At 71.5% G+C, this 115,343-nt stretch carries 83 protein-coding genes, 10 tRNA genes, 1 other RNA gene, 3 pseudogenes and 1 riboswitch; of the genes and pseudogenes, 53 read left to right on the top strand and 44 right to left on the bottom strand.

From position 1 onward, the window contains the following. Window positions 1–386: 386 nt before the first annotated feature. Complete coding sequence (upp, locus tag ACGF2V_RS00485; RefSeq protein WP_362619813.1) at window positions 387–1,022, top strand: uracil phosphoribosyltransferase; 636 nt, start codon at window positions 387–389, stop codon at window positions 1,020–1,022. A gap of 248 nt (window positions 1,023–1,270) precedes the next feature. Here upp and ACGF2V_RS00480 read toward each other — a convergent pair whose 3' ends face one another. The 3 genes from ACGF2V_RS00480 to ACGF2V_RS00470 form a co-directional block, all read right to left on the bottom strand. Beyond that, window positions 1,271–1,861 (bottom strand): LytR C-terminal domain-containing protein, encoded by a 591-nt coding sequence (locus ACGF2V_RS00480; RefSeq protein WP_362705900.1) that lies wholly within the window; start codon window positions 1,859–1,861, stop codon window positions 1,271–1,273. Between the two features lie 352 nt (window positions 1,862–2,213). Further along, window positions 2,214–2,510: a type II toxin-antitoxin system VapB family antitoxin gene (locus ACGF2V_RS00475; protein WP_072488263.1), complete on the bottom strand. Its 297-nt coding sequence runs from the start codon at window positions 2,508–2,510 to the stop codon at window positions 2,214–2,216. A gap of 506 nt (window positions 2,511–3,016) precedes the next feature. Continuing rightward, a complete protein-coding gene (locus ACGF2V_RS00470; protein WP_389046798.1) occupies window positions 3,017–3,655 on the bottom strand; it encodes an HhH-GPD-type base excision DNA repair protein in 639 nt (212 codons plus the stop codon). Window positions 3,656–3,905: 250 nt separating this feature from the next. On the opposite strand from ACGF2V_RS00470, the gene ACGF2V_RS00465 reads away from it, so the two are divergent. Next, window positions 3,906–4,856, top strand: coding sequence for a DUF4157 domain-containing protein (locus ACGF2V_RS00465; protein WP_362705810.1), 951 nt, complete (start codon window positions 3,906–3,908; stop codon window positions 4,854–4,856). Window positions 4,857–5,030: 174 nt separating this feature from the next. Here ACGF2V_RS00465 and ACGF2V_RS00460 read toward each other — a convergent pair whose 3' ends face one another. Next, entirely contained in the window at window positions 5,031–6,386 is a 1,356-nt protein-coding gene (locus ACGF2V_RS00460) for a hypothetical protein (RefSeq protein WP_362705812.1), read from the bottom strand. Between the two features lie 361 nt (window positions 6,387–6,747). Here ACGF2V_RS00460 and ACGF2V_RS00455 point away from each other — a divergent pair, with 361 nt between their 5' ends. The 4 genes and pseudogenes from ACGF2V_RS00455 to ACGF2V_RS00440 all read left to right on the top strand — a co-directional run bounded on the left by ACGF2V_RS00455 (window position 6,748) and on the right by ACGF2V_RS00440 (window position 13,136). Then, entirely contained in the window at window positions 6,748–7,374 is a 627-nt protein-coding gene (locus tag ACGF2V_RS00455) for a response regulator transcription factor (protein ID WP_362619820.1), read from the top strand. A gap of 518 nt (window positions 7,375–7,892) precedes the next feature. Next, complete coding sequence (locus ACGF2V_RS00450) at window positions 7,893–9,956, top strand: HYR domain-containing protein (RefSeq protein ID WP_362705815.1); 2,064 nt, start codon at window positions 7,893–7,895, stop codon at window positions 9,954–9,956. A gap of 151 nt (window positions 9,957–10,107) precedes the next feature. Then, window positions 10,108–10,791: pseudogene (locus tag ACGF2V_RS00445) on the top strand (DUF4255 domain-containing protein); the annotation flags it as partial. Between the two features lie 299 nt (window positions 10,792–11,090). Further along, a complete protein-coding gene (locus ACGF2V_RS00440; RefSeq protein WP_362705817.1) occupies window positions 11,091–13,136 on the top strand; it encodes an ATP-binding protein in 2,046 nt (681 codons plus the stop codon). A 122-nt stretch (window positions 13,137–13,258) separates the two neighbouring features. Here ACGF2V_RS00440 and ACGF2V_RS00435 read toward each other — a convergent pair whose 3' ends face one another. Next, window positions 13,259–13,939: a hypothetical protein gene (locus ACGF2V_RS00435; RefSeq protein ID WP_362705820.1), complete on the bottom strand. Its 681-nt coding sequence runs from the start codon at window positions 13,937–13,939 to the stop codon at window positions 13,259–13,261. 44 nt (window positions 13,940–13,983) lie between these two features. Next, window positions 13,984–17,238, bottom strand: a complete 3,255-nt coding sequence (locus ACGF2V_RS00430; protein WP_362705823.1) for a hypothetical protein — start codon at window positions 17,236–17,238, stop codon at window positions 13,984–13,986. 378 nt (window positions 17,239–17,616) lie between these two features. Here ACGF2V_RS00430 and ACGF2V_RS00425 point away from each other — a divergent pair, with 378 nt between their 5' ends. The 13 genes from ACGF2V_RS00425 to ACGF2V_RS00365 all read left to right on the top strand — a co-directional run bounded on the left by ACGF2V_RS00425 (window position 17,617) and on the right by ACGF2V_RS00365 (window position 30,516). Then, window positions 17,617–19,170, top strand: coding sequence for a phage tail sheath subtilisin-like domain-containing protein (locus ACGF2V_RS00425; protein WP_362705826.1), 1,554 nt, complete (start codon window positions 17,617–17,619; stop codon window positions 19,168–19,170). A gap of 93 nt (window positions 19,171–19,263) precedes the next feature. After that, window positions 19,264–19,707: a phage tail protein gene (locus ACGF2V_RS00420; RefSeq protein WP_351517909.1), complete on the top strand. Its 444-nt coding sequence runs from the start codon at window positions 19,264–19,266 to the stop codon at window positions 19,705–19,707. Next, window positions 19,707–20,210: a hypothetical protein gene (locus ACGF2V_RS00415; protein ID WP_362619832.1), complete on the top strand. Its 504-nt coding sequence runs from the start codon at window positions 19,707–19,709 to the stop codon at window positions 20,208–20,210. Before ACGF2V_RS00420 ends, ACGF2V_RS00415 begins: the two co-directional genes overlap by 1 nt. Next, the gene (locus tag ACGF2V_RS00410) at window positions 20,207–20,350 is read left to right on the top strand and encodes a DUF6760 family protein (protein ID WP_353789668.1); all 144 of its coding nucleotides are present in this window, start codon (window positions 20,207–20,209) and stop codon (window positions 20,348–20,350) included. The genes ACGF2V_RS00415 and ACGF2V_RS00410 overlap by 4 nt, the downstream gene beginning before the upstream one ends. 29 nt (window positions 20,351–20,379) lie before the next feature. Continuing rightward, the gene (locus tag ACGF2V_RS00405; RefSeq protein WP_362705828.1) at window positions 20,380–22,380 is read left to right on the top strand and encodes a hypothetical protein; all 2,001 of its coding nucleotides are present in this window, start codon (window positions 20,380–20,382) and stop codon (window positions 22,378–22,380) included. Window positions 22,381–22,492: 112 nt separating this feature from the next. Further along, window positions 22,493–22,930 (top strand): phage tail protein, encoded by a 438-nt coding sequence (locus tag ACGF2V_RS00400; protein WP_362619834.1) that lies wholly within the window; start codon window positions 22,493–22,495, stop codon window positions 22,928–22,930. A gap of 5 nt (window positions 22,931–22,935) precedes the next feature. After that, window positions 22,936–23,751: a peptidase M23 gene (locus ACGF2V_RS00395; protein WP_389046776.1), complete on the top strand. Its 816-nt coding sequence runs from the start codon at window positions 22,936–22,938 to the stop codon at window positions 23,749–23,751. After that, window positions 23,751–25,814: a VgrG-related protein gene (locus ACGF2V_RS00390; protein WP_362705831.1), complete on the top strand. Its 2,064-nt coding sequence runs from the start codon at window positions 23,751–23,753 to the stop codon at window positions 25,812–25,814. Before ACGF2V_RS00395 ends, ACGF2V_RS00390 begins: the two co-directional genes overlap by 1 nt. A gap of 152 nt (window positions 25,815–25,966) precedes the next feature. Continuing rightward, on the top strand, window positions 25,967–26,260 hold the full coding sequence (locus tag ACGF2V_RS00385; protein WP_362619837.1) for a PAAR domain-containing protein: 294 nt from the start codon (window positions 25,967–25,969) through the stop codon (window positions 26,258–26,260). Between the two features lie 6 nt (window positions 26,261–26,266). Continuing rightward, on the top strand, window positions 26,267–26,680 hold the full coding sequence (locus tag ACGF2V_RS00380; RefSeq protein ID WP_362619839.1) for a GPW/gp25 family protein: 414 nt from the start codon (window positions 26,267–26,269) through the stop codon (window positions 26,678–26,680). A 37-nt stretch (window positions 26,681–26,717) separates the two neighbouring features. Next, window positions 26,718–28,676: a putative baseplate assembly protein gene (locus tag ACGF2V_RS00375; RefSeq protein ID WP_362705834.1), complete on the top strand. Its 1,959-nt coding sequence runs from the start codon at window positions 26,718–26,720 to the stop codon at window positions 28,674–28,676. Between the two features lie 5 nt (window positions 28,677–28,681). Further along, the gene (locus tag ACGF2V_RS00370; protein ID WP_362619843.1) at window positions 28,682–29,215 is read left to right on the top strand and encodes a phage tail protein; all 534 of its coding nucleotides are present in this window, start codon (window positions 28,682–28,684) and stop codon (window positions 29,213–29,215) included. A gap of 770 nt (window positions 29,216–29,985) precedes the next feature. Further along, a complete protein-coding gene (locus ACGF2V_RS00365) occupies window positions 29,986–30,516 on the top strand; it encodes a discoidin domain-containing protein (protein WP_362705902.1) in 531 nt (176 codons plus the stop codon). 199 nt (window positions 30,517–30,715) lie between these two features. Here ACGF2V_RS00365 and ACGF2V_RS00360 read toward each other — a convergent pair whose 3' ends face one another. From ACGF2V_RS00360 to ACGF2V_RS00325, 8 genes are all read right to left on the bottom strand, one after another. Continuing rightward, window positions 30,716–32,098 (bottom strand): amino acid permease, encoded by a 1,383-nt coding sequence (locus ACGF2V_RS00360; RefSeq protein ID WP_362619846.1) that lies wholly within the window; start codon window positions 32,096–32,098, stop codon window positions 30,716–30,718. 580 nt (window positions 32,099–32,678) lie between these two features. Next, the gene (locus ACGF2V_RS00355; RefSeq protein WP_362705839.1) at window positions 32,679–33,512 is read right to left on the bottom strand and encodes a M55 family metallopeptidase; all 834 of its coding nucleotides are present in this window, start codon (window positions 33,510–33,512) and stop codon (window positions 32,679–32,681) included. After that, on the bottom strand, window positions 33,509–34,885 hold the full coding sequence (locus ACGF2V_RS00350) for a diaminopimelate decarboxylase (protein ID WP_362619850.1): 1,377 nt from the start codon (window positions 34,883–34,885) through the stop codon (window positions 33,509–33,511). The genes ACGF2V_RS00355 and ACGF2V_RS00350 overlap by 4 nt, the downstream gene beginning before the upstream one ends. A 344-nt stretch (window positions 34,886–35,229) precedes the next feature. After that, window positions 35,230–37,014 carry a helix-turn-helix domain-containing protein gene (locus ACGF2V_RS00345; protein WP_362619851.1) on the bottom strand — a complete coding sequence of 595 codons (1,785 nt, stop codon included), beginning with the start codon at window positions 37,012–37,014 and terminating at the stop codon, window positions 35,230–35,232. Between the two features lie 194 nt (window positions 37,015–37,208). Beyond that, window positions 37,209–38,453 (bottom strand): cytochrome P450, encoded by a 1,245-nt coding sequence (locus tag ACGF2V_RS00340; RefSeq protein WP_362705841.1) that lies wholly within the window; start codon window positions 38,451–38,453, stop codon window positions 37,209–37,211. 205 nt (window positions 38,454–38,658) lie between these two features. Next, window positions 38,659–40,053 carry an FAD/NAD(P)-binding oxidoreductase gene (locus ACGF2V_RS00335; RefSeq protein ID WP_362619855.1) on the bottom strand — a complete coding sequence of 465 codons (1,395 nt, stop codon included), beginning with the start codon at window positions 40,051–40,053 and terminating at the stop codon, window positions 38,659–38,661. Continuing rightward, window positions 40,043–40,291 carry a ferredoxin gene (locus ACGF2V_RS00330; protein WP_362619857.1) on the bottom strand — a complete coding sequence of 83 codons (249 nt, stop codon included), beginning with the start codon at window positions 40,289–40,291 and terminating at the stop codon, window positions 40,043–40,045. The genes ACGF2V_RS00335 and ACGF2V_RS00330 overlap by 11 nt, the downstream gene beginning before the upstream one ends. Window positions 40,292–40,956: 665 nt before the next feature. Continuing rightward, on the bottom strand, window positions 40,957–41,181 hold the full coding sequence (locus ACGF2V_RS00325; RefSeq protein WP_362619859.1) for a hypothetical protein: 225 nt from the start codon (window positions 41,179–41,181) through the stop codon (window positions 40,957–40,959). Window positions 41,182–41,719: 538 nt separating this feature from the next. On the opposite strand from ACGF2V_RS00325, the gene ACGF2V_RS00320 reads away from it, so the two are divergent. After that, window positions 41,720–42,046: a hypothetical protein gene (locus ACGF2V_RS00320; RefSeq protein WP_362619861.1), complete on the top strand. Its 327-nt coding sequence runs from the start codon at window positions 41,720–41,722 to the stop codon at window positions 42,044–42,046. Window positions 42,047–42,142: 96 nt separating this feature from the next. On the opposite strand, the gene ACGF2V_RS00315 is transcribed toward ACGF2V_RS00320, so the two are convergent. From ACGF2V_RS00315 to ACGF2V_RS00275, 9 genes are read right to left on the bottom strand one after another with little or no spacing between them, the layout of a single operon-like run. Beyond that, window positions 42,143–42,724, bottom strand: coding sequence for a histidine phosphatase family protein (locus ACGF2V_RS00315; protein ID WP_362705844.1), 582 nt, complete (start codon window positions 42,722–42,724; stop codon window positions 42,143–42,145). Next, entirely contained in the window at window positions 42,717–43,478 is a 762-nt protein-coding gene (locus ACGF2V_RS00310; RefSeq protein WP_362705847.1) for an SDR family oxidoreductase, read from the bottom strand. The genes ACGF2V_RS00315 and ACGF2V_RS00310 overlap by 8 nt, the downstream gene beginning before the upstream one ends. Beyond that, window positions 43,463–44,599, bottom strand: coding sequence for a hypothetical protein (locus tag ACGF2V_RS00305; RefSeq protein WP_362705849.1), 1,137 nt, complete (start codon window positions 44,597–44,599; stop codon window positions 43,463–43,465). Before ACGF2V_RS00305 ends, ACGF2V_RS00310 begins: the two co-directional genes overlap by 16 nt. Further along, window positions 44,596–44,931 (bottom strand): glycosyltransferase family 9 protein, encoded by a 336-nt coding sequence (locus ACGF2V_RS00300; protein ID WP_362705851.1) that lies wholly within the window; start codon window positions 44,929–44,931, stop codon window positions 44,596–44,598. The genes ACGF2V_RS00305 and ACGF2V_RS00300 overlap by 4 nt, the downstream gene beginning before the upstream one ends. Continuing rightward, window positions 44,886–45,752, bottom strand: coding sequence for a hypothetical protein (locus tag ACGF2V_RS00295; protein WP_362705853.1), 867 nt, complete (start codon window positions 45,750–45,752; stop codon window positions 44,886–44,888). The genes ACGF2V_RS00300 and ACGF2V_RS00295 overlap by 46 nt, the downstream gene beginning before the upstream one ends. Further along, a complete protein-coding gene (locus ACGF2V_RS00290; RefSeq protein WP_362619865.1) occupies window positions 45,749–46,324 on the bottom strand; it encodes a phosphoribosyltransferase in 576 nt (191 codons plus the stop codon). Before ACGF2V_RS00290 ends, ACGF2V_RS00295 begins: the two co-directional genes overlap by 4 nt. 47 nt (window positions 46,325–46,371) lie before the next feature. Beyond that, window positions 46,372–48,171 (bottom strand): DUF4254 domain-containing protein, encoded by a 1,800-nt coding sequence (locus ACGF2V_RS00285; RefSeq protein WP_362619867.1) that lies wholly within the window; start codon window positions 48,169–48,171, stop codon window positions 46,372–46,374. After that, a complete protein-coding gene (locus tag ACGF2V_RS00280) occupies window positions 48,168–48,821 on the bottom strand; it encodes a hypothetical protein (RefSeq protein WP_362619869.1) in 654 nt (217 codons plus the stop codon). Before ACGF2V_RS00280 ends, ACGF2V_RS00285 begins: the two co-directional genes overlap by 4 nt. After that, on the bottom strand, window positions 48,818–49,285 hold the full coding sequence (locus ACGF2V_RS00275; protein WP_362619871.1) for an NUDIX domain-containing protein: 468 nt from the start codon (window positions 49,283–49,285) through the stop codon (window positions 48,818–48,820). Before ACGF2V_RS00275 ends, ACGF2V_RS00280 begins: the two co-directional genes overlap by 4 nt. A 275-nt stretch (window positions 49,286–49,560) precedes the next feature. On the opposite strand from ACGF2V_RS00275, the gene ACGF2V_RS00270 reads away from it, so the two are divergent. From ACGF2V_RS00270 to ACGF2V_RS00260, 3 genes are read left to right on the top strand one after another with little or no spacing between them, the layout of a single operon-like run. Then, complete coding sequence (locus ACGF2V_RS00270; protein WP_362619944.1) at window positions 49,561–50,634, top strand: hypothetical protein; 1,074 nt, start codon at window positions 49,561–49,563, stop codon at window positions 50,632–50,634. Window positions 50,635–50,659: 25 nt separating this feature from the next. Beyond that, window positions 50,660–51,229 (top strand): isochorismatase family cysteine hydrolase, encoded by a 570-nt coding sequence (locus tag ACGF2V_RS00265; protein WP_362705855.1) that lies wholly within the window; start codon window positions 50,660–50,662, stop codon window positions 51,227–51,229. Window positions 51,230–51,233: 4 nt separating this feature from the next. Continuing rightward, on the top strand, window positions 51,234–52,148 hold the full coding sequence (locus tag ACGF2V_RS00260) for an FAD-dependent oxidoreductase (RefSeq protein WP_362705857.1): 915 nt from the start codon (window positions 51,234–51,236) through the stop codon (window positions 52,146–52,148). Window positions 52,149–52,258: 110 nt separating this feature from the next. Here the strand turns inward: ACGF2V_RS00260 and ACGF2V_RS00255 are convergent. Both ACGF2V_RS00255 and ACGF2V_RS00250 read right to left on the bottom strand, forming a co-directional pair. Then, a pseudogene (locus ACGF2V_RS00255) lies at window positions 52,259–53,294 on the bottom strand (mobilization protein); the annotation flags it as partial. Between the two features lie 325 nt (window positions 53,295–53,619). Then, window positions 53,620–53,707, bottom strand: a tRNA-Ser gene (locus tag ACGF2V_RS00250). A 228-nt stretch (window positions 53,708–53,935) separates the two neighbouring features. On the opposite strand from ACGF2V_RS00250, the gene ffs reads away from it, so the two are divergent. The 6 genes from ffs to ACGF2V_RS00220 all read left to right on the top strand — a co-directional run bounded on the left by ffs (window position 53,936) and on the right by ACGF2V_RS00220 (window position 64,263). Continuing rightward, window positions 53,936–54,032, top strand: an RNA gene (gene ffs, locus ACGF2V_RS00245) — signal recognition particle sRNA small type. A gap of 85 nt (window positions 54,033–54,117) precedes the next feature. Then, window positions 54,118–56,349 (top strand): DNA polymerase III subunit gamma and tau, encoded by a 2,232-nt coding sequence (locus tag ACGF2V_RS00240; RefSeq protein ID WP_362705859.1) that lies wholly within the window; start codon window positions 54,118–54,120, stop codon window positions 56,347–56,349. Between the two features lie 416 nt (window positions 56,350–56,765). Then, a complete protein-coding gene (purD, locus tag ACGF2V_RS00235; protein ID WP_362705861.1) occupies window positions 56,766–58,016 on the top strand; it encodes a phosphoribosylamine--glycine ligase in 1,251 nt (416 codons plus the stop codon). A gap of 821 nt (window positions 58,017–58,837) precedes the next feature. Then, entirely contained in the window at window positions 58,838–60,859 is a 2,022-nt protein-coding gene (locus ACGF2V_RS00230) for a hypothetical protein (protein WP_362705863.1), read from the top strand. Between the two features lie 656 nt (window positions 60,860–61,515). Further along, window positions 61,516–62,976 carry a N,N-dimethylformamidase beta subunit family domain-containing protein gene (locus tag ACGF2V_RS00225; protein WP_362705865.1) on the top strand — a complete coding sequence of 487 codons (1,461 nt, stop codon included), beginning with the start codon at window positions 61,516–61,518 and terminating at the stop codon, window positions 62,974–62,976. A gap of 372 nt (window positions 62,977–63,348) precedes the next feature. Continuing rightward, window positions 63,349–64,263, top strand: coding sequence for a phosphoribosylaminoimidazolesuccinocarboxamide synthase (locus tag ACGF2V_RS00220; RefSeq protein WP_362619882.1), 915 nt, complete (start codon window positions 63,349–63,351; stop codon window positions 64,261–64,263). A 155-nt stretch (window positions 64,264–64,418) separates the two neighbouring features. Here ACGF2V_RS00220 and ACGF2V_RS00215 read toward each other — a convergent pair. From ACGF2V_RS00215 to ACGF2V_RS00195, 5 genes and pseudogenes are all read right to left on the bottom strand, one after another. Next, window positions 64,419–64,491, bottom strand: a tRNA-Gly gene (locus tag ACGF2V_RS00215). 22 nt (window positions 64,492–64,513) lie between these two features. Further along, window positions 64,514–65,024 (bottom strand): annotated as a pseudogene (locus ACGF2V_RS00210) (LuxR C-terminal-related transcriptional regulator); the annotation flags it as partial. A 59-nt stretch (window positions 65,025–65,083) separates the two neighbouring features. Then, window positions 65,084–65,156 (bottom strand) — tRNA-Gly (locus ACGF2V_RS00205). A 98-nt stretch (window positions 65,157–65,254) separates the two neighbouring features. Next, window positions 65,255–65,326 (bottom strand) — tRNA-Gly (locus ACGF2V_RS00200). Between the two features lie 234 nt (window positions 65,327–65,560). Then, window positions 65,561–65,896, bottom strand: coding sequence for an Lsr2 family protein (locus ACGF2V_RS00195; protein WP_362619884.1), 336 nt, complete (start codon window positions 65,894–65,896; stop codon window positions 65,561–65,563). A 422-nt stretch (window positions 65,897–66,318) separates the two neighbouring features. Here ACGF2V_RS00195 and purS point away from each other — a divergent pair, with 422 nt between their 5' ends. The 8 genes from purS to purM all read left to right on the top strand — a co-directional run bounded on the left by purS (window position 66,319) and on the right by purM (window position 74,771). Next, window positions 66,319–66,579 carry a phosphoribosylformylglycinamidine synthase subunit PurS gene (gene purS / locus ACGF2V_RS00190; RefSeq protein ID WP_362619885.1) on the top strand — a complete coding sequence of 87 codons (261 nt, stop codon included), beginning with the start codon at window positions 66,319–66,321 and terminating at the stop codon, window positions 66,577–66,579. Between the two features lie 62 nt (window positions 66,580–66,641). Then, window positions 66,642–67,310: a phosphoribosylformylglycinamidine synthase subunit PurQ gene (gene purQ, locus ACGF2V_RS00185; RefSeq protein ID WP_362619946.1), complete on the top strand. Its 669-nt coding sequence runs from the start codon at window positions 66,642–66,644 to the stop codon at window positions 67,308–67,310. Then, entirely contained in the window at window positions 67,307–69,556 is a 2,250-nt protein-coding gene (purL, locus tag ACGF2V_RS00180) for a phosphoribosylformylglycinamidine synthase subunit PurL (protein ID WP_362619886.1), read from the top strand. Before purQ ends, purL begins: the two co-directional genes overlap by 4 nt. Window positions 69,557–69,766: 210 nt before the next feature. Beyond that, window positions 69,767–70,405, top strand: coding sequence for a helix-turn-helix domain-containing protein (locus tag ACGF2V_RS00175; RefSeq protein ID WP_362619888.1), 639 nt, complete (start codon window positions 69,767–69,769; stop codon window positions 70,403–70,405). Window positions 70,406–70,567: 162 nt separating this feature from the next. Beyond that, the gene (locus tag ACGF2V_RS00170; RefSeq protein ID WP_362619890.1) at window positions 70,568–71,368 is read left to right on the top strand and encodes a sterol carrier family protein; all 801 of its coding nucleotides are present in this window, start codon (window positions 70,568–70,570) and stop codon (window positions 71,366–71,368) included. Further along, window positions 71,365–71,517 (top strand): hypothetical protein, encoded by a 153-nt coding sequence (locus ACGF2V_RS00165; protein WP_362619892.1) that lies wholly within the window; start codon window positions 71,365–71,367, stop codon window positions 71,515–71,517. Before ACGF2V_RS00170 ends, ACGF2V_RS00165 begins: the two co-directional genes overlap by 4 nt. Window positions 71,518–72,111: 594 nt before the next feature. Further along, on the top strand, window positions 72,112–73,638 hold the full coding sequence (purF, locus tag ACGF2V_RS00160; protein ID WP_362619894.1) for an amidophosphoribosyltransferase: 1,527 nt from the start codon (window positions 72,112–72,114) through the stop codon (window positions 73,636–73,638). Between the two features lie 59 nt (window positions 73,639–73,697). Next, on the top strand, window positions 73,698–74,771 hold the full coding sequence (gene purM / locus ACGF2V_RS00155) for a phosphoribosylformylglycinamidine cyclo-ligase (protein ID WP_362619895.1): 1,074 nt from the start codon (window positions 73,698–73,700) through the stop codon (window positions 74,769–74,771). A gap of 162 nt (window positions 74,772–74,933) precedes the next feature. Here the strand turns inward: purM and ACGF2V_RS00150 are convergent, their stop codons facing one another. Both ACGF2V_RS00150 and ACGF2V_RS00145 read right to left on the bottom strand, forming a co-directional pair. Further along, complete coding sequence (locus tag ACGF2V_RS00150) at window positions 74,934–75,188, bottom strand: DUF3073 domain-containing protein (RefSeq protein WP_073786650.1); 255 nt, start codon at window positions 75,186–75,188, stop codon at window positions 74,934–74,936. A 323-nt stretch (window positions 75,189–75,511) separates the two neighbouring features. Next, window positions 75,512–76,603, bottom strand: a complete 1,092-nt coding sequence (locus ACGF2V_RS00145; protein WP_362705868.1) for a Glu/Leu/Phe/Val dehydrogenase dimerization domain-containing protein — start codon at window positions 76,601–76,603, stop codon at window positions 75,512–75,514. A 175-nt stretch (window positions 76,604–76,778) separates the two neighbouring features. On the opposite strand from ACGF2V_RS00145, the gene ACGF2V_RS00140 reads away from it, so the two are divergent. Beyond that, the gene (locus tag ACGF2V_RS00140) at window positions 76,779–77,624 is read left to right on the top strand and encodes a hypothetical protein (protein WP_362619898.1); all 846 of its coding nucleotides are present in this window, start codon (window positions 76,779–76,781) and stop codon (window positions 77,622–77,624) included. A 524-nt stretch (window positions 77,625–78,148) separates the two neighbouring features. Further along, window positions 78,149–78,355, top strand: a complete 207-nt coding sequence (gene bldC, locus ACGF2V_RS00135; RefSeq protein ID WP_003949541.1) for a developmental transcriptional regulator BldC — start codon at window positions 78,149–78,151, stop codon at window positions 78,353–78,355. 984 nt (window positions 78,356–79,339) lie between these two features. On the opposite strand, the gene ACGF2V_RS00130 is transcribed toward bldC, so the two are convergent. Next, window positions 79,340–79,414 (bottom strand) — tRNA-Asp (locus ACGF2V_RS00130). Window positions 79,415–79,586: 172 nt separating this feature from the next. Beyond that, window positions 79,587–83,588 (bottom strand): ATP-dependent RNA helicase HrpA, encoded by a 4,002-nt coding sequence (hrpA, locus tag ACGF2V_RS00125; protein WP_362705871.1) that lies wholly within the window; start codon window positions 83,586–83,588, stop codon window positions 79,587–79,589. Between the two features lie 410 nt (window positions 83,589–83,998). On the opposite strand from hrpA, the gene ACGF2V_RS00120 reads away from it, so the two are divergent. The 3 genes from ACGF2V_RS00120 to ACGF2V_RS00110 all read left to right on the top strand — a co-directional run bounded on the left by ACGF2V_RS00120 (window position 83,999) and on the right by ACGF2V_RS00110 (window position 86,330). Beyond that, complete coding sequence (locus tag ACGF2V_RS00120) at window positions 83,999–84,493, top strand: hypothetical protein (protein WP_362705874.1); 495 nt, start codon at window positions 83,999–84,001, stop codon at window positions 84,491–84,493. 62 nt (window positions 84,494–84,555) lie between these two features. Then, entirely contained in the window at window positions 84,556–85,404 is an 849-nt protein-coding gene (locus tag ACGF2V_RS00115; RefSeq protein WP_362619904.1) for a DsbA family protein, read from the top strand. Then, window positions 85,401–86,330, top strand: a complete 930-nt coding sequence (locus ACGF2V_RS00110; RefSeq protein ID WP_362619906.1) for a cytochrome c biogenesis CcdA family protein — start codon at window positions 85,401–85,403, stop codon at window positions 86,328–86,330. The genes ACGF2V_RS00115 and ACGF2V_RS00110 overlap by 4 nt, the downstream gene beginning before the upstream one ends. A gap of 41 nt (window positions 86,331–86,371) precedes the next feature. Here ACGF2V_RS00110 and ACGF2V_RS00105 read toward each other — a convergent pair. The 3 genes from ACGF2V_RS00105 to ACGF2V_RS00095 form a co-directional block, all read right to left on the bottom strand. Continuing rightward, a tRNA-Phe gene (locus ACGF2V_RS00105) sits at window positions 86,372–86,445 on the bottom strand. A 22-nt stretch (window positions 86,446–86,467) separates the two neighbouring features. After that, window positions 86,468–86,542: transfer RNA gene (locus ACGF2V_RS00100), tRNA-Asp, on the bottom strand. 38 nt (window positions 86,543–86,580) lie between these two features. After that, window positions 86,581–86,653, bottom strand: a tRNA-Glu gene (locus tag ACGF2V_RS00095). 355 nt (window positions 86,654–87,008) lie between these two features. On the opposite strand from ACGF2V_RS00095, the gene ACGF2V_RS00090 reads away from it, so the two are divergent. From ACGF2V_RS00090 to ACGF2V_RS00075, 4 genes are all read left to right on the top strand, one after another. Continuing rightward, on the top strand, window positions 87,009–87,359 hold the full coding sequence (locus ACGF2V_RS00090; RefSeq protein ID WP_351517974.1) for a metallopeptidase family protein: 351 nt from the start codon (window positions 87,009–87,011) through the stop codon (window positions 87,357–87,359). 416 nt (window positions 87,360–87,775) lie between these two features. Beyond that, a complete protein-coding gene (locus tag ACGF2V_RS00085) occupies window positions 87,776–88,375 on the top strand; it encodes a hypothetical protein (RefSeq protein WP_362619907.1) in 600 nt (199 codons plus the stop codon). A gap of 322 nt (window positions 88,376–88,697) precedes the next feature. Then, window positions 88,698–90,932 (top strand): DEAD/DEAH box helicase, encoded by a 2,235-nt coding sequence (locus ACGF2V_RS00080; RefSeq protein ID WP_362619909.1) that lies wholly within the window; start codon window positions 88,698–88,700, stop codon window positions 90,930–90,932. Between the two features lie 777 nt (window positions 90,933–91,709). Further along, a tRNA-Lys gene (locus ACGF2V_RS00075) sits at window positions 91,710–91,782 on the top strand. Window positions 91,783–92,039: 257 nt separating this feature from the next. Here ACGF2V_RS00075 and ACGF2V_RS00070 read toward each other — a convergent pair. Then, on the bottom strand, window positions 92,040–92,438 hold the full coding sequence (locus ACGF2V_RS00070; protein ID WP_362619911.1) for an SHOCT domain-containing protein: 399 nt from the start codon (window positions 92,436–92,438) through the stop codon (window positions 92,040–92,042). Window positions 92,439–92,575: 137 nt separating this feature from the next. On the opposite strand from ACGF2V_RS00070, the gene ACGF2V_RS00065 reads away from it, so the two are divergent. From ACGF2V_RS00065 to ACGF2V_RS00050, 4 genes are all read left to right on the top strand, one after another. Next, window positions 92,576–92,649 (top strand) — tRNA-Met (locus tag ACGF2V_RS00065). A 235-nt stretch (window positions 92,650–92,884) separates the two neighbouring features. Beyond that, window positions 92,885–94,057: a PP2C family protein-serine/threonine phosphatase gene (locus tag ACGF2V_RS00060; protein WP_392910183.1), complete on the top strand. Its 1,173-nt coding sequence runs from the start codon at window positions 92,885–92,887 to the stop codon at window positions 94,055–94,057. 313 nt (window positions 94,058–94,370) lie between these two features. Continuing rightward, window positions 94,371–94,522: riboswitch (cyclic di-AMP (ydaO/yuaA leader) on the top strand. Window positions 94,523–94,737: 215 nt separating this feature from the next. Next, on the top strand, window positions 94,738–95,772 hold the full coding sequence (locus ACGF2V_RS00055) for a M23 family metallopeptidase (protein WP_392910397.1): 1,035 nt from the start codon (window positions 94,738–94,740) through the stop codon (window positions 95,770–95,772). A 109-nt stretch (window positions 95,773–95,881) separates the two neighbouring features. Continuing rightward, the gene (locus ACGF2V_RS00050) at window positions 95,882–96,826 is read left to right on the top strand and encodes an aldo/keto reductase (RefSeq protein WP_362705879.1); all 945 of its coding nucleotides are present in this window, start codon (window positions 95,882–95,884) and stop codon (window positions 96,824–96,826) included. Window positions 96,827–97,056: 230 nt separating this feature from the next. On the opposite strand, the gene ACGF2V_RS00045 is transcribed toward ACGF2V_RS00050, so the two are convergent. The 4 genes from ACGF2V_RS00045 to ACGF2V_RS00030 form a co-directional block, all read right to left on the bottom strand. Beyond that, window positions 97,057–98,658, bottom strand: coding sequence for a PrsW family intramembrane metalloprotease (locus ACGF2V_RS00045; RefSeq protein WP_362705882.1), 1,602 nt, complete (start codon window positions 98,656–98,658; stop codon window positions 97,057–97,059). Window positions 98,659–98,727: 69 nt separating this feature from the next. Then, a complete protein-coding gene (gene trmB / locus ACGF2V_RS00040; protein WP_392910178.1) occupies window positions 98,728–99,660 on the bottom strand; it encodes a tRNA (guanosine(46)-N7)-methyltransferase TrmB in 933 nt (310 codons plus the stop codon). Beyond that, window positions 99,653–100,909, bottom strand: a complete 1,257-nt coding sequence (lhgO, locus tag ACGF2V_RS00035) for an L-2-hydroxyglutarate oxidase (RefSeq protein ID WP_362705910.1) — start codon at window positions 100,907–100,909, stop codon at window positions 99,653–99,655. The genes trmB and lhgO overlap by 8 nt, the downstream gene beginning before the upstream one ends. Window positions 100,910–101,144: 235 nt before the next feature. Further along, window positions 101,145–103,115, bottom strand: coding sequence for a sporulation protein (locus ACGF2V_RS00030; RefSeq protein ID WP_362705884.1), 1,971 nt, complete (start codon window positions 103,113–103,115; stop codon window positions 101,145–101,147). 1,587 nt (window positions 103,116–104,702) lie between these two features. On the opposite strand from ACGF2V_RS00030, the gene ACGF2V_RS00025 reads away from it, so the two are divergent. After that, a complete protein-coding gene (locus tag ACGF2V_RS00025) occupies window positions 104,703–106,832 on the top strand; it encodes an asparagine synthase-related protein (protein ID WP_362705886.1) in 2,130 nt (709 codons plus the stop codon). A 360-nt stretch (window positions 106,833–107,192) separates the two neighbouring features. Here the strand turns inward: ACGF2V_RS00025 and ACGF2V_RS00020 are convergent, their stop codons facing one another. Together ACGF2V_RS00020 and ACGF2V_RS00015 are read right to left on the bottom strand one after the other, a co-directional pair. After that, window positions 107,193–109,259, bottom strand: coding sequence for a sigma-70 family RNA polymerase sigma factor (locus ACGF2V_RS00020; RefSeq protein WP_362705889.1), 2,067 nt, complete (start codon window positions 109,257–109,259; stop codon window positions 107,193–107,195). 756 nt (window positions 109,260–110,015) lie between these two features. Beyond that, a complete protein-coding gene (locus tag ACGF2V_RS00015; protein ID WP_362619927.1) occupies window positions 110,016–110,981 on the bottom strand; it encodes a helix-turn-helix domain-containing protein in 966 nt (321 codons plus the stop codon). Window positions 110,982–111,319: 338 nt separating this feature from the next. Here ACGF2V_RS00015 and ACGF2V_RS00010 point away from each other — a divergent pair, with 338 nt between their 5' ends. Then, the gene (locus tag ACGF2V_RS00010; RefSeq protein ID WP_362619928.1) at window positions 111,320–112,762 is read left to right on the top strand and encodes an NAD(P)/FAD-dependent oxidoreductase; all 1,443 of its coding nucleotides are present in this window, start codon (window positions 111,320–111,322) and stop codon (window positions 112,760–112,762) included. 495 nt (window positions 112,763–113,257) lie between these two features. Further along, on the top strand, window positions 113,258–115,150 hold the full coding sequence (locus ACGF2V_RS00005) for a SpoIIE family protein phosphatase (protein WP_362619930.1): 1,893 nt from the start codon (window positions 113,258–113,260) through the stop codon (window positions 115,148–115,150). Window positions 115,151–115,343: the final 193 nt, after the last annotated feature.

Here is a 115,343-nt window from a genome sequence, read left to right as displayed (position 1 = left end):
TGGGTTTACGGGGCCCTCTGCGCCCTCTGCGCTTGCTGGGGCCACGGGGCCTGCTGGGGGCATGGGGTCCTGACGGGCTCGTGTCCGGCGTGGTTCTTGTGCCCTCTGTGATTCCTGCGACGCCTGCGGCTTCTGCGATCCCTGTGGCTTCTGCGGCTCTTGCGTGGACCTCGTGTTCCGGCGAGGAGGTGCGCCCGGCGCCTTCGGCACGTTCGGCGTGCGCTGTGTGTCCGGGCGGCCCGGATTCGGCTGGTCGCGCTTGCGCTGTTCCGCGTCCGGCATCGGCTCATCACCCCAAGGCTGGGTCCGTGTGCACCCCACCTTCCCTCCGAACGTGTGGTTGATGCCAGCGCAGGCGTGCTGCGGGCCCGGTTACTGTTGAACCCATGCGGATCCACGTCGTCGACCATCCACTGGTCGCGCACAAGCTCACCACCCTGCGCGACAAGCGCACCGACTCCCCGACCTTCCGGCGGCTCGCCGACGAGCTGGTCACCCTGCTCGCCTACGAGGCCACCCGGGACGTGCGCACGGAGCAGGTCGGCATCGAGACCCCGGTCACACCGACGACCGGCGTGAAGCTGTCGCACCCGCGGCCGCTGGTCGTGCCGATCCTGCGGGCCGGCCTCGGCATGCTCGACGGCATGGTGCGCCTGCTGCCGACCGCCGAGGTGGGCTTCCTGGGCATGATCCGCAACGAGGAGACGCTCCTGGCGTCCACGTACGCGACACGCATGCCGGAGGACCTCTCGGGCCGCCAGGTGTACGTGCTGGACCCGATGCTGGCGACGGGCGGCACGCTCGTCGCGGCCATCAAGGAGCTGATCAATCGCGGGGCGGACGACGTCACCGCGGTCGTGCTGCTCGCGGCGCCCGAAGGCGTCGAGGTGATGGAGCGCGAGTTGGCCGGTACGCCGGTGACGGTCGTCACGGCCTCGGTCGACGAGCGGCTCAACGAGAGCGGCTACATCGTCCCGGGCCTCGGCGACGCGGGCGACCGGATGTATGGATCGGCCGACTGACCAGGGCCTTTCCTCGCACTGCCGTCGTCCGGTCGGAGGCCGGGCGCGGTAGGCGCGGCAGGTGCCCGGGTGCGGCAGACGTCAGGTCGACGGCGGGGCCCAGGACCTGAGTGACCGTCCTGACCGGATTCCGGTTCGGTTGCGGTTCGTGAGGCTCGGTCCCGCTCCTGGCTCCCGGCTTTCGGTTCCCGGAGCGGGCCGAGGGGCGGGGAATGCCGGGTGTGGGCGGCCGGGCGGCCCGACCGCCGTCAGCAGGAAGGCGCGGGGGACGGTTTTGTCAGGGCGGCGAGTGCCGCGGCGGCCGACCCGGGCGTGTTGAGCGCGGTGAACTTCGTACCGAGAATCAGATCGACGTCCGCGGTCTTGCGGGCGTCGGTCTTCGGAACGGCCCCGTTCAACTGGGTACCGAGCACCCGGAGCGGGCCGTTCGCGGCCGACGGGGCGCCCAGCAGCACTCCCGCCCCCGCGACCTTCTTGTCGTACTCCGGCGAGGCGTTCCCCACCTTGCCGATGGCGAACCCGCGTTTCTTCAGTTCGTCGGCCGCCTGCTTGGCGAGGCCGCTGCGCGGTGTCGCGTTGTAGACGTTGACCGTGATCTTCGCGGGCGGGGGCAGTGCCTTCGCGGGAGCGGACGGCGCGGCCGACGGGCAGTTCTTCTTGTGGTCGGCGGCTGCCTTCTCGGTGCCGCCCGTGAAGACGTCGATGAGCTGCATCGTGCCCCATCCGGCCAGCCCGAGGGCGACCACGGAGGCGGTGGCAGCGAGGATCAGTTTTCCGCGACGCCGGGAGCGGCGCATACGCGGGTACTTGTCGCCCGTGATGCGGTACTTTCCGCCCATGCCGGGGGGAGTGAGCATGCTCATGGGCGCAGCGTAGTGCGGCCCGATGGGGATGCCTACTAAATGATCAATGGATCGCATCCGTCCGTGTGCGAATGCACCCGAACGATCGCGGACACGCGTCCGAATGCAGCCGGAGGTTGTCGGCACACTCCCGGCCGTGGTCGGTACGCACCCGGAGGCCGACGGCGGGCCCGACGGGTCCGCGGCGCGATGCCACCACGATGCGTCGTCACTACGACGTGACGCCACGACGCCGTGGCGGACGCGGGGCCGTGGCGGACGAGCCCGCGAAGCCGGCGACGGTCGGGCCCGCGGGGCTTGCGACCGTGCGCGAGGGGTGTGCCTCGTCTCAGCCGAGTTCGAGCACCCGGGCGTGCAGCACCTGGCGCTGTTGCAGCGCGGCGCGGACGGCGCGGTGCAGTCCGTCCTCCAGATAGAGGTCGCCCTGCCACTTCACGACGTGCGCGAACAGGTCGCCGTAGAACGTCGAGTCCTCGGCGAGGAGGGTTTCGAGGTCCAGGTTGCCCTTGGTGGTCACCAGCTGATCGAGGCGGACCGGGCGCGGCGCGACGTCCGCCCACTGCCGGGTGCTTTCCCGGCCGTGGTCGGGATATGGCCGCCCATTTCCGATGCGCTTGAAGATCACACGGAAAGCCTACCGGGCAAGAGCCTCCGGGCGCAGCCACGGGGCCGGACTGCGATGCTTGCGAGAGCGTCACAAATGCGGGCATTACGGAATTGCGGCTGTGGTGAACGACAGCGACAGTACGGGCCGGGGCGCGGATTCGGGCGCCGGAGGCGATGGGGACGCGGGTGTCCGTTCGGCAACGGGTGGTGGAGCGGGCGCGGACTTGACGCCGGGGGACGACGGGACGCCAGAACTGGGCCGACGCGGGGCGAACAGGGTGCCGTGTCGGGCTAACAGGGTGGGGCGCGGGGTGAGCAGGGCGGTGTGCCGAGCGGACCGGGCGCGGTCGGGCGGGCAGGGGTCGGTGACGGCCGAACAGGGACGCCGTGTGGGCGAGCTGACGGGTGGACAGGGGGACCGGTCTGATGGAGACGGTGGGACCGGTCGGCGTCGCGGCCGCTGCTTCCCGGCCGCTTCCCGAGGGCCGCATTCCCGGCCGCTTCCTGTCGGCGGCTCCTCAAGTGCTACTTCTCGGCCGCGCGCTTCGCGGTCCTGGCAGCCTGTTTCGCCTGCTGCTTGAACGCCCTTACTTCGGCGAGGGATTCGGGGCCGGTGATGTCGGCGACCGACCGGTGCGAGCCCTCCTGGCCGTACGGTCGGGCCGCCTCCCGCCAGCCCGTCGGCCGGACCCCGAACCGCTTGCCCAGCAGAGCCAGGCAGATCTGGGCCTTCTGGGCGCCGAAACCCGGCAGCGCGTTCAGCCGTTTCAGCAGCTCGGCCCCGGTCGTGGCATCGCTCCACACCGCGCTCGCATCGCCGTCGTACTCGTCCACCAGGTACTGGCACAACTGTTGGACCCGCTTGGCCATGGAGCCCGGATAGCGGTGCAGGGCCGGCTTGGCGGTGAAGAGTTCGACGAACGCCTCCGGGGCGTACGCGGCGATCTCATGGGCGTCCAGATCGTCCCCGCCCATCCGCACGGCCAGGGTGTACGGACCGGTGAAGGCCCATTCCATCGGCACCTGCTGGTCCAGCAGCATGCCGACCAGGACCGCGAGCGGGCTGCGCGCGAGAAGACCGTCGGCCTCGGGGTCCTGGGCGATCCGCACCGTGACGGCCTTGTCGGCCCGGTCCTTCTTGCTCTCGGTCATGTCTCCGATCATCCCGACGATGGCCTGCCCCGGCCACTGCACCGCCCGTCGATGCGGCCGTTCGGCACGCTTCGCGTACCCCGGGCAGTCGGCCGGGGAGGTACGAGCGTCATGGCTGCCCGAAGGGGCAGCGTCGGGTGCCCTTCGTCGGCGGGTCCCGGTCTGGACGAGGCGGTGACACGTCGTGAAGGTGGAGAGGGTGGGGCCGGGCACGACGCGCCCGCGACCGGGTGCGGCGCGGCGGAGACGTGGCGCAGGGGAGATGACGATGCACGCACAGGAACAGGAATGGGACGGGGAGCGCGATCCCGAGCACGAAGGACACGCGCTCCGGCAGGACCACGACGAGGCGGCGTCCGTGTCGAGGACGCCCGAGGGGGCGGACACGGTCGACGCCTCGCGCGTCTTCCGCGCGGCGGCCACCGGACGGACCGACGTGGTCGGGGCCCATGGCATGGGCGTGCTCCAGCGAGCGGTCGGCAACGGCGCCGTGGGCTCGCTGCTTCAGCGTCAGGAACTCGATCGGCAGGAGCCTCGACGTCACCGACTCCAGCGGCAGGAGTCCGGGGGCGCGGAACTCCAGCGTCAGGAGGAGGAAGAACGTTCCCCCGTGCACGACGTGATCTCGTCCGGCGGGGGGCGGCCCCTGGACACCGATACCCGCACGGACATGGAACGGCGCATGGGCGCGGACTTCTCCGACGTACGCGTTCACACCGACTCCGCCGCGCACGAGTCGGCGAAGGGCGTGGGGGCCCACGCCTACACCGTCGGCAATGACGTGGTGTTCCAGCGCGACGCGTACGATCCGTCCTCGCCGCAGGGCCGGACCACGCTGGCCCATGAGCTCACCCATGTCATCCAGCAGCGCAACGGGCCGGTGGAGGGCACGGAGGCACCGGGAGGCATCCGGGTGAGCGATCCGTCCGACCGGTTCGAGCGGGAGGCCGTCGCGAATGCCGACAGGGTGCTGGCGGACCCCGGCCCGGAGTCGGCTCCGGAAACGGCCTCCGCGCCGCAAGCGGCTCCGGACACGGCTCCGGCACCGGTAGCGGCACCGTCGGCGGCCCCGCAACCCGCTGTGCAGCGGGCGGCGACGGAGGACGAGGACGAGGAACCCGCCGACGTGCAGGGCTCCTTCGTCCAGCGGGCGGAGGAAGGAAGCGAGAAGGAGAAGGAGAAGGAGGAGGACGAAGAGGCGCCGCCCGCCTGACCGGTGTCCAGGCTTCGTGGCCTGCGGCCGTCACCGCTGTTGCCGCCGCCAGTACTGCTCACGGTGCCGGCGCCGGCCCGGTACTTACGACTACCGGGGCCGGCGCCGCCGTTACAGCTAGCCGTGCCGTCGTCGCCGTTACAGCTCTTTGTGCCGGCGCCGGAGCTGGGGCCGTCAGTCCGCGGTGTCCGCGCGCATCGTGCCGCCGAGGAACAGCGATTCCGCACACCGCGAGGGCGGCGGCGCGTTCACCGGCTTTCCCACCTTCCGGCAGTCGACGGTCATGGTGACCTTGCCGCGCGCGGGCACCAGGATCGGCGTGACGAAGTGATAGTCGGAGTCGCGGAAGTTCTCCAGCGCGAGCCGGAGCACGGGGGTGTCCCGGCCGGATGAGACCACGAGCGTTCCCGCGTCGCCCTGGGGGTTCTGGACGACGATGTCCGTGAGCTGGAAGGTGCGCCCGGCAGGCACCCGGAGGGCCGTCGACGTGTTGGCGCCGCCACCCACCGAGTCCCTGACCTGCACTTGCGCACTGGTCGGGGCCGCGGCGCCCGCGCCGTCCGACGCACCCGCGGAAGCACCGTCGCCCGGCGAGGGGCTCGGCTTCGCCGCGCCGCTGCTCGCGCCGCTGCTCGCGCCTGCGGAGGAGCCGTCCGCGCCCGTTCCCGTTCCGGCCGAGGTGCCCTGGTCCGGGTCCTGGGTCCGGCTCTTGTCGGCCGCGACGGCGGACCGGACCGCCTCAGGCGTGATCGCCTCCCTGGCCGCCGACTTCACGGCGGGCCGCAGCAGTGCGTACCAGAGGCCGACCAGCGCGATCAGCAGTACGGCCGCGGTGATCAGCGCGCGTGGCAGCCAGCGCGGAAGAATCGGGTCCTGCTGGTACGCGCCGTCCAGGACCACGGGGGCGGCCGGCTCCTGCCCCTCCGCCACCTCCGGGGTGGCGACCACCTGGAAGGGATGCGTGATCGGCGTACCGCGCCACATGCGCTTCGCGGGCCGGACGCGTACCTTCCCGAACTCGGCCCGGCCGGGCTCGATGCGCAGGGTGTCCGACTCGAAGGAGACCCGGGCCCGCTCCGTCCCCGACCGCGTCTCCAGTCGTACCGTGGCCGGGGCGTTCCCCCGGTTGTCGACGGCGATCTGATGCCTGCCGCGCCATGCGCCGTTCGAACCGCGCGGCACCAGTTCGGCGGTCGTCTCGGTGAAGGGCAGTACGGTCACCCGACCCTCGGGCACCACCGTGGCGCCCTGCTCGCTGGTGGGCACCACCCGGATCCCGAAGGGCGTCTGGCCGGCGAGTACGGTGGAGTCCCGCGGCGGGCGGAGCACCAGCGAGACCGTTCGGGAGTCGCCCGGGTACAGGGACAGGGCCGCCGGCTCCACCGCTGACCAGGCGGCACACGCACCGATCACCTCGAAGCGGTATTCCTCGACCGTGCTGCCGGAGTTGAGGATCCGCAGAGGGACGGCCGTTTCCACGCCCGGTGCGGCAGTGACGGACGCATCGTCGAGGCTTGCCGTGAGACTCATAGGGCGAACGGTAGGAGCGGCCTCGAACATGGACACCGGCCGTTGAGGAACACTTCCGGGCAGATTCGGTGCCCGCGGACGGCTCTTTTGTTTCCCTGTACGCAAACGGGGGAACCTTCTGACAGCTTCAAGACGAGCGAGTCAAGCGTCCGAGCGTTTCAGCACGCAGCGGTTTCGACCGTTCCGTCGGCTCGATCAGTTCGATCAGTGCGATCAGTTCGATCAGTGCGATCAGTTCGACCGGCTCAAGCGAGTTCAGCGATTCAAGCGTTGCAAGCGTTGCAAGCGATTCATACGAAACAGCCGTGATGGTTGTGTTCGCCGTGGCGCCATCGGCTGTTGCTCAGGGGGGAGCATTGCCATGGAGCGAACCACTGTCGCGTTACGGGCCCAGGACCCCATTTCGCAGGCAGGTGTGGCGAGCCAGCTACGAGCCCGTCCCGAAGTCAGCGTGACGGAGTGGGCGGAGGGAGATGCCTCGCCCCAGATCGTGGTCGTCGTCGTGGACGCGGTCGACGACGAGGTGCTCACGATGCTGCGTCACATCCAGCGCACCAGCACTGCGCGGACCGTTCTCGTCACCACGGACATCGACGAGCAGAAACTCGTGAGCGCGGCGGAATGCGGTGTCGCCGGTGTCGTCCGGCGGGCCGAGGCGACCCCGGAACATCTGGTGCAGGTCATCAGGACGGTGGCGCGCGGCGAGGGCCATCTCCCCTCCGACCTGCTGGGACGGCTTCTTGAGGAGGTTGGTCGTCTCCAGGGCCAGGTGCTCGGACCGCGTGGGCTGCACTTCACCGGCCTGGCGGCCAGGGAAGTGGACGTGCTGCGGCTGGTCGCGGAGGGGTACGACACCGCGGACATCGCGACGAAGCTGGCCTATTCCGAACGCACGATCAAGAACGTGCTGCATTCCGTGATGACCCGGCTGCAGCTGCGGAACCGGTCCCACGCGGTCGCGTACGCGATGCGGCAAGGGCTGATCTGAGCCGTTCGGTCCCAGCTGAGGCTTTCGGCTCCGAGGCAGGTGTTCCGGGCCGGGGCTACGGGGCTACGGGGCTACGGCGGTACGGGGCTGGGTGTCCGCGTACGAGGCCGGCCTCGGCGGCGGGTGCGGGTTGCGGGCCCGGCCCCCCGGGCGCGGTTTGAGGACCCGGGTGGGGATCCGGGCGCGCGTCCGGGTCCGGTGGCTGCCCGAAAGGGCAGCGGGGGCTTCCCGCAGCTGTGGCTCGCGTACCACTGCGGGACGTGCGCTCGTACGGGACCGTGGCGCCCGGACGCCGATCGGCCGGACGGTGGGGGAGGGCTTTCGTGCGCTGGTTCCAGCCGCTGCGATGGGCAACGCGGTCGCGGTTGCGGTCACGGCCGTGGTTGTGGTCGCAGGCGTGGTCGCGGGTGGGTCTGGGCTCCGGAAGGACGTTCGGAACCAGGTCCGGAATCGGGACAGGGTTCACTGCCGGATCCGGGCCAGGATTCGCGGCCGGACGCGGACCGGGGATCAGGGCCGTGCCCACGTCCGGGGCCGCCGCACGCGCCGTGCGCTCCGCGCCTCACAGGGCCCTCGCCGTGCTTCGCGTCCCCGCGCTGGCCCTGATCCTCCTCGCCACCGGCATCGCTCCCGGCTCGGCCGTGGGCCCGGGAGAACCGGGGGCGGGAGAGCCGAGGGTGGGGGAGCCCGAGCCCTGGGTCACGCCCGCCGTGTTCACCGACGCGGTCGATCCCGGCGGTTCCACGGGCGTGGACAAGCAGGTGATCACGCCCGCGATTCCGCCGCGTCCCGATGTGATCCTGCTGGTGGACGGCACGGGCAGCATGGAGATCCCGATCCAGCGGGTGAGGGAACGGATCCCCGAGATCACACGGGCCATCCGTAACGAGCAGCAGGACTCACGTTTCGCCGTGGCGACCTTCGGTGACCAGGAAGTCGATCCCGACGCAGGCTTCAAGGTGTTGCAGGGGCTGACCTACGACCTGGGCGAGGTACAGACGGGCGTCGACCAGCTCAAGGCCAACATGGGCGAATACAGCAAGGGCCCCTCCGAGGACTGGCTCTACGCCCTGTGGAAGCTGGCGAACGGTGGGGACGGCAAGACCGTGTTCCGCCCCGACTCGAGTCCCGTCGTCGTTCTGGTCGGTGACGCGTCCAGCCACGAGCCCAGCAACGGACGGTCGTTCTACGACGCCGAGTCCGCCCTCCAGGACGCGGGAGCGCGACTCATCGCGGTCGACCTGACCAGCGACAGGGGCGACGGCCTCAACGGAAACGGCCACCGGCCCCCGTACCACGACGACACCCACCCGCCGGACCAGGCCAAGCGCCTGGTCACCGCCACCAACGGGCGGATGCTCGAAGGCATCGAGGGCAACGATGTCGTCGACGCCATCATCGCCGGATTCAGCAACCTCCCCACCAACGTGAGTTACCGCTTGGACGACTGCGACCCGCATCTCTCCGTCAGCCTCGAACCACCCACCCAGCGTCTGACCAGCGGGGAAACCGCACACTTCGCGGAGAACATCGACGTCTCCGCCGACGCGCCCCAGGGCACCCGGCTCACCTGCACCGTTCAGTTCCTGATGGGGACCCAGGTACCCGGAACGGACACGATCGGGCCGGCCGCGGCGGCGGACCCGGACTTCCAGGAGCAGATCAGTATCGACGTGAACGACGTCGACGCACCCGTCGTCACCGTGGACGATCTGACCGTCCGGGCCCAGGACAAGAAGGGTGCGCGGGTCACGTACACGGCCACCGCCCAGGACGCCACCGACGGTGCGCTCCCGGTGACCTGCGCGCCGCCGTCGGGCTCGCTCTTCCCCGTCGGTGTCACGACGGTGAACTGTTCGGCCACGGACTCCGCAGGCAACACGGGGACGGACACGGCGCGGATCGAGGTCCTGGAGGCTCCCGTGCCGCCCTCGGCGGACGTGGCGGTGAAGGTCGACGTCAGCCCCGACCGTGCGTACACCGGACGCCCCGCCCGCACCCGCTTCACCGTCACCAACGCCGGTCCGGACGCGGCGACGGGCGTGGTGCTCGGCTCCTCCTGGCCGAAGCCGTCCCGGGCGAAGGACCGCGCCCTGCCCACTCTGTCCCGCTGCACGGCTGCCAAGCCGTGCACCATCCCGGCCGGGGGCCGCATCGAGGTGACGCAGACCGCGACGTACCGTGCGGCGGTCACCGGCGACGTACGGGCCACCGTGCGCGGCACGCTGCCCGACCGCCGGAAGACCGACAACCAGGACACCGACCGGTTGCGCGTCCTGAAACCCTCGTTGACCGTCACCCCCCAGGTCGCCAAGCCGGGCCAGGTGGTGCTGGCGCGGGGCAAGGACTATCCGCCGGGACAGACCGTACGTTTCACGTGGAACATCGGGATCAACGCGGAGATGTCCGCCGTGATCGTGGGCCGAGACGGCACCTTCGAGGTCCAGATCCCGGTCCTGCGCAAGGACAAGCTGGGCCCGCGCAAGCTGCGTGTGGACACCCGCGACATCGACCGGCTGCAGAAACCGGTCCTCGTGGTTCAACGGAATCTCCAGCCCCCGGACTTCGCGGGGCGTGCATGAGCGTGGACGAGCGTACGGGGGCGATCGGGCGAGCCGGGACGGCGGTATGGAAGCGATTGGTTGATCCGAGCCGACCGTGCGGGGCGACTGAGCAGGGGCGACGGCACGGAGGCGATCGGGTGAGCAGGGGCGACGGCACGGAGGCGATCGGGTGATCCACGAGGTCGACGACGTACTGCGGTCCCTGATCAGGGCGGAGGTGCTCGAAGGCGGTCAGATCGCGGTGGTCTTCGACGCCCCGACCCGGGAGTGGGCGGCGAAGGTCAACGCGCCCATGGTCAACCTCTACCTCTACGACATCCGCGAGGACATGCGCAGGCGTGAGCGCGGGCTGCACAACGAGTACGACGAGCGCGGCACGATCGTCGCGCGCCGCCGACCGCCCCGCTTCTTCAAGCTGTCGTACCTGATCACGGCATGGACGAAGCGTCCGGAGGACGAGCACCGGCTGCTCGCTTCCCTGCTCGGCTGTCTGCTGCGTTACGAAGCGCTGCCTCCGGAACGGCTGACGGGCACCCTGGCCGAGATCGGGGCCGCCGTACCGATGTCGATTGCGCTGCCGCCTCCGGAGGACCGTTCGTTCGCCGATGTGTGGAGTGCGCTGGGCGGCGAGTTGAAGCCCTCGCTGGATCTGGTGGTCAGTGTGCCGGTGACGGCGTCGCCGAGCTATGCGGCCGGTCCGCCGGTGGGCGACGAGGGGGTGCTGGCCCGGTTCGGGGACATGCCGGAACGGGACGAGCCGCCTTCGGAACCGATGCCGGGGCGTGGCCGGCTCCCGGTGTACGGGGGCCGCCCGGGCAGGCCCGCCCGACCGGTACCGGACGACGACCGCACCCGGTCGGACAAAGCCCTGCGCCGGTCGGGCGGCGGCCCGGCCGGGCCGGGTGGCGCCCCCACCGGGTCGGACGGCGCTTCGACCCGGCCGGACGGTCGACGGAGCTCTGGTGCGGCGCGCCGACACGGTCTTTCGCTCCGCATCACCGAGAACCGGGGGACCGGGGCGGCACACGGGGCAGCCGGCTCCGCGGCTGACCTGGAGAGCGGCGTGAAGAACGACCTGAAGGGCGGCATGAAGAACGGCGTGGAGGGCGATTCGGAGAAGGATGTGGAGAACGACGTGGAGGACGGCGCTCCATGACGACCGAGGGTGACGCGAACCTGCGCCATCTCCTCGCCCGCGCGGCAGCGGTGGAGCAGCGCATTCGGAGCGCGGTGGAGGCCAGGCAGTTCAGCGACCCGGACCCGGACGACGCTTTCCGCGGCCTCTACCTCACGGACGAGACCATCACGCGTCTGCTGGACTCGAAGGAGACGCGCGCCTTCCCGTCCCCCGTTCCGTACGACGACGACGCTCCGGCCGAGCCGTCCCGGCTCACCGCCTTGGCGGACGAGTTCGGACTGACCCCTCTCGACGTGGAAATCCTCCTCATCACGCTCGTCCCCGATCTGGACGACCGCTTCGAGGCGTTCTACGGCTACCTCAACGACGACGTCACTCGCCGGCGCCCGTCGATCGGCCTGGCCCTGGGCCTGTGCGGGCTGTCCCCGGCCGACCAGGCGGCGCGCGGTCGGCTTGCGGCCCGTTCGCCCCTGAGGGAGGGGCGCCTGCTGCTGGTCGAGGACATGGACCGCCCGTTCCTGAGCCGGGCGCTCCGCGTACCCGACCGGGTTGCCGCGCACCTCCTCGGCGACGACACCCCCGACCCCCGGCTGGCGGATCTCCTGGCCGCCTGGCACGCCGTACCGGGCGTCGGCGACCCCGCCGCGCCGGCCCGCGCCCTCGCCCACGACGTCTCGCTCGTCTACCTCTGTGAGGACCAGGGCGGCGCGGGCACCGCCTTCGCTGCCTCAGCCCTGACCCGCGCCGGTCATCAGGTCCTGGGCCTCGATCTGGCGAGGCTGGCCGAGGACCCGGCCCCCGCCGAAGCGGTCCGTTCCCTGGTGCGCGAAGCCCGGCTGACCGGTGCCGGCCTGGTCTGCGCCCCGCTCGACGCGGTCTCCCGCGACCATCCGGCGCTGCTCCGGCTGCTCACCGGCACGCCGGTCCCCACGATCCTGGTGGGCCGGGCCCCGTGGGACGCTGCTTGGTCCGCCGCGCCGCCACTCCTCCTGCACGCACCCCGTGTCGAACCCTCGACCCGGGCCGCCCTCTGGGCCGACGCGTACGAGGACGCGTACGGCGCCCCCGTTCCCCGCACCGTCGATGTCGACCGCCTGCTCTCGCCGTTCCTCCTCACCCCGGAGCAGATCACCCGCGCCGCCCGGAGCGCCGCCCAAGCCACCCACCTGGAAGGCGACGCCCTCACCCCCGACCATGTGCGCCACGGCGCCCGCGCCCAGAACGCGGCGGGCCTGGACCGGCTGGCCCGCCGCATAGAACCCTCCGTCACCTGGGACGACCTCGTTCTCCCCCCGGACACCCACGCCCAGCTCCGCGAACTCACCGCCCGCGCCCGCCACCGCGACCGGGTGCTGGGGGAGTGGGGCATGCGCCCCGGCGGCGGCAGGGGCCGGGGAGTGTCGGCCCTCTTCGCGGGCGACTCGGGTACCGGAAAGACCATGTCGGCCGAGGTGATCGCCGCCGACCTGGGCCTTGACCTGTACACCGTCGACCTGGCCACGGTGATCGACAAATACGTGGGCGAGACGGAGAAGAACCTGGAACGGATCTTCTCCGAGGCCGCGGGCGTGAACGGGGTTCTTCTCTTCGACGAGGCCGACGCGATCTTCGGCAAACGCTCGGACGTGAAGGACGCCCATGACCGCTACGCGAACGTCGAGAGCGCGTACCTGCTCCAACGCATGGAATCCTTCGACGGCCTGGCCATCCTCGCCACCAACCTCCGGGCCAACCTCGACGACGCCTTCACCCGCCGCCTCGACCTGGTCATCGACTTCCCGGTCCCGGACCCCGGACAGCGCCTCGTTCTCTGGGAACGCTGCCTGGGGCCCGTGCTCCCACGCGGCACGGACCTCGACCTCGCCTTCTGCGCCGAGAACTTCGAGCTGGCGGGCGGCAACATCCGCTCCATCGCCGTGACGGCCGCGTACCTGGCAGCGGACACGGGCGAACCCGTGACCATGCCGACGCTCATCCACGCGATCCAGCGCGAGTACCAGAAGCTGGGGCGCCTGACGCTGGCGTCGGAGTTCGGGCCGTACATGGAGTTGCTGGGGTGAAGTGCTGGGCGCGATGTCCCTGGGCAGCCAAGGGCTTTTTGCCTCCAAGGGCTGCCGCTCAATTCCCGGCGGGCGGCCGAGGACACCGAAAGGCTGTTGAGGTGTGAGAGATTCCTACGGAGTCAAAAGCTGATCGATCCCTGACCTTCGTATATGTCGTCGGGTCCGATGAATCCATATATGGAGTCCGGGATTTTAGGTGTGGCTGTTTCCATTGCCAGTCCACTTATGGCAGTCAGAGCGTCGTCGGAAAGCGTGTCTATATTGCCGCCCAGTGATCGGATGATTTGCTCTGGTTTGATTTGAAGGTGCAGGTCGTGGCCCAATGCAAGTGATACGCGAAATGCTATCCAGCGGCGGATGGAGATTTGAATGTCCTCCGCGTGATTCAAGGTGACTGCATCGAGTGAAATTCGCACAACATTTTCCGGAGGAGTCCAAGAATAATGCAGGTCGGCCCGTATCGCGGCTGGAGCTCCGCCGTTCGGGTCGTACTGATCGGTGGCTTGATCGAATCCTACGTAACTCCACTCAGCGTTTTCCGGTTTCGCGAGCGGTGTTAAAATTTCCGATGCCGACTTTTCGAGCAATTCGGACAGGCGTAGGTCCGGAACCAGTATGCCCCCACGCCCCCATTCGTCGGGTGCGGCATGCCCGTCAATCACCTCTCGGCTGAATCTGTCCAGAAACGGGTAGTTCGCGGGGGTAACATTTTCACGAAGTAGTCGAACCCGCTCGAAACCGTGCACTCTACGAGATTCCTTGATGAAATGGTCAGGTACCTGATTGAGGTTGCTGATCACCAATTTTCCCTCGATAGAGAGTGCGGGGAGGTGTGCCTTGAGGTTTAGTTGGGCGGTTTCCTTGCTATGACGTCGACGGATCCAGGAACGTTCTTTTCACCGTAGGGATCTCCGAGATCTACCCTCACTTGCGGCCCCATAATCACTTCGAATTCGCTGTACCCCAGTCTTATGCGCCACTCCCCGAAGGAGACCTTCTTTATTGCCGTCGTGCCCCAGTCCTTCCACTTGCCCTTGGGGTTCGCCAGTCGTGCGGCATGCCACTCGCGCTGAAAATTGAACAAATTCCTTTCGGCTAGTGAGCCGGACAAAGATTGCGGGTTGCTGCCATAGCTCTTACTGAAGGCTGCATTTACGAGTTCCAGGGCGACCTCAGTCAGGGAGAAGCCGATTGTTTTCAGTGAAATGGTCCGCGAATTGAGGGAATGTCCATGTTTGTAGATCGCCATGGAGGGTCCCTTGGGATCCGGCTTTCCATACGGGTCCAAGTTTGCTGATGCGGTGCCCCACATTACTGTTCCTTCCTTGAGGCGTGCCTCAAGGCTTACATCCCAGGTTCGGCTGTTGATACTTGGTTCCGTAGCGTGCATTTCTGATCGCTGAACCGGAACTTCCTCTCGATTGTTGCTCTCCTTGCTCTTCTTGTCCGGGTTTATCTTGGCGTGCGCCCGGAATTTTCCGACGCCGCTGTCGAACAGGTAGAGGGATGTGACCTTTCTACTGGCTTTGATGGCCGGCAGTTTTTTCTGAATCCGACTCCGTGAATTGTCAGGGCCATCCATTAAGACCTCGACATCTTGGATGGCTGCATTTACTGCTGATTGCTTTTCGCTGTAAGTGCGATGCGGATTCTTATCCTCGCCGACCTTCTTTTCGTCTACGGTCCTCTTTGTCTTGAGCTTGTTCCAGAAGGCTTTTCCCTTCTTGGCGATGAAGTCGACGATTTTGTCGATGGCGCGGTTGACTGGCCGGGAAACGGCGTGGAAGACGCTCTTCACCTTGTTGGCCAGGCCGCCGATGCCCAGCAGTGAGGCGAGGAAGCCGATGAGGAGGGGGACGCTGGCCGCAAGGGCGGCCTCGACCATCTTCGGGACACCTGCGGTGCCGCCGTTGGCGATGGCGATGACGGCGTCGAGGACGGCGTTGACGAATTCGGCGATCTGGGCGCCCTGGTTCACGACGAACGTGACGATGTCGATGATTCCCTTGACCGCGCGGACGAAGGCGGAGGCGGGGTTGAGGAGGGAGATGATCCAGGTGATCCCGGCGATGACGACGGTGGGGATCAGGTAACTGGTGAGTTTCTGGAGGATGGTGGCCTTGAGGTCGCCGGCCTCGGCCTGGATTTCCTTGACGGCGCCCGCCGGGCCTTCGGCGGCGAGTCTCTTCGCGACGGGGACGGAGGACTCGACGGTGGTGAGGGCCTGGTCGGGGACGCCTTTGCGGGCGATGCGGGCGCGGATATTGGCCCAGGTCAGACCGAGGAGGGAGCCGATGAGCTGGATGATGCCCTTGAGGTCGAAACGGGCGGGGATTTCGAGGCCGGCTTTGACGGCGGTGCCCAGGAGCCAGGAGACGAGGCCGGTCTTGAGGTGGTCGGCGATGTGGGTGAGGAAGAGCTGGAGACCGGCGCCGACCGCGCGTACGAGGTTGCCCAGGAACCCGATGGGGTCCTTGATGATCTTCATGATCGCGGAGGCGGCCTTGGCGAGGATGCCGAGGAGGAGGTTCTTCAGCTCGTTGATCGTCTTGAGGGCGCCGACGATCGCGTCCTTCGCCTTGTCGATCAGGCCCTTGTTGGCCTCCTGGAGTTTCTTGATCTCCTCGTCGATCTTGTTCAGGGCGGCGGTGTACTTGGTCGCGAGGTCCTGGACGAGTTGTTCGGACTTCTCGTTCACGGTTGATTCGAGATCGTCGAACTTGCCCGCGAAGTCCTTGGCCGCGTCCTGGCCGAACTGGCGCAGGTCTGCGGGGAGTTTGTCGACCTCGGCCTTGAGTTCGGTGCGGCCCTTGGCGATGCGGGCCTTCGCACGGCCGAGTTCGGTGCCGATGAGGTCGGCCACCGACGAGATGACCGCCCGCATCTTCGTGACGTAGAGCTTGCGGGCCTCCTGGTAGAGGTCGTTGGCCTCCCTCGGAAGGCCCGCGAACTTGTCCTTGACCCAGCGGCCTTTGCCCATCAGGCCCGAGTAGCGCTTGTCCTTGTACGCCTTCATGCGGCGCTTGTGGTCGGCGGTGAACGCGTCCCGGGCGGCCTTCTCCCCGGCGGTGAACGCGGCGTCGACCTTCTTGTCGAGGCCGGACAGGGTTTCCTCGACGTCCTTCTTCGTGGAGTCGTAGACCTTCTGGAGCTTCGCGGTGACCTCGGCCCGCCGCTTCTCGTCCTTCGACTTCGTCTCGCCCTTGCCGCCGTCGACCTGTTTGCCGGCAGCACTCCGGGTCGCGGTCAGGGCGGTCATGGCCTGGGTCCCGGCCGCTGCCGCGCCCGCCTTGGCCGTGGACAGTTGCTGAGCCTCGGCGCCGCGCGCCCGGGACGGGGCCTTCGCGGAGTCCGCCTCGGCCGCCTTCTTCGTGGACAGGGCCTCGTCGAACGCCGGCTCGTTGCCCTTGGCGAGCTGCTCCTCGGTGACGTCGGCGTCCGCGAGGGCCTTGTCGTTGGCGGCGGGGCCCGGGGAGAAGTCCGTGACGGCCGCGGGCTGTTGGTCGGGGGTGGCGTCCGCAGCGGAGGGCGCGCCGGGGTTGGCGGGCGGCTGGTCCGGGGTCATCGGGATGACCGGTTTGTCCTTGGCCGCCGCGGTGTCCGGCGGGGCCTTGGTCGCCGTTTCTATGTCCTTGGCGGAGGACTCCTTGCCGTCCGAGACCTTGCCGTCGACCTCCGACTTGATCGCGTCGGCCTTGCCGGACGTGGAGAACTTGTCGGCCTCGTCGAGGTTCTTCGGGGCCTGCGCGTCGATCGCCTTGTTCACCGCATCGACGAACGCCTGCTTGTCGAACTCACCGGGCTTCGCGGCGTTCATCTTCTCCGCGTTCGCCGCCTTGCCCTGCGCCTCTTTGTCGTCCGGCGGTGCGACGGCCGCGTCCTGCGCGGACTTCGACTCCGCGGCGGCCGGGGCGTGGACGGCCAGCCGGGTCTTCTTCGCCGCGACGTCCGCCTTCACCCGGCGGAATCCCGGAGCGTGCGCCGGGGACGGTTTGACCGGGGCGGTGTAGCGCTGGGCCACCAGACGCGAGACGGCCGCGTTCCCGGCCGCGCGCTGCAGACGCTGCAGGCCGCGCGGGTCGGGGGCGGGACGGTTCACCGGCGGCCGCTGCGGCGCCTGCGGTGAGGGAGCCCTCGTACGGGACACCCCCGTACTCGCGAGAACGGGCTTGGCACGGGCAGCGTCGGCGTCCCTCTCCAAAACCGCCTTCATCCGCCCTCCCGGCCCACCGTTTCCCGGACAGTCGGCACTCCATGGGCAAGGGGACCCTGCCGCCGTCCCAGGGTCTGGGGGCGGGAACACGCGTGCGGAGGACGTGGGGGCCGGTCCTCGGGGCAGGGCGCGGTGACAGGTACAGGCGGGGGCGTTGCCTGATCGGGCAGTGGCCGGTGCACGGGCGGGCGACCGTGCGTCCGTTCCCGGTGATCGCGGCTGTCACAAGAATGGCGGGCGTTCCCCGGCCAAGGAGAAGCTCATATGCCGTCGTACCTGTCCCCGGGCGTCTACGTCGAGGAGATCGAGTCCGGGTCCCGGCCGATCGAAGGGGTGGGCACCTCGGTCGCCGCCTTCGTCGGCTTCGCGCAGAAGGGCCCGTTCGACGAGCCGACGCTGATCACGAACTGGAGCCAGTTCGTGGCCACGTTCGGCGACTTCGTCGACGGTACGTATCTCGCTTCCGCCGTCCACGGGTTCTTCTCCAACGGTGGTGGCGTCTGCTACGTGGTGCGCGTCGGCGACGGCACCGAACCCGCGTCGCAGGACGTGGAGGACGGGGCGGCCGCCGGGAAGCTGCCCCCGGGGTCGGAGACGCGGCTCGGGCCGTATGAGGTGAAGCCACGCCCCGGCGCGGTCGGTGAGATCACCGTGGAAGTGACCGAGGCGGAGGGTGACGATCCGCCCTCCGACGTGTTCCGGCTCCTCGTGAAGCGGGACGGGCAGGTCGCCGAGACGTACCCGAACGTCACGACCAAGCGCAGCAAGGAGAACGTCGCCACCCGAGTCAACGCCACCTCGGAGCTGATCGAGATACGGGAGTCGGGGCGCGGCGCCGCTCCCGCCCGGCCCGAACCGCAGACCGTCGTCCTGGCCCCCGCCGCGCCCGCCCCGGCCGGCGCCGGGGCACTGGCCCCCGAGGTGTACGTCGGTGATCCCGACCGCCGTACCGGTCTGGGGGGCCTCGAAGCGGTGGAAGAGATCACCACGGTCGCCGTGCCCGACCTGATGAGCGCGTACGAGCGCGGACTGCTGGACCTGGATTCCGTCATCGCCGTACAGCAGGCGATCATCACCCACTGCGAGCTGATGGGCGACCGCGTCGCCATCCTCGACCCGCCGCCCGGACTCTCCCCGCAGCAGATCCGCGCCTGGCGCACCGACCGGGCCAACTTCGACTCCAAGTACGCCACGCTCTACTACCCGTGGATCCGGGTCGCCGACGCCTCATCGGGGCGTGCGCGGCTGGTACCGCCGAGCGGCCACATCGCCGGGGTGTGGGCGCGCAACGACGCGTCGCGCGGGGTGCACAAGGCCCCCGCCAATGAGGTCGTGCGCGGGGCTGTCGCGCTCCAGACACAGTTGACCAAGGGCGAGCACGACCAGCTCAACCCCATCGGGCTGAACTGCATCCGGTCCTTCCCCGGCCGTGGCGTCCGGATCTGGGGCGCGCGCACGCTGGCCTCCGATCCGGCCTGGCGCTACCTGAACGTCCGGCGCCTCTTCAACTACCTGGAGGAGTCGATCCTCGCCGGTACGCAGTGGGTCGTCTTCGAGCCGAACGACGACGCCCTGTGGGCCCGCATCCGGCGCACGGTCTCGGCGTTCCTGGTCAACGAATGGCGCAAGGGGGCGCTGTTCGGGCTCACCCCGGAAGAGGCGTTCTACGTCAAGTGCGACCGCGAGACCAACCCGCCGGAGAGCATCGACGCGGGCCAGGTCGTCTGCGAGATCGGGGTGGCGCCGGTCAAGCCGGCCGAGTTCGTCGTCTTCCGCCTCTCCCAACTGAGCGAGGGCAGCGGCGGCGTCGACGAATGACGCGGGCGTGATCGATGTCCTGCCCCGCCGGCCACAGGCGCGGTACAGGCGGATTGAGCGATTGGAACGGCAAGAGCGGAAAAGGAGCCTGTTGTGCCACTTCCCGATCTCGACAGCACCGTCGGCGCGTCCTTCGGCCTCGAATTCGACAGCGTCGTCATCAAGCAGATCACCGAGGTCAGTGGTCTCAAGATGGAGCAGGACGTCATCGAACTGAAGCAGAACACCGCCGACGGCCGCTACGCCATCAAGAAGCTCCCCGGCCGGCCGAAGGCCGGTGAGGTGACCGTGACCCGGGGCCTCACCGAGGACAACAGCTTCGAGCGATGGATCAAGGACTCGCGGTTCGGCCGGATGCCGATGGCCCGGCGCAACGGCGCGGTCATCGTGTACGACCACGAGGGCATCCCCATCAAGCGCTACAAACTCATCAACGCCTGGCCCAAGTCCCTCGAAATCGGCACCCTCAAGGCCGGCGACACCTCGGTGCTGACGGAGAAGCTCGCCATCACGTACGAGAGCATGGAAGTCGACTGATGCGGCGCACGACACCGGCTCCCGCGCATGCTCCCGCGCGCACCTGCGCACCGGACGCGGACGAGGGAGCCCTTCGGCGGACGGACGGGCGGGACCCGGCGGGCCGGGGCGGGGGGCACGGCCAACGGGACAGCCTGCGCACGGAGTTCGCCTTCGAGCTGCCGCGCGGGTACGTCGACGAGGCGGGCGTCGTGCACCGTACCGGAGTCATGCGGCTCGCCACGGCACGCGACGAACTCGTGCCGTTGCGGGACGACCGGGTGCGCGAGAACTCCGCGTACCTCTCGGTCGTGCTCATCGCCCGGGTCGTCACCCGGATCGGCACGATCGACGACGTCCACCCCGGCATCATCGAGGACCTCTTCGCCTCCGACCTGGCCTTCCTCCAGGACTTCTACCGGCGGATCAACGCCGAGGGACACACCCGCGCCGCTGTCACCTGCCCGTCCTGCCAGGAGGAGTTCGCGGTGAACCTCGCCGGTGGCCGCCTGGGGGAATCGTGACGTACGCGGCCGACCTGCTGTACGAGGAGGTCGCGTACCTCGCCTACCACTTCCACTGGCCGCTCGATGAGCTGCTGGATCTGGAGCATCCGGAACGTCTGAGGTTCGTCGCACAGGTCGCCCGCCTCAACGGGCGGTAGCGAGGAGCGCGGGGAGGGCGGAAGAGGTCATGGGGCTGATGTCCTGGCTGCGCGACGGCAGTTCCTGGCTGCGCGGCGGCGCGCGTACGGAGGGTGACGCGCGTGCGGAGGAGGGCGGGGCGCGCACGGGCTCCGATGCGCGGGCGGACCGCGATCACGGCGTATGGGCGGAGCGCGGCGCGCCGCGCGAACGGGCCGATCTGTCCGAACTCCCGCCGATCCAACGGACACTGGCGGGTGGCCAGGGACTGGTCACGAATCCGTCCGGGTTCCAGGAGACACTCTCCACCCGGCGCGACATCGCGCTCGGTACGCCGCTCGGCCATCTGGTCAGTCCGGACGCGCCCACGGGGCTCGTGCACGGCGTCACCGCCCCGGCACCGGTGGAACGGGGTGGTGACCCCGTGCAGCGGTCGGCGCAGGCGCCGGGTGAGGCATCGGGGTCGGCTCCCGGTGAGGTGTGGGGCGGGGCGTCGGCGGGGTTCCCGGTCCGGGGCAGGCCCCTGCCGGTGTCTCCGTCCGCTTCCGTCGGTGTCCCGGCACCCGGGCCCGCCGACGTGCAGCGGGCCATGGATGGTCGGTCGGCGGCGATGACGTCGGCCGGGGACTCGGCCGCGGCGGAGCTGCCCGTACGTCACCTGGTGGGCGAGCGGGCCGTCGCGACGGTGGCGGATGGCCCCGGCGCCGTGCCCGGGGCCCCGACCGCCTTCGATCCTGACGCCGGACCGGTCCCGCCCTCCGTCCAGCGTGCGGCGGTGCCTCCGGCCGGCGACCGGGCTCGGCGTGCGCCCGGTCTCGGGGCGCCGCTGTCGGCCCTGCCGCCCACCGCGCAGCGCCGGGCCGCCGCGACCGATGCGACGGGCGCGACCGGCGCGGGACCGGCGACGGGGACGGCCGCGGAGGTCGCTCCCATCGGGCCCGTCGTGCCCGTGGTGGCGCGGAGTGCGGAGAGTGGCGACCGTTCCGGCGCGACCGCGGGGGTGCCTGCTCCGCCCGACACCGCCATGAGTCGGGAGACGTCCGACTCCGAGGCGCCCACCGCGCCTCTGCTCGGCGAGGACCCCCTCCTGGTCGTCCCATCGGAGCCCGTCCCGTCGGAGCCCGTCCCCGTGTCCGGTGCGGTGGTGCAGCGCCGGACCGCCCAGCCCCCTCCCGCACCTCTGTCGCCGCCCCCGGCCACCGGACCCGTCGCACCGCTGCTGGCCGACCGGCCGCTGACGCCGCAGTCCGTCGACGGGGGCTCCGTCGGGGGTGGCACGGCCGCCGCCGTGCAGCGCGTCGGCCCGGCGGACGGACCGGGTGGCACCGGGCACGGGTCCACATCCGCAAGCGCGTCCGGAGCCGCATCCGGAGCCCTGCCCGGGACCGGGCCCGTCCCCGACGCCGTTCCGGTGCGCTGGACGTCCGCCGGGACCCGATCCCCGGGAGCCCTGTCGACGGCGGCGACCGCGTCCCTGTCGGCGGCGGTGCCCCTGCAGCGCGGGGGCGCGCCGCAGGGGAACGCCCCGGGCGGGTACCCCCCGCCGCGGCCCGGTGTGCAGCGGCAGGCGTTCGACGGGCCGCCGGTGCCGCGTTCGGCGGGCGCCACCGGAAGCCGTACCGCCTCCGCCTCCTCGATGCCGGCCGACGGGTTCACGACGGCGGGTTCCGTCGCCGTCACCGCGGGGGTGGCCCAGCGGATGGCGGACGGCAGCGTGGTGTTCGGGCCGCCGCCACCGACGTACTCGGCGCCGGTCGTCCAGCGCGAGACGGAGAGCGCGGAACCACCCCCTCCGGAACCTCCCCCGAACCCCGGACCGGAGCCGGATCCGGAACCACAACCGGAACCGGAACCCGGGCCCGAGCCGACCGGTGCCGCCGCCGGGGCCCCCGCCCCGCCGGGAGCCCACCCCCCGGCCCCCGGCGGGGCTCCGCCCGTCGTCACCGACGAACTGGTCCGCGCCCTGTACCCGCCGCTCAGCCGCCTCCTCAAGGCCGATCTGCGGCTGGAACGCGAACGGTCCGGTTTCCTCATCAACACCCGTCACTGAAGCACCGGTCACTGAAGCACCCGGCGCTGAAACGTCCGGCACTGAAACACCCGGCACTGATGAGAAGCGACGAACAGCAGACCGCACCACAGGGAATTGAGAGGTACGTGCCATGGCCACCGCCCCGAACGACGACCCCGCCGTCAGTGTCTGCTTCGTCGTGACGATCGACGACATCGAGCTCGGGTCGTTCAACACCTGCGACGGGCTGGGCTGCGAGGTCGTGCTCGAAACACGGGAGGAGGGCGGAAACAACGGGCACGTGTGGCAGTTGCCGACCCGCCTGAAGTACTCCAACGTGAAGCTCTCCAGGCCGCTGACCAAGGAGACGGAGAAGGTCGCCCGCTGGTTCGCCACCATGACGACCGGGTTCAGCCGCAAGACCGCGCACATCGAGGCACGCACCGGGGACGGGCAGAAGGTGGCCCAGTGGGGGCTGCTGGAGGTGGTGCCGGTCCGCTGGACCGGACCTTCCTTCACCCCCGAATCGCCCAAGGTCGCGATGGAGACGATCGAGATCGCCCACCACGGCTACGTGATGGAGGGCTGATCGTCGTGAGCGGTGCGGGTCCCATCGCGTTCAGCGCCGCCGGTACGTCCGGGGTGTCGGCCGCCGCGAAGGCAGGCGGGGGCGGTTTTGCCCGGCCCAAGCTGGAGCACGCCTACCTGGAGCTGCGCACGCCGCCGACCGGAGGCGGGCTCACCCCCGGTGCGCCCTGCGGACGGATCGACTTCCAGTTCAACCCGAAGGAGCTGAGCCTCACCAAGGCCGCCTCCTGGAAGCGGAGCCCGGCCAAGGGGGCCAAGAGCTCGGGCCCTCCCGAGTACCAGGGCTCGCAGCCCAGCAAGCTCACCGTCGAGATGTTCTTCGACGCCGGCGACACCCACGACACCCGCGTGGTGACGGCGGTGGAGCAGCTCTTCGCGTGCTGCGTACCGACGAACGAGACCCGCCAGCAGCAGCGCTCGTCGCCGCCCTGGGTGGTGTTCCACTGGGGCGGGCTGACCGGGTTTCCCGGCTACGTCAGCCAAGTGCAGGCCAAATACACCCTGTTCACCACGTCGGGCGTGCCGATCCGGGCCGTCTGCCAGGTGACGATGGAGGAGATCAGCGGCGAGACTCCGGGGCAGAACCCGACCTCGGGCGCCCTCGCGGCCCGCCGTGTCCACCGGCTGGACGCGGGCGACTCGCTGCCGTCGCTGGCCCAGCGCGAGTACGGGGACCCGGCCGCCTGGCGGGCGATCGCGGAGGCGAACGGGATCGACGACCCGATGAGACTGGCCCCGGGACGCCAACTGCTGCTCCCCGCGCTGGACGAGCTCAAGCGCCTGGACGAGGAACAACGGGTACGGGACGGGGGGCGGTCCTGATGGCGAGGCCGGGTGTCGCGACCGCGCTGGTGGTGGAGTTCGGGGGCCGTCCGCTGCCGCCGAAGTTCGTGAACACGCTGGTCGAGGGGTACGTCGACGACAGCCGTACGCTCCCCGACCTGTTCCTGCTGCGCTTCCGCGATCCGGACCGGGTGCTGCTGGAACAGGCCGGGCTGAAGATCGGCACCGAGGCCCGGCTGCTGGCCCGCGGGGGCGGTGACACGGCTCCGAAGTCCCTGCTGAAGGGGGTGGTCACCGCCCTGGAGGTGGAGCTGGACGAGACCGGTACCTTCACCGTCGTGCGCGGGCTCGACGAGTCGCACCGGCTGTTCCGGGGGCGCCGGGTGGCCAGCTACCAGAACATGACGCTCGCCGACATCTGTTCCCAGGTCGCCCAGCGCGCCGGACTGAAACCGGGGAACGTGGACGTGGCCGGGCCCGTACTCGAACACATCGCCCAACCCAACGTCACCGACTGGGAGTTCGTCAGCTCGCTCGCCGAGGAGGCCGGTGCCCAGGCGTACGTGCGGGACGGGCAACTGCACGTCACCCGCCCCGTGGAGGCGAGCGGCGCGCCCGACGGATCCGCCCGGGCCGACCGCGACCCGCTGGTCCTGGAGATGGGCAGCAACCTGCTGCGCTGCCGGGCCGGGGTGTCGTCCGCCGAGCAGGTCTCCGAGGTGGAGGTGCGCGGCTGGGACGTGAGGACGAAGCAGCCGCTCGTCGGGCGGGCACCGGCCGGGAAGTCGGCGACGCTGGAGCTGGGGGTGAGCGCCGCAGATGTGACCGCGCCGTTCGGTGAGGCGCGCTTCGTGGTGACGGACGCGGCGTACGGGGCACAGGCGCAGGTGGACCAGGCGGCGAAGGCACTGGCGGAACGGATCGCCGGATCGTTCGCGGAGCTGGAGGCGGTGATCCGGGGGAACCCGGAGGTGCGGGCGGGCAGCGCGGTGGCGCTCAACGCGGTGGGCGCGCCGTTCGAGGGCCGGTACACGGTCACCACGTCCCGGCACGTCTTCGACCCGGTGCGCGGGTACGAGACCTGGCTCACGGTCTGCGGGCAGCAGGAGCGCTCGCTGTTCGGGCTGACCGGTGGAGGGCCCGGCGCCGGCCGGTCCGGGGCGGGAGCCGGGGCCGGGGCGCGCTGCGCGGGGCTGGTCAACGGGACGGTCACGGACACGCAGGACCCGGAGGGCTCGGGCCGGGTGAAGGTGCGGTTCCCCTGGCTGTCGGACGAGTACGCGAGCGACTGGGCGCGTACGGCGCAGTCGGGCGGGACGAGCGGCGGCGAGGCGTTCATCCCCGAGGTGGGGGACGAGGTGCTGGTCGGGTTCGAGCATGGGCACCTGGACCGTCCGTACGTCCTCGCCGGTCTGTACAACGGGAAGGACCGGCCGTCGCAGGGCAGTGGCGCCGGGGGCGGAGCTGGCAGCGGGGCCGGGGGCGGAAGCGGAAGCGGTAACGGTGGTGATGCGGGCGGCGGGCCGGGGGGTGCGGCTGGAGCGGCGGCCGGCGCGGCGTCCGGCGCCCCGGACACTGCCGGAACAGGAGCCAGGGCCGCCGGGCCCGGGCCCGGTTCCTCCGGGGCCTTCGCCGGAACTCCGTTGGTGGACCCGACCAGCGGAGCCGTCAACCGCCGTTCGATCGCCTCCAAGAGCGGCGACCAGCTGGAGATCCTCGACAGCGCGGACGGACCGCAGGGTGTACGCCTGCTCACCGGCGACGGCAAGCTGAAGATCGACCTCGACCGCAGGGGAACCGTCATCGTCATCAACAGCGACGGCAGCGTGACCATCGAGGCCAAGCAGCAGGTGTCCATCAAGGCGGCCCGTGGTGTCGCGCTGGACGGCGGACGGGGCGCGCTCGAACTGAGCGGTGACAGCGTCCGGTTGACGTCCCGCAGCGGGGTCCGGGTGGACGGCGGGAACGGGGAGGTCGAGCTCTCCACCGGCGGCACGGTGAAGGTCCGGGGCGCGCAGGTCGCCGTCGACGGAACACAGCGCACCGACATCAAGGGCGGCGGCTCCCTGGCCATCAACGCACCGCTGGTGAAGATCAATTGACGGAGACGCCGACGGACTGGCCGACGAATCGACCGACGAATCGACCGACGGACCGACGAATCGACCGACGAATCGACGGAAGCCGCGTACACACCGAGCGGACCGAGCGGACCGAGCGAACCGAGCGAACCGAGCGAGAGGAACGGACTTCCATGTCAGCAGGCGCGGCGGCAGCCGCACGGGTCGGTGACCCCACCGGGCACCCGGGCACCGTCGGGCCGCCCGGTGTCCCGTCCGTGCTCATCGGCGGACTGCCCGCCGCCACGGTCGGCACCCCGCACCAGTGCGCCGCGCCGCCGCCCGCCGTGCACCCGCCGTCCGTGATCGTGCCGCCCGGCAGCACCACGGTGCTGATCGGCGGACGGCCCGCCGCCCGGGTCGGGGACCTGGCCGGCTGCGGTGCGCCCGTCGTGTCCGGCTGCCCGACCGTCCTGATAGGGGGCTGAGCGGCGATGGGCCAGCAGTTCATCGGCGCGGGCTGGGCGTTCCCGCCGCGCACGGACGCCACCGGGTCCATCGCCCTGGTGCGCGGCGAACACGAGCTGGAGGAGTCGATCCGGCTGATCCTGGCGACCTCGCCGGGCGAACGGCCCATGCGGCCGGAGTTCGGCTGTGCCATCAACGACTACGTGTTCGCCCCCGCGGACGCGGGCACGGCCGGGCAGCTCGCGTACGAAGTACGCCTCGCGCTGGACCGGTGGGAGCCCCGGATCGAGGTCACGGAGGTCGTCGTCCGCTTCGACGAGGCCGACGAAGGGGTGCTGTACATCGACGTGGGCTATACCGTGCGCGGCGCCAACGACCCCCGGAACCTGGTCTTCCCGTTCTATGTGATCCCGGAGCACGAGGAGGTGGACGGCCGGTGAAGCTGTCCGGTCCGCATCTGGAGGAGGTGGACGGCACGTGACGCTGCCCAGTCCGCACTTGGACGACCGCCGTTTCCAGGGCCTGGTCGACGAGGCGAAGCGGCTCGTCCAGCAACGCTGCCCCGAGTGGACCGACCACAACGTGTCCGATCCCGGCGTGACCCTCATCGAGGCTTTCGCGACCATGGTCGATCAGCTCGTCTACCGGGTGAACCGCGTGCCGGAGAAGAGCTACCTGACCTTCCTCGATCTGATCGGGGTCCGGCTGCACCCGCCCACCGCCGCCCGTACCGACGTGACGTTCCGGCTCTCCGCGCCGCGGCCCGAACCGGTGCGGGTGCGGACCGGTACGGAGGTGGCGACCGTCCGCACCGAGACCGAGGAAGCGGTCGTGTTCACGACCGTCCGCGAACTGTCCATCGTCCCCTGCGAGTTCGCGCACATGGCGACCTGGCCGGTGTCGGGCGACGCCGTCGACCGGACCGAGGAACTCGCCCTCGGCCGGGCCGTCCCGTGCTTCGGTTCCACGCCCGCGCCCGGCGACGCCCTGTACGTGGGCCTGTCGGCGGCCGTCCCCTCGGGCGTCGTCGTGCTGCGGCTGGACTGCGCGGTCGAGGGCGTCGGCGTCGACCCGCTGCGCCCGCCGCTGCTGTGGGAGGCGTGGGACGGCAGTGCCTGGACGGTCTGCGAGGTCGAGAAGGACGACACCGGCGGCTTCAACAGGTCAGGGGAGCTGATCCTGCACCTCCCCGAGGGGCACGCCCCGGCCGTCGTCGTGCGCCGGACCGGTGGCTGGCTGCGCTGCCGGCTGGTCGAGGCCGAGCCGGGGCAGCCCACCTACATGGCGCCCCCAGTGGTGCGCGGGGTCACCGCGTTCACGATCGGCGCCACTGTGGGGGCCGTGCACGCCGAGACCGTGACCGACGAGGTACTGGGCCAGGCCGAGGGCGTACCGGGGCAGAGCTTCGCGGTGAGCCGCCCGCCCGTCGTGCCCGGCGACTTCGTGGTCGAGGTGTCCGATCCGGCGGGAGGCCCGCACGGCACGGAGTGGACCCGCGTCGACGACTTCGCGCACTCCGGCCCCGGCGACCGGCACATCACCCTCGATCCCAACTCGGGCCGGGTGGAGTTCGGTCCGGCGGTACGGGAGCGGGACGGCTCCATCCGCTACTACGGGGCGGTGCCGCAGAAGGGCGCCACCGTACGGGTGCGCACCTACCGCACCGGCGGTGGCTTGCGTGGCAACGTCGCCCGCTCCACGCTCCGGGTGCTGCGCAGCGCCATCCCGTACGTGGCCCGGGTGGAGAACCGGCGGCCCGCGCTCGGCGGGGTCGACGGCGAGACGGTGGACAGTGCCCGGGTGCGCGGTCCGATGACGCTGCGGACCCTGCACCGGGCCGTCGTCCCGCACGACTACGAACTCCTGGCCCGCGAGGTCGCCCCGGACGCGTCCCGGGTGCAGTGCGTCCCGGCAGGGGGCGACACGGACGTGGAGGCGGGCGGGGTCCGGCTGCTCGTCGTCCCGGCCGGGCGCAGCGACGAGCAGGGCCGCATCCAGTTCGACGAGCTGATCCCGCCGCAGCACACCCTCGCCCTGATCGCGGGTCATCTGGACGAACGGCGGCCCATCGGCGCCCGGCTGGTGGTCGAACCGCCCTATTACCAGGGAGTCACCGTGGTCGCCTCGGTCCAGGCCCGCAGAGGCGCGGTGCCGGAACGGGTACGGGAGGAGGCCCTGGCGGCTCTCTACCGCTACTTCAACCCGCTCAGCGGCGGGCCGGCCGGCGACGGCTGGCCGTTCGGGCGCCCGATCCAGTCGGGCGAGGCGTTCGCCGTACTGCAACAGGTGGCGGGGGTGGACCTGGTGGAGGACGTACGCCTCTTCCCCGCCGACCCCGTGACCGGACAGCGCGGCGAACCCGCCACCAAGATCGCACTGGACCGGCACGCGCTGGTCTTCAGCTACGAGCACCAGCTCCGGGTACGGGAGGGCTGACCGCCATGCGCACAGGCGTGACCGGCCTGCCCACCCCGCACCCGCTGATCGAACAGCTTCCCGCGGTCTACCTGGACCAGGACTTCCTCCGACGGTTCCTCGCCGCGCTCGACGATGTGCTCGCCCCGGTCCTGCTCGCCATCGACAACCTGCCCGCCCACCTCGACCCGCGCAGCGCGCCGGAGGACTTCCTGCCCTGGCTGGCCCAGTGGGTGGCCGTCGACCCGCATGAGGACCAGCCGGTCGACCGGCGCCGCGCGGCGGTGCGCGGCGCGGTCGAACGCCACAGCAGGCGCGGCACCCGGCGCGGGCTGGCGGAGGCGGTGTTCCTGGAGACCGGGATCGAACCGGACATCGTCGAGAGCGGCGGTACGGCGTGGTCGTCGACCCCGCACACGCGGTTCCCGGGCGGGCCCCGACCATGGGTGACGGTACGGATCCGGGCCGAGCGGTCCGAACTGGTCGACCGGGTGCGGCTGGAGGAGCTGATCCGTACGGAGATACCGGCGCACGTGGGCTTCGACCTGGAGGTGTCGTGATCTGCGAGGCGTGCGGCCAGAACAACGCACCGGGCACGCAGTTCTGCACGTCGTGCCAGGCGTTCCTGGAGTGGGAGGAGGGTCCGGGGCGTACGGGGGGCCCGGGTGGTTCGGGTGGTTCGGGCGATCCGGGCGGTGCGGGGCCTTCCGCCGCCGGGACGGGGGCTGCTCCGCAGCTGCAGCCACGACCGCAGCCGCAATCTCGGCCTCAACCGCGACCTCAGCCGCAGTCGCAACCCATGCCCCAGCCGTCTCAACCGCCGTCACCGCCGTCACCGCCGTCACCGCCGTCACCGCCGGCTCCACCGTCCCCGGCTCCACCGGCTCCACCGTCCCCGGCTCCACCGGCTCCACCGTCCCCGGCTCCACCGGCTCCGCCACCGTCACCGGCTCCGCCGCCTCCGTCCTCGCCCGCCGCCACCACGGCCGCCCCGCGCCGCCCGGGCGACGAGCGGGAGGCGCACGAGCCGGGGCCCGAGGCGTTCCCCGACGTACCGTCGGCACCCGCACCCGCACCCGCACCCGCACCCGCGTCCCCGAGCCGGCCGCCCGGGGCTCCGATCCGCTGCCCCAACTGCCGTACGGAGAACGCGCCGGACCGCACCCTGTGCATCCGCTGCGCCCTGCTCCTGGACCCGGGACCGCCGCCCGAGGTCCGGCCGCCCTGGTGGCGCCGGATCCTGCGGCGGCGACCGCGTCGGGCGGCCCCCGTCGCCGGAACCCGGCCGAAGCGCCGGTTGTGGCGCAGACCGGGCCTGGCCTTGCCGGTCGTGCTGGTCCTGGTGGCGTGCGGGACATGGTTCGCGCTTCCCCACGTGCCGGGCTGGTTCGGCCTGGCCAAGGACGAGACGGGGACGCCGGAAGCGGTGCCGCCCACCCGGTTCCGGGCCTCCAGCCGGGCGCCCGGGCATCCGGCGGGCGCCGCGTTCGACGGTTTCAACAACCGCTACTGGGCGCCCGCGGCGGCGGGACCCGACACCGGCGTGGGGCAGTACCTGGAATGCGACTTCGAACAGCCGGTCCGGGTGCTGAAGCTGGTCGTCTTCTCCGGCACGTCGGCGAAACTGGACGAATTCCTCACCCAGGCACGTCCGGCCAGGATCACCGTCCGGCTCACCTCCGCCGACGGCGACGAGGTCACCAAGGCGATCAGGGTCAAGGACCAGCCCGGTCAGCAGACCTTCGACCTGCGCGGTTCGGAGGTCGTGCGGGCCCGGCTCACGACGGACAGCACGTACGGAGCGGGCCCCGGCAAGCACATGGCCGTCGCCGAGGTGGAGTTCTTCGGGCGGCGGTCCTGACCGTGTGCGTCCGCCGCCGTCGCGGCGGCCCGCCCGATGCGGCGCGGGCACCCGCACACGGCCCGGGCACCCGCACACGGCGCGGGCACCCGCACACGGCCCGGGCACCCGCACGCGGCGCGGGCATCGCACACGGTGAAGGCCCCGACCGGGCGCCGAGCACGCCGGTCGGGGCCTTGGCCGTACGTGGTCGGGACGGTCAGCGGGGGGTCAGGGCATCGGTCCCGGCACCGTCCGAGGGCGCGGCGGCGGCAGCGGCGGCGTCTCCCGGCTCCGGCCGGCCGGTGCCGCGGGCCCTGCGGACCGCGTAGGCGAGCAGTACTACGACCAGGCTGCCGAGACTGGTGAACAACTGGGTGCGCTGGTCGCCGATGACGGCCATGGCCACCAGCACGGCGGCGAAGCCGGCCATCACAACCCAGGTCAGGTAGGGGAAGAGCCACATGCGCAGGGTCAGCCGGTCGGGTGCCTCGCGCTCCATCCGGCGCCGCATCCGCAGCTGGGACGCGCCGATCATGAGGTACATGAAGATGGCGATGGCGCCCGAGGAGTTGACCAGGTAGCTGAACACGGTGTCCGGGGACAGGTAGGCGAACAGCACCGAGACCCAGCCCACGACGGTTCCGGCGAGGATCGCGCGGGTCGGCACGTTGCGCTTGTTCGTCGCCACGAGCCAGGCCGGCGCGTCGCCGTGCGTGGCGAGGGACCGCAGCATGCGCGAGGACACGTAGACCGAGGAGTTCAGCACGCTCAGCACCGCGGTGAGGATCACGACGTCCATCACGATGCCGGCGCCGGGCAGCCCGATGGTGTTCCAGGCCGCGACGTAGGGGCTGACCAGGACTTTGGCGCTGTTCCACGGCACGATCGTGACGACCAGCACGATCGAGCCGACGTAGAAGAGGATGATCCGCCAGATGATGCCGGTGGTGGCCCGGGCGACGGATCGTTCCGGCTCCTTGCTCTCGGCGGCGGCGATGGTGACGATCTCGGCCCCGCCGAAGGCGAAGATGACCACGACGATCGCGGAGAAGATCGAGGTGAAGCCATTGGGGGCGAAGCCGCCGTGCGAGGTCAGGTTCGAGAAGTCGAACGAGGCACCGGGCCAGGCGCCGAAGACGTACAGCCCGCCGACGATCAGGAAGGCGACGATCGCGGCGACCTTGACCGAGGAGAACCAGAACTCGAACTCGCCGAACGACTTCACCGACAGCAGGTTGGTCGCGGTCATCACGACCATCAGGCCCATCGCCAGCACCCAGAGCGGCAGCCCGATCCAGGCATGCAGGATCGCCGCTCCGGCGACGGCTTCCACGGCCACGATGATGACGTAGTAGTACCAGTACAGCCAGCCGATGGTGAAGCCCGCCCACGGCCCGATGGCGGTGCGCGCGTAGTCGGCGAACGAGCCTGATGAGGGCTTCGCCACGACCATCTCGCCGAGCATGCGCATCGTGCACAGGACGAGCGCGCCCGCCAGGCAGTAGGACACGATCGCGGCTGGTCCGGCGGTCTTGATCACGGAGCCGCTGCCGACGAACAGTCCGGCGCCGATCGCGCCGCCGATCGCGATCATCGACATGTGGCGGTTGCGCAATGAGCGGCTGAGCTCCGGTTGTTGCGGGCTCTGCGGCGCTCTTCGCGATGCGGGGGAAGTCGCGGGGGACGTCATGGCAGCTCCAGTCCTGGGCAAGCGGGGGTATGGGGCGCGGAGGGTTCCCTCCCGTAGAGGGGTGTCCGGCGGGAAAGCGTCCCTCGGGGGCGTGGGCGTCGTTCGGGCGTACGCCCCCGGAGGAAAGCGGCCGGCCGCTCCCGGGGAGCGTCTGGCCGTGCCCCGTGAGGCTCTGGTCGTCGAACGATCACGGGGATCAGGCGGTCCGGCGGCCCGGTCGGGGCCACCGGTCGCCTCACCGGTCCGGTGTGTCCGTGTGCCACCGGATCCGGTGGGTTTGTGACGTCCGGTCGGGTACGTCCGTTGCGACGTCCGGGCGGGTACGTCCGTGGGCTCCGGGCGGGTACGTCGGTGAGCTTCGGTCGGGGGCATCCGTGGGGTGTCGGTGTCCGGGCCGGTGCCTCTGTGTGTCGCGGAGTACGGCTGTGTCGTCGGGGGCACGGCGCGTCCTGGGCGGTCAGGTCGCGTCGGGTATGTGCCTCCTGGGCGGTCAGGTCCAGTCGCCCTCGCGACCGCCGCCGATCACCCAGGTCAGCGCGCGGAAGCGGCGCAGCGCCTCCTGGGCGTCGGGGGTCTCCATGCGTACGGTCCGGGGCCCGGCCGGTTCGACACCGGCCAGTGCGCAGGCGCGCTGGGCCAGATGCGGGCTGTCGACGTCGACCTCGACCACATGCGGTGCCGCCCGTGTGGTGAGACGCGGCGGGGGTGAGGAGAGCGCCGCGGCGGCCTCCCGGCGGATGTCGGCGGACGTGACGGCCGGTGTACGGCAGATCGCGGCGTGCCGGGAGATCGCGGTCTTCACGGTGACGGTCCGGCAGCCGGGTGCGTACCGGGCGGCGTCGCGGCAGGTCAGGTCGTCGCCGGTGACCAGGACCACGGGGGTTTCGGCCTCTGCGGCGACCAGGGCGTTGAACCGCCCCTCGTCGACGGGTTCGCCGTCGATGCGCACGCCGAGGATGCTGTGCGAGAGGTAGGTGTGGGCGAGGACGCCTTGCTCGCCCGCGCCGGTGTGATAGCCGACGAACGCCACCGCGTCGACCCCGGTCTCCAGTCCCTGCATCATGCCCAGCGGCTTGTGCCGGCCGACGATCAGGACCGCGCGGGGGTCGAGTTCCTCGATGAGCACGTTGTCCATGCCGCAGTGCGCGTCGTTCACGATCACCTCGTCCGCGCCCCCGTCGGCGAACCCCGCGACAGCGGCGTTGACGTCCTGGGTGAGCAGTCGCCGGAAGCGTTCGTAGCGCGGCGTTCCCGCCGCGACGTCCGCCGGGGAGACCGTGCCGGTCGCCCCTTCCATGTCAGCGGATATCAGGACGCGTGTCACTCCGTCACCTCCTTCGGCCGTTCCGCGGGGCTGCCCGAGCGCAGCGCGACCAGGGCGTCCGCCTGGGAGAGCCCGCTTTCCTCGACCACGCCGCGCACGCTCTGCGCCTCGCGTACGAGTGCGAATCGTACCTGTCCGTCAGAATCGGTCTGATAACCGTACACAGCGGGTCGAGGCAGGGAATTGTAGGAGAAATGTGACGAAAAGTAGTACGCCCCGGTGTCGTACAGCGCCACCACGTCCCCCGGTTCCACCGCCGGGAGTTCGCGCCCGGTCGCGGTCAGGTCGCCGGCGAAGCAGCACGGGCCCGCGATGTCGACGACCTCGGAGGGGCCCCGCTTGGGGCGTCCCGCGGCGTCGAACACGCCGACGCGCAGCGGCCAGGCGTCGGGCATGAAGACCGTGCGGGTCGCCACCTGGGCCCCGGCGTGCGTGACCGCGATCCGCCGTCCCCCGGCCGACTTGGTGTACTCGACGACCGTGGCGATGGAGCCGCTCTTGGCGAGCAATGACCGGCCGAACTCGGTGACCAGGGCGTAGCGGCCGTCGAACAGCCCGGGGGCGGCGCTCCGGAGTTCGGCGACGTAGTCCGCGTACGTCGGCCGGTCGTCTTCGTCGTCGAAGTTGACGGGCAGGCCGCCGCCGATGTCGATGCCGGTGATCCGGGCCTGGCCCAGCTCCGCGTTGACGCGCTCGGCGAGTTCGTACGCGACCCGCACGCCCTCGGCGATGAGCGGCAGCGGGCAGCCCTGGGAACCGACGTGCGCGTGCAGCCGGTTGAGCCACGGCCGCTGCGCGAAGGCCGCGACCACCGCGTCGACGGCCCCCGGGTCGCGCAGTGCGACGCCGAACTTCGAGGTCGCGGTCGCGGTGCTCATCGCGCCGATGGCGCCCGCGCCCACCTGGGGGTTCACCCGCAGTCCGATGGGCGCGGAGGCTTCCCGGCCGGCCAGCAGGCGGTCGACCCGGGCCAGCTCCTGGAAGTTGTCCAGGTTGATCGCGATCCCGTGGGCCAGGGCGTACTCCAGCTCCTCGACCGTCTTCGCCGGACTGTCGAAGACCAGCCGGTCGTACGTGAACCCGGCCGCCAGCGCCTGCTCCAGCTCCCCGGGCGAGGCCACCTCGCACCCCATCCCCGCGTCCGCGAGCAGCCGCAGCACCGGCACCAGGCCGCACGCCTTCGCCGCGAACGTGTGGTGCACCGCGGCCGGTCCCTCGAACGCCTCGTTCAGCGCCTCGACCGCGGCGAGCACGCCGTCGACGTCGAGCAGCCCGACGAGCGGGGACCGCGGGCCGAGCAGGCCGTCCTCGACGGCGCGCGCCAGCGCGGCCTCACGGGCGGCGGCGCGCCGGGGGGAAGAACCGGAAGTCACATGAACCACACTCCAGACGTCGGGCGTGCACGGCGCTCGTCGAGCCGTCGGCCGTTGTGTGCACAGCTTCGGTGTGCGGCACCCGTCACGTCTTCGTCCCGCTCGACCATGGATGGGTCGGATTCATGTCCGGGACGACAGGAAAACGATCACAGCGTCCCCGCGTGGTGGGTGCGGGAGCACGACGGCGCGGGGTGGTGCGGGGCGGGGCGGTGGAGGAGAACGGGAGTGCACGGGCGCGCGGGGGAGGGGAGCGCGGCTCACGTGATGTGTACGAGGAGCGGAGAGTGGCGTTTACGGCGCGTGCCGGGAGCGGACCTCACCGCGCCTTCCGGGAGCGAACCTCACCGCGCGTTCCGGGCGAGTCGCAGCCCGATGTCCGCCAGGAGCCGCACGGTGGGGTCGGCGAGGTCGACGCCGAACAGTTCGCGGGCCCGGCGCAGCCGGTACCGCAGGGTGTTCGCGTGCACGTTCAGGCGCCGCGCGGCCTCGCCCGTGTCCCCGAAGGCGTCCAGGTAGGCGGCCACCGACGCACCGTACGCGGAACCGTGCGTCCGGTCGTGCTCCGTCATCGCGTGCACGGGTCCCGACAGGGTCTCCCAGAGCGGCCCGACCTGGTCGAGGACCCGGAGCAGCGCCGTCTCGGGCAGCACCTCGTCGAAAGCCGCCGCGGCCGACACCGCCTCCGAGGCCGGAAGCCGCCCGGTCCGTTCCCGCAGCACTCGCACCACCGACTCCGCCGCCTCGCGCGACGCGGGCAGCCCCGACAGGTCTCCGGCCACCGGACCGGCACCCGCGAACACCACGCTGCGCGGGACCGAACGCACCGTCGCCAGCAGGGCCCGTGCCGGGTCGGTCTCGCCGTCGCCCGCCGGGACCAGGACGTACAGCCGCCGCCCCGACCGCGCGGCCACACACCCGTCCCGGAAGGCCGCCGCCTGCAACGCGAGCACGTCCAGCACCCGCTGCTCCGCCGCGCTTCCCGGGACGCCGAAGGCGGTGGCCCCGGCTCCCCGCGTCGTCCCGTACGGCTCCTTCCCGGGCCGCGCCGGGTACGCCGCCGCTGCCTCCGCCGGGTACGCCCCCGCTGCCTCCGCCGCGTGCCCCGCCGCCGTCTTTGCCGGGTACGCCTCCGCGATCAGCACCGCGTAGGGCCGTCCCGGCACGATCCCGGCGTCGTGCGCGGCCCGCACCGCGTCTCCGCGCCCCTCCAGCAGGGCGTGCACCGCCTCGTCCCGCTCCTGGGCCGCGGCCCGGCCCCAGGTCTGGTGGTGCGACAGATGGGGCACGGCAGCCCGCGCCGCCGTACGCAGCGCCGCCGCCGCGCCCTCGGCGAGCGGCCTGCCGTCCGCAGCCGCCCAGAGCGAGCCGAGGACCTCCGAGCCGTGGCGGACCGCGATGGCCAGGCGCTCGGCGTAACGGTCGTCGGCGGGCAGGCGCACCACGTCGTCGGTGCTCCACAGGGCCCGGAAGAAGCCGCTGGCCCGCAGCTCGTGGACGCGCCAGCGGGGCACCTGCTGGCCGAGGATGGTCAGCCGACGCATCGGATCGGGTTCGTGGTCCATGCGCGAGTACGCGAGCACCCGGGACTGCGGGTCCTCGATCGTGATGGCGCCCCCGACCAGGTCCGCCACCGTGTTGGCCAGCCCCGGCAGGTCGCCGAGCCGCAGCCCGCCGACCGCGTCCGTCCCGCCCGGTCCGGCGGGAGCGCTGTGCGCCAGCGCGGTGCGCAGCCGACCGAGCACCTCCGTCCAGCCCTGCTCCGGCCGTCGGGTCAGCAACGCGGTACGTCCGGCGTCCGCCGTCGCCAGCAGTGCCGTCCGCGGCCCGCGGGGCCCCTGTCGCAGCACCACGGCCGCAGCCCCGGCCCGGTCGGCGCCGCGCAGTACGTCGACCGCCTCCGGCGAGGAGACCTCCACGCCGACCACGAGCAGGATCAGCCCGGACGCCGCCCAGGTGCCGTCGTCCCGTTCCTCGGCGGGATCGTGCAGCACCACGTCGGCCACCGGGACGCCCATGCCGCGCGGTGCCACGACGACGTCGAGCATGCCGGGAGCGATCAACCCGAGGATCTGCCCCAGCGATGGTCCGGCGGCGAGCCCGTCCGTTTCATGTGTGTGCGGTGCCATGCATCCATCATGGTCGGCCGCCCCGGGCACGGGCCGGGCCGCAAGCCTTTCCGCCCGGCCTGGTCCGGGGCGAGTCGGCCTGGTCCGGGGCGAGTCGTCCGGCCACGGAGCCGCCCGGTTTCCCGTACGGTCCGGGCGCACGCCGCTCCCCGCCCGGCCCGCACCGCTTTCACTTTCTTCACCCGGACCCTTTTTTACCCGGTCCGGCCCTGTACCTCGTCGAACGCGATGTTCAGATGCCGGGGCCCGCGCAGCACGGCGTTGCGCCGGTACGGCGGCGGGTCCTCCACCAGACGCGGGCTGTCGAGCCTGCGGACCAGCTCGGTGAGGGCGATCTGGGCTTCCAGGCGGGCGAGGGGCGCGCCGAAACAGGCATGGATACCGCTGCCGAAACCGAGGTGCTGGTTGTCCTCCCGGTCGGGGTCGAAGCGGTCCGGATCGGCGAACCGCCGCGGGTCGCGGTTGCCGGAGGCCAGCATGAGCCAGAGGGCGGAGCCCTTGGTGACGGTGGTGCCGTACAGGTCGATGTCTGCGAGGACGGTGCGCTGCGGCAACAGTTGCACGGGAGGTTCGAAGCGCAGGAGTTCCTCCACGACCGGACCGGCGAGCCGGGGGTCGGCGCGAAGCCGTTCCAGTACCTCGGGGTTGCGCAGGAGGGTGAGCATCCCGTTGGTGATCAGGTTGACCGTGGTCTCGTGGCCGGCGATCAGCAGCAGGGAGGCGGTGCTGAGCACCTCCATGCGACTCATCCGCCCGTCCGGGCCCTGCTGGTTGACCAGCGCGGAGAGCAGGTCGTCGCCGGGCACGTCGCCGCGTTCGTCGATGAGCTCGGACAGGTACGTGCCCAGCTCGGTCCGGGCCTGCTGGGTGACCCGGCGCCCTTCTTCGGGGTCCTGGCCCGGCGCCGGGTCGAGACCGGCGGCGATGGTGTCCGCCCAGGCGTGGAAGCGCGGCTCGTCCTCGCGCGGAACGCCGAGCAGCCGGCAGATCACGGTGACGGGGAACGGGTACGAGAAGTCGTCGACGAGGTCGACCTGCTTCCGGTCCCCGAACGCGTCGATGAGCCCGGAGACGATCCCGGCCAGTTCGCCCCGCATGTCGTGGATGCGCCGGGGCGTCTCCGGCGGCCCGAAGGGGCACATCGTCATGCGGCGCAGCCGGTCGTGCTCGGGAGGATCGAGCCGGAGGAAAGAGGGCGGGAGCACGGACGTGTCCTCGTCCGGGAGCAGGGCCCCGGCGGCGCCGGGGGAGAGGTTGCGGGCGTCCGAGCTGACCCGGGGGTCGTGCAGCAGGCCCTTGATCTCCCAGTACGTGCTGACGACGAACAGTCCGTCACCGCCCTGGACGACCGGCGTTCTGCGGAGTTCGGCGTACAGAGGGTAGGGGTCGGCGCGGTTTTCGTAGGAGAGGATCTGCCGCAGGAGTTCTTCGTGCGTCATGGTGGCGGTCCTTGGGAGGGGCGGGGTCCGGGACGGGAGGGGACGGGCCGGTCCGGGGCGGGAGGGGACGGGCCCGGTCCGGGGCGGTCCGGGCCGGGCCGGCCCGTCCCCTCCCGGGGAACGGTCCCGGTCCCGGTGCTGTCCCGGCCCCGGTGATGGTCCGGGCCCAGCCAGGGGCTACGTGCCCGGGGCTACGTGCCCGGGCTCAGGCACGGGCGGGGGTGAACGTGATCTGCTGGTCGGTCGGCGAGTAGCCGCTCACGGTGACGGACGGCCCGTGCGTGGGCAGGGAGGGGTCCGGGAAGTCGGCCGGGACGGGGCGCAGACCTTCGGGACGGTGGTCCACGGAGGCGTACGTCGGCGGGAACGGCGCGGCCGACTCGATCTGCCGCTGATAGAACTCCAGCCACTTCGTCTGGTCGAACGCGACGGCGGCGATGACCCGGTCCTGGTACCCGTACACGCAGGTGAAACGGCGATCGGCGAGCGACCCCTGAGCGACGACGAGTTCCTCGCCCAGGGACGGGACGCCGACCGACTTGATGTTGACGCCGAACTGGGCGGACCAGAACGCCGGCACCCACAGGTGCGGGCGGCGCTGCGAGCTGCTGCTGATCATGTTGTGCGCCGCGGTCTCTGCCTGCGCGACGGCGTTGCCCCAGTGTTCGAGGGACAGGAACTGGTACCCGAAGAGCGCGTGCGGGGACCGGGCGACGTCCCCGGCCACGAACACGTCGTCGGTGACGATGCCGCGTACGTCGAACGCCCGGCACCCGGCGTCGCAGGCGATCCCGCGCGGACCGGCGCCCAGCCCGGACCCGGCCAGCCATTCGGTGTTGCGTGACGCACCGAGCGAGACCACCGCGACATCGGCGTCGAGAGCGGTGCCGTCGGACAGATGGGCCCGCCGCAGGCGCCCCGCCGCGTCGCCCTCCAGGGCCGTGACCGTGATTCCGCAGCGCAGGTCCACCCCGTGCGCGCGCTGCAACTCCGCGGCCACCCGGCCCACCACCCCGCCGAGCGCCCCCACGAGCGGCGCCGCACCACGCTCGGCCACGGTCACCGGCAGCCCGCGTTCGCGACAGGCCGACGCGATCTCCGAACCGGTGAACCCGGCGCCGATGACGAGGACCCTGCGGGGCGACGCGGCCAGCCGCCGCCGCAGCCGGGCCGCGTCCTCGCGGGTGCGCAGGACGAAGACCCCGTCGAGCCGGGCCTCCGCCTCGTGCGGCCAGGGGCGGGCGTGCACCCCGGTGGCGATCAGAAGCCGGTCGTACGGCACCTCGTCCCCGTCGGCCAGACGCACCCGCTTGGCCGCCATGTCGAGGCCGGTGGCGGCGACACCGAGCCGCCAGTGCGCGTCGAGCGCCACGCGCCGGGGCAGCGCGGTGCGTTCGGGGGCCGCCCGGCCCAGCAGGACCTGCTTGGAGAGCGGCGGCCGGTCGTACGGTTCGTGGGGCTCGTCGCCGATCAGCGTGAGCGATCCGGCGAAGCCCTCTTTGCGAAGCGTCTCCGCGGCCCGGAGCCCGGCCAGCGAGGCGCCGACGATCACGATGCGCCCCTCGCGCCGCAGCCACTCCAGCGACCCGTCACCGGACACCGGACAGCCCCCCTCGCGCACCGGCCTGTTCGAGTGCCGCGTCACCGAGGCCGTCCTCGACGAGGATCGCCTGCACCGGGCACGCGGTGGCGGCGCGCAGCACCTGATCCCGCTGCGCCTCGTCGGCGTGCGGGTTGTACAGCAGCGCCTCGTCGCCGTGCATGGCGAACACATCCGGTGCGAGAAAGGCGCACTGTGCGTAGCCCTGACACCGGTTGAGATCGACGACAAGCCTCATCAAGGGGCCGCCTTTCCGAGTAGTACCCCGCCTCAGCCTGAGAGGACCGCCGTGGTTCCGCGAGCAATGGCGGTCCGATGGAGTCAGCGGCACCCGCCGGCCGCGCTGCGCAGCCACGCGTGAGCGCACCGGATCCGAGGAACCCCGTTGCCGCAGGCAATGCCGAAAGAGGCGTACAAGAAACGTCGGGTCAGCCCTTGACGCGGACGAAAACGGGAGGAAAATAGTGGATACACCAGAAAACCAGAGCGGGCCGCAACGTCGGCGGAGACGTTCGCTGATACGCGTGACCCACTTGGTTGGCTCTGGCCAGGCCCCCGGCGGATCCACCCGGTCCCGGAGTTGTCAACGACGGTTGAGACTCACGAGATCGAGAAGGACTACCGGGGACTGCTTATGTCTGGGCCCCTTTTCGCCCCGCGACCAGAAGCCGCAGTCCGCGACCAGGATCGCGGCGGCCCGCAACAAGCCAGGACCGGCCCCCACCGCTCCCGTTCCCGTTCCCGCTCCCGGGCCACTTGCGTCCGCAGGCCATTGCCCAAGGGCGCGCCCAGGGCGCCCGTCTCTGACCCAGGCGCGACATGGGGCTTCCGGTGATGCTCGAGACGTTCGAATGCCTGTGCTGCCGACGCGGGGCGCTGTTCGACCCGCACCGTCCCGGACAGTCAAGCCCCTTCCCCGCACCGCCGAAGCACCCCCACAGCCCTTGCCGCCACCGCACTCTTCGAACGCCGTCGCAAGTCCGGTCCGATGAAGACACCGTCACGTTCAGCGGTGCCGATGTAGGTCGAACCCTGGAACTCGTTCTCCGGCGCGAAGAGCGCACGGGAGATCCGCAGGACCTCAGCCTCGAACTCCGATTCTTCCTGTTGCTTCTCGTTCGATGGCACGAGGACTCCCTCCAAGTCGTGACTGACGTCGCATCATATGGGTGAGAGGCTGCCCGATTTGCGCTCCCACTGGTTCAGTCGCTACAAGCTCGTGCGTGTGATGGGCGACGTGAGTACGCTTGGTCGCGCTATGTAATCGATGACCTGTGACGGACATGCTGGAGTGACAGTGGTCCACCCTTTCGCGCCGCCGCCGCAGAACGCACAACGGCCACCCTGGTCGGCGTTAGACGAGTACCTGTGGCACTCGTGCGACATCCTCGCCGACCTCCTCGAACGGCGCCTGGCCAGCCGCCCGCTGGTCGCTACTACTGCACGGCTCGGGCAAGGAGACCGTGCCCTTGCCGTCGGGCCCGGGCAGCGTTCGACCTGGCGAGCCCTGGGAAACGGGAGATATCGACACAGCAGCATGGTCGCGGTCGGTAACCCGGCTTTCGTCGTGGGCAGTTTGGTGGGCTCCGCGCTAGGCAATTCTGCTCGGCGTCGCCAAGCGCAGCACGATGCACGACCGCGGTGGGTGCTGGACGGCCCCGGAGAGGTGACCATCACCCTGCGGAGGCTGTTCTTCGCCCACCCGGTGTGTGAGCTCGACCTCGACTGGAGAGCACTCAGCTCGATCGATCTCGTGGCCCCGGATTCGTTCCAGACGGGCTTCGTCAACACCCGCGGCCAGCACGTGACAATCCGCGTGCAAACGCCATGGGCGTCGCTGATTTTTGCCGTTGCTGCTGTTACGGCATTCCCATCTCACCCTCGTCTACTCGGCCGAGGGTGGCTCCCGGCAGACTTTGAGCAGCGATGTGTCAGCCTCGGGCGTCACTGCCGCCCAGCTGCCCAACTTGCCTTGGATGTGCGCGGGCTGTGATGCGGCCGGGAGGGGAAGGGCGCGGCGTATTCGGTCGCGTCCTTTGTGCTGTTGCCAGGGAACAGCAGCCAGTGCGCCAGCTGTTCACCGGGCAGGTCACTCAAGACCGGGTCCCACGCGTTGGTGGGCAGGCAGAAGCCGGAGTTCGGCGAACGGCCAGGGCGTTTTCGCCGCGGTGACGAAGGCGGCCGGGCCTTCGGGGAGGTGGGTGAGGACGCCGAGGAGGAGGGTGTGGGAGACGGCCAGGAGAGGGCCGTGGCGTTGGGCGGTGTGGTGGAGGAAGGTGGCGCAGTGGCGGGCGCGGGTGTGGAGGTCAGTGAGGCTTTCGCCATCTTCGCAGCGTAGGGAGGGGCTGGCGAGGCGGCGGGCTCGCCAGGCGCGGTAGGCCGGCGGGTAGGTCTCGGCGGCGCGGCCGAGGACGATGCTCGGGGCGCGCCATTCGGCGAGGAAGCCGGAGGTGGCGACGATGGCCAGGCCCGTGAGGTGCGAGACGAGGGTGGCGGTCTGGCGGGCACGGGGGATCGGGCTGGTGACGATGGCGGTGATGCCTTCGGGGAGGGGGAGGGAGCGGCGTACCTGGTCGCGGCCCTCCTGCGTGAGGGCGGCTTCGTGCGGGGCGTGGTAGCCGGGGCGGTGGCCTTCGTAGGCACCGTGGCGCATGAGCCAGATGTCAGCCAAGGAGCCAGCCTCCGTCGACGCGCAGGGTCTGGCCGGTGATGAAGCCGACGTCGTCGGTGGCGAGGAAGGCAACGGCCGCGGCGACGTCGTCCGGGCGGCCCCGACGCTGGACGCACTGGCGGGCGAGCTGCCGGACGGTCATAGCTTCCGGGTCGTCGACGACGGTGCTCTCGGCGGGGACATGGATGGAGCCGGGGGCGACGCAGTTGGCGGTGATGCCGGCGGGGCCGAGCTCGCGGGCCAGGGCGCGGGTGAGTCCTTCGAGGCCGGCCTTGGCGCTGATGTAGCCGGCAAGGTCGTGGCGGCCCGCGGTGGCGAGGACAGAACCGATGGTGATGATCCGGCCCCAGCCGGCGGCCGTCATGGCGGGGGTGAGCTCGTGGGCGAGGAGGTAGTGGCTGGTCAGGTTGGTGGCCAGGGCGTCGTCCCAGTGGGTCGGCGTCGTCTCCGGCCACGGGCGGCGGGGGTAGGCGCCGGCGTTGCTGACCAGGATGTCGACCGGGCCGAGTGCGTCGTGGGCTTGGTGGCAGAGGGCGCGTACGGCCTCGTCCTCGCGGAGGTCGGCTCCCAGGGGGACGGCGGTGCCTCCGCTGTCGGTGATGTGGGCGGTGAGTTCGGCTGCGGCCTGGTCGTCGTTGAGGTGGGCGAGGGCGATGGTGGCGCCGTCGGCGGCGAGGCGGCGGGCGATGGCCGAGCCGAGGCCGCCGGTGGCTCCGGTGACCAGGGCGGTGCGGCCGTTCAGGGGGCCGGGCATGGCGACTCCAGCGGGCAGAAGTAGGTGGTCGGGTCGAAGGCGGGGCTCATGGCCTCGGCGAGCCGGGCGAGGAGGACGAGCCGGTCCTCGGGGGCCAGGTCGGCCAGGTTGTAGACGCCGAGGATGCGCATGGCGAGGTAGGGGCGGAGCAGGTTCGCCAGGTCCTCGCCGGGCCAGAGACGGTCCGCGACTGGTTGTACGAGCTGGTTCCAGTACGCGGTCACGGCGGTTCGTCGGGGAGCCGAGAGGCGCGGGGCGTGGTCGATGTGAATGGTGCTCGTGGTGTGGTCGATGTCCGCTCGCCGGAGCTCTGGGGCGTTGGCCGGAACGTGCGCGAAGGTAGCCGGATGGTCGGCGAAGGCGGTCGGGTTGTACGTGGGTACGAGCCAGCCGCCGAGGGCGGAGGCGTACCAGAGGAAGTTGGCGAACTCACCGGCGATGCTGTTCATCCCGGCGGTGTCGTAGTCGAACCAGGCGAGCGGGTGGGCGAGGTTGACGTCGGTGGGGTCGCCCTGGGTGAGGGCGGCCCAGACGGGTTCGGCCTTGGCGAAATGGGCGCGGAGCCAGCGGAGGGTGGCCGCCCAGTCCAGGTGGTGCCGACGGCCGTTGATGCTCAGCGTGTACGTGTCGAGGCGGGAGACCGGGACGTCGATGAGGCCGTCGGCGATCAGGAAGTCCTTGCCGGCGTAGTACGTGTCGAGCCGGCCGCCGGGTGCCGCGCGGTCCCAGTACAGCTTGCGGACGACGTGCGCCGGTTCGGCCGGCGATGCAGTCATGAGGATGACCTCGCAATACGTGGCCGTGAGCTGGTCCATGTAGGTGTGGAGGTCACTGCTCGGCTCGTCCGCGTTGAGGAGGTCGAGCAGGAGGCCCTTGTCGGTGTCGCCGGGGAGGCGTTCGTACGCGAGGAGGTGCCCGCCCGGTACGCGCAAGTGGGTGTGGAGGGCAGGGACGCGGTAGTGCCGAGACAGGCGGGCGTGGCCGCGGATCTCCTTGCGGGCCTCGGCCGGGTCCCGGGTGTACTTCAGGAGCAGTGGGCGGCCGAGGAGGTCGACGGGGCAGAGCAGGTTGTGGGTGAAGCGCCGTACCAGACCGAGCCGGAGGAGAGGCTGGACGGTCATGGCCTCACCCTGTCGAGGAGTTCCAGGCCGACCTGGGCCAGTGCGGTGGGCGGGAAGGCGTCCATGTGGACGTCCGTGTCTGGGGCGATGGCATCGCGGACGGGGCAGAGGTCGCCCTGGTGCATGCGGTCGGACAGGTCGGTGGCGACGGCGTGGTGGTGCGGCAGGCCGGTGCGCCACTTGCTGTGGCTGTGGCGTGCGTACAGGCCGATGGTTGGCGGGCCGCTGCACTCTCTGCCGCGCGCCATAGCGGCGAGGTGGGTGAGGCCGGTGTCGTTGCCGACGATCAGGTGGCAGTGCGGGAAGAGGTCGGCGAGGTGGTCGGCTGGCATCCCGTCGAGGCTGAGCACCTGTACATGGCGCCTGGGGGCCTCCGCGGTGATGCGGAGGCCGTCGCCCGGTCACCGCCGATGAGCAGCAGCCGGGCCTGGGCCTGGTGGGCCTCGGCGATGTGCTCGGCCAGGGCGACGTACCGCTGGGCGGTGTAGTCCTTGCGCTCCGGCCAGCTGGTGGCGGTGATGGCGGCGATGTTCAGGTCGCCCAGCCAGCCCACCGAGCGCAGTTCCTCCACGAGGTTGTTCGGCCCGGTCGCGAGGGTGGGAGCGAAGGGGGCCGTGGCGGGCAGGCGGATGCCGAGGCGGCGCTCCATCGCCAGGTAGTGGCGGGCGGGCAGGTCCGGGTGGGCGCGTCCGTCGGTCGACCAGCAGGGCGGGGCTGCTGGGTCGAGCACCAGGCTCACCGCCGCCGTCGAGCCCTGTGCCTCGACCCCTGCGCGGTCGCCGAGCACGGCCTGCCAGCCGCTGGGCGTGGTGGTCTGGGGTCGCGGGATCAGCCCGGTGCGGGCGATCAGCTCCGCGTACGGACCCGCCACCCGGACGGCCACGTGAACCGAGCGCAGCCGCAGCCAGTCGAGGACCGCGCGCATCCCCGAGAGCGCGAGGAGGGTGTCGCCGAGCTTCCCTTCGAAAGCCACAACGATCTCACCGCATCCGCTCAGGCGGTGGACGAGCTCGGTGGAGGCAGCGAGTGGGAGCGGTGCGCCGATGGGAATGTCGTCCCGGTCGTACCCGAGCGGGGTGGTGTGGACGGCCTCGGCAGAGACGGCCGGGGAACCGTGGTGGAACCGGATCCCCGCCGGGGCGGCCGTGGTCATACCGCGCCCTCGATCGTGGTGAGCGAGACCAGCGGCAGGCCGAGGTCGGTGAGCAGGTCGCGGGCTCCGCGGGTGGTGTCCTCCACCAGGCAGGTCGCCGCCAGCGGGACGGCGCTGGCCTCGCGGAGGCGGCGGATGAGGTCGGCCAGGGTCCGGCCGGTGGTGATCTCGTCGTCCACGATGACGATCCGCTGGCCGGGGGCGATGCCGTACGCGAAGACGTCGGTGCGCATCGCGTGGGGCTCGCTGAAGCGGACCGCGCCGTCGAGCGGGAGGTGCAGCTTCCAGGCGATCTTGTACGGGAGGTGGGCGGCGCCGGCGAGGGAGACGGTCGGCAAGATGCCGCCGGCGTCCAGGCCAAGGAGGAAGTCCACGGAGCCGAGTTCGTCCGGCACCTGCTCCTGGAGCAGACGCCACAGGTCGGCCCCGGTGTTGGCCAGGGCATCGGGGTGGACCGGGTCCTCCAGGCCGTCCAAGGAGTGGATGACGCGCTCGCGGCGGCTCGTGGCTCCGACGCTGAGGCGCTCGACGATCCGGGCTGAGAAGGAAGGCATGGCGATGGTTTCGGGCATGGCGAAGCTCCTGTCGGGTGGAGAAGGAGGAAGGGGAGAGGGGCCGTTCAGGCGGCGAGCTGGGCGGCGTACCAGGTAAGGAGCTGGTCGACGGCCGTGGTGACGGGCTTGAGAACGAGCTCGGTGTCGCCGTCGCGCCAGGCACTGGCGATCTCGGCCAGGGAGGGCGCCGACACAGCGGCCAGGCCCGGCATGCGGGAGGCCGCGGCGAGGATTTGGTCGGGACCGGACTCCCACTGGTTGTGCTCGCGCAGGAGGAGACGGCAGGCGAGCACGAGGTGCTTGTAGAGCTGCCGCAGGGTGGCCGGTCCCGCGTCGGCGCGCAGGCGGCGCATGGTCAGGATGACCTGCGGGAGTTCCCGGACAGCGGCGAACGCCAGCTCGTTCCGGCTGATCTTCGGCAGTTCGAGGTCGGGCGCGGTGTGCAGGACGGGGTTGCCCTGCTGGAGTTGGTGGAGGATGAACGCCAGGCGCGGGGTGAGTCGCCGGGCGGTCAGTTCGCCGGGTGTGACGAGGGTGGGGCCGAGGGAGGCCGCACCGCCCAGGGCGGTCCGGTACTGCTCCAGGGCCTCGTGGACCCGTCCGGTGGCCTCGTGTTCGGCGATCACGAGGAGGTCCAGGTCGGACCAGCCGGCGATCCAGCTGCCCTCGCCGGGGCTGCCGGTCAGGGCGGCGAGCCGTACGCCGGGGCCGTATGCCCGTACCGCGTCGGTGAAGTCGGCCGTCGCCGAGGCGATGGCGGCCGACAGGCCGATCCCGTACGGGGTGGCCACGCGCAGCGCCGCAGTGGCGGGCGGGGCGGCGATGCGCCGGAGGCGGGCGCGGAGGGCGGCGATGCTTCCCGTGTTGTCGATGACGTGGTCGGCGAGCGCAGCGACCTGGTGGGCGCCACGACTCATTTTGATCTCGTCCTTCGCTGCGACGGCCTGGGCCGACATCCCGGACCGCTCGACGCGTACGGCGAAAGAGGCATCCAGATAGACGATCTGGAGCGTGTCGCCCATGAGCTGCTTGAGCTCGGCGATCGACGCGTCGTCGTGGACGGACTCGATGGTGAACAGCTTCATGTCGACGTGGGCGTCCGCGAAGCGGTTCAGCTCGCCGAGCAGCAGTTCGGCCTGTCGGCGGGCCGACAGCGCGTACGGGTCTGCGAGGCCCTCCCGGTGGGCGGCCTGCCGCAGCAGGAAGCCGATCTTGAGACGCTGGGCGCCGCACGTGCGCTGGACGAACTCGGCGCTGGTGCTCTTGCCGCACTCGCTCAACCCGCCGAAGGCGAGGACCCGGCGCAGGTGCCGACTCGGCTGGATCTCCGCGAGGACGGCGTCGTCCCGGCCGTACAGTTTGAAGCGGGCCGGTACGGGAAGCCGACGGCGGCCGGCCACGACATCGGCGACCAGCGCGTCGAGGGCGGCGCACAGCTCCTCCCGCTGGCAGTGGAGGGCGGGGACGCGTCGGCGGGCCAGCTCGTCCCGGGCCGCCGCCCGTTCGCTGTGCCAGATCCGCAGAATCAGGACCGACAGGCGGTCGACGACGGAGGCGAGCGTCTCGGTGTGCAGCGGCGCGTCGGCGCGGCCCGCGTCCGCCAGCGAGCCGAGGACCTCGTCGGCCCGCTCGGCGAGCGCGTTGCGTTCGGCGTTGAGCTGGTCGATCTCCCGCTTGCAGTCGGCGACCTGGGCGGCGGACAGTAAGGCGCCGCGCACCCGGTCCTCGGCGTTCCACAGGCGTCCGTTGACGGTGTGGAGCCGGGTGACGGTGTCGTCCAGGCGGTGCCGGTCCTTGTCCTGAAGCGCGGCGATGGCGCGTGACAGACCAGATGGCAGGACCAGGGGCGGGGAGTTCTGGGTCATCGGGGACTCCCGTCGGTGGGTCGGGGGAGGCCGACGTGGCCGAGTACGTCGGAGTGGATGTCGTCCAGCGAGCGGCCCTCGCAGTCCACGACCGCGGTGTACGCGCCGTGGTCGACCTGGTGAAGCAGGACCGCGTGCAGCGTCTTCTGATAGGCCGGGTACACCCCGGTCCAGGGGCGGCCCTCGCGGGCGCTCGTGATGGCGTAGCTGCGTTCGGTGTCGAGTGACGGCAGCAGGAGGATCGCGGTCTCCGGCGCGGTGGCCCGCGAACCGGCAATGCCCGCCACGGTCTTCAACCCCTCGCCGACCGCCAGCCCGTCCTTGACCACACAGGTCGCGGTGGCCACGGCAAGCAGCATGGGCAGGCCCCGGTCCAGCAGCCCCGTACGCCCGGCCTCGCGGGCGGCGGCCCGCTTGGCATGGCCGACGAGCAGCATCTCGGTCAGCTCGACCGTCGTGGACGTTTTGAACCACCACCGGGCGTAGTCGCCGGCCGCCACCCGCGACCACGGCTGGGGGTCGTGCTCGTGGACGGCTCCCAGCGGCTGGAAGCCGTCCCAGCGCCCGGCCAGCCGCCCCAGGTGGGTCGTCTTGCCCACGTTGTCAGGGCCGTTGAGGCTGACGAAGTCCGGACCTGCGCCATCGCTCACGCCTCGCGGATCGGGGTGTCGAGGACGGAGACGATCGCGTCCGTGTTCGCGGCGACGAAGTCGGCGAGCTGCGGCGGCATCAGGTTCAGCTCGCGGACGGCCTCGGCGGTGAACGGCACCCGGACCACCTCGTACCCGCCCCGCTCCGGCTTGGAGAACTCCGTCCCCGTACGCGCGGCCAGGTCCATCGACTCCAGGCGCGCGGCGAAGATGTGCTGGATGCCGACGCCGCCCTCCAGCTCGTCGGTGATCAGGTGGACGAGCTCGGCGCGCTCCAGCTTGCCGCCCAGCTCCTCGAACACCTCCCGGTGGAGGGCCGCCTCGATGGTCGCGTCGTCCTCCTCGACCCCTCCGCCGACCGACACCCAGTACGGCTCCCTCCCGGGCTTGGTGCGCTTGATCAGAATCAGCTCGTCGCCGTCGAGGAGGATGGCGCGGGCGTTGCGCTTAACGATGTCGGTCATGCCGTTTGCTCCTTCAGGTGGTGGTACAGGAGAGAACGGGCGGAGGGCCGCCTGGTCGCGGCCGGCACCTCCCCGGCTCGGTGAACTCAGCATGGTGCAGGTCGGTGACGGGGTGTGACGTAGACGTGCTGCAGCAATGCCGCAGCGCTGCTGAACACGGCTGGCTACGCTGGGCGTTTCGGCGTTCCACCGGGTGACGGACAGGGGGTACGACGGTGGTCACAGTGCAGCGATGGTCCGGCCGGGAAGCCCGGCTGTTACGCGACGCCCTGCGCATGAGCCTGCGGGACTTCGCCGCCTACCTGGGTGTGAGCGACCGGACCGTATCGAACTGGGAAGGCGGCGGGGCGAGTTACCAGCCCCGTGGTGAATCCCAAGCCGTCCTCGACACCGCGCTCGGCCGCGCGTCGGATGACGTGAAGGCCCGGTTCGCGGCAGCCCTGGGAACGAACGGCGCTGCTCCACCCGTCACAGGCCGGATCGGAGTCGACTCCCACAAGTTCCTGCCGGTCTTCATCGGCGTCGAGCGCGCCGGCCGGCTCCGCGCGCACATGACGCCGAGCGCGGGCGACCAGTGGCTGGAGTCCTCCTCGGCCCGCGTGGACCACCCCGAAGCGCAGGACTGCGTTCTGCACGTTTTCGCGTGCGGAGCCGCCGTCTTCCACCTCGTCCAACCGCACGAGCCTCCCGCGCTCACCGATCTCGCCGTCTGGCGCTACCGCTCGTACGCCTCCGACCTGCCCTGGGCGCGGAACAAGCTCCGCGACCTCCTGGACGAGGACCGCGACCGCGTCCCCAACCCCGAGTACGTCCTTTCCCTATACTGGCTTGCCTCCGCACCCTGGACCGGAGACGCCTACGACACCGGACTGCGCCTGCTGTCCACACCCTCGGTCCTGGTCGACCGCGGAGCCCCGGGCGGGCCCGCGCCCCTGGACGGCACGGTTGAGGCATCGCTCCTGGCCACCGGCTTCGACCACCCGGACATCGTGTCCTTCGGCGTGCGGGGAGTCTCCGCCGGCTACGCCGGCTGGTCCGGCGTCGCCTACGCCTCCCACTCCCGCGAGCGCGGCCTCACCATCGACGAGCTGGTCGCCTGCGAGCTGACCGTCCAGGCCCTGTGGTGCTTCACCCGCCAGGTCCAGCAGATGATCGAGGACGGCCAGGACCCCTCCATGCCCGAGCAGTACGGTTGGCGCTTCCTGCGCGCCGCCACCTCCCGGCTCACCACCGCCCGCGCCCAGGAGACCGCGCAGCACGTCCTCATGCGGGAGGCCATCATGAAGACCAGCGGACTGGCCGAACGGCTGCGCGCCGCACAGGACGCTCTACGCGAGAGCGTCGGCTGAGAACCCTGGGCAGGAGAGATACCGGATGGACATCAGCAGCGCCGCGCTGGTCGTGATCGACATGCAGAACGGCTTCGTGAACCACCACAGCCGCCACGCCGTGCCCGCGGTCTCCGACCTGGTCGCCCAGTGGTCCGCCGCCGGCCGACCCGTGATCTTCACCCGGTACTTCAACTATCCGGACAGCCCCTACGAGCGCTTCTTCCAGTGGCGCCGGCTCCAAGAAGCGCCCGAGACCGACATCGTCCCCGAACTCGCCGAGGCTGCCGCCCACGCACACACGGTCGTTGACAAGACTGGGTACACGCTCCTCACCCCGGAGGCCACCGAACTGATCCGCCGGGCCGGCTGGACTGACCTCGTCTTCTGCGGGATCGCCACCGAGAGCTGCGTCCTGAAGTCCGCCGCCGACGCCTTCGAACACGGCTACGCACCCTGGATCGTCACCGACGCCTGCGCCACCGACGCCGGCCCCGACGTCCACGACGCCGGCCTCCTCGTCGCCCGCCGCCTGATCGGAACCGGCCAACTCGTCACCACCGACCACGTGATCGGCCAACTCACTGCGTATGCCGGGGCCCCGGTGCTGGAATAGCCCCATGGCCGACACGCTGTACGACACCGACCTGATCATCATCGGCGGCGGCCCGGCCGGCTGCGCCGCCGCCCGCATGGCCGCCAGCGTCGGCATGCGCTCGATCCTGATCGAGCCGGACCGGCTGTGCCGCATCCTCTACCGGATCCCGGCCCTGAACAACGTCCTCGGCGGCTACACCAGCGGCCCCGAGCTCGCCGACTCCATCGTCGCGGAACTGAAGAGCACGGAGCTGTGCCGCCTCGAACTCGGCCGACACGTCACTGCACTCCACGCCGACGACGACCAGGTGACCGCCACAGTCGACGCCAGCACCCGCCTCACTGCCCCGTACGCCATCGTCGCCACCGGAGTCGGCCCTCTCCAGCCCCGCGACGTCACCTGGATCACCGCTCCCGACAGCCTCACCCTGCCCCCGCTCTGGCAGGCCGAGGCGGACGACGCCGAGGGCCGCACCCTTCTCGTCCTCGGCGGAGACCGCCCGATCGGCACCTTCCTGCGGGCTCACCCGGACACCGACACCCGCCTGCTTGTGGCGTACCCGGCCGCCGACGCGTACAAGATCGAGGAGATCCGAGAAGACCCCCGCGTCACGCTCCTCCCCATTGAGCACCTGACGCTGGACCGCGGAGAAGGTGCCTCGGTGTCAGCGGAAGCGGTGGGCCAGGGCGGTGCACGGCAGACGACCACGGCGGATGCCGCCTACCTCAGCATCGGAAACGCGCCCACCGCCCCGCCCGGCGACCTGACCCGTGGCGCGGACGGATACTGCCCGCCCACCGACCAGCACCCCCGCGTCATCGTGGCCGGCGACCTCCGTTCCGCCCGCTTCCAACGGATTATGACCGCTCTGGGCTCCGGCAGCGAGGCCGCACTACACGCTTACTACGCGGCGCGGGAGCTGCCTGCCAAGGGCTGACCACGTCCGTGCGGTACGGCGGCGAAGGAGGGCGTTCAGATCGGCATTGCTGCGCGTCCTCCGCCCATGATGGCGAAGCAGCGACAAGCGGTACCGCTCGGTTTTGCGGGTCAGCGCTGTCGCGGGGAACCGTTCGCGGGCCTGGTTCCGATGTGTGCGGGCTGTCCTGGCGCGGAAACGGCGCGGGCGCCGCTGGCTTGCTGGTCCTGGGAATTCTGGGGATCCGCAGGGAGGTCGGCCATCCGCCGAAGCCGCCACACGAGCACGTCGCTCACGCGTTCCGCCGTGTCCAGTTCTCGTAGGGCAGCTGCCTGGGTGAGCAGGGTGGTGGGGTTGTGGCTGGTGGTTCGGGCTTCGTGGAGGGTGGCTGCGAGGGCGGGCCAGCCGGGTTCGGCCAGGATACGGTCGGCCAGTTCGGGCAGGGCATGGCGTACGGCGGTGCGTGGTGGCGTTGCCAGGAGGGGGCCAGGCGGCTGCCCTGCTGGTGGAGCAGGGCCATGGGGTTGCTGGCGGCGGCCGGGTAGGCGGCGCGAAGGTGTGCGGCGGCTCGGTGGGCGGCTTCGGCCTGCTGGGCGTGCTGTTTCCCGGCGTGCCAGTGCGCAGCGGCGGTGATCAGGAAGACCAGCATGTCGATGACCGTCGCGGTGGTGGCGCCGTCTTCACCTCGGCCGAAGGCCGGGCCGCTGTGGACGAGGTCGCGGGCGGCTCGGCGCAGGGCGTGGTCGTGGCCTCGTACGGCGCGGACGTGGGAACGGGAGGCGCGTTCGAACGCGGTGTGGCTGCTGCCTGGAGTTCGTGGCGGGTGTGGGCGGCGGAGGTCTGAGCGAGGGCGTCGAGGACTTCGCCGGTGGCGGCGATCTGCGCGGCGATGACGCCGTCGTCACCGTGGTCGATGACGAGCAACGCCCGCCAGGCGGCGCTGGTGGTGCGCCGACGTGCGGACGCGGGCCCGGTCACCGACGGCAAGGCAGGCTGCTGGGTGGGGTCGTCCGGGTTCTGAGTCCAGCGTTCGCGGATACGGGGCAGGGAGAGGTCCGGGGCGAGCTTGGAGCCGGAGTAGAAGACCGGCTCGCCCTTGCCGTTGCGGTCGCCGGGGAGGGCGACGGTGTAGCCGAGGGTGTCGCCCGACCCTGCCGTCCCCGGTCGACAAGAGCGTCTTGTCCTTGTCGGTCCAGGTCAGTTCGAGACGGCCCTGGTGTCGGGGTGTCGAGTTCGAGGCCATGCGGCGATCTCTTGCGGTGGGGAGATGACGGTGTCCATCTTGTCGGAGTCCCGACGGGGACGACGGCGAACCATGACACTGACCAGGTGCTGCGTGCCTGCTCCAGCCGTTCCTTCCGGAGGTCGCGCGACCTCCGGACCTGCTGCCTACTGTGAGGGCCAGGCAACTGAGACCAAAACTGAGACCACGCACGTCGAAGGGCCCCACCGCGAACGGTGGGGCCCTTCGACAACGTGCCCGGTGAGGCACTGGCGGAGGATACGAGATTCGAACTCGTGAGGGGTTGCCCCCAACACGCTTTCCAAGCGTGCGCCCTAGGCCACTAGGCGAATCCTCCGCCGCAAACAATACAAGACGTTGAGGAGTGCTCGCGAACCCCTTCCGCTTCAAGATCCGCTCGGGACTGTTCGGAGCGGCTCGGGGAGGCTCGAAGATGCGGGGAAAGAGACGTGGGGGACCGGGACGGGGGAGCGGGCGGCGGGTGGACGGGACGCGGGTGGACGGTGGGGTGGGTGAGGTGAGTGGGGAGGTGGACCAGGAGGGGTGGGGATCGGCTAAGGTGGGCGTCAGCCCCTCACGTGGCGCTATCTGACTGAACTCCCCCAGGGCCGGAAGGCAGCAAGGGTAGGTCGGCTCTGGCGGGTGCGTGGGGGGCCCTTGTGTTTCCCGAGGGCCCGAGATGGTCCGGTGAGGGCGGGTGCGCCGGGGCGGGACCGGTTGTCGGTGCGCCCGGATAACCTCGTATGTGTGTCGTCCCTTGCGCTGTACCGCCGCTATCGCCCCGAGTCGTTCGCCGAGGTCATTGGGCAGGAGCATGTCACTGACCCGCTGCAGCAGGCCCTGCGGAACAACCGGGTCAATCACGCGTACCTGTTCAGCGGTCCGCGTGGCTGCGGGAAGACGACCAGTGCGCGCATCCTGGCCCGCTGCCTGAACTGCGAGCAGGGGCCGACGCCCACGCCGTGCGGGGAGTGCCGTTCCTGCCAGGACCTCGCGCGCAACGGGCCGGGGTCGATCGACGTGATCGAGATCGACGCCGCATCGCACGGCGGCGTGGACGACGCCCGCGATCTGCGGGAGAAGGCGTTCTTCGGGCCCGCGTCGAGTCGTTACAAGATCTACATCATCGACGAGGCGCACATGGTCACCTCGGCGGGGTTCAACGCCCTGCTGAAGGTGGTCGAGGAGCCGCCGGAGCACCTCAAGTTCATCTTCGCGACCACCGAGCCCGAGAAGGTCATCGGCACCATCCGGTCGCGTACGCACCACTACCCGTTCCGGCTGGTTCCGCCGGGCACCCTGCGCGACTACCTCGCGCAGGTCTGCGGCCAGGAGGACATCCCCGTCGAGGACGGTGTGCTGCCCCTCGTCGTACGGGCCGGGGCCGGGTCGGTGCGTGACTCGATGTCGGTGATGGACCAGTTGCTGGCCGGTGCGGGCGAGGACGGTGTGACGTACGCCATGGCGACGTCCCTGCTCGGTTACACGGACGGCTCGCTGCTCGACTCCATCGTGGACGCCTTCGCGGCGGGCGACGGGGCCGCGGCGTTCGAGGCCGTGGACCGGGTGATCGAGGGCGGCAACGATCCGCGCCGCTTCGTCGCCGACCTGCTGGAGCGGCTGCGCGACCTGGTGATCCTGGCCGCCGTGCCGGACGCCGGGGAGAAGGGGCTGATCGACGCGCCCGCCGATGTCGTCGAGCGGATGCAGGCCCAGGCGTCCGTCTTCGGCGCGGCCGAGCTGAGCCGTGCCGCCGACCTGGTCAACGAGGGGCTGACGGAGATGCGCGGGGCGACCTCGCCGCGTCTCCAGGTCGAGCTGATCTGTGCCCGGGTGCTGCTGCCCGCCGCCTTCGACGATGAGCGTTCGCTGCAGGCCCGCCTGGACCGGCTGGAGCGCGGCGCGTCCTTCGCGACCGCCGGGCCGGGGCCCGCCATGGGGTACGTGCCGGGGCCCGAAGCCCTGGCCCATGCACCCGCTCCCGTCCCGTCGGCCGCCCAGCCGGGCGGCCCCGCTGCGGCGCGCGCCGCCGCACGAGGGGAAGCGCCCCCGCCCGCAGCGCCCGAGCCCGCCGCAGCAGCCGTGATGCCGCCCGCGCCCGCACCGGCGCCTCCGGCATCGGCGCAGCCCGCCGTGCCCCAGCAGCCCCCCGTCGCGCCGCCGACCGGGGCCGGGGCGCCCGCGGGCGGTCAGCGTCCCGGGGCCTGGCCCACCGCCACCGCGCCGGAATCCGGCCGCCGCCCAGGCGGCTGGCCGACCGCCGCCGCCCCCGGCCGGTCGCAGGCGCCGCAGTCCGCGCCCGCCCCGGCCGCCCCTGCCCCGGCCGCTCCCGTGGCACCGGCGCCCGCCGCCGAGCCGAGCCCGGGAATGGCGCAGGGCGCGGGTCAGGTACGGAACATGTGGCCGGACATCCTGGAAGCGGTGAAGAACCGCCGCCGGTTCACCTGGATCCTGCTCAGTCAGAACGCCCAGGTGACGGGCTTCGACGGCACCACTCTGCAACTCGGCTTCCTCAACGCGGGTGCCCGCGACAATTTCGCGAGCAGCGGCAGCGAGGACGTGCTGAGACAGGCCCTTGCCGAGCGGTTCAACGCGCAGTGGAAGATCGAGGCGATCGTCGACCCCTCGGGCGGTGCGGGCACACCGCCGCAGCCCGGCGGCGGTCGGTCCTACGCCGCACCGCCCGCGGCTCAGCGCCCCGCATCGCCGCCCGCGCCTCAGCAGCAGTACGAGCCCCGCCCCGCGCCCGCCGCCGCCCCGACCCCGCAGCCGAGCGCGCCACCCGCGGTGGAACCCGCCCCGGCGTCCTACTCCCCGCAGCAGTCCTCCGCCGCGCCCGAGGCGCCGCAGCCTGTTGCTCCCGAGGACGACATCCCCGAGGCCGACGATCCGGACCTGGTCGATTCAGCGCTGTCCGGGCACGAGTTGATCGTCCGGGAGCTGGGCGCCACGGTCCTGGAGGAGTTCACGAACGAGTAACGGGTCGCGGGGCACGGGTAACGAGTAGAGAGCAGCGAGCAGCGAGCAGGAAGAAGCTCGCGGGCGAGCAGGAAGAAGCTCGCGGGCGAGCAGGAGAGGTTGGGGGCGAGCGGGAGGAGCCCGCGGAGTCCGCGCACGGGCTGGTGGAGTTCGCCGCGGGGACTGGGGGGGGCTCCCCGCACAGGCCGGTGGAGTTCGCGAACGGGACTGGGGGAGTCCGCGGACGCGTCTACACGCAGCGGCGTGTCCGTCCCGTACGGCGGGGCGCGGGGCCGTGATGCACGGCGCGGGGTACGGAGCCCGGCCCCGGGCGAAAGCCCGTACGGCGCGGGGGCCGCTTCGCGCCGCGTCGCCCGGTGTGTCCACGGAGCGGCGCCCGTCAAGACCGCCGCGCCCCGGCGGCTAGGCTGCATTCCGTGAAGGTCCTCGTCATCGGCGGCGGCGCCCGCGAACACGCCCTGTGCCGCTCCCTCTCCCTCGACTCCGACGTCACCGCTCTGTACTGCGCTCCCGGCAACGCCGGTATCGCGGAGGTGGCCGAACTCCACCCGGTCGACATCCTCGACGGTGACGCCGTCGCGCGTCTCGCCACCGAACTGGGCGCCGATCTGGTGGTCGTCGGCCCGGAGGCGCCGCTCGTCGCCGGGGTCGCCGACGCCGTGCGTGCTGCCGGCATTCCCTGCTTCGGCCCCTCCGGCGACGCGGCCCGGCTGGAGGGCTCCAAGGCGTTCGCCAAGGACGTGATGGCCGTGGCGGGCGTGCCCACAGCCCGCAGCTACGTCTGCACCAACCCCGTCGAGATCGATGCCGCCCTCGACGCCTTCGGCGCGCCGTACGTCGTCAAGGACGACGGTCTCGCCGCCGGCAAGGGTGTCGTCGTCACCGAGGACATCGAGGTGGCCCGCGCCCACGCCCTGGCCTGCGGCCGTGTCGTCATCGAGGAGTTCCTCGACGGTCCCGAGGTCAGCCTGTTCGCGATCACGGACGGCACCACCGTGCTGCCGCTCCGTCCCGCGCAGGACTTCAAGCGCGCCCTGGACGGCGACGAGGGCCCGAACACGGGCGGCATGGGCGCATACTCCCCGCTCCCGTGGACCGACCCCAAGCTGGTCGACGAGGTCGTGGAGTCGGTGCTCCAGCCGACCGTCGACGAGCTCCGCCGCCGTGGCACCCCGTTCTCCGGACTGCTGTACGCGGGCCTCGCGATCACCTCGCGCGGTGTCCGCGTGATCGAGTTCAACGCCCGGTTCGGCGACCCCGAGACCCAGGTCGTCCTGGCCCGCCTGAAGACCCCGCTGGCCGCCGTGCTGCTGGCCGCCGCCAACGGCACCCTCGACGAACTGCCACCGCTCAACTGGCGCGACGACGCGGCCGTCACCGTCGTCATCGCCTCGCACAACTACCCGGGTCCGCCGCGGACGGGGGACCCGATCGAAGGGCTCGACGACGTGGCGGCGCAGGATGCCCCGGACGCGTACGTCCTGCACGCCGGCACCCGGCGGGACGGCGACACGATCGTCAGCGCGGGCGGCCGGGTGCTGTCCGTGACCGCGACCGGCAAGGACCTCGCGACCGCCCGTGAGCGTGCTTACGCCGCGGTGGCCCGGATCCGGCTCGATGGCGCGCAGTTCCGTACGGACATCGCCCGGAAGGCCGCGGGAGCCTGAGCCCGGAAGCCCGGAAGCCGGGTCGCAGGTCCCGGGTCGCAGGTCCCGGAACCCGGGTCCCGGAAGCCGGATCCCGGGGCCACCAGAGGTCATGCCAAGGGCCTGGTCGGCCACCGGAGGCGATGTCACGGGGCCCTGGTCGGCTGACGGGACCGTGCCGAGGCCCGGTCGGGGTCGGTTGTCGGGACCGTGCCAAGGGGCCCGGCTGCCGCGGCGCGGCGCAGCCGGGGGCCGGGGTGTGGGTGACCGAAATCTCGTGGCCCCGCTGCCGCAGCGTGGCCCGGACCCGCTCTGCGGCAGCCGGCCCGGCCGCCGGGCCGACTGCGAACTTCTCCAGGGCTCGGCCGCCGGAGCCGTTCCCCGGTCACCGGGGTCGTCCGGGGCTCCCCGAGCCCGGGCCTGTCTCGTCTTGCCCGGGGACGCGGGCCGAGCCCGGCCACCCGTGTGACCGGCCACCCGTGCGCAGGCGGACCTGCCCGCATCCGATCCCTCGCCCAGCCTCTCCCCCCGGCCGTCTCGTCTGGTCCTCTTGGCCCCGCCCGCTCGCTCCGATCCGATCCCTGTTCCGGCCCCGTCGCGGCCCCCTCTTTTCGGCCACTGGCGCAACACTGCCAAAGTTGGCAGTGCGCCAGCACCTTTGCCCAAAGCCATTCCATCGAGTGACGCCTGAGTCATCCGGCTGACGCTCGCCGACACCCCCAACTAGTGTGCGGCGCAGGCACTCCGGCACTTGGCCCACTGACATTGCGATGTCAGTGACGGGTGCCACAGTGGGGGAGTGAGCAACACCGCTGCGGGGGCAGAGGGGGTGACGTCCGGCCGTGTCCGGTATCGGTGCAGGTGAGGAGCCGGGTGCGCGGAGCGCGCGTGCCCGGGCTGTCGCTCTGCTGCGCATCCGTAACAGAGCCACCGCGGCAGCCGTCCTTCCGGCCGCCGTGGCCGTCGTGCTGCTCGTCGCGGGCGCGCAGGGCCATGCGGTGGGCGACGCATGGGACGTGGCCCGTTGGATCGTCACCGCCTGCGCGGTCGTCGTGCTGTTGGTCGCCGCGGCAGTCGCCGTCGCGGTCGTACGGGCCAGGCCGGCGGTCAGTCCGACCGTGCCGCTCGCCGAGGAGGCCGCTCCCGACCTCTACCGCCTGGTCAGGGACCTCGCCGACCGACTGGGGGTGCCCGCGCCCTCGGCGATAGCCCTCACGCCCGACTGCGACAGCTGGCTGGAGGACCGCACACACCCCTCGGCGCAGCCCCCGTCCCGCCTCGATGCCGACCGGAAGCAGCCTGCCCCGACGCGGAAGGGGCGTTCCGGGGCGCGGCCCGACGACGGCTACGACGGCACCGCGTCCCGGGGCCGCGGACGGGCCCTGACGGCTCCCGTGCTGGTCATCGGTTCACCGTTCCTGTGGTGGATGAGGGTCGCGGAGCTACGGGCGGTGCTCGCCCCGGTCGTCGCGGGCACGGGCCCCTCCGCGCACCCCGACATAGCGGCGGCGCGCCGGTTCGTCAGGGGGCTCGACGGGGTGGTCGCGGACGCCGCCGTACGGGTTCCCGGGCCGCTGTCCGTGGTGCGGGGAGCGCCCCGTGTCGTCGTCGGCTGGATCGCCCGGCTGCTGCTTCGCAGCTGTCGCAGCCATGCTGCGGAGATGGAACGGGGCGTCGCCGCCGCCGCGTCCGTCCGTGCACAGGGTGTGGACTACGGCCTTCGGGTCGTCGCCCAGGAGCAGGTCGGCCTCGCGTACGCGGGCTGGGACCGGTTGCTCACGCGGGTCGCGCTGCCCGCGTGGGAGATGGGCCGCTGGCCGTCCAGGCTGGACGCGGGGGTGGTGTCCGCCCTCACCGAGCTGTCCAGGCGCGACCGGCTCGCCGACGACTTCGCCTCGCGGCTCGGCGAGCGTCCCGCCTGCGACCTCCTGGAGGAGCCGGGCGCGGCCGACGAGGCGACGTCCCTGCTGGCGGCCCGGCTGTTCCACGGCGGCCCCCCGGAGTCCGGCCCAGGGTGGTCGCCGGTCGACTGGCAGCAGTACCCGGAAGAGGTGGTCGACCGGAAGTGGCGCACCGAAGCGGCCCGTCTGCACCGCGTCCTCGACACCCTCGACCCGATGCGTGCGGCGTCCGCGCCCGCGACCGCACACTCCCCGGCCGTCGCCGGCGGTGGCGCCGGCCGAGCCGGCACCGTCCCCGGCTCCGACTCCGACTCGGCCGGGAGCCGTGGCGCGGCCGATGCCGCCGACCCTGGCCCGGTCGCCGCCCCCGACCGCGCTCCTGCTTCCGACCACGAAGCCGCATCCGACCGCACCCCCGCAGCCGCCTCCGACCGCCACGCCGCACCCACCCCCGCCCACGCCGCGTTTCCCTCCGACGCGGGGGTGCCCACGTTGGCCCGTGTCGTCGAGTACCTGGCGGGCCGGGACGACGACGGTGAGGAGCTTGCGGCGGGCATCGGCGCCGCGGTGGCCCGCGAGGCGGCAGCAGCCCGGCGCCGCCCTCCGTCCGACGGCGCACCGATGGCGCAGGGCGCCCCCGGCGCCGTCGACGCGGGAGGGGACGCCTTGGGCTTCTGGGGGCCCGTACCCCTCCCGCTCTTCCCGCTCCTGCCGCACCGTACGGGTACGGAGCTGCTTGCCGACCACGTCGCGGCGATGGTCTGCTGCGCCGCCGTCGACACGGCCGGCGCGACCCCCGGCCTCGACTGGCTCGACGGCCCGGCCCTGCTGGTCGACGGCGAGCGCCGGGCGGATCTGGGCGGTCCGGTCCTCAGTCTGGTCGAGGACGGAGACGCGGGACCGCTGCGTTCCTGGCTCGCCTCGGTCGGCGTACGGCCGGAAAAACCCGTCCGCCTCGTCTGAGCGGGCTGTGTCCGAGCGGGCCTCATCAGAACATACGAACGGCGAACGACCGTACATATGAACGGCGAATGGCCGTCCAGGCCCCGGACTCCCGCTGCACCTGCGGCCTCGGCAGGACTGAGCGTCAGGGCCTCCCGCTTACCCCCTTACCACGGTCTCTCGGCCGGGCGGTTCCACCGCATCCCCATCCGGCACAGAGGCATCGGAGGTATGGGAGGCATCGGACCGAATCGGAGGAACCGCAGGCATCGCGGCAGGTCGTGCCGATGTCTCGATACGCACCGATGCCTCGATATTCGGAAGGGAACGTTCCGTTCACGTCAATTCGCGACGAACGGTGACGGAGTGCATGCGTTATGTGATGTGCTGGGGATCGACGCTGACAGACGGCGTGTCACCGTTGGTGCGTCGATGACGCACGGCCGAAAGCGATCAAGGTTGACGACCCCCGGCCGATGGCAACCAGCGAACGCGCCGACGGTAACGGGCCGAACGTCTCGGGCCGACGGCCACGGGCCGAAAGCCGCAGGCGCGGTCGGCGGCCATGGGCAGCGGCCATTGACGGCGGCCACCGGCAACAGCCGCCGGACGGTACGGCGGCGGCCGGCCATCGACAGTCCCACTGTTGTCGCGGGGGACCGAGGGAGAGAAGCGGTATGGGGGCGGAGCAGATTCGTCGATGGGAGTCGGGTGCCCTGGCACACGCCGTCTCCGATCCTTTCGGCCAGGGGCCCCTGCCCTGGCTGCGTGGCAGTGAGAACTACTTCGACGACACCGGGCACATGGTCCCCTGGTACGCGGACCCCACCCTGGCCCGCTCCTCCGACGGCGGCACCCGTACGGCCGATGACGTGCACCGTCAGATCAAGGGCTTCGTCTCCACGGGCGCCGCCGCCCCCGGCGAGGCGCTCGACTTCCACATCACCGTGGACCCGCCGCAGCAGTTCTCCGTGGACGTCTACCGCATCGGCCACTACGGCGGCGACGGCGCCGCGAAGATCACCACGAGCCCCCGGCTCTCCGGCATCGTCCAGCCCGCGCCGCTCATCGCCGACCGCACGGTCTCCTGTCACCACTGGTGGCAGTCGTGGCGGCTGCAGATCCCCACGTACTGGTCGGTCGGCGCGTATGTCGCCGTGCTCACCACGGCCGACGGGCACCGTTCCCACATCCCGTTCACGATCCGCGACGACCGCCCCGCCGATCTGCTGCTGCTCCTCCCCGACGTCACCTGGCAGGCGTACAACCTCTATCCGGAGGACGGCCGGGCCGGCGCCAGCCTGTACCACGCATGGGACGAGCAGGGCCGCCTCCTGGGCGAGGAGGACGCCGCCGTCACCGTCTCCTTCGACCGCCCCTACGCGGGCGCGGGTCTGCCGCTTCACGTCGGTCACGCCTATGACTTCATCCGCTGGGCCGAGCGGTACGGCTACGACGTCGCGTACGCCGACACCCGGGACCTGCACGCGGGCCGGATCGACCCGAGCCGTTACCGGGGGCTGGTCTTCCCCGGCCACGACGAGTACTGGTCGGTGCCCATGCGCCGTACCGCCGAGGAAGCCCGCGACGGCGGCACCTCGCTCGTCTTCCTCTCCGCCAACACCATGTACTGGCAGGTCTGCCTCTCCCCGTCGCCCTCCGGCGTCCCGGACCGGCTGCTCACCTGCCGCAAGCGCCAGGGGCCGGGAAGACCCGCGCTCTGGCGCGAGATCGACCGGCCCGAGCAGCAACTTCTCGGCATCCAGTACGCGGGTCGCGTGCCTGACCCCCACCCCCTCGTCGTACGGAACGCCGAGCACTGGCTGTGGGAGGCGACGGGCGCCGGGGAGGGGGACGAGATCGACGGTCTGGTCGCAGGCGAGGCCGACCGCTACTTCCCGCGCACCGCGCTCCCCGACCACGACAGCCGCATCCTGCTCGCCCACTCTCCGTACCAGGACGGCGAAGGGGTCATCCGGCACCAGGAGACCTCCCTGTACCGGGCTCCGTCCGGCGCGCTCGTCTTCGCCTCCGGCACCTTCGCCTGGTCCCCGGCATTGGACCGTCCCGGTCACGTGGACCCCCGTATCCAGCGCGCCACGGTCAATCTTCTGGACCGCATCTGCAAACGGGACTGAACGAACCGACCAGCATGAACTGACCGGAACGAGCGGACGGACCCGGGCGAACAATCGTGAACCGGCGAACAACCGTGAACCGAGCTCAGCGGATGAGACTCAACGCACTGGCCTGAGCGAACAGAATCCCGGCAGGCACGGAAACCGCCCGGACCGAAACCCGACCCGACCGGCCCCTACAAGGGCTGTCACGACTTATTAAGACGTCGACGTCCAAGGGCCGTCACGACGCCAACCGCGATGCCGTCAATACGCACGGATACCCCATATGCCTTGTACGCCCCGAGCGCCCCGCGTGCCCCCGCTCCACCCCACCGCACCCTGATACGGGAGAATCGAAACGACTCCTGGATCAACCTACGCGGAGGCAGCGTGTCCGGATTTGTAGAAAAGCCCGAGCCCGTGCAGGTTCAGGGGCTCACTCACCTCCACACCGGCAAGGTGCGCGACCTGTACCGGAACGAGGCGGGCGACCTCGTCATGGTCGCCAGCGACCGCATCTCCGCGTACGACTGGGTTCTGCCCACCGAGATCCCGGACAAGGGCCGTGTCCTCACCCGGCTCTCCCTGTGGTGGTTCGACCAGCTCGCCGACCTCGTGCCCAACCACGTGCTGTCCACGGAGCTGCCCGCAGGAGCCCCCGCCGACTGGGAGGGCCGCACGCTGGTCTGCAGGTCGCTGCGGATGGTTCCGGTCGAGTGCGTCGCCCGCGGCTATCTCACCGGCTCCGGGCTCGTCGAGTACAACGAGTCCCGTACGGTCTGCGGTCTCGCCCTCCCCGAGGGCCTCGTCGACGGCTCCGAACTCCCCGCGCCGATCTTCACGCCCGCCACCAAGGCGGCCGTCGGAGATCACGACGAGAACGTGAGCTACGAGGAGGTGGCCCGGCAGGTCGGCGCGGAGACCGCCGCACAGCTGCGTCGCGCCACGCTGGACGTGTACGGCAGGGCCCGCGACATCGCGCGTGAGCGCGGGATCATCCTCGCCGACACGAAGTTCGAGTTCGGTTTCGCCCCCACCGCCGATGGTGGCGAGGAACTGATCATCGCGGACGAGGTCCTGACGCCGGACTCCTCCCGCTTCTGGCCCGCCGCCGACTGGGAGCCGGGCAGGCCGCAGCCCAGTTACGACAAGCAGTTCGTCCGTGACTGGCTGACCTCGCCGGCCTCCGGCTGGGACCGTAGGAGCGAGCAGCCGCCCCCGGCGCTCCCCCAGGAGATCGTGGACGCGACCCGGGCGAAGTACCTGGAGGCGTACGAACTCCTCACCGGCATGCCCTGGAAGTGAGCAGCCGGGTACCCGGTCGCCGACCGGGTACCCGCACCAGCACGCCGGCCGCGCACACAACCGCACCAGAGCACCGAGCGGATGACCCGCACCGGAACGAAGCCCTGAAACGCCAAGAAGCCCCGACCGGGAGGCCGGGGCTTCTTGTTCAACTGAGCGGACGACCAGGTTCGAACTGGCGACCTCAACCTTGGCAAGGTTGCGCTCTACCAACTGAGCTACGTCCGCAAGCGCCGAAGCGCGAGGACCACTATACCCATCCCCGCTCGCGTGCGAGACGCACGGCCGCATGACGGTTCTCCGCCCCGAGCTTTCGAGACGGCCGCCGAGAGGTGGTTCCGTTCCGTCCCCCGGGGCAGTGAGGCCCGTTCGGCGATCTCCGCGACCGGTGCCCCGTCGGCCGCCGATTCCAGCACCTCGGTCTCGCGCGCGGTGAGCGGCGAGTCCCCTGCGCAGATCGCGTCGGCCGCCGACTCCCGGTCCACATAACGGTTTCCGGCGCGAACGGTGCGGCAATCCCGACCGGCTTCCGGGCGCTGACGGTCTTCGGCACGAAGGTTCGGACACCGGCCGCGCGTGCCCGTCTCAGATGTCCCGGCCCGCCCGTGACTCGTCACGATCACCGTCCGGCAGTCGGGCAGTGCGTCCCGCGGGGATGTGGCAACACTCACACCATCGGCGCCCGGCATCTGGAGGTCGAGAACGACAGGATCGCGGCGAGCCCGTACCGGGCCGGATGCTTCTTGACCGGATGCTTCTTGACAAGAGAACCCGAAGAAGGCCCCGGTCGAAATCGACCGGGGCCTTCATTCCCATCAAGAGCGGACGACGAGATTCGAACTCGCGACCCTCACCTTGGCAAGGTGATGCTCTACCAACTGAGCCACGTCCGCATTGCTTCCGCTCATTGTACTCCTTGCGGAGAGTACTTCCGGGCGGTGCGAGCACTACTCTACCTGATCCACCGCAATGGTCGGTAGGAGTGGTGCAGAGCGGGTGACAGGAATTGCACACTGCGCCTTCCCCCTGGAAGGGGGATGTTCTACTACTGAACTACACCCGCACGCTGCTTGGGGTTTGGCTTTTCGGCCTTGCCCTTCGGCGTGCTCCAGACTTTAGCCGACCTGCGGGGGTGCAGCGCAAGTCGGTGATCGCGGAGCGCTGTCGAGACGGTCCGGGTCGACGGTCGGGAGGTCGGCGGGCGAGCCGGTGATCACTCCCGCGGGGCGGGTCGGCGGTCGTCGGTGCCGGGTGTCCGGAGGGCCGTGCACCCGGGCCGGTGGGCGTCCTCGGCTTCTCAACCGGCCGCGCGGAACGCTTCATAGACCTTCTTGGGGATCCGGCCGCGGGCCGGTACCTCCATCTGGTGCGAACGGGCCCAGGCGCGTACGGCCGCCGGGTCGGGTTCGAGCGAGGTGTGCCGGTACGACGCGGGCTTCCTGCCGCGCTTGCCGACATTTGTCTGCTTTCGGCCCGCCGACATGTACGGCGCCAGAGCCTTGCGCAGTTTCTTTGCGTTGGAGGCATTGAGGTCGATCTCGTACGACTTCCCGTCCAGGGCGAAGGTGACCGTTTCCGTCGCTGCTCCCCCGTCGATGTCGTCGAAGAGCGTGACCACTACGCGCTGAGCCACGGATATCGGTCCTTTCCTACGGCGTCGGCGCGTTTGGCGTGCGCCGATGTCGGCCTTCCGGCCCTCGGGGGGATGTGAGCCCTTCGGGCGGATACGAGTCGACCGGTATCGACTGTTCGGCCGACCGGTGTCGACTGTCCAGGGGGCAATGCTGCATTCCCCGGTAATCATTTGTACAGCGGTGGGCATCGCATTGTGAAGTCCGGCTAATTGTCTCCGCGTGTCACGGTTCTATGTCTGTCTTCGGCGAGGAATCTTTTCGCAGATTTTTCCCCGGCCGTTGTCGCGGCCGATATCCCGCCGTGATCGCGTACTCATCTGTCTACTCGCGTAGAATTTCGGGCCAGGTACGCTGAGGGAAGCTGCGGGGGTCAGGGGAGCCCCCCGGAGAACCAGTCGCACCACACCACACGGGAGTGCCAGTGGCACGCGTCGTAGTCGACGTCATGCTCAAGCCCGAGATCCTCGACCCGCAGGGACAGGCGGTGCAGCGCGCACTGCCCCGTCTCGGCTTCGAGGGAATCGCGGACGTACGTCAGGGAAAGCGTTTCGAGCTGGAGGTCGAGGGGCCGGTCGACGACGACGCCCTCGGTCGCATTCATGAGATGGCCGAGACTTTCCTCGCCAACACCGTCATCGAGGACTTCACCGTGAAGGTGGAGAAGGCCGAGGAGTCCAAGTGACTTCCCGCCCGTCTCCCACCACCACCCGTGAGGGAGGCCCTTCGGGCCGCAGTAACACCCGAATCGGAGTCGTCACCTTTCCCGGCACGCTGGACGACAAGGACAGCCTCAGGGCCGTACGAGTCGCGGGCGCCGAACCCGTATCGCTGTGGCACCGCGACAAGGATCTGCACCAGGTCGACGCGGTCATCCTGGCCGGCGGTTTCTCCTACGGCGACTATCTGCGGGCCGGTGCGATCTCCCGCTTCTCGCCCGTCATGGAGACGATCATCGAGCAGGCCCGCGCGGGGATGCCGGTGCTCGGCATCTGCAATGGTTTCCAGATCCTGACCGAGGCGCATCTGCTGCCCGGCGCGATGCTGCGGAACAACCACCTGCACTTCATCTGCCGCGACCAGAAGCTCCGCGTCGAGAACGCGGAGACCGCCTGGACGTCGGACTACTCCGCGGGCCAGGAGATCTCCGTACCCCTCAAGAACATGGACGGGCGGTACGTCGCCGACGAGCGCGTGCTCGACGAGCTGGAGGCGGAGGGCCGTGTCGCCTTCCGTTACCTGGACATGAACCCGAACGGCTCGCTGAACGACATCGCGGGCATCACCAACGCCGAGGGCAACGTCGTCGGCCTGATGCCGCACCCGGAGCACGCCGTCGAGCCGCTGATCGGAACCGGCCGCACCGACGGCCTCGGTTTCTTCACCTCGATCATCAAGAAGCTGGTCAACGCATGAGCCTGGATACGGTCAAGCACGCGGCCGGGACCCCGGACGTCGAGCAGCCCTGGAAGGAGCTCGGCCTCAAGGAGGACGAGTACGCCCGGATCCACGAGATCCTGGGCCGCCGCCCCACCGGCGCCGAGCTCGCCATGTACTCCGTGATGTGGTCGGAGCACTGCTCGTACAAGAGCAGCAAGGTCCACCTCAAGCAGTTCGGCGAGAAGGCACCCGCCAACGACGCGATGCTCGTCGGCATCGGCGAGAACGCCGGTGTGGTCGACGTCGGCCAGGGCTACGCGGTCACCTTCAAGGTCGAGTCGCACAACCACCCGTCGTACATCGAGCCCTACCAGGGCGCGGCGACCGGCGTCGGCGGCATCGTCCGCGACATCCTCGCCATGGGCGCCCGCCCGGTCGCGGTCGTCGACCCGCTGCGCTTCGGCGCCGCCGACCACCCCGACACCAAGCGCGTCCTGCCGGGCGTCGTCGCGGGCATCGGCGGCTACGGCAACTGCCTCGGTCTGCCCAACATCGGCGGCGAGGTCGTCTTCGACGCCTGCTACCAGGGCAACCCGCTCGTCAACGCCGGCTGCATCGGTGTGATGAAGCACGAGGACATCCACCTGGCCAAGGCGTCCGGCCCCGGTAACAAGGTGATCCTCTACGGCGCCCGCACCGGCGGCGACGGCATCGGGGGCGTCTCGGTGCTGGCCTCCGAGACCTTCGACGACACGAAGCCCGCCAAGCGCCCCGCCGTCCAGGTCGGCGACCCGTTCCAGGAGAAGCTCCTCATCGAGTGCACCCTGGAGGTCTTCAAGGAGAAGCTCGTCGCGGGCATCCAGGACCTCGGCGGGGCCGGGCTCTCCTGTGCCACGTCCGAGCTGGCCTCCGCCGGCTCCGGCGGCATGCGCGTCGAGCTGGACACCGTGCCGCTGCGCGACTCCTCGCTCTCGCCCGAGGAGATCCTCATGAGCGAGTCGCAGGAGCGCATGTGCGCGATCGTCGAGCCGCAGCACGTCGACCGCTTCCTGGAGATCTGCGAGAAGTGGGACGTCATCGCCACCGTCATCGGTGAGGTGACCGAGGGCGAGCGCCTGGAGATCTTCTGGCACGGCGAGCAGATCGTCGACGTCCCTCCGCGTTCGGTCGCCCACGAGGGCCCGACGTACCACCGCCCGTACGCCCGCCCGTCCTGGCAGGACGCGCTCCAGGCCGACGACGCGGGTGAGCTGGCCCGTCCGGCGGACGGCGCCGAGCTGCGCGAGCAGGTCCTGAAGCTGGTCGCGCACCCGAACCAGGCGTCGAAGTCCTGGATCACGGACCAGTACGACCGGTTCGTGCAGGGCAACACCGTGCTCGCGATGCCCGAGGACGCCGGCATCGTCCGGATCGACGAGGAGTCGAACCTGGGCGTGGCCATGGCGACCGACGGCAACGGCCGGTACGCCAAGCTCGACCCGTACACCGGCGCGCAGCTCGCGCTGGCGGAGGCGTACCGCAACGTCGCCGCCACCGGCGCCAAGCCGCTCGCCGTCTCGGACTGCCTGAACTTCGGCTCGCCCGAGGACCCGGACGTCATGTGGCAGTTCGCCGAGGCGACCCGCGGTCTCGCGGACGGCTGCCTGGAGCTGGGCACCCCGGTCACCGGCGGCAACGTGTCGCTGTACAACCAGACCGGTGAGACGGCGATCCACCCGACGCCGGTCGTCGCCGTGCTCGGCGTGATCGACGACGTCTCCCGGCGTACGCCGGTCGCGTTCGCGCAGGAGGGCCAGCTCCTCTACCTGCTGGGCGAGACGCGCGAGGAGTTCGGCGGCTCGGCGTGGTCCGAGGTCGTCCACGGCCACCTGGGCGGCATGCCGCCGAAGGTCGACCTGGAGCGCGAGAAGCTGCTCGCCGAGATCCTGATCTCGGCCTCCCGCGACGGCATGATCGACGCGGCGCACGACCTGTCCGACGGCGGCCTGATCCAGGCCGTCACGGAGTCCTGCCTGCGCGGCGGCAACGGCGCCCGCCTGGTCGTGCCGGACGGTCTGGACGCGTTCACGTTCCTCTTCTCCGAGTCGGCGGGGCGCGCGATCGTCTCCGTTCCGCGCAGCGAGGAGCTGCGCTTCAACGACATGTGCGGGGCGCGCGGTCTGCCCGTCGCCCGGATCGGTGTCGTGGACGGGGACGAGATCGAGGTCCAGGGCGAGTTCGGCATCCCGCTGAGCGAGCTGCGCACCGCGCACGAGGAGACCATCCCGGGTCTGCTCGCCTGACGACCGCCCGTACCGAGGGCTGCGGCCCCGCCCCGTTCCGGCGAATGCCCGGGGGCGGGGCCGCAGCCCTGCTCCGAACGGACGCGGGTACGGACGGAACGTACGCCCGCGCACCCCCGGCGGCTCTGCACGCCCTCGGCCCGTACGCCTAGGAATTTACCGAGGTAAGAATTACTCTCGGCTCAACATTTATCCTGGTATAGTGAAGGCATGACCGAGGGGATGAGCCTGCGGGAGCGCAAGAAGCTCCAGACGCGCCACCGTCTGTGGACCGCGGCCACCGAACTCTTCGCCGAGCGTGGCTTCGACAAGGTATCGGTCGCCGAGATCGCCGAGGTGGCCGAGGTGTCGAAGATGACGGTCTTCAACTACTTCGCGAGCAAGGAGGACTTGGTCCTCGCGCCGTTGGCGGAGCACATCGGTGACGTCGCGCGGGTGGTGCGGGACCGGGCCCCCGGAGAATCCGCCCTGACTGCCGTGCGCGCGCAATTCCTGGCCGCCATCGAGCGCCGCGACCCGTCGGTCGGCATGAGCGACGCGCCGATGGTGCTCGACGTGAGCCGGCTGATCCAGGAGACACCGGCTCTCCTGATCCGCGCCCACGCGCTTTCCCTGCGCTCCCACGAACTGCTCGCCGAGGTCCTGACCGAGGAGGGGGAGGAACCGCCCGTCGCCCGGATCGTGGCCGCCCAGCTGATCAGCACCCGCAACTCCCTCATCCTCGCGAACCAACTGCGGTTGCTGGCGGGCGAACCGGCCGACGCGATCGCCGCGGACGCCGTCGCGCTCGCGGAGCGCGGTCTCGACCTGCTCGCGCGCGGTCTGGGCACCTTCGCGATCCGGCGCTGAGACAGCCGCCGTTCCGGTCCGTCGTCCCCGCCGTCCCTCCACCGTCGGTGCGTGGGCCCGCGGACCGTGGTCTGTCGTACGCCGGTCGGGGCCCGTACGTCGGCCCGTGCCCGTAAGCCGGTCGGGGCCCGTACGCCGGTCGGGGGCCGTAGGCTCCCGGGCATGCCGCCGTCCCAGAAACGTGCCCGCCGCTACGATCCGGCCCGGACCCGCAGCGCGGTCCTGGCGCAGTTCACCCATGTCCGGGAAGCCGTCCGTACGCTGACGCCCGAACAGCTCGCGCTGCCGACCCGGCTCGGCGACTGGACCGTGCGCGAACTCGCAGCCCATGTGGTCCTGGCGTTCTCGCAGGCCGCACGGGAGCCGGAGCGGTCCGGGCCCGCCGCCTCGAAATCCGGGCAGGCCCTCCTCGCCTGGCCCCTCGCCACCGCCGGTCAGTCCGAGCGGATCGCCGCCGGCACCAGGGCGCTCGCCGCCGAACATCCCGACCTGGACGCGCTGTTCGGCGAGGCCGCCGGGCGGTTCGAGGAACGGGTGCCGCGCACGGGAGACGAACGGCTGCTGCCCACACCGGCCGGGGCGATGCGGCTGACGGACTTCCTCGTCACCCGCGCCGTGGAGCTCGTCGTGCACACCGATGACCTGAACGAGGCCACCGGCCTCGACATCCCGTACGACCGACAGGCGCTCGCCGCCTGCACCCGGCTGCTCGCCGACGCCCTCGCGGAGAAGGCGCCGGGCGGCTCGGTCGAGGTGCGCATCCCGCCCTTCGCCGTGGTCCAGTGCGTGCAGGGCCCCAAGCACACCCGCGGTACGCCGCCCAACGTCGTCGAGACCGATCCGCTCACCTGGATCAGGCTCGCCACCGGCCGTACGGAATGGGCGCACGCCCTCGATGCCGCGCGGGTCGCCGCGAGCGGCGAGCGGGCCGACCTCTCCTCCCTCCTGCCCCTGATGCGGTGAGCAGCTCGTGCGCCGGGACGACCCCGTGTAAGGCGCTGCTGGGGGTCCTGGACGGGCGGACGACGTACCGGATCGACGAGCGCACCCTGGCCCTCGCCTCGGAGAACGATGCGTCGCTCGGCGCCGCGGCCGCGGAACCCGGCGAGTGATCCGCACGGTCCTGGCCGTCCAGGCGGTCGAGCCGTTCACGCGACCCCGGCCGTCCACGTGATCCGGGCGATGCGAACGACCCGGGGCCCGGACGAACCGGGCGATCCAGGTGATCCGGGCAAGCCAGGGATCCGGGGGCCGGGGGCTTGAGGGTCCGGGGACCCGGGCGGCCTCGTGGCCAGGGCGAACCAGAGGTCCGACCGTCCGGAGGAACGGCCGACCGCCACGAAGCGGTTCCGTACGCGCCGAATCCGACATGTCCGGCGGCCCCGGGGTGTGAGCCTCGCCACGAAACGCGCGTTCGGCCAGGTTCCGCGCCGGACCGTCGGCCGGTTCACCGAGCGCCACCATCCGGCCCCGGCGCACCCCCGGCCCCCGTGGCCGGAAATCGCCGGTATCGCCGCGCTGATCCGCGTTGCCGCCGCCCTGTGGCCGATCCATGCCCGCCCCGTAGACCCCTCGCGACGGCCGTGCGCTCACTCCACGTAACCGTCCGCCAGGGGCGTAGGACCACTCCCGGAAGCGCTTCCCCGATGGCCCGGCGCGGTATCCCGAATTCGGACCAGTGGTCGATCTCGCCTACACTCGGTGGCGTGCCTCGTGGTGATGGACGACTCAACCACGACCTGCTCCCCGGAGAGAAGGGCCCCCAGGACGCATGTGGCGTCTTCGGTGTCTGGGCTCCCGGCGAAGAGGTCGCCAAGCTCACCTATTTCGGACTGTATGCCCTGCAGCACCGTGGACAGGAGTCCGCGGGCATCGCAGTGAGCAACGGGTCCCAGATCCTCGTCTTCAAGGACATGGGACTGGTCTCGCAGGTCTTCGACGAAACCTCCCTGGGGTCTCTCCAGGGCCATATCGCGGTCGGCCATGCCCGCTACTCCACCACCGGGGCCTCGGTCTGGGAGAACGCGCAGCCGACGTTCCGTGCCACCGCGCACGGCTCGATCGCCCTCGGGCACAACGGCAATCTGGTCAACACGGCCCAGCTCGCCGAAATGGTCGCCGACCTTCCCCGCAAGGACGGACGTGCCACCCAGGTCGCCGCGACGAACGACACCGACCTGGTGACCGCGCTGCTCGCCGGCCAGACCGACGACGACGGCAAGCCGCTCACCATCGAGCAGGCCGCCGCGAAGGTGCTCCCGGACGTCAGGGGCGCCTTCTCCCTCGTCTTCATGGACGAGCACACCCTCTACGCCGCCCGTGACCCGCAGGGGATCCGCCCGCTGGTCCTCGGCCGCCTGGAGCGCGGCTGGGTGGTGGCCTCCGAGACCGCGGCCCTCGACATCTGCGGCGCCAGCTTCGTCCGCGAGATCGAGCCGGGCGAACTCGTCGCCGTCGACGAGAACGGTCTGCGCACCTCGCGCTTCGCGGAAGCGAAGCCCAAGGGCTGCGTCTTCGAGTACGTCTACCTGGCCCGCCCCGACACCGACATCGCCGGGCGCAACGTCTACCTCTCCCGCGTGGAGATGGGACGCAAGCTGGCCGCCGAGGCCCCGGTCGAGGCCGATCTGGTCATAGCGACCCCGGAGTCCGGCACGCCCGCCGCCATCGGCTACGCGGAGGCCAGCGGCATCCCCTTCGGCGCCGGACTGGTGAAGAACGCCTACGTCGGCCGGACCTTCATCCAGCCGTCGCAGACCATTCGCCAACTGGGCATCCGCCTCAAGCTGAACCCGCTCAAGGAAGTCATCAAGGGCAAGCGCCTCGTCGTCGTCGACGACTCGATCGTCCGCGGCAACACCCAGCGCGCCCTGGTCCGGATGCTCCGCGAGGCGGGCGCCGCCGAGATCCACATCCGGATCTCGTCCCCGCCGGTCAAGTGGCCCTGCTTCTTCGGCATCGACTTCGCGACCCGCGCCGAGCTGATCGCCAACGGCATGACGGTCGAGGAGATCGGCGCGTCGATGGGCGCGGACTCGCTCGCGTACATCTCGCTCGACGCGATGGTGGAGGCGACGACGATCGCCAAGCCGAACCTGTGCCGCGCCTGCTTCGACGGCGAGTACCCGATGGAGCTGCCGGACCCGGAGCTGCTCGGCAAGCAACTGCTGGAGACCGAGCTGGCGGCAGGCCCTGCGGCGACCGCCGCGTCCGACGCCCTGCGTCGTCCGTGACGGCCGGTCGTACTCCCTGGCCCACCAGCCCCGTATCTCCACACGAAAGATCCCAGGCCATGTCTGAGACAACAGGTGCTTCCTACGCGGCAGCGGGCGTCGACATCGAGGCCGGCGACCGCGCCGTCGAGCTGATGAAGGAGTGGGTGAAGAAGACCCGCCGTCCCGAGGTCGAGGGCCTCGGCGGCCTCGGCGGATTCGCCGGCCTCTTCGACGCCTCCGCCCTCAAGCGATACGAGCGCCCGCTGCTCGCCTCCGCCACCGACGGCGTCGGCACCAAGGTCGACCTCGCCCGCAAGATGGGCGTGTACGACACCATCGGCCGCGATCTCGTCGGCATGGTCGTCGACGACCTGGTCGTCTGCGGCGCCGAGCCTCTCTTCATGACCGACTACATCTGCGTCGGCAAGGTGTATCCGGAACGGGTCGCGGCGATCGTGAAGGGCATCGCCGAGGGCTGTGTCCTCGCGGGCTGCGCCCTGGTCGGCGGCGAGACCGCCGAGCACCCCGGACTGCTGGGCCCGGACGACTTCGACGTCGCGGGCGCCGGTACGGGCGTGGTCGAGGCCGACCGGCTGCTCGGCCCGGATCGCATCCGCAAGGGTGACGTGGTGATCGCCATGGCGTCGTCCGGTCTTCACTCCAACGGGTACTCACTCGTCCGGCACGTGTTCTTCGACCGGGCCGGCTGGGCGCTGGACCGCGAGGTCGAGGAGTTCGGCCGCACCCTCGGCGAGGAGCTCCTGGAGCCCACCCGGATCTACTCGCTGGACTGCCTGGCCCTCACCCGTACGACCGAGGTGCACGGCTTCAGTCACGTCACCGGCGGTGGCCTGGCCAACAACCTGGCCCGGGTCATCCCCGACGGACTGCACGCCAGGGTGGACCGCTCCACCTGGACGCCCGGCGCGGTCTTCGACCTGGTCGGCACCGTCGGCCGGGTCGAGCGGCTGGAGCTGGAGAAGACGCTGAACATGGGCGTCGGCATGATCGCCGTCGTCCCCGCCGAATCCGTCGACGTGGCCCTGACCGCGCTGGCCGACCGCGGGGTCGACTCCTGGGTCGCGGGCGAGATCGTCGAACGCGGCGAGCACACCTCCGGCGCAGGGCTGGTGGGTGACTACGCAGCGTAGTGCGGGGAGCGAGTCGGTGACCGGGGCGACCCGGTCACCCCGCCGGCCGTCGCGCCCGTGGCCGCCGGGGCCCGTCGGACACCGAACTGGGCGCTCACCGGATCGGGGTAGCACAGAACCCGGTCCGGGACGCCCGGACCGGGTTGATGTGTCAGCGCGAGGTCAAGCGCCGCGGCGCTTTGACGCAGGACCGGACTTGTCGTCCTCGTCCTCGTCCTCGTCGTCGGTGTTGTACAGATCCGCGTACCGCGCGTACGGGTCGTCTTCCTCGTCCTCGAACGGCTCCGCGTTCGGTGGCTGACTTGAAGACGACGCGCCCAGCTCATTGGCCAGACGCGACAGGTCAGTCCCGCCGGTGCTGTACTTCAGCTGGCGGGCGACCTTTGTCTGCTTGGCCTTTGCCCGGCCGCGCCCCATGGCTCGACCCCCTCGGTGACGGGGCTCGACGGCCCCAGAGTCTTGACACGCGTTCATGTTTCAGGACGGACTCTCATCTGAGAGACCGCGCCCGTAGGGCTTTAACGGTACCTGCTTCCGCGGCCATACGGTACGCCGCCCGCATCGAGCGCCCCGGAAGAGGACCTGCGAGAAGCCCTGTCCTCGCTGGTCAACTGCGATTTTAACCTCTTCCTGGCATGCGACCCGCCGACCGGGGAGAGAAGTCTCACGCCGGTCGACGAATCGTAGGTCACGGGACGCTGCGCCACACTCTGATCGCGCAGTGCCACGGACCGTCGCTGTCAGCCGCGGCGCGCCTCGGCCATCCGCTGCTCAGCGAGCCGGTCGGCCGCGGCGGCCGGCGGGATGCCGTCCGCCTTCGCACGTGCGAATATGGCGAGCGTGGTGTCGAAGATCTTCGACGCCTTGGCCTTGCACCGGTCGAAGTCGAAGCCGTGCAGCTCGTCCGCGACCTGGATGACACCGCCCGCGTTCACGACGTAGTCGGGTGCGTACAGGATCGACCGGTCCGCCAGGTCCTTCTCGACACCGGGGTGCGCGAGCTGGTTGTTCGCCGCCCCGCACACCACCTTGGCGGTGAGCACGGGCACGGAGTCGTCGTTGAGTGCGCCGCCGAGCGCGCACGGGGCGTAGATGTCGAGGCCCTCGGTGCGGATCAACGTCTCGGTGTCCGCGGCGACGGCCACCTCGGGGTGCTTCGCCGTGATACGGCGCACCGACTCCTGGCGCACGTCCGTGATCACGACCTCGGCACCGTCCGACAGCAGGTGCTCGACCAGGTGGTGACCGACCTTGCCGACTCCGGCGACCGCTACTTTTCGGCCACGGAGCGTCGGGTCGCCCCAGAGATGCTGCGCGGACGCCCGCATGCCCTGGAAGACGCCGAACGCGGTGAGCACCGAGGAGTCGCCGGCGCCGCCGTTCTCGGGGGAGCGGCCGGTGGTCCAGCGGCACTCGCGGGCGACGACGTCCATGTCGGCGACGTACGTGCCGACGTCGCACGCGGTCACGTAACGGCCGCCGAGCGAGGCCACGAAGCGGCCGTAGGCCAGCAGCAGTTCCTCGGACTTGATCCGCTCGGGATCGCCGATGATCACAGCCTTGCCGCCGCCGTGGTCGAGACCGGCCAGGGCGTTCTTGTAGGACATGCCGCGCGACAGGTTCAGCGCGTCCGCGACGGCCTCCTCCTCGGAGGCGTACGGATAGAAGCGGGTACCGCCGAGGGCCGGGCCCAGGGCGGTGGAGTGGATGGCGATCACGGCCTTGAGGCCGCTGGCGCGGTCCTGGCAGAGCACGACTTGCTCGTGGCCCCCCTGGTCCGAGTGGAACAGGGTGTGCAGTACATCGACAGGCGCGCCGGTCACATCGGTCACTGTGGTGACTCCCAAGTACGAAGCGGCGGAGGACCCTCCTGAAGGTGGGGAGGGCCGTGGACCGGCCGGCAGGCGGGTCCGACTGGGCAAGAGCGTAAGTCCTACGCGGAGGTAGATCAGGCCGGGTGCCGAGGATCACCCCCTGGAGGAGTACGGGCATGACACGATCTACGGCATGTCGGTGGTGTCCTCGGTGCTCGTCCCGTACGCGTCCTACCTCCGGGTGTACGAACCCCTCGCCGCCTTCCCGGAGCCCGAGCGGAGCCACTGGGCCCGTTACGCGGGACGCGCGCACAGACCCACGGCCCAGGACGAACTGCGCCGCTCGCTCGCGGACTTGGTGGCCACGCCGCCGGTCGGGGTGCCGGCGCACGAGAGCGGGGACGCGTTCGTCGCCGAGGCGGACGGTGTGGTGTGCGTCTGTCCGTGGCGGACCAGGCTGCGCGGCTGGCTGGCCCTGGGGGAGCTGGCGGACCTGTTCCCGGGGCCGGTGCTCGACGCGGTGCTGCCGCCGGTGGTGCGCGGTCAGGCGGTCGCGGACCACGAGCGGTGGGCGGAGCGCAATCCGGACGCCAGGCCGTGGATCCTGACCTCGCTGTGGCAGGTGCCGGTGCGCTGGTTCGCGCTCTTCGCCGACGACGAGCGGGAGTACGCGGAGGCGGGCAAGGGCGGCGAGCCGCCGGTACTGCGCTACCGGACACCGATGGTCCAGGCCCGGCGCCGGCTGGCGAGGGTGCTGCGGACCCTGCGCGAGACCGAGGACGAAGGGCCTCTGACCGACGGGCTCGTGGAGGTGGGGCGCTGGCTGGAGGAGTTCCATCCGCGGGCGCTGGTGGAGCTGGACTACGCGGGTCTGGTGCATGCCTTGCCAGCGGAACGGCTCGCCGCGGACCACTCGGCCGCCGATGTGGCCGAGGGGGTGGAGGCGCTGCGGGGCGGCGACACCGCCCGGGCGAGCGAGGCGTACGGGCGGCTGGCAGAACGCTGGCGTGCGGTAAGAGATCGTCAATTCGCGAACTGAATGCGCCCTTGTCGCGTCTGAACCTTTGTGGCGTGTGACACGTGGGGATGAAGAGGCGGAACAATACTTCAAAGGCTGATGGGACCTACGTCCTGAACCGGGCCTTTTTCTCAAGCGTGATGGAAAGCACTAACTGGGCCCTTGCGTCCTTCCCTACCCCTCGTGCCAAAATAGGACAAGGAGTCCGGGGAGGGCTCCTTCCGTCCAACTGGGGGCGGATTGCTCTGCATTGCACGCTATGGGGGGTCTGGTGACTCCTGATCGCTCTGTGACTGATTGTCACGGTGGCGTGACTGTCCGCTATGGCATGGTCCATCGGCTTCCGTCGCTGATGAACACCTGGGAGGGCAATTCCATCGGTTTGGCCGACGTGGCTGGACGGATGGTGTAGTTGTAGTGCCGAGGACAAGCCGTTCGTCCTATAACCGACTCGGCCCGCGTCCGCCATTTCGGGCAACGCGGGTCAAGGTGCAGAATTTAGAGAAAAGAACCGAGATGGTTCGGTTCTCCCGAGGAGGCCGCTCATGACCGCTCGCACCCCTGATGCCGAGCCGCTGCTGACCCCGGCTGAGGTCGCCACGATGTTCCGCGTGGACCCGAAGACGGTTACCCGCTGGGCGAAGGCGGGGAAGCTCACGTCCATCCGCACGCTCGGTGGACATCGCCGCTACCGCGAGGCAGAGGTCCGCGCGCTGCTCGCGGGCATTCCGCAGCAGCGCAGCGAGGCCTGACACGCCCCCTGTCGCCGCGTCACAACCGGGTTCCCGGGTCCCCCAGCCCGCCTAGACCCGCTCATGGCTCCATATGGCGGGCGCCCGCCCCAACGGGCGCCATACCTGTGCGACACGGGTACGTCATTCGATCGCGCTGGACTCCGCCGGGTCCGGCGCGATCTCTTTTTGTGCTCCGCCGCCTCGGGGGAGGGCCTTTCGGGCTTCTCCTCCGGGGCGGCGTCGTGCGTTCCGCCCGTGCCGTTCCCGGCGGCCCCGGAGTCCGGGCGTCCCGGAGTCTCCGGGTGCGTCGGCCGTCGTGCGGGTATCGGGGGGCCGGGGCCGAGGGGCCTGTTCCGGGGCCACTGAAAACCGGGCGGCCGGTTGGCTCCGGGACGCGAATGCCGGACCGGCCTGTGCCTCCGTGTGGATTCCGGGGGGCGCTGCCGGCCTTTCCGGGGAAGTCGGGCGGGGTTGGTCGAGGGTATTCCGAGGTGCAGTCGGACGGCTTTCGTGCCGCGCCCGCAGCTCTCCTGCGACGCCGCCATCGGGTAGGTGCAATTGCACATATTAAATTCGGTAGTTGTAGGAAGGGAGTAAGGTCGCCTCTTCGGGAAACTCCTTTAGTGACTCCCGTCACACCGTATGAGTCGCATCACGTCGAGCCTGCCACCTTTGGGGCACGGTTTCCCTCACTGTTGGTCACTCGGTCGAGGGACTTTCACCCTGGATCCCCGAGATGCCGTTCTGGCGCCGCGTGCGGGCGGTCGGGGGGAATTCCTGCGCCCCGTCCCCAAAAGGCCGCCACGGACCCCGTGGTGGGCTTCGAGCGGGTCTGACGGTGTGTCGGCTGTGGGTGCGGCAGTGATGGCTGACGGCCGACGCGACGGTCCCCGTGGTGGGTGCGGGGAGAGCGCGGGGGTGAGGGAGGAGGGGCGGGCGGGCCCGTCGGCTGGGCTGGAACGCGCGAAAGCCCGGATCCGAGGGATCCGGGCTTTCGTACTGCGGTCCTGACGGGATTTGAACCCGCGGCCTCCACCTTGACAGGGTGGCGAGCACTCCAAACTGCTCCACAGGACCAGGTTTTCGCTGCTGCCTTGCGGCTGGCTGCGAAGACAGACTGTACAGCAGGTCGGAGGGTCCGGTCGACTTCACTCCTGGTGATTGCCCCGTCACCGCTGTGGCCGCTCCGATCTCAAGGGCGTGGCCCCGCGGATCCGGCGGCTCCGGTCGCGGGGGCGGCCCTTCCGGATCAGGGGGCCGCGGCGTCGATCGCCTTCACGATCCGCTTGTCGGAGACGGGGTAGGCCGTCCCCAGAGCGTGCGCGAAGTAGCTGACCCGGAGCTCCTCGATCATCCAGCGGATGTCCAGGACCTCCTGCGGCACGGGCCTGCCCTGCGGCAGCTGTTCGAGCAGCCAGGCGTACTCGTCCTGCATCTCGTGGACCTTCTCCATGCGCGTGGTGTCGCGTTGGACGCCCGTCGGCATCTGCTGGAGCCGACGGTCGGCGGCGACCAGGTAGCGCATCAGGTCGGGGAGCCTGCGCAGCCCGGTCGCGGTGACGAAGCCCGGTGGCACGAGGTCCGAGAGCTGCTTCCGTACGTCGGTGACGTTGGCGGCGAGGACGAGGCTGTTGGTGGCCTTCAGGCGCCGCTCGCACGCCTGCCAGGCGGCCAGCACCTGCTGCACCTGCTTGACCGTGTGCTCGGTCAGCGCGACGAGGTCGGCGCGCACCTTGTCGTACAGCTTGCGGTACGACTCCTCGTCCCAGGCCGGGCCGCCGTGCGCGCCGATCAGCCGGTCGGCGGCGGCCGTCGCGCAGTCCTCGAACAGCGCCTGCACGGAACCGTGCGGATTGGCGGACAGCGCCAGCTTCTGCTGGTTCGAGAGCTTGTCCGAGGCGAACTTGGCCGGGTTCACCGGCACGTTCAGCATGATCAGCCTGCGGGTGCCGAGCCACATCGCCCGCTGCTGCTCGGCCTCGGTGTCGAAGAGCCGTACGGCGACCGTCCCGCCCTGGTCCACCAGCGCCGGGTACGCCTTGACCGGCTGACCGGCCCTCCGGGTCTCGAAGACCCGGTCCAGCGTGCCGATCGTCCAGTCCGTGAGGCCCGAACGCTCGATGGACTCGCCCGAGGGGCCCGCAGTGGCCGCCGCGGCCTTGGAGAGGGCCTGACGGGCCTTGGGGCGCAGCCGGAGCCTCAGCGCCTCCAGGTCCTTGTCCTCGGCCACCTTGCGGCGCCGCTCGTCGACGATCCGGAACGTGATCTTCAGGTGGTCCGGGACGCGGCTCAGGTCGAAGTCTTCCGCCGTGACCGGGACGCCGACCATCCGCTGGAGCTCGCGCGCGAGCGTGACCGTGAGCGGTTCCTGCCGTGACATCGGGTCGCCAGGGGCGGACGGAACCGCCCGGTCCAGGAACTTCTCCGCGTAGTTCGGCGCGGGGACGTAGTGCCGGCGTATCGGCTTGGGCAGCGAGCGGATCAGCTCCGTGACCACCTCCTCGCGCAGGCCCGGGATCTGCCAGTCGAAGCCCTCGGCGGTGACCTGGTTGAGCACCTGGAGCGGTACGTGGACGGTCACGCCGTCGGCGTCCGCACCGGGCTCGAACTGGTACGTCACCCGGAACTTGAGCTTCCCCTGCCGCCAGGAGTCCGGGTAGTCGTCCTTGGTGACGGCCCCGGCCTTCTCGTTGATGAGCATCGAGCGCTCGAAGTCCAGCGCGTCCGGCTCGTCGCGGCGCTTGTGCTTCCACCAGGAGTCGAAGTGCGCCCCGGAGACCACGTGCTCGGGGATGCGCTGGTCGTAGAAGTCGAAGAGCGTCTCGTCGTCCACGAGGATGTCGCGGCGCCGGGCGCGGTGCTCCAGCTCCTCGACCTCGCCGAGCAGCTTGCGGTTGGCGTGGAAGAACTGGTGGTGCGTCCGCCAGTCGCCCTCGACCAGCGCGTGGCGGATGAAGAGATCACGGGACGTCTCGGCGTCGATCCGGCCGAAATTGATCTTGCGCTGGGCGACGATCGGTACTCCGTACAGCGTGACGCGCTCGTACGCCATCACTGCCGCCTGGTCCTTCTCCCAGTGCGGCTCGCTGTAGGTGCGTTTCAGCAGGTGCTGGGCCAGCGGTTCGATCCACTCGGGCTCGACCCTGGCGTTGACCCGCGCCCACAGCCGGGACGTCTCGACCAGCTCGGCCGACATCAGAAACCGCGGCTGCTTCTTGAAGAGCGCCGAGCCGGGGAAGATCGCGAACTTGGCGTTGCGGGCACCCAGGTACTCGTTCTTCTCCGTGTCCTTCAGCCCGATGTGCGAGAGCAGCCCGGCCAGCAGCGAGACGTGCACCGACTGCTCGGGCGCGTCCTCCGGGTTGGGCTCGATGCCCATCTGCTTCACGACCGTGCGCAGCTGCGCGTAGATGTCTTGCCATTCGCGAATGCGTAGGAAGTTCAGGTACTCCTGCTTGCACATCCGGCGGAAGCTGGAGGAGCCGCGCTCCTTCTGCTGCTCGCGGATGTACCGCCACAGGTTCAGGAACGCCAGGAAGTCGGAGGTCTCGTCCTTGAAGCGGGCGTGCTGCTGATCGGCCTGCGTCTGCTTCTCCGCGGGCCGCTCGCGCGGGTCCTGGATGGAGAGCGCGGCGGCGATCACCATGACCTCGCGGACACAGCCGTTGCGCTCGGCCTCGATGACCATGCGTGCCAGACGCGGGTCGACGGGCAGCTGGGAGAGCTTCCGGCCCAGCGGGGTGAGCCGCTGCCCCTTCTTCCCCTCGGCCCGTTCCTCCCGTTCGCCCCCGCGGGCGTCCGGGGCGGGCTTCTCGCCCTGTTCCAGCGCGCCGAGCTCCTGGAGGAGCTGGACGCCGTCACGGATGTTGCGGTGGTCCGGCGGGTCGATGAAGGGGAACCGCTCGATGTCGCCGAGGCCGGCCGCGGTCATCTGGAGGATGACGGAGGCGAGGTTCGTGCGCAGGATCTCGGGATCGGTGAACTCCGGGCGGGTCAGGAAGTCGTCCTCGGAGTACAGCCGGATGCAGATGCCGTCCGACGTACGGCCGCAGCGGCCCTTGCGCTGGTTGGCGCTGGCCTGCGAGATCCGCTCGATCGGCAGGCGCTGGACCTTGGTGCGGTGGCTGTAGCGGGAGATCCGGGCGGTGCCCGGGTCGATCACGTATTTGATGCCCGGGACGGTCAGCGAGGTCTCGGCGACGTTCGTCGCCAGCACGATCCGCCGACCGGTGTGCCGCTGGAAGACGCGGTGCTGCTCGGCGTGCGAGAGACGGGCGTAGAGCGGCAGCACCTCGGTGTGGCGGAGGTTCCGCTTGTTCAGGGCGTCCGCGGTGTCGCGGATCTCGCGCTCGCCGGAGAGGAAGACCAGGATGTCGCCGGGCCCCTCGGACTGGAGCTCGTCGACGGCGTCGCAGATCGCGGTGATCTGGTCCCGGTCGGTGTCCGCCGTGTCGTCGGCGTCTTCCTCCAGCAGCGGGCGGTAACGCACCTCGACCGGGTACGTACGCCCGCTGACCTCGATGATCGGGGCCTCGCCGAAGTGGCGCGCGAACCGCTCGGGGTCGATCGTCGCCGAGGTGATGACGACCTTCAGGTCCGGACGCCTGGGCAGCAGCCTGGCCAGATAACCGAGCAGGAAGTCGATGTTCAGCGACCGCTCGTGGGCCTCGTCGATGATGATCGTGTCGTACGCGCGCAGCTCGCGGTCCGTCTGGATCTCGGCGAGCAGGATGCCGTCCGTCATCAGCTTGACGAACGTCGCGTCGGGGTTCACCTGGTCGGTGAAGCGGACCTTCCAACCGACCGTCTCGCCCAGCGGGGTCCGCAACTCCTCGGCGACGCGCTCGGCGACCGTACGGGCCGCGATCCGGCGCGGCTGCGTGTGCCCGATCATGCCCCGGACGCCGCGCCCGAGCTCCATGCAGATCTTCGGGATCTGCGTGGTCTTGCCGGAGCCCGTCTCCCCGGCGACGATCACGACCTGGTGATCGCGTATCGCCTCCAGGATCTCGTCCTTCTTCTGGCTGACCGGGAGTTGTTCCGGATACGAGACGGCGGGTACCCGCCCGGCACGCAGCGCGAGCCGTTCGGCCGCTTTTTTGGCCTCGGTGGCGATCTCGTCCAGCACGGCCTGCCGGGCCTCGGGCTTGCGGATGCGGCGCGCCCCTTCGAGACGGCGGCCGAGCCGGTGGGCGTCGCGGAGCGAGAGCTCTCCGAGCCGGGACTGAAGATCGGCGAAGGAAGTAGACATACGGACCCCAGGATCTCATTCGGGCCCGAAGAACGGCGAACCCATTTCGTGCGGTCCGGGTCACGGCGCCGGCGTCGGTACCGGCATGGTGGCGGCAGGCGTCAGCACCGGGATGGCGCGGCGGTGCGTGAGCCGCGGGGTCCGGTGGTGCGTGAGCCGTACGGTTTGGTGGTGGCTGCGCCGCGGGGTCCGGTGGTGGCTGAGCCGGATGGCGGTGTGTGGGCCGGGCGTGGGCGGGCGGTGCGCGAGCCGTGCGGTCCGATGGTGCGTGAGCCGGACGACACGGCACGGAGGCGCGGGATCACAGCACGTACCATTTCGGCAGCCGACCACCCGTTGCGGCGCGTCGCTCCCCGGCGCCCCCGTCACCCCGTCCACCCCGTCGCCCCCGTCCGGAAAGGCCGGTCGCCGTGTCCGTGTCCGTGTCCCGAGCGCAGTGGTGCTGCCTGACCGCGGTGCTCGTGGTCGTACTGGCGCTGTTCTGCGGATCGGGGACGGCTGTCGCGGGTGAGGGTCGTGTGGCCGCGCGAGCGGCCATGGGCGCGCAGACTGCCGGGGACACAGGGGCTTCCGCGGACGCCGACGCGGTGGACGCCGCCGGGGCTGCCACTGTCACGACTGTCGCTGCCACCTTGACTGCCACTGTCACTGACGTGGTCATGGCCGCGGACTCGGTTCCGAACCGCGCCCCCGTGCCCGGATGCGGCAAGAGCAAGAACGCGGACGACGCGCCCGCCTTGCCGGGGCGGGCCCGCTCCGGGGCCGACCAGGCGCCCGGTCTCGCCGAATGGGGACTGCCCGCCGCCACCGGCCCGGAGCCGGTCGGTCCGCGCGTCCGGATACGGCCGACAGGCCCGGCACCCGCCGCGCCCACTCCCGTGGAGCTCTCCGTACTCAGGGTGTAGACGACGGCCCTCCCGCCCGCCGTCCACCTTCTCCTTCCGTATCACCCCGTATGGAGTTCTGCATGTCCACGTCCAAACCCAGTCCCGGATCCGCGTCCACGTCCAAGTCCGCTCCCCGACCCGGAGCCAAGCCGTCGCGCGGGTCGTCCAGGAAGCCGCTGCTCTATGGGGCCGCAGTCGTGATCGCGGCCGCGGCGCTCGGCTTCGTCTCCTACCGGGCCACCACCCCCGACCAGTCGGGGCCGTCCTCGTCCTCGTCGGTCGCCGACGTCCCCGCGGACGCGGACGCCGAGGTCTTCCCGGAGCTCGAGAAGCTCGCCCGGCGCGACGCCGGTGACCCGCTCGCGGTGGGCCGGGTGGACGCGCCCGTCGTCCTCATCGAGTACGCCGACTTCAAGTGCAGCTACTGCGGGAAGTTCGCCCGCGAAACCGAACCCGCCCTGGTGAAGAAGTACGTCGAGGACGGCACCCTGCGCATCGAGTGGCGCAACTTCCCGATCTTCGGCGCCGGGTCCGAGGCCGCCGCCCGCGCCGCCTGGGCGGCCGGGCAGCAGGGCCGCTTCTGGGAGTTCCACCGCGCCGCGTACGCCGAGGGCGCGATGGAGAAGGGGTTCGGCAAGGCCCAGCTCAAGGCCCTCGCCCAGCAGGCCGGGGTCGCCGACCTCGAACGGTTCGCGCGCGACACGGACAGCCCGGCCGCTTCCGCGGCGGTGAACAAGGACCAGGAGCAGGGATACGGGATCGGCGCGGCCTCCACTCCGTCGTTCCTGGTCAACGGCCGTCCGATCGCCGGGGCCCAGCCGATGGAGACCTTCGTCCAGGCCATCGAAGCAGCGGCCGAGAAGGCCCGCTCCTCCGCGCCCCAGCCCCAGGGCACCGGGGCCGACGGCGACGGGAGCGGCACGGAATGACGGCCGACATCGGCTACTTCGCGGCCTTTCTCGGCGGGCTGCTCGCCCTGGTCAGCCCGTGCAGCGCCCTGCTGCTGCCGGCCTTCTTCGCGTACTCCATCGACTCCGCCTCACGGCTGCTGGCCCGTACCGGCATCTTCTACGCCGGTCTGGCCACCACCCTGGTTCCGCTCGGTGCGGCGGGCTCGTACGCCGGACGGCTCTTCTACGGCCATCGCGACGCGCTCGTCCTCGGCGCCGGGTGGCTGATCATCGCTCTCGGCGTCGCGCAGATCGTCGGCCTGGGCTTCGCCTCGCGTCGGATCGCCGCCCTCAGCGGTCGGATCCGTCCGACCACCGCCGTCTCGGTGTACGCGCTGGGCGCCGTATACGGACTGGCCGGTTTCTGCGCGGGGCCGATCCTCGGCAGTGTCCTCACCGTGGCGGCGGTCAGCGGCAGCCCGGTCTACGGCGGGCTGCTGCTCGCCGTCTACGCCCTCGGCATGGCGGTCCCGCTCTTCCTGCTCGCCCTGCTCTGGGAGCGGTTCGAGCTGGGCCGCCGGGCCTGGCTGCGCGGCCGCGCCTTCCGGCTCGGCCGTTTCGAACTGCACACCACGACGCTGCTGTCCGGGATCTTCTTCATCGGTCTCGGCGTGCTGTTCCTGGTGTACGACGGGACGACCGCGCTGCCCGGGCTGCTGGGCGTGGATCAGTCGTTCGCCGTGGAGCAGTGGGCCCAGCGCGTCGGGGAACGAGTGTCGGACGGGTCGGCCCTGGTGGCCGTGGTCGTGATGGTGCTGCTGTTCCTGGCGGTACGGGCCTGGCGCGGTCGGCGTACGGCCGACAAGATCGGCTCGGCCGACGAGATCGGCTCGGCCGGTGAGGCCGGGCCGGGTGGCGGGCCCGGACCGGGTGGCGTGAACCCGGCGGACCGCGAAGAGGCATGACACGACGAAGGCCCCGTCCATCGGACGGGGCCTTCGGGCGGTGGCTGGGGCCGGGATCGAACCGGCGACCTATCGCTTTTCAGGCGATCGCTCGTACCAACTGAGCTACCCAGCCACGCAGCTCACAGGAGCTGCAGCGGTCCTGACGGGATTTGAACCCGCGGCCTCCACCTTGACAGGGTGGCGAGCACTCCAAACTGCTCCACAGGACCAAGCTGTTGTGCGACTAAGTGTCGCACAAGGTTGTGCGTGCCCCCAACGGGATTCGAACCCGTGCTACCGCCTTGAAAGGGCGGCGTCCTGGGCCACTAGACGATGAGGGCGTAACTACTGGCACTGCTGTTTCGTCCCTGGCTGTCCCGGAAGGGACGGGAGAAACATGTGACTCCGCTTTCCCCCAGGGGGTTCCGCTTCTTCCTCGATCTCCGGTAAATGATCTCCGGGAACTCGGAACGGTCAAGCCCTGACCGGCGCCCTTGGGCACGTCGCAGACTGTACTACGGCGTTTCGGCGTCGGCCAAACCGAATAGGCGTGGCAGCGGTCCGGCGGCGGACGGCCGCTGACCTCGACCGTCGTCCGCCGCCGTGCGCCGCCGCCTGTCATCGTGCGCCGTGGTGCGCCGTCGGCGGTGCGGGGTGTGGTGAGCGGCCGTACCGGAGAACCGGGAGAATGACGGCGTGCTGGAGATGACGCGCGAGGAGTTCGAGGAACTGGTCGCCGAGGCGCTGGACCGGATCCCGCCGGAGCTGACGCGACTGATGGACAACGTCGCGGTGTTCGTCGAGGACGAACCGGACCCTGCCGATCCGGAACTGCTCGGACTGTACGAGGGCACGCCCCTCACCGAGCGCGGCGAGTGGTACGCGGGGGTGCTGCCGGACCGGATCACCATCTACCGCGGGCCGACGCTGCGGATGTGCGAGTCGCGCGAGGACGTGGTCGCGGAGACCGAGATCACGGTCGTCCACGAGATCGCCCACCACTTCGGCATCGACGATGAAAGGCTGCACGCGCTCGGTTACGGGTGAGCGCGCGGGCGCGTACGCGCGTCGCGTACGGAGTGAGCGCCCGGGCGCGTACCCGGGCGGCCGGGGCGCATCGGGTGCGGTGGGAGCGCGTCGCGAGCGGTCGGGCGCGGCGGGGCCGGCGACGAGGCGGCGCGTGGAGTGGCGGTGACACACGCGTGCGGTGCGGGTGACGTGCGCAAGGCACGTGGGCGGGTGAGGGGCGTGTCCCCAGCGGTGCAAAGGGAGTTGGGCACGTCGGGCGCGGAGCCGGGGAGCTCCGGCCCGTGCCGCTTCGTCTGTGATCCCTTCCCCCTTCCCCCCGTACTCCTCCGCCCTTCTGTCCTTCGTTCCCTCATCGCTCTCCCTCTCCTCGTCCCGCTGTCTTCTCTCGTGTCTCCTCCTTCCCGCTCCTCCCCGCACATCCGGAGGTACCGCCCGTGCGCCAGTTGTCAGTTCCCGCCCGCTGGGCGGCCGTCGTCGCGCTGACGGTCGCCGCATCCACCGGCTGCATGAGCGTCGGCGACGACGGGGACAAGCCGTCGTCGAAGCCGTCGTCCGATCCGAAGGGAAGTGCGGCCGAGCCCGACGGCCACACGGTGTCCGGTACGGGCGGCTCCCGTGCCGGGGGCGGGCGCGCCGAGGCGCATTCCGAGCGGGAGGCGGCCGAGTCCGCGCGGCCGAGCGGTTCCGCCGCGCCTTCGGGCTCGCCGGGCGCCCGGCCCCGGGCGGAGCGGGGCGAGACGGCGGGCGCACCGGCCGGGCCGGGCGCCCCGGAACCGGAGCGGGGCGGCGGGCAGCCGGAGCCGGAGCCCTCGCGGCCGGGCTCCGAGGTGCCGCAGCGGCCCGAGACCTCGCCGTCACCGTCCGAGCCGCCCGCTCCCGAGCCGCCGGCCTCGCCGCAACCGGAGCCCTCGGAGCCGGCGCCGCAGTCGTCGGCCTCCTCGGCGGCCGAGCTCCGCGCCTACGCGATGAGCCTGCCGGGCGAGCCGACGGCGCTACGGACGCCGGAGGTCTCGCCGCAGGAGGAGCCGGTGTAGCTGGGCGTTCCCGAGCTGCGGACGTTCCGGAGGGGCCACGGTTCCGGCGGAAACGGGTGGGGGAGCGGGGCGGGGAAACGGGTGGGGAAACGGGCGGGAGGGAGGGAGACGCGGCGGGGCGGACGGGGGGCGGTTTGCGTGCTGTGGGGGTGAGTGCGTATGGTGGCAGATCGTTTGATCCCATTGCCCGGCGCCGAAACAGAAGCGCGCCGTGTGGCGCGTACTCTCCCTTGCCGTGGCTGGACCGCATTGAGGCGGTCGAAATTGCGAATTCACGGAGTTACGGGCGCGTGCCGAGACTCCGGAAGGTTTCGCATTTCGCATGTCAATTTCCAGTTCTGACCGCGTCGTCATGCCCGAGAGCATCGAGAATGTCGAGAACGACGAGTTCGTCGGCGCCGACGAGTTCGTCGAGAGCGGCGAAGGGCTCGTCGAGGACGCCGTCGACTCCCGCGCGCAGCGGGCCGACGACGACTCCGCCGACGAGGCCGGGCCGACCGTCACCTTCGCCGACCTGGGGCTGCCCGAGGGCATCGTCCGCAAGCTCGCGCAGAACGGTGTGACCACGCCCTTCCCGATCCAGGCCGCGACCATCCCGGACGCCCTGGCAGGCAAGGACATCCTTGGCCGCGGCCGTACCGGTTCCGGCAAGACCCTCTCCTTCGGTCTGCCGACGCTGGCCGCGCTGGCCGACGGGCACACGGAGAAGAAGAAGCCCCGCGCGGTCATCCTCACCCCCACCCGTGAGCTCGCGATGCAGGTCGCGGACGCGCTCCAGCCGTACGGCGACGTGCTCGGCCTGCGGATGAAGGTCGTCTGCGGCGGCACGTCGATGGGCAACCAGATCTACGCGCTGGAGCGCGGCGTCGACATCCTCGTCGCCACCCCGGGCCGGCTGCGCGACATCATCAACCGGGGCGCCTGCTCCCTGGAGAACGTCCAGGTCGCGGTCCTCGACGAGGCCGACCAGATGTCGGACCTGGGCTTCCTGCCCGAGGTCACCGAGTTGCTCGACCAGGTCCCGGCCGGCGGTCAGCGCATGCTCTTCTCCGCGACGATGGAGAACGAGATCGGCACCCTGGTCGAGCGCTACCTGGACAACCCGGTGAGCCACGAGGTCGACAGCGCCCAGGGCAATGTCACGACCATGACGCACCACGTCCTCGTCGTGAAGCCGAAGGACAAGGCGCCCGTCACCTCCGCCATCGCCGCCCGCAAGGGCCGCACCATCATCTTCGTCCGCACCCAGCTGGGCGCCGACCGCATCGCCGAGCAGCTCGTCGCGGCGGGCGTCAAGGCGGACGCCCTCCACGGCGGGATGACGCAGGGCGCCCGTACCCGCGTGCTCGCCGACTTCAAGGACGGCTATGTCAACGCGCTCGTCGCGACCGACGTCGCCGCCCGCGGCATCCACGTCGACGGCATTGACCTGGTGCTGAACGTGGACCCGGCCGGCGACCACAAGGACTACCTGCACCGTTCGGGCCGTACCGCCCGGGCCGGCAAGTCCGGTGTCGTCGTGTCGCTGGCACTGCCGCACCAGCGCCGCCAGATCTTCCGCCTGATGGAGGACGCGGGCGTCGAGGCATCGCGCCACATCGTGGGCGGCGCGGGCGCCTTCGACCCGGAGGTCGCCGAGATCACCGGCGCCCGTTCGCTGACCGAGGTCCAGGCGGACTCCGCGGCCAACGCCGCCAAGCAGGCCGAGCGCGAGGTCCTGGAGCTGACCAGGCAGCTCGAACGCGTCCAGCGCCGCGCCGGTGAGCTGCGCGAGGAGGCGGACCGCCTGGTCGCGCGGGCCGCGCGCGAGCGGGGCGAGGATCCCGAGGCAGCCGTCGCCGAGGCCGCCGCCGAGGCGGAGGCCGCGATCGAGGCCGCCGTCTCCGTGCCGGAGCAGCCCACGGCGCGGGACGACCGGCGCGACGAGCGCGGCAACTTCGAGCGCCGGGACAGCCGGGGCGGCGACCGCGGCGGGTACCGCGGGAGCCACGACCGGCGTGACGACCGTGGCGGTGACCGTGGTTTCCAGCGTCGTGACGACCGTTCGTCGGGTGGCTTCCGCCGTGACAACGACCGTCCGTCGTTCGGCCGCGACCGCCGCGACAACGACCGGCGTGACGACCGTGGCGGTGACCGTGGTTTCCAGCGTCGTGACGACCGTTCGTCGGGTGGCTTCCGCCGCGACAACGACCGTCCGTCGTTCGGCCGCGACCGCCGCGACAACGACCGTCCGTCGGGCGGCTACCGTTCCCACGACCGTCGCGACGACCGCGGTGGCCGCTCGTTCGAGCGTCGTGACAGCGACCGTCCTTCCTTCGACCGCCGGGACAACGACCGTCCGTCGTTCGGCCGCGACCGCCGGGACGACCGCCCCTCCGGTGGCTTCCGCTCGGGCGGCAGCGACCGTCCGTTCAACCGCGACCGTCGTGACGACCGCCCGTCGGGCGGCTTCCGCTCCGGCGGCGGCGATCGCCCGTACGGTCGGCGTGACGACCACCGCGGCGCCGGTTCCTTCGGCCGCCGCGACGACAAGCCGCGCTGGAAGCGCAACGGCTGAACGCGCTGAAACGCGTTGGATGGGTGAACGCGCTGAACGATGAGGCGGACCGCTGAAGGTCCGCCGCGTCGACCGGAGTTCTCCGCAAGGCGGGCCCGCTCTTCACGAGCGGGCCCGCCTTTCTTTTCGCTTCCCCACATGAGCAACGGCCTTCAGGATCCGGCGACTTGGGCAGGAGGAGGGGCGCTGCCAGGGGACGAGGGAGGGGGCTGGCATTTCAGGTATTCAGGGGGACCGGCCCTTTGGCCCGCCTGGCTTCTGCACGCAGGCGTCCTCGACGCTCCGCCGGGCGCGGGAGCGCCGCCCTGGCCGCACTCGTCGTGGCCGCGGCCGCCCTCGGCACGATGCCGACGGCCAGTGCCGGGGAAGCGCCGGCCCTCGTGCCGACGGACGGGAACGCGCCCGGATCTGGCTGACGGGGAACAGCTACCACTCCGACGCGGATGCCGCCGATGCCGCCGATGCCGCCGTGACGGGCAGCAGCACGGACTCATTCGGCTCGCGCACGAAGCTCGCCACGGGTCGGCAGGGGTACAAGGGCATCTCCTGACCGGCCCAGGCGGCCCAGGCGGCCCCGGCGGTCACGGGGCTCCGGGGCCCGGGCCCCGGAGCCCGCCGGAGCAGGGCGGGACGCGGACGTGCGGGACGGGATCACGAACGCACAGGCGCCGCCGTGGCCACGGTCCGCGCGTCGTGATCCCGCCACGACAGGCCCGGCAGCCGATACCCGATCGGCGGCGGCTCCGCGGCGGGCTATGCTCAGGGGTGGTTCGGCGAGGGCCGTTAGCTCAATTGGCAGAGCAGCGGACTTTTAATCCGTTGGTTGTGGGTTCGAGTCCCACACGGCCTACGTCTGGCGAGGAGGGGTGAAGCCCTCCGACCTGGTAAAACGCAGAGGCCCCCGTTTCGGCGGGGGCTTTTCGCATCCCTGAAGGCCGTTGGCTCGCCCGAGGCTCGTCCGAAGTGTCGGCGGAGTGTCCGGACGGCCGGCGTTCGACCTCGGCGCGGCGGGCTGCGCGGATTCCCTGCTCCCGGCTTTCCCGCTTCCCGGCCTTTGTGGCAGATCGGTCCCGGGTGGGGTGGGTGCCTCGGTAGGGGTGCCTCGGTTCAGGCCAGGAGTTTCGTCTTCGCCCGCTGGTACTCCTCGTCCGTGAGGGCGTTCCGGTCCCTCAACTCGGCGAGTTTCGCCAGGTCGTCCACGTGGCCGCCCTGTTTCGGCCCGCCCCCGGCGGCCTCGCGCACGTACGCCTTGAAGGCGGCCTCGCGTTCCCGCGCTTCCTTGAATTCCCGTCCGCCCATGGACCTGCCGCGCGCGATCACGTACACCAATACGCCGAGGTACGGCAGCAGCAGCGTCACGAGCAGCCAGCCGGCCTTGCCCCAGCCGCCCAGGTCGTCGCTGCGGAAGATGTCCGTGACGACCTTGAAGAGCAGGAAGAGCCACATGATCCAGAGGAAGAACCAGAGCATGGTCCAGAAGAGGTTGAGCAAGGGGTAGTCGTCCACGTTCGCTCCCTGGTCATCGCCGACCGTCGCGCCGGCCTACTGGCTTAAATCAGTCATATCACCGCATATTCAAGCGTGCTCGTCGTCCATGAGTGGTCACGAGCACGCCGGACATGGCGTAGAGTTGTGTTCACCGACGCGGGGTGGAGCAGCTCGGTAGCTCGCTGGGCTCATAACCCAGAGGTCGCAGGTTCAAATCCTGTCCCCGCTACTGAAGACCCGGGTCCGGAGCGTGCACAGCGCACCGGGCCCGGGGTTTTTGTGTCGAACCCCAGGTTTTCCGTGCCGTCGCCGGATGGCGCGAGGTGTGCCGGGCGGCGTGTGAGGTGTGCCACGCGCGTACCTCTGTCGGGTGATGCGGACTCGCCGCGCGGCTCTGCTCCGGTGAGCCTGGGTGCGGGGCTCGGTACCGTCCGCAGCCGTGCGTACCGGGCAGGAGACCACAGGTGTGGAAGCGGCTGAAGCGGCGCGGTGGACACGCCGGAGGTGGTGCCGGTGGTGTCGGTGTCAGGCGGTTCGTGCGCATGCTGCCGACCCTGATGATCGTCGGCGGGCTGGTGTTCGAACTGCTCACCCCGACGGTCTACACCGCCATTCCGCTGTTCGTGGCGGCGCCGCTGATCGCCGCGCCCTTCTTCTCATTGGCCAACACCGTGCGCACCGGCATCGCCGCGATGCTGGCCGTCTTCGCGCTCCGGCTGGCCACCGGCTCGCTGTCGGCGGCCGTGTCGCTGATCGAACTGCTCACGCTGGCGACCGTCTCGGTGCTCGCGGTGGTGATCTGCGAGGTCGTACGGCGGAGCAGTGAGCAACTGGCCTCCGCGCGGGTCATCGCGGAGCGGGCCATGCGGGCAGTGCTGCCGAAGCCGTCCGACCGGATCGGCGGGCTGCATGTGGCGGTCCGGTACGAGGCGGCGCAGGCCGACGAATTCGTCGGCGGCGACCTGTACGCCGTGACGGACACCCCGTACGGGGTGCGGCTGGTGGTCGGCGACGTGCGGGGGAAGGGGCTCGACGCCGTGGAGACGGTCGCCGTGGTCATCGGAGCGTTCCGGGAGGCGGCCGAGCAGGAACGCTCGCTGGAGGGCGTGGCACGTCGGCTGGAGCGGGCACTGGCGCGGGAGGGGGGAGCGCGCAGGGGCGGCCCCGATGCCACCGAGGGCTTCACCACAGCCGTACTGGCCGAGATCCCGGCCGGACTGTCCCGGGTCCGGATCGTCAACCGTGGCCACCCCGAGCCGATCCTGCTCTATCCGGACGGGGTGCTGGACGTGCTGGAGCCCTCGGTGCCCGCGCTGCCGCTCGGGATGGGCCTGGGCGCGTGGCCCGACCGGACGGACGAGTGGGATCTGCCGCCGGGGGCGACGCTGCTCCTCTACACCGACGGCCTCTCCGAGGCGCGGAACGAGGAAGGGGACTTCTACGATCCGGCGGCCCGGCTGCGCGGGCGGATCTTTCCCGACCCGGAGGAGCTGTTGTCCGCGCTGACCGACGACGTACGGCTGCACACGGGAGGGGAGTCGACCGACGACATGGCGCTGCTCGCGGTCGTGTGCCCCGCGGCGGGGCAGCCGGAGCGGCGCAGGCCCGTCCGGATCGTGGGGCCGGCCCCGGCGTGACGGGGGCCGGATCGGGGCCGGCCCGGGTGTGACGGGCGGGCCGGGGGCGTTCGAGCGGCCGGGCGCGCCCGTGCGGGCCGGGGTGCCACCGTACGTAATCGAAAGGCGTCGCTCCGCATAACGTTTGACGCAACGTCAGAAGCGGGGTATTGGCTGAGACTCGATCAGGTCGTCTGATTACGCCCCGAGATGTCCAGTAAAGTCCAGGCCAAAGACGTGAACGATCAGTGGGAGCGGCTTGGAATCAGGGCCCGGTGTCTATTAACGTTCGATAACGCAGCGCGGTCGTCCCAGCCGTCGTCAGAGGCGGCACCGTGCGCGAGCGCCGAATTCCGAAAGGGAACCGGGGAACCACCACCCTGGGGTGAATCGGGCATCTGGGTCTCGTGAGAGACGCAGGGTCCGTAGGAGACCTTCCTGCTCCGAACCCGTCAGCTAACCCGGTAGGCGAGAAGGAAGGAAAGGAGTGCGCCTCCGTGGCGTCCAACAAGCCTGCCCCCGAGGCCCCCAACCGGCTCGACCCCGCGTACGGTTCCGACTTCGGCCCCGGCTACGGCCCCGGGCAGGGCTCCGGCGTCGGTGTCGCTTACGGCTCCGACTACGCAACGGTCGGGATGACGACGGTGTCTGGTGCCGGTCGCGGTGCCGCCGAGCCCCTGGACCACGGAGCCGGACCGGACATGGCCGCCACCGCGACCCTGCCCGGCGGCGACTTCCGCATCGACGGCGACCGCGGTCCCGAGCGCGGCTGGGACGAGTGGAACCCCACCGAGGAGACCGTCCGCCCCGTACGCGGCAAGCACCGCGTCGCCAAGCAGCGCAACGGACTCGCCCGCAGTTCCGCGGTGCTCGGGGTCGGCGTCATCGCGGCGGTCGGCGCGGGCGGCATCGCCAGCGCGCAGGGCAAGCCGGCGGTGTCCATCTCCCTTCCCGACTCCGTCGCGGACAACCTGCCCGACGCCAAGTCCCTTCCCGGAGTGGGCGTCTTTCTCGCCGACGAGTCCGAGAACGACGGGGCCGGGGCCGTCACCGCCCCGCTCACCACCGCCGGCATCACCACCGCCGAGGCCGAGCAGGGCACGGCCGACGCGGGCGAGGCGCTCCGCGCCCGTATCCTCCAGCAGGCCGAGCAGCAGCAGGCCGCCGCCGACGCGGAGGCCAGGGAGGCCCAGGAGAACGCCGCGGCGGAGAAGGCCGCAGCCGAGGCCAAGAAGCAGCAGGACGCCGCCGAGGCCAAGGCCGCCGCCGAGAAGAAGAAGGCGCAGGAGAAGGCGAAGAAGAAGGCCGAGGCCCTGCGGCTGGCCAAGCTCGCCGCCAGCTACGCCCTCCCGACCACCTCGTACACGATCACCTCGACGTACGGCCAGGCCGGCTCGATGTGGTCCTCCGGCCACCACACCGGCCTCGACTTCGCGGCGCCGACGGGCACCCCGGTCAAGGCCGTGCACGGCGGCACCATCAAGTCGGCGGGCTGGTCCGGTTCGTACGGCTACCGCACGGTGCTGGAGCTGGAGGACGGTACGGAGGTGTGGTACTGCCACCAGTCCTCGATCGGCGTCGGAGCCGGTCAGAAGGTCTCCACCGGAGACACCATCGGTCGGGTCGGGGCGACCGGCAACGTGACGGGCCCGCACCTCCACCTGGAGATCCACACCGCCGACGGCACAGGTGTGGACCCGATGACCTGGCTGCGGAACAAGGGCCTCAACATCTGAGACACCTGGGACACCTGAGCCGCTCCGCGGGCGGAGAACGCTTCAGCAGCCGTCCGCCGACCGGCGGATACGCGGAAATACCACGTCGGCGGGACACGCTGATCCAGGTATGACTTCTCTCCGTAAGCTGGGCTCTTCCGATCTTCAGGTGTTCCCGCTCGCCCTCGGCGGCAATGTCTTCGGCTGGACGGCCGATGAGGCGCAGTCGTTCGCCGTGCTGGACGCCTACACGGCGGCGGGCGGCAACTTCATCGACACCGCCGACGCCTACTCCGCCTGGGTGCCGGGCAACGAGGGCGGCGAGTCGGAGGCCGTCATCGGCAAGTGGCTCGCGGCCCGTCCCGACCGGTCCGACGTCATCATCGCCACCAAGGTCGGTGCACACCCCTCGTACAAGGGGCTCGCCGCCGCCACCATCAAGGCGGCGGCGGACGAGTCGCTGCGCAGGCTCGGCAGGGACCACATCGACCTCTACTACACGCACTTCGACGACGAGACCGTTCCGGTCGAGGAGATCATCACCACCCTCGACGAGCTGGTGAAGGCCGGCAAGGTGCGGGAGATCGCCGCGTCCAACATCAGTCCCGGGCGGCTCCAGGCGGCCCTGGACTTCTCGGAGCGCGAGGGGCTGGCCCGCTACGTCGCCCTTCAGCCGCACTACAACCTCGTCTCCCGTGACACGTACGAGGGCGCGCTCCAGGACACGGCCCGCCGGGCCGGGCTCGCGGCCGTCCCGTACTACGCCCTGGCCTCCGGTTTCCTCACCGGCAAGTACCGCGCGGGGGCCCGGGTGAAGAGCGCGCGTGCGGCGAGCGCGGGGCAGTACCTGGAGTCGGAGCGGGGGCAGCAGGTCCTCGCCGCCCTCGACAGGGTCGCCCAGGCCCGTGGCGCGCAGATCGCGACCGTGGCACTGGCCTGGCTCGCGTCGCGGCCGACCGTCGTCGCGCCGATCGCCTCGGCCCGTACGGTCGAGCAGGTGCCCGCCCTGACGGCCGTCGCCGACCTCCGGCTGACCCAGGAGGAACTGGCCGACCTCACCGAGGCATCCGCCTGACGGAAGTCCCTGACGGACGCCACCGACAAGCCCGGCCGACCAGCGCGGCCCACAGCCCGACCCGCAGGCCCGGCTGGGAAGTCCGGTCGGCAGGCCCGGTCGGCAGGCCCGACCGGCAGCGCGGCCGGATTCGGCGGACCGTTCTCGGTTCCGGTCGTGCTTCGTTCGCCGCCGATCTTCCCGAACGCCCTTGGAGCGCCGTGCTACCGGGGGCGTTCGGGCGTCCGCGGCTACGGCGGCGGTAGCTGGTACGGGTTGTAGCCGCCGTACGCCTGGTGCGGTGGCGGGAACGCGGCCGGGGCCGACGTCGGCGGCCAGTACGCGGGCGGGCCGGGCGGGAACGGGTAGGGATGCAGGAGGCCCGCCGCCTGCGCCGCGTAGGTGAGGGCGGGGGCGGCCACGTCCCTGCGCTGCCAGAGGTGGTGCAGCAGCTCCAGCTCGCGTGCGGCGAAGTCGGGCCCCGCCGTCCCGAGGCGGGCCTGTCGGCGGAGCGAGGCCAGTGACATCGCGAACGACTCGTACTCGGCGACGGTGCGGGCGGCGGCCTTGCCTTGAGCCTTGGCCTGGGCCCGCGCCTTGCGGTGTGCCCTGGAGTGCGCCTTGTGGTGCGCCCAGTTCTGCGGCACGGCCTGAGCGGGGAGCGGTGCCTGGAACGGTGTCCGGGCGGGCGCGGCGACCGGGGCCGCGGGGCCGTGGCCCGGTCCGTACGGGTCGCCCCAGTGCCCCCCGGCTCCGAGGGAGTGGTGTCGGGCCGCGTCCCGGGCCAGGCCGCGGGCCCGCATGGAGGCGAGGGCGAGCGGTTCGGCGGGGGTCAGCCAGCCGGCCGCCGCGTAGGCGGGCAGTTCGGCGGCGAGCGCGCGCAGCTCGCGTCGGCGTGCCCAGATCACCAACCAGGTCACCACGCCGAAGAGCGGGACCATGAACACCGCGTACACGGCGTAGAAGGCGAGCGGTCCGAAGAAGGAGGCCGACCCGTTCCACAACGCGTGCATGCCCATGGCGAGGACGAGTCCCAGCAGTGGCAGCCCGATGCGACGGAACCGCTGGTTTCGGGCACTGGCGGCGGCGAGCCCGAAGCCCGTTCCGGTCAGGATCGTGAAGAGCGGGTGCGCGAACGGCGACAGCACCGCCCGCACGAAGAACGTCGCGGCGGTCACCGAGACGACGCCCGAGGCCCCGGTCTGCTGGTCCTCGCCGAAGGCGTTGCCCAGATAGAGGATGTTCTCGGTGAAGGCGAAGCCGCTCGCGGTGAATCCGGCGAGCACGACGCCGTCGACGACTCCGTTGAACTCACGTCTTCGGAACAGGAAGACCAGCAGGATCGCGGCGGCCTTGGCGCTCTCCTCGACGACCGGTGCTATGACCGTGGCACCGAGGATGTCCGCGTTCGACGGGTCGGCGGTGGCCGTGGCTATCCAGCGGGTGGCGAACGAGTTCGCGAGGATCGCGATCAGGGCGGCCGCGAACGCACCCCAGGCCAGGGCGAACAGCAGGTTCCGCCAGGGCGCGGGATCGACCCGGTCCAGCCAGCGGAACGCAGCCATCAGGAGCGGTACGGGCAGCACCGCGAGGCCGATACCGACGAGGAAGCCCTCGGTGCCTGTCTGATTGCGGACCAGGGCCAGGATCGCCAGGGCGCACACCGCGAGTACCGTGCACACGGCCGCGACGCGGAACGTCCTGCTGCGCCACACCATGCCGACGCGGCGCGGCCGGTACCGCCAGTGCCTGCGCTCCGGCACGCCGGCCAGGATCTCGCCGACCCGCTGTTCCTCGAGGACCGGGACGGCCGGGTGCGGCTGCCGCTGCTGGACAGACCCTTCGTATACCACCCCACGACCCTAACGAGCGGCACCGACACCGGCCACGGGGAATGGCCGGTGGTGGACGGTCGCGGAGCGTCAGCGACGGGTGAAGAGCAGGTCGTGCACGACATGGCCCTTGTCGAGCCCCTGGCCCTCGAACCGGGTCAGCGGCCGGAACGCGGGGCGCGGCGCGTAGCCGCCCTCCGGCAGGGTGTTCTCGAAGAGGGGGTGCGCGGTCAGCACCTCCAGCATCTGCTCCGCGTACGGCTCCCAGTCGGTCGCGCAGTGGACCAGGGCGCCCGGCTTCAGCCGCTGGGCCACCAGGTCGAGGAACTCCGGCTGGATGAGCCGACGCTTGTGATGACGCTTCTTGGGCCACGGGTCGGGGAAGTACACCCGCAGCCCGTCCAGCGAGTCCGGCTTCAGCATCTCGCGCAGCAGGATGATCGCGTCGCCGTTGGCGACGCGGATGTTGGACAGGCCGTTCCGTTCCGCGAGACCGAGCAGATTGCCCTGGCCGGGTGTGTGGACGTCGACGGCGAGAATGCCGGTTCCCGGGTCGTCGGCGGCCATCTGCGCGGTGGCCTCACCCATGCCGAACCCGATCTCCAGCACGACCGGGAGCCCGTCGAACAGCGCGGGCAGGTCGAGTACCCGCCGCCCGTCGATGTCCAGGCCCCACGTGGGCCAGAGCCGCATCAGGGCGTCCTCCTGGCCGGGCGTGACGCGGCTGCGGCGCGGCTGGAAGCTGCGGATGCGGCGCTCGTGGTGCGACCCGGCCGGGTCGACGGCGGGCCCGCCGGGAAAGCGCGGCTCCTGGCGCAGCCTGCGCTGCCGCTCGAAGGAGGCGGCGCGCAGATCGTCCGGAATCCCGGAGGCGGCCTCGGACGCGGTGGCCCCGGACGAGGTGGCCCCTGTGGAGGTCCTGGAGGTGGTCTCCGGCGCGGTCTCGGCGGGGGACGACACACCCGAGCGGCCCGCGGTGCGGTCTGCGGGAGGGTTCGCGGAGGGGTTCAAGGGCTCAGACACAATGCCCCGATTCTACGGCGGGCGGCTTCCACCCCGTCTCCCGCGCTCGGAGCAGCGCCCTGCGTGCCACCTCCCGCCCGATGGGCAGGGAGGCCGTCGCGGCGGGCGACGGGGCGTTCAGTACGTGGACGGTGTGCGGGGCCTCGCGGATCAGGAAGTCGTCCACCAGGGTGCCGTCGCGCAGCACCGCCTGGGCCCTGACCCCGGCCGGGGCGGGCCGCAGGTCGGCCTCCGTGACATCGGGCAGCAGCCGTCGCACCGCCGCCGTGAACGCGTGCTTCGACAGCGAACGGCGCACCTCGCCCGCCCCGTACCGCCAGTGTCTGCGCGCGATCCGCCAGGTGCCCGGCCAGGCCAGGGTGTCCGCCAGCTCACGGGGGTGGACGACGGGCCACCCGTATCCCTCGCGGGCCAGCGCCGGCACCGCGTTCGGGCCGACGTGCACACCGCCGTCGTGGCCGCGGGTCAGATGCACGCCGAGGAAGGGGAACGCCGGGTCGGGCACCGGGTAGACCAGCCCGCGCACCAGTTCCGGCCGCGTCAGCTCGTAGTACTCCCCCCGGAACGGCACGATCCGCACTCCCGGGTCGTCGCCCGCCAGCCGTGCCACCCGGTCGCAGTGGAGCCCCGCGCAGTTGACCAGCACCCGGGCCCGTACCACCGCGCCGTCCGCCGTGCGGACCGCCACACCCCAGGGACGCCGGTCGACCGAGACGACCTCCGCGTCATGACGGATCAGCCCGCCCGCCGCGACCACCTCGGTGGCGAACCGGGCCGCCACCGCCGTGAAGTCGCACACCCCGGTCGTCCCGACGCGGATCGCGGCGAGCCCGCGCACGTCGGGCTCGTACGCGGCGATCTGGGCGGGCCCCAGCTCGCGCACCGGGAGTCCGTGCTGCCGTCCGCGCTGGACCAGCGCGTGCAGCCGGGGCAGCTCGGACCGCTCGGTCGCGACGATCAGCTTGCCGGTCACCGCGTGCGCGATGCCGTGCTCCGCGCAGAACTCGACCATCTCGGCGGCGCCACGCACCGCGTAGCGGGCTTTGAGCGAGCCGGGAGGGTAGTAGATGCCGCTGTGGATCACTCCGCTGTTGCGCCCGGTCTGGTGACGGGCGGGGCCCGGCTCCTTCTCCAGCACCGTCACCCGGGTGCCGGGGGCGGTGCGCGTGAGGGCGTACGCCGTCGACAGGCCGATGATTCCGCCGCCGATCACCAGCACGTCGCAGTCGTACGCCGCATGCGTCATCACCACGCCACCTCCCACCCCGATAGTGCACTGACCCACTGACACCGCACTCAAACCAGTGGGCCCCAGCGTGGCGCGTACCTTCGTCGAGCGCTTGTTCCGCGAACGTTCGCGCGCATTCGTGCGGGGAGTGTCCGTGCGCGGACGTTCACGCGTGCCCGGCCGCCGCCCCGGGCATGCGGTCCGTACGGAGCACGCGGGGCGACGGCCCGGCGGAGCGGCGGCCGGGACGGGCCGGTCAGGCGGGTGCCACCAGCAGCGGCCGGGCCCGTTCGCGCAGCTCGGCGACGCGCGGTTCGTGCCTGTACGGTTCGAGCCGGTGCAGCAGGTCCCGTACGTACTCCGTGGTTCTCGCCGAGGAGATGCGGCCCGCGACCTCCACCGCGCGCGTCCCCGCCGCGCAGGCCGCGTCGAGGTTCCCCGACTCCAGTTCGGCCACCGCCGACACCACGAGCCGCAGCCCGTGCGAGCGGACGAACTCCTCGGTGGGCCGGGACAGGGCCTGTTCGGTGAAGCGCCGCACCTGTCGGGGCGCCTTCAGGTCGAGGTGGCACTCCGCGGCGTCGGCCGCGAACCTGTCGTACGAGTAGAAGCCCAGCCACGACGGGTCCGCGTCGCCGTCCCGGGAGCGCTCCAGCCAGCCCTCGGCGGCCTTCAGCGCAGCTCCCGCCGCCGGCGCGTCGTTCGCCTTCGCGTGGGCGCGGGCCTCCACGAGGCGGAAGAAGCTCATGGTGCGGGCCGTGGCGAGCCCCCGGTTGCGCTCGACGGCCGCCTGGGCGAGATCGACCCCCTCGTCGGCGAACCCGCGGTAGGTCGCCTGCAACGACATCGACGCGAGGACGTATCCCCCGAGAGGCACGTCGGCCGCGGCCCGGGCGAGTCTGAGCGCCTGGATGTAGTAGCGCTGCGCGGCCTCCTGCTGGCCGGTGTCGAAGGCCATCCAGCCGGCGAGCCGGGTCAGCTCGGCCGCCGCGCCGAAGAGGGCCCTGCCCACCTCGTCGCTGTACGAACCGAGCAGCAGCGGTGCCGCGTCGACCCGTAAGCACTCGGGGACCATGGAGGAACGCCAGTCCCCGCCGCCGTACTTGGAGTCCCAGCGTCGGGCGTCCTGGGCCGCCTCGCGCAGCTTGGCTACATCGCTGTGGCCGACCCGCAAGGGGGATATGTCGCTCGTGACCGGGGGCGCGAGCGTGCCCGTGCCCGTGCCGGTGCTCGCGCCGCCGCCGCCCCGCCGGGGCGGGGCGGACGGTGCCGGAGCGGCCTTGGCAGCCCGGTCGCTCCTGACGGCCCTGGCGGAGGCGGAAGCGGCGGTCCCGGACGCGGACGTGTTCTGCGGGCCCGGCTGGGTGGGGATGGACGCCGTGCGCGGGCTTCCGGGAGCCGGGGTTCCCGGACCGGGCGGGTCCGCCGCCTGCGCACCGGCCGCCGGACGTGCACCGGCCGCTGCCGGTGGGCCGGACTGCCTGCGTGACCCGGGAGTCTCCGCCGGACCCGCGGGGACTCGCGAGTAGCCCCCGGCGTCGGGCGTGCCGTGTGCCGCGCCATCGGCCGTGTCCGGCGTCGGGGACGGCTCGGTGGAGGACGCGGCGGGGGCCGTGGTGGAGGACTCGGTGGTCGTTTCCACGTCGCTGCTTCCGGCCGCCCTGCCCGGAGCGCCGTGCGCTCCCGCGCCGGTGCGTGCGCCCTCTGTTGTGCCCTGGGGGCCGAGGACGGCCGTCCGGGCGGCGTTCGCATCGCGCTCCACCGACGGGTCGGCGGGGGATATCAGCCAACGGGAAGCGGGGGTCGCGTACGCGCTCACCGAGAACGAGCCCGCGAGCGACTGCCAGATCCCGCCACTGCCCGCCCGGCGTCCGGCCAGATCCAGCCGATACAGCTCGGTCGCGGAACGGACCGCTTCGGCCACATCGCGCGGGAAGGCCAGCCCGACCTCCGGTGCCGGATCGGCGTCCGCGAGCCCGATCTCGTGCAGCGGGACCGGACGGCCGAGCTTGGCTCCGATCGCCGCCGCGATGAGATGGGGCGCGGCCCCCTGCGGCACCATGCCCTTGGAGACCCAACGGGCCACCGAGGTCTTGTCGTACCGGAGTGTCAGACCGCGCTGCGCCCCGAGGTCGTTGACCCGCCGGGCGAGTCCGGCGTTGCTGATTCCCGCGAGGGCGAGAACGGTTCCGAGCTTCTCGTTCGGTCCTCGTTGCTCCCTGGACATGCGTCACCCCTCGACACACAGACGGCCGCCGCGTCACCCGTTGCGGCGCGCGGCATTCGTACCGTGTCCTCCCCAGGGACGAACCCCGGCACTCCCGCCGCACACGCGTGTGGCGGAGCCCCGAGGAATATGCCTCCTGCCGAGAACCTCAGTGAACCCAGCGTAGTTCGCCGCATCCCTACCGTTAAGGGGCAGACGTCCGTATGGCGGGAATGTTGTCCGTGCGGTCGGGGGCGTTGCCGGGCCGCCCCCGCAGACGTCCCGGAAGCCGCCTCGGGGCCGGCGCGGGCCCCGCGCGCAGGCCGTCCGGGAGGCCCGTCCGGAGCCCGGCCGGGCGACCCGTCCCGAGGTGCGCGGAGTGTGTGCCGGGCCGTCCTGCGCGGCGGTACGGGGCCGTCGCGCGACGTGCTGCGCGGGGTGTCGCGGACGGCGTGCTCCGGGGCCCGCGCGACGCCCCGCGGACGCCGGTTCCGTGTCCGCCCGATGCCCCGTCCGTGCGCTCCCGGAAGCGGCGTCCGCACAGGGCGGGCGCGGTGTTCGCGCAGCGTGGAGGCGGTGTCCGCCGGGATTTCGCGCGTGCTCCCGGTGTGTGGCCGTGCGCCCGGCCATGCGCTCTCGTCCGGCCGTTTCGGAAGGGCTTCCATGGGTGCTGCGTGGGTCGGCCCACTGCGATGGAACCAGTGGGCTGGGGGACACTGCCGCCTCATTCCCCGCAGGCGGTGGACCGGTCCGGGAGGCGGGAGACGCCTCCCGGACCGTGCGTGGAAGCCGGTCCGTGGCCGTGGGCGGGGGGCGGTGCGGCGGTCCGGGACGGTGGCTCGGGGCGGCGCGGACCCGGTGTTGGCCGGGCGCGAAGAGGGCGTGTGCGCGAGTGCGGGGACGGGTGCGGAAGACGGGTCCGGAAACGGGCCCCGAGCAGGTGTCGGGCCGTCGGTGGCCTCCCCGGAGGCATGTGCCGACGGCATTCCGCGGCGAAGGAGATTTCGGGAGAAGCCGGGAGGATCGTTTCGGAGAGCGGCCTGGGGAGAGGGGCCCGGAAAGACCGGGGAGCGAACCGGGGTGAAACAGGGCGTCCAGGGCGGCGAGTTCCCCACCGCCAGGCTTCGCCATGCCCCGAGAATGGCCGAAAATCGTCGATCGGTCGAGGTTGGTTCGATCGATTCGCGGAGATCCGCGTCAACACGTCCATGATCGTGCCCCGATCACCCGTCGATCGCCCGTCAGGGATCCGTGAACGCCACGGAAAGTGGCTGGATAACGGCCGCGTGACGCGGCTCTCATGTGATAGGCAACGCGCCTGAGATGTAAGGCTGTTGGCGGCCGGAACGCCGTGCGCGGGCCGCGCACCACCCGTACCGCCGGGGGTCCGGCCCCGGGCCGCCGACCGGTGGATGTCTGCCGGGACCCGGTCGTCGCCCGCGCCGGTCCGGCCCTTGCCGGGGGTGCATGCCCGTCCGACGTGCGCCCTCCGTAGCCGTCCGGCACGTGTCCGTCGTGGCAGCATGTTCGCAACGACGGCGCGCACCACCGGAGTTCTCCCGGTGCGTTCCCGATGCGCCGTTTCGTCCACAGTCCGTGGAGGCGGCGATGCGTTGGTTGGTGGGGTGGAGCAGTGTCGCCGCGCGCTCCGGTATCGCCGGCACCGCCGGTGCGGTCGGTGACGTCGCCGCGGGGCGCACCGTGCAGCCCGTCGGATCCCAACTCCTGTGGGGCGACCCGGATCCGCTGTGGGCCGTCGGCGACTGGCGCCCGGACGAGATCCGTGTCAGGACGGCCGAAACGGCCGGGGGCGCGCCCACCGCCCGGCTCGCCGTCCTCGGCTGCTGCGGCGCCACGGACGAACAACTGCGGGTCGGACTCCTCGCCGCGCGGGGCGGAGCCCTGCGCCACCTCACCTCGTGGCCCGGCAGTTACACGGCCGTCGTCCAGGTCGGCCGGAGGATCGGCGTCATCGGTGACCTCGCGGGAGCACGCCCCGTCTTCCACACCCCCTGGGCCGGCGGCACCGCGTACGCCACCGCCGCGCTTCCGCTCGCCGACCTCGTCGAGGCCCAGCTGGACATCGGTCACCTGGCCGCGCTGCTCGCCTGCCCCGAAACCCCGGAGGCGCTGCGCGACGGCACCCCGTACGAGGGCGTCAAGCGCATCCCGCCGGGGCACGCGCTCATCCTCCGAGAGGGCTCGCGCGAGATCACCGGGTACGAGGCGGTGGCCTCGCTGGCCGTCGCCGCGCCCGAACTCGACCCGGTGAGCGCCGTCGACGGGGTGCGGGACGCACTGGTCGATGCCGTACGCGCCAGACTCGCCGCGCCGCGCCACGCCCCCGGGACCCTGCCGCCCGATCCGGGGCCGGTCCCCGGAATGGGGCCGGCCGACCGGCGCGCCGCGCGGGGCGCGCCCGTTCCCGGCATCGGCGCCGACCTCTCCGGGGGCAGTGCCTCCGGAACGCTCGCCCTGCTCGCCGCCGGACTGCCGGGGCTGCCCGGTCTGCCCGGAAGCCTCCTCGGCCACGGCACGGGCGCGGGGGAACGGCTGCTCGCCGTCACCTTCAACGACCTCACCGCGCACGGGCACGAGGGCGAACTCGAACGCGCCCGCGTCATCGCCGCCGACCCGCGCCTGCACCACGTCGTCGTCGCCGGCGGGGAGGAGGCCCTGCCCTACGCCGACCTGGGCGGCGGCCCGCTCACCGACGAACCCGCGCCCTCCCTCGTCGCCGCCGAGCGTCACCGCCGCCGCCTCGCGTCCGGCAGCGCCGACCACTTCGTCGGCGGCGGCGCCCGGCAGGTCCTCGACGCCCACCCCGCGCGCCTCGCCGACCTGCTGATGGACCGGCGCAGGCGCCACCTGTTGCGTCCGGTGGCGGCCCTCGCCAAGGCCGAGGGCCCGAGCGCGCACTCCTTCTTCGTCCCGTTCACCATCTACCGCGCGGCCCGGCGCCTGTCCCGGACCTCGTACCGCACGGGGCTGGAAGCGGCGGCCGACCGGCTGCCGGGCGCCAACCGCCACGTACCCGACCTCGACACCGCGGCCGACGCCTCGCTCGCCGCCCTCGCCTGGTCGCGGCCCGGTCCCGCCGCGCACTGGCTGACCGGGGAAGCGCTTGCCGAAGTATCGGTTCGTCTCCAGGAGGCCGCGGTCCGGCCGCTCTCCGTCCAGCGTCCGGGCGAGGCCCGGGCACGGGCGGCGCTCGCCCGGTACGCGGCCGACCACCGGATCCTGGAGCAGGCCGCCGAGAACCGCAGCCAGCGTCTGCACGCCCCCTTCCTCGACAACCAGGTCGTACGCGCCGCCCGCGCGCTCCCCGAATCGCTCCGGGTGCAGCCGGGCGCCCGTGGAGCGATCCTGCGCCGGGTGCTCGCGGGCGCGGGCATCCACGACCTGCCGCCCGGCTGGGGCACCCCCTCCCACGCCACCTCCCAGGCGACCGCCCGCACCGGTCTGCGCGCCGCCCTCCCGGACCTGATGGCCCTCTTCGACGCCCCGCTGCTCGCCGACGCCGGTCTGGTCGAGGCCCGCGTCGTGCGCAAGGCCCTGCGTGCCGCCGCCGACGGCGAAGCGCTCCCGCTGGACGGCCTGGCCCACCTGGCGTCCATGGAACTCTGGCTGCGCCGCCTCGTGTCGCGGCGTGGCACCTGCTGGACGGGTACGGAGGCGCCTCGTCGTCGCGCGGTCGCGCACGGGGTCGTCCCGGCTAGGCGGAGCTTGCAGCCGTAGCGGAGCTTGCAGCCGTAGCGGAGCCTGCGACCGTGGCGAAGTGCGCAGACGTGGCGAAGTGCGCAGACGTGGCGAAGTGCGCAGACGTGGCGAAGCGCGCAGACGTGGCGAAGCGCGCAGACGCGCGGAGCCTCCAGCCCTGGTGGAGCGCGCGGCCGTGGTCGGCTCGCAGCCGTAGGGGCGTGGCGGGGCTTCGGCTCGCTACGCCGGGGCTACTGGACGCCCCGGCAGGGAGCAAGGCGCCACCTGAGGACCGCGCCTGACTCCCCGGCCCGGTCGACCTCAACCGCGCTCTCCCTGGCCCGGTCCGGTCGGCCCCGGCCCGGTCGGCGGCGGGGCTGCCGACTCTGCCCGGCCGTCTCAGCGGCAGTTGAGGCCCGAAACCGCCCAGTCGGCGAGTGCCGCGCCGCTGCCGTGCTGCATCCGCTCGACGACGAGCCGGATCCTGGTCTGACCGGTGATGTCGACGTCGACGGGTACGGCCGGGTCACCGCCGTGCACCACCGGGGAGCGCCACAGCAGCGACCCGTCTCCGCCGAGGACGGAGAAGCGCACCGCGCCCAACCCCAGCGACAGGTTGTCGAGCCCGACCAGGGCCTCGTACCGCGAGCACTGCCGGTTCAACTGGATCGTGACCGAGGACTTGCTGTGAACGGTCACGCCGTGGGCGTACTGCGTGCCGCCGATCCACAGACCGGAGCGCTGCCAGAGCCAGTTGCTCTCGTTCGCCACCACTTCGGGCTCGGTGTGGTCGCCGGCCGTCGAGTAGCGCAGCTCGCTGAGCCGGTAGACGGTGGGCGGTGGCGGAGGGGTGGGGGTCGGGACGGGGGGCGACCCGGGCTCGGTCGGCTCGGGCTTTCCGGGCGTTGTCGCCGTCGAAGTCGGTCCGGGCGCGGGAGGCGGCGCGGTCGGCGGACGCGTGGGGTCCGGAGCCGTCGTTGTCGGCTTGGACGTCGGCTTCGGCTGGGGAGTCCGAGCCGCGGCCGAGGGCGCCGCCGACGGTGTCGCGGCGGGCAATGCGGCGGCCGGCGGCGCAGGGGCGGGGGGCACCGGCGGCTGGGACCGCGAGGACGACGTCGGATTCGGCGGTGCGGGCGGCGGCACCGCGGGTGCCGCGACGGCGGGCCGGGTGGCATGTCCGGCCTCGGGCCCCGGTCGGTCGCTGCCGACCACGGCCCAGGCCAGTCCGGCTGCCGCGGCCACGACGACCGCTGTCACGATGCCGACCTTCACCGGTGCGCCGAGCCCTTTCGAGAGCGCGCCGCCGCCGCTCGTGCCACTGCCGCCCGCGCCCCCGGAGGAGCCCCCGCCGGTCGCAGCCGCCGCGGCCCCCGCACCGACCGCCCCGGCAGCGCCACCGGCGGCGATCCCAGCGGACTTGAGCGAGTACCCGGCAGCGAGCCAGCCGACGACCGCGACCGGCAGCAGTGCCGGAATTCCGGCGTTGACATGGGCCAGTTCGCCCGCCGCGAGCCTGCACTTCGCGCACTCGTCGAGATGCCCCCGCAGCCCGCGCTCGGCCCGCATCCGGAGCCCGCCCCGGGCGTACGCCCCCAGCCGGTCGGCGTAGCGTGCGCAGTCGTCTCCGGAGGTGAGCGACTGGCTCACATGGGCCTGGAGGTATGCCTGCTTGAGCCCTTCGCGGGCCCGACTGGCCAGGACCGCGGTGGCGTTGGCGGTCAGCCCGAAAAGCGGGGCGATCTCGCTGGGCGACTCCTCCTCGACGGTGGTGTGCCACAGCACCGCCTGCCAGCGTTCCGGCAGGCTGCGGAAGGCCCGCATGGCCATCGAACGCTCGGCCGCGTGCATCGCGAGCACGTCCGCGCCGAGATCGAGCGTCTCCACTTCCGACACCTGCGACGCCTCGGCGGCCTGCGTGGCGAATACAGCGAAGTCCTCGACCAGTTGCTCCCGCTTCGAGGTCTTGGTCCAGGCGGCCGCGACATGCCGGACGGCGGTCATGAGGTAGGCCCGCACCGCTTCCTCGGGGCCCTTGCCTCTCCGTACCGCCTGCAGCGTGCGCGTGAAGACCTCGGCCGTCAGGTCGTCGGCGGTGTGTGCGTCCCGGCAGCAGCTGCGCGCGTAGCGGCGCACCGCGTCCGAGTGCCGTCGGAACAACTCCTCGTACGCGCGGTCGTCGCCGTTCCGCATCTGCCTGATCAGATCGGCGTCGGAACCGGCGCCGTCGGTGGCGCTGCCGCCCTCCCGCTGCATCGGCACCGCGGCCTCGACATCCGCGTCGACGCCGGAGCCGAGTGCCCCCGGCCACGGGCCCGGCAGGACGCTGCCCGCATCGGCGCCGCCCCTCGATCGTCCCGGGCCGCCCTGATGCGGTACCTGGCGGGCGAACGGACCATTGGCTTTCGCCACACCGTCCGTGGCGGCGATGTCGTCGAACGACTCTTCCTGCTGCCCGTCACCGCTCATCGCGAAAGCCCCCGTATGCGCTGTCGGACCCGAACATCGGGCAAGCGTGCCACATGGCGCAATCACGCCGGACCCTCAGCCCCGGCAACCACTCATCCGGGGTGTTCTCTCGAATATGAGCGCTGACCGCCGCTCATTCGGGAAAGAATATCCGAGCACCTTTTTGCGCGGGCAGGGCGGGTATCGGGGGAAGGCCCCGTCGCTGAGGGCCATTTGAGCCCGTACGGCGATGCGGAGCCACCGGGAAACGACAGGCATTCGGTCGGGATTCGGCCGGGCTCCGGCCGTGAAATGGGCGCGGACAAAACGGGATTCGGCCGCGAGCGGGCTGTGGATCAGCCGCGGAAAGGCGGCGCGGCGTACCCGGAAAAGGTTCTCCACGAGTACGGAAAAGCTGCTCGACGGGCACGGAACGGCCGCGCGACGACCGCAGATCGGCTGCGGAACGACCGTGGAACAGCCGCAGGTCGGTAGCGCATCGGTGGCGGACCGGTCGCGGCTGGGCCATTGGCCGGTAGTGGATCGGCTGCGGAAGGACCGTGGGAGCGGCGTGGCGACGCCTCACCCCCTCCCCGGCCTCAGACGGCCGCCCGGCCGCAGACGCCCCCGGCCTCAGTGACCCCCGGCCTCAGACGCCCCAGGCCGCAGACGCCCAGGCCGCAGACGCCCCCGGCCTCAGTGACCCCCGGCGTCAGACGACCTGCGACCTCGGACGGCCGCCCCCGACCTTCGAAGGGCCGGGGGCGGCCCCGGCGCTCAGGCGGCAGGCCGGGAGCGCAACCCCTCGAGCAGGATGTCCAGCAGTCGACTCGAAGCCGCCGCCTGCTGAGCCGCGTCGGGCAGCGAAGGCGCCGCCGTCGCGATGACCAGCAGCACATCCGCCACCGTCACGTCACGGCGCAGCTCACCGGCCGCGCGCGCCCGGTCCACGAGCCGCCCGACGACCTCCAGCAGTTCACCGGCCCCGGCGTCGTCCACACCGTCGCGCCCGGCCTCCGGTATGGGGCCTGTCTCGGCCGGCCGGAGGTCGTCCGGGCCCGTGCCCTGCCGCTGCTGGGGCACCTGCACGGTGCCCGCCGCCAGGATCGCCGCGGCGGCGCCCGCGTCCGCGGTCGGCAGCGGGCTGCCCGCGCCCCCGGCACGGGAACCGACGCCGGTCTCCCCCGCGGCGGCTTTGGCCTCAGCCCCAGAACCGGCGTCGGCGCCGACCCGGAGCACCTGCGGCGGCAGCAGCCGGCCCGCGCCCGAGGCCACGGACGTACGCAGGAAGCGCGACAGCGCCGACCACGGCTCCTCCTCCTGCCCCAGGGCGGTCCGCGCCTGGTCCGTCAGCCGGGCGGTCTCCTCCTCGGCTATCCGCCGGACCAGCACCTCCTTGCTCGGGAACCGCCGGTACACCGTGCCGACGCCGACCCTGGCGCGGCGCGCCACGTCCTCCATCGGGGCCCCGTACCCCAGCTCGCCGAACACCTCGCGCGCGGCGCGCAGCACGTGTTCCAGATTGCGCTGGGCGTCCACACGAAGCGGGGTCGAGCGGCCGTTCGCTCCGTTCGCCCCGATCCCCCCGTTCGTCAGGCCCGCCGTGGTCGTCGCCGTCGTGCCGACCGGCGTCACTTCGTCGACCACCCCCACGGTTCCGACAGCGCCGCCTCGGCCGTTCCCATCGGACGAATGGGACGTAACCGCCGCAGCGGTCTGCCAATGAGCATCCTGAATATGCATGATGTTCCCCCGGTAATGACGTCTCCCCCCGGAGACTTCCCGCCGCCTGAGCCAGAGAGTGGATCTTGGTCCCGACCCGGCACTCCGACGACATACGAACATAGTTGAGGCCGCGTCAATTCAGAAGAGGGTAGTTCCGCACGGAGCGCCCCCCGATCGGTGCAAGCCCCGGCCGGTCACCCGAGCGACCTCGGCCCGCCGCCCCGCCCCGCCCCCTGACCTGCGCGGCTTCCGCGACATCGCCGCCACCGACGGTGCCACCCCCTCCGAGATCTCCGGTCACACAATTTGCCGGGGCTGTGGACAAACCCTTGAGCCCGTTGCGTCATGGGGTGGTGATGGCTTCAGAATCCGGGGGAACACCCTCCGGCCCCCCGACGTGCGTGCGCATTCTCGTCGTCGGCGGCGGCTACGTCGGGATGTACACGGCGCTGCGTCTTCAGCGGAAGCTGAAGCAGCGGCTCAGGAACGGCCGTGCCGAGATCGTCGTCGTCACCCCCGATCCCTATATGACGTATCAGCCGTTTCTGCCCGAGGCGGCCGCCGGTTCGATCTCGCCGCGCCACGTCGTCGTGCCGCTGCGCCGGGTTCTGGCGCACTGCCGGATCCTGATCGGCGAGGCGCGGTACATCGACCACTCCAGGCGCACGGCCACCGTGACCACACTCGCCACCGCGCAGGACGGCACGGGCGCCGTCGAGATCCCGTACGACGAACTCGTCCTTGCGCCCGGTTCCGTCTCGCGTACCCTCCCGGTCCCCGGCCTCGCCGACCACGGCATCGGCTTCAGGACCGTCGAAGAGGCCATCGGACTGCGCAACCACGTCATCGAGCAGATGGACATCGCCTCCACCAGCCGGGACCCGGCCCTGCGCGCCGCCGCCCTCACCTTCGTCTTCGTCGGTGGCGGCTACGCGGGCGTCGAGGCGCTCGCCGAACTGGAGGACATGGCCCGCCACGCCTCGCGGTACTACCGCAACATCAGGGCGCAGGACATGAAGTGGATCCTCGTCGAGGCGTCCGGCCGCATCCTTCCCGAGGTCGGTGACGTGCTGGGGCTGTACGTGATCCGCGAGCTGCGCGGCCGCAACATCGACGTGCGCCTCGACACCCGGCTGGAGTCCTGTGAGCACCGCGTCGCCGTCCTGAGCGACGGTTCCCGTATCCCGGCCCGCACCCTCGTGTGGACGGCGGGCGTCAAACCGGCTCCGGTCCTCGCCGCCACCGATCTGCCGCTCGACGAGCGCGGCAGGCTCAGGTGCACGGCAAAACTCGCCGTCGAGGGCGTCGAGCACGCCTGGTCCGCCGGGGATGCCGCGGCCGTACCAGACCTGACGGCCACCGGAAAAGGCGTCAGCACCGCCCCCAACGCCCAGCACGCCGTGCGCCAGGCCAAGGTCCTCGCCAGGAACGTCCTCGCGTCGGTCGACGGCGAACCCCTCCAGGAGTACCGCCACGCCTGCACGGGATCCGTCGCCTCGCTGGGCCTCCACAAGGGCGTGGCCCAGGTCCGCGGTCGCGCGCTCAAAGGGGGGCCGGCCTGGCTGCTGCATCGCACGTACCACCTCAGCCGCGTCCCGACGTTCAACCGGAAGGTCCGAGTCCTGGCCGAATGGACGCTCGCCGGGCTCTTCAGGCGCGAGGTCGTCTCCCTCGGCTCACTGGAACATCCGCGCGCCGAATTCGAACGTGCCGCGGGAGGTGGACGGGCCGGGCCGGGCGGCCCACCGACCACCGGCGGCCCCCCGGGCCCCGGCCGCCCCATGAGGCCCGGCGGCTGACCAGCCGTCGGGCCGGAGCCTCACCCGACCGCGGCATCGCCGTACCGACAACTGTCAGTACGGTCCGCCACACTGGACGTGTGACCATAGGTGGGCCCACACCTGCGCAGAGTGACCCCGGCCGGCAGCGACGAGACAGTGAACAGCAGCGACATCCCCGATGTCCGAGACGCATCAGAGACATCAGAGGCACCAGAAGCACCAGAAGCATTAAACGCGTGTGACGCGCCGGGGCCACCTGACGCGTCACGGGCGCCGGGTGCCTCTGACGCCTCCGGCACCCCTGACGCCTCAGAGGCACGAGCAGCGCGATGAGGCCCGGCTGCGCTCTCCCGGGTCCGGCCCCGGCAGAACTGTCGGATCCGGCAGAACCGTCGGACCCCGGCAGAACCAAGGGGTCCGACGAAACCGCTGGACCCGCCGGAGGGAACTGGGACCGGCAGAGGAAGCAGCCCGCCCGAGCGGACCACACCGACACACGAGGCCAGAAATTCCGTGAACTTCACGCGTTGGAGCGCCCGCCTACCCGGAACGCAGCGCCGCGCCGCCGCTCGGGACGACCGCAGCTCCGTACCCCCGGCGCGCGCCGAGTACGCACGCCCCGAGCCCGAGCCCGGGACTCGTCCGCCGGGCAGCGACCCGAGCACGGTCATGCCCGACGGCACGTCCGACGGCAGGTCCGGCGACGGGCATGCCGGGACGCGCGACAAAGCGAGCGACGGGACGCGCGACGACGCGCACGACGGCCGCCCCTTCGGGGCCGGCGGCCCCACCCTGGAAGACCTCTCCGCGCGCGATCTGCTGGGCCGACTGCCCGCTCTGGTGGCCCTGGTGCACGGTCCCGACCACCGGATCGAGTACGTCAACGACGCCTATGTCGCCGCCTTCGGCCCGCGCCCCATCGGCGCCACCGCCGCCGAGGCGATGCCCGAACTCGCCGAACTCAGCCTGCTGCCCCTCATGGACCAGGTCCTGCGCAGTGGCACACCCCGCACGGTCAAGTCCCGCAAGGTCCGCAACGGAAATTCGTACACCGTGACCTGCACTCCCGTGCACAGGGACGGTGACGCCGCAACGGCCGACGACGTGGACAGGACCCCGGGCAGGAACCGCAAGAAGGACAAGGAACGGGGCACGCACCGGAGCAGGGCCAGGAGCAGGAGCACGAACGAGGGCGCGGGCGATGGCGGCGGGCGTGGAGTGCTCGTGTACGCCGCCGACGTCACCGACCACGCCGAAGCGGCCGAACGGCTCCGCGCCAGCGAACGTCGCCAGCGCGAAACGGCCGTCACCCTCCAGCGCTCGCTGCTCCCGCAGGACCTGGAACAGCCCGACGATCTGAGGATCGCCGCCACCTACCAGCCTGGCGGCGCGGACGCGGCGGTCGGCGGCGACTGGTACGACGTCATCACGCTCGGTGCCGGCCGCACCGCCCTGGTCATCGGGGACGTGATGGGCCGCGGGGTCCGGGCCGCCGCCGTCATGGGGCAGCTCCGTACGGCCGTACGCGCCTACGCCCGGCTCGACCTTCCGCCGCACGAGGTGCTCCAACTCCTCGACGGTCTCGCCGCCGAGATCGACGCCAGCCAGATCGCCACCTGCGCCTACGCGGTCCACGACCCCAACGAGGGCCGGCTCGTCCACGCCTCCGCCGGGCACCTCCCGATCCTGGTGTGCCACGAGGACGGGACGGTGCACCGCGCGCAGGACCCGACCGGACCGCCGCTCGGCACCGGTGGCTGGATCCACACGTCGGGCACGATCGAGCTGCCGCCCGGTTCCACCGCGGTGTTCTACACGGACGGCCTGGTCGAGCGCCGCAGCGAGGACATCGACGAGGGCGTCGCCGCGCTCGAGCGCGCACTCTCGGGCGCCAAGGGGTCGCCCCAGGTCGTCTGCGACCGGCTGATCCGTTCCCTCGGCGTCACCGCGGAACACGACGACGACGTCGCGGTGCTGGTGGTCCAGCACCCCGCCCGGACCGGGGCCGACGCGGAGCTGTTCCACAACGCCTCGCTCGACCTCCTCGGCGGCATCGAAGCAGCCCCGCGCGCCCGTGCCTTCGCGACCGGCGTCCTGACGTCGTGGCGGTTCTCGGCCGAACTCCGCGACTTGGGCGTCCTGGCCGCCGGCGAACTCGTCGCGAACTCCCTCAAGCACGGCACGCCGCCGATGCGCCTGGGCCTGCGCCGCACCGACCGCCGCCTGATCATCGAGGTGACCGACGGCGACGACCACCTGCCGCGCCGCCGTCGCGCCGATCCGGCGGACGAATCGGGGCGAGGCATCTCCATCGTCGCGGCGATCGCCACGTCCTGGGGCTGCCGTCGCAGACCGGGCGGAGGCAAGGCGGTCTGGTGCGAATTCGTCCTGCCGCAGGAGCGGTGAGCCCAAGCCTGCCGCGGAAACGGTGAGCGCAAAGGGGCCCTGTGCACGACAGGGCCCCTTTGCGCTCACCGTGGTGGGGGGGGGGGGGGGGGGGGGGGCGGGGGGGGCGGGCGGGGGGCGGCGGGGGGGGGGGGGCCGCGGGGGGGGCCCCGGGGGGGCCCCGCCCGCCCCCGCCGGCGCGGGGAGCGCGCGG

Origin of the sequence: Streptomyces sp. NPDC047982 (assembly GCF_043204165.1) — a bacterium.
Taxonomy (GTDB): domain Bacteria; phylum Actinomycetota; class Actinomycetes; order Streptomycetales; family Streptomycetaceae; genus Streptomyces.
This window is presented reverse-complemented; position numbering and strand designations above follow the sequence as displayed.

Bases quoted from the DNA above. Each gene is read 5' to 3' on its own strand.
- ACGF2V_RS00465 (WP_362705810.1), top strand. From the start codon at position 3,906: ATGACGATGCACGCACAGGAACAGGAATGGGACGGGGAGCGCGATCCC.
- ACGF2V_RS00265 (WP_362705855.1), top strand. From the start codon at position 50,660: ATGGACATCAGCAGCGCCGCGCTGGTCGTGATCGACATGCAGAACGGC.
- purL (WP_362619886.1), top strand. From the start codon at position 67,307: ATGAGCCTGGATACGGTCAAGCACGCGGCCGGGACCCCGGACGTCGAG.
- ACGF2V_RS00295 (WP_362705853.1), bottom strand. From the start codon at position 45,752: ATGACCACGGCCGCCCCGGCGGGGATCCGGTTCCACCACGGTTCCCCG.
- ACGF2V_RS00025 (WP_362705886.1), top strand. From the start codon at position 104,703: ATGCGTTGGTTGGTGGGGTGGAGCAGTGTCGCCGCGCGCTCCGGTATC.
- ACGF2V_RS00080 (WP_362619909.1), top strand. From the start codon at position 88,698: ATGTCAATTTCCAGTTCTGACCGCGTCGTCATGCCCGAGAGCATCGAG.
- ACGF2V_RS00300 (WP_362705851.1), bottom strand. From the start codon at position 44,931: ATGCCAGCCGACCACCTCGCCGACCTCTTCCCGCACTGCCACCTGATC.
- ACGF2V_RS00470 (WP_389046798.1), bottom strand. From the start codon at position 3,655: ATGATCGGAGACATGACCGAGAGCAAGAAGGACCGGGCCGACAAGGCC.
- ACGF2V_RS00425 (WP_362705826.1), top strand. From the start codon at position 17,617: ATGCCGTCGTACCTGTCCCCGGGCGTCTACGTCGAGGAGATCGAGTCC.
- ACGF2V_RS00015 (WP_362619927.1), bottom strand. From the start codon at position 110,981: ATGCATATTCAGGATGCTCATTGGCAGACCGCTGCGGCGGTTACGTCC.
- upp (WP_362619813.1), top strand. From the start codon at position 387: ATGCGGATCCACGTCGTCGACCATCCACTGGTCGCGCACAAGCTCACC.
- ACGF2V_RS00480 (WP_362705900.1), bottom strand. From the start codon at position 1,861: ATGGGCGGAAAGTACCGCATCACGGGCGACAAGTACCCGCGTATGCGC.
- ACGF2V_RS00110 (WP_362619906.1), top strand. From the start codon at position 85,401: ATGACGGCCGACATCGGCTACTTCGCGGCCTTTCTCGGCGGGCTGCTC.
- ACGF2V_RS00175 (WP_362619888.1), top strand. From the start codon at position 69,767: ATGACCGAGGGGATGAGCCTGCGGGAGCGCAAGAAGCTCCAGACGCGC.
- ACGF2V_RS00030 (WP_362705884.1), bottom strand. From the start codon at position 103,115: ATGTCCAGGGAGCAACGAGGACCGAACGAGAAGCTCGGAACCGTTCTC.
- ACGF2V_RS00460 (WP_362705812.1), bottom strand. From the start codon at position 6,386: ATGAGTCTCACGGCAAGCCTCGACGATGCGTCCGTCACTGCCGCACCG.
- ACGF2V_RS00340 (WP_362705841.1), bottom strand. From the start codon at position 38,453: ATGACGCACGAAGAACTCCTGCGGCAGATCCTCTCCTACGAAAACCGC.
- ACGF2V_RS00140 (WP_362619898.1), top strand. From the start codon at position 76,779: ATGTCGGTGGTGTCCTCGGTGCTCGTCCCGTACGCGTCCTACCTCCGG.
- ACGF2V_RS00440 (WP_362705817.1), top strand. From the start codon at position 11,091: ATGACGACCGAGGGTGACGCGAACCTGCGCCATCTCCTCGCCCGCGCG.
- ACGF2V_RS00305 (WP_362705849.1), bottom strand. From the start codon at position 44,599: ATGACCGTCCAGCCTCTCCTCCGGCTCGGTCTGGTACGGCGCTTCACC.
- ACGF2V_RS00285 (WP_362619867.1), bottom strand. From the start codon at position 48,171: ATGACCCAGAACTCCCCGCCCCTGGTCCTGCCATCTGGTCTGTCACGC.
- ACGF2V_RS00310 (WP_362705847.1), bottom strand. From the start codon at position 43,478: ATGCCCGGCCCCCTGAACGGCCGCACCGCCCTGGTCACCGGAGCCACC.
- ACGF2V_RS00290 (WP_362619865.1), bottom strand. From the start codon at position 46,324: ATGCCCGAAACCATCGCCATGCCTTCCTTCTCAGCCCGGATCGTCGAG.
- ACGF2V_RS00330 (WP_362619857.1), bottom strand. From the start codon at position 40,291: ATGAGGCTTGTCGTCGATCTCAACCGGTGTCAGGGCTACGCACAGTGC.
- ACGF2V_RS00400 (WP_362619834.1), top strand. From the start codon at position 22,493: ATGGCCACCGCCCCGAACGACGACCCCGCCGTCAGTGTCTGCTTCGTC.
- ACGF2V_RS00370 (WP_362619843.1), top strand. From the start codon at position 28,682: ATGCGCACAGGCGTGACCGGCCTGCCCACCCCGCACCCGCTGATCGAA.
- ACGF2V_RS00010 (WP_362619928.1), top strand. From the start codon at position 111,320: ATGGCTTCAGAATCCGGGGGAACACCCTCCGGCCCCCCGACGTGCGTG.
- ACGF2V_RS00455 (WP_362619820.1), top strand. From the start codon at position 6,748: ATGGAGCGAACCACTGTCGCGTTACGGGCCCAGGACCCCATTTCGCAG.
- ACGF2V_RS00405 (WP_362705828.1), top strand. From the start codon at position 20,380: ATGGGGCTGATGTCCTGGCTGCGCGACGGCAGTTCCTGGCTGCGCGGC.
- bldC (WP_003949541.1), top strand. From the start codon at position 78,149: ATGACCGCTCGCACCCCTGATGCCGAGCCGCTGCTGACCCCGGCTGAG.
- ACGF2V_RS00385 (WP_362619837.1), top strand. From the start codon at position 25,967: ATGTCAGCAGGCGCGGCGGCAGCCGCACGGGTCGGTGACCCCACCGGG.
- ACGF2V_RS00345 (WP_362619851.1), bottom strand. From the start codon at position 37,014: ATGGCACCGCACACACATGAAACGGACGGGCTCGCCGCCGGACCATCG.
- ACGF2V_RS00415 (WP_362619832.1), top strand. From the start codon at position 19,707: ATGCGGCGCACGACACCGGCTCCCGCGCATGCTCCCGCGCGCACCTGC.
- ACGF2V_RS00115 (WP_362619904.1), top strand. From the start codon at position 84,556: ATGTCCACGTCCAAACCCAGTCCCGGATCCGCGTCCACGTCCAAGTCC.
- ACGF2V_RS00225 (WP_362705865.1), top strand. From the start codon at position 61,516: ATGGGGGCGGAGCAGATTCGTCGATGGGAGTCGGGTGCCCTGGCACAC.
- ACGF2V_RS00390 (WP_362705831.1), top strand. From the start codon at position 23,751: ATGGCGAGGCCGGGTGTCGCGACCGCGCTGGTGGTGGAGTTCGGGGGC.
- ACGF2V_RS00360 (WP_362619846.1), bottom strand. From the start codon at position 32,098: ATGTCGATGATCGCGATCGGCGGCGCGATCGGCGCCGGACTGTTCGTC.
- ACGF2V_RS00380 (WP_362619839.1), top strand. From the start codon at position 26,267: ATGGGCCAGCAGTTCATCGGCGCGGGCTGGGCGTTCCCGCCGCGCACG.
- purM (WP_362619895.1), top strand. From the start codon at position 73,698: ATGTCTGAGACAACAGGTGCTTCCTACGCGGCAGCGGGCGTCGACATC.
- ACGF2V_RS00020 (WP_362705889.1), bottom strand. From the start codon at position 109,259: ATGAGCGGTGACGGGCAGCAGGAAGAGTCGTTCGACGACATCGCCGCC.
- hrpA (WP_362705871.1), bottom strand. From the start codon at position 83,588: ATGTCTACTTCCTTCGCCGATCTTCAGTCCCGGCTCGGAGAGCTCTCG.
- ACGF2V_RS00260 (WP_362705857.1), top strand. From the start codon at position 51,234: ATGGCCGACACGCTGTACGACACCGACCTGATCATCATCGGCGGCGGC.
- ACGF2V_RS00170 (WP_362619890.1), top strand. From the start codon at position 70,568: ATGCCGCCGTCCCAGAAACGTGCCCGCCGCTACGATCCGGCCCGGACC.
- ACGF2V_RS00150 (WP_073786650.1), bottom strand. From the start codon at position 75,188: ATGGGGCGCGGCCGGGCAAAGGCCAAGCAGACAAAGGTCGCCCGCCAG.
- ACGF2V_RS00055 (WP_392910397.1), top strand. From the start codon at position 94,738: ATGGCCGCCACCGCGACCCTGCCCGGCGGCGACTTCCGCATCGACGGC.
- ACGF2V_RS00270 (WP_362619944.1), top strand. From the start codon at position 49,561: ATGAGCCTGCGGGACTTCGCCGCCTACCTGGGTGTGAGCGACCGGACC.
- ACGF2V_RS00275 (WP_362619871.1), bottom strand. From the start codon at position 49,285: ATGACCGACATCGTTAAGCGCAACGCCCGCGCCATCCTCCTCGACGGC.
- ACGF2V_RS00050 (WP_362705879.1), top strand. From the start codon at position 95,882: ATGACTTCTCTCCGTAAGCTGGGCTCTTCCGATCTTCAGGTGTTCCCG.